Origin of the sequence: Streptomyces sp. NPDC059875, from assembly GCF_042731085.1 — a bacterium.
GTDB lineage: Bacteria > Actinomycetota > Actinomycetes > Streptomycetales > Streptomycetaceae > Streptomyces.
Genome location: NZ_JBHWJZ010000016.1, coordinates 1 through 111494, shown reverse-complemented (window position 1 = coordinate 111494; position 111494 = coordinate 1). Strand labels below are relative to the sequence as shown.

The 111494-nt window shown below is 72.1% G+C and carries 106 protein-coding genes and 2 pseudogenes (1 of these 108 running past the window's edge); 44 read left to right on the top strand and 64 right to left on the bottom strand.

Annotation, left to right across the window (positions count from 1 at the left end):
* Both hsaD and hsaA read right to left on the bottom strand, forming a co-directional pair.
* Positions 1-544 carry the 5' portion of a 4,5:9,10-diseco-3-hydroxy-5,9,17-trioxoandrosta-1(10),2-diene-4-oate hydrolase gene (gene hsaD, locus ACFV9D_RS20865; RefSeq protein ID WP_385148021.1) on the bottom strand. 323 nt of this gene lie to the left of the window's left edge, so 544 of the gene's 867 nt are visible here — the first part of the coding sequence; its start codon is at positions 542-544; the stop codon falls past the left edge of the window.
* Positions 541-1716 (bottom strand): 3-hydroxy-9,10-secoandrosta-1,3,5(10)-triene-9,17-dione monooxygenase oxygenase subunit, encoded by a 1176-nt coding sequence (hsaA, locus tag ACFV9D_RS20860; protein ID WP_385148018.1) that lies wholly within the window; start codon positions 1714-1716, stop codon positions 541-543. Before hsaA ends, hsaD begins: the two co-directional genes overlap by 4 nt.
* Positions 1717-2014: 298 nt before the next feature.
* Here hsaA and ACFV9D_RS20855 point away from each other — a divergent pair, with 298 nt between their 5' ends.
* The 6 genes from ACFV9D_RS20855 to ACFV9D_RS20830 all read left to right on the top strand — a co-directional run bounded on the left by ACFV9D_RS20855 (position 2015) and on the right by ACFV9D_RS20830 (position 7662).
* Positions 2015-3166 (top strand): ABC transporter substrate-binding protein, encoded by a 1152-nt coding sequence (locus ACFV9D_RS20855; protein WP_385148015.1) that lies wholly within the window; start codon positions 2015-2017, stop codon positions 3164-3166.
* A 157-nt stretch (positions 3167-3323) separates the two neighbouring features.
* Positions 3324-4346: an ABC transporter permease gene (locus ACFV9D_RS20850; RefSeq protein ID WP_385148200.1), complete on the top strand. Its 1023-nt coding sequence runs from the start codon at positions 3324-3326 to the stop codon at positions 4344-4346.
* Positions 4334-5167 (top strand): ABC transporter permease, encoded by an 834-nt coding sequence (locus tag ACFV9D_RS20845; protein WP_385148012.1) that lies wholly within the window; start codon positions 4334-4336, stop codon positions 5165-5167. Before ACFV9D_RS20850 ends, ACFV9D_RS20845 begins: the two co-directional genes overlap by 13 nt.
* Positions 5164-6231 carry an ABC transporter ATP-binding protein gene (locus tag ACFV9D_RS20840; RefSeq protein ID WP_385148009.1) on the top strand — a complete coding sequence of 356 codons (1068 nt, stop codon included), beginning with the start codon at positions 5164-5166 and terminating at the stop codon, positions 6229-6231. The genes ACFV9D_RS20845 and ACFV9D_RS20840 overlap by 4 nt, the downstream gene beginning before the upstream one ends.
* Positions 6228-6881 carry an HAD family hydrolase gene (locus ACFV9D_RS20835; RefSeq protein ID WP_385148006.1) on the top strand — a complete coding sequence of 218 codons (654 nt, stop codon included), beginning with the start codon at positions 6228-6230 and terminating at the stop codon, positions 6879-6881. The genes ACFV9D_RS20840 and ACFV9D_RS20835 overlap by 4 nt, the downstream gene beginning before the upstream one ends.
* A gap of 25 nt (positions 6882-6906) precedes the next feature.
* Positions 6907-7662, top strand: a complete 756-nt coding sequence (locus ACFV9D_RS20830; RefSeq protein WP_385148003.1) for a GntR family transcriptional regulator — start codon at positions 6907-6909, stop codon at positions 7660-7662.
* Between the two features lie 66 nt (positions 7663-7728).
* Here ACFV9D_RS20830 and ACFV9D_RS20825 read toward each other — a convergent pair whose 3' ends face one another.
* Both ACFV9D_RS20825 and ACFV9D_RS20820 read right to left on the bottom strand, forming a co-directional pair.
* Positions 7729-8331, bottom strand: a complete 603-nt coding sequence (locus tag ACFV9D_RS20825; RefSeq protein ID WP_385148000.1) for a phosphonate degradation HD-domain oxygenase — start codon at positions 8329-8331, stop codon at positions 7729-7731.
* Entirely contained in the window at positions 8328-9425 is a 1098-nt protein-coding gene (locus ACFV9D_RS20820) for a TauD/TfdA family dioxygenase (RefSeq protein ID WP_385147997.1), read from the bottom strand. The genes ACFV9D_RS20825 and ACFV9D_RS20820 overlap by 4 nt, the downstream gene beginning before the upstream one ends.
* A 211-nt stretch (positions 9426-9636) precedes the next feature.
* On the opposite strand from ACFV9D_RS20820, the gene ACFV9D_RS20815 reads away from it, so the two are divergent.
* Entirely contained in the window at positions 9637-10512 is an 876-nt protein-coding gene (locus ACFV9D_RS20815; RefSeq protein ID WP_385147994.1) for an IclR family transcriptional regulator, read from the top strand.
* Here ACFV9D_RS20815 and ACFV9D_RS20810 read toward each other — a convergent pair.
* The 9 genes from ACFV9D_RS20810 to ACFV9D_RS20770 form a co-directional block, all read right to left on the bottom strand.
* Positions 10496-12001, bottom strand: coding sequence for a PE-PGRS family protein (locus ACFV9D_RS20810; protein ID WP_385147991.1), 1506 nt, complete (start codon positions 11999-12001; stop codon positions 10496-10498). The two genes, ACFV9D_RS20815 and ACFV9D_RS20810, sit on opposite strands and share 17 nt — an antisense overlap.
* Before the next feature lie 79 nt (positions 12002-12080).
* Positions 12081-12503, bottom strand: coding sequence for a ribonuclease domain-containing protein (locus ACFV9D_RS20805; RefSeq protein ID WP_385147988.1), 423 nt, complete (start codon positions 12501-12503; stop codon positions 12081-12083).
* A gap of 104 nt (positions 12504-12607) precedes the next feature.
* Positions 12608-13558, bottom strand: coding sequence for a 2Fe-2S iron-sulfur cluster-binding protein (locus ACFV9D_RS20800; protein WP_385147984.1), 951 nt, complete (start codon positions 13556-13558; stop codon positions 12608-12610).
* Between the two features lie 31 nt (positions 13559-13589).
* Positions 13590-13829, bottom strand: coding sequence for a hypothetical protein (locus tag ACFV9D_RS20795; RefSeq protein WP_385147980.1), 240 nt, complete (start codon positions 13827-13829; stop codon positions 13590-13592).
* Positions 13826-14950, bottom strand: coding sequence for a Rieske 2Fe-2S domain-containing protein (locus tag ACFV9D_RS20790; protein WP_385147977.1), 1125 nt, complete (start codon positions 14948-14950; stop codon positions 13826-13828). The genes ACFV9D_RS20795 and ACFV9D_RS20790 overlap by 4 nt, the downstream gene beginning before the upstream one ends.
* Complete coding sequence (gene dmpG / locus ACFV9D_RS20785) at positions 14947-16005, bottom strand: 4-hydroxy-2-oxovalerate aldolase (RefSeq protein ID WP_385147975.1); 1059 nt, start codon at positions 16003-16005, stop codon at positions 14947-14949. The genes ACFV9D_RS20790 and dmpG overlap by 4 nt, the downstream gene beginning before the upstream one ends.
* Positions 16002-16907 carry an acetaldehyde dehydrogenase (acetylating) gene (locus ACFV9D_RS20780; RefSeq protein WP_385147972.1) on the bottom strand — a complete coding sequence of 302 codons (906 nt, stop codon included), beginning with the start codon at positions 16905-16907 and terminating at the stop codon, positions 16002-16004. The genes dmpG and ACFV9D_RS20780 overlap by 4 nt, the downstream gene beginning before the upstream one ends.
* Positions 16908-16913: 6 nt before the next feature.
* Positions 16914-17696 carry a 2-keto-4-pentenoate hydratase gene (locus tag ACFV9D_RS20775; protein ID WP_385147969.1) on the bottom strand — a complete coding sequence of 261 codons (783 nt, stop codon included), beginning with the start codon at positions 17694-17696 and terminating at the stop codon, positions 16914-16916.
* A 78-nt stretch (positions 17697-17774) separates the two neighbouring features.
* Entirely contained in the window at positions 17775-18659 is an 885-nt protein-coding gene (locus tag ACFV9D_RS20770; RefSeq protein WP_385147966.1) for a LysR family transcriptional regulator, read from the bottom strand.
* A 130-nt stretch (positions 18660-18789) separates the two neighbouring features.
* Between ACFV9D_RS20770 and ACFV9D_RS20765 the strand changes: the two genes are divergently transcribed.
* Both ACFV9D_RS20765 and ACFV9D_RS20760 read left to right on the top strand, forming a co-directional pair.
* Positions 18790-19719: an EamA family transporter gene (locus ACFV9D_RS20765; protein WP_385148197.1), complete on the top strand. Its 930-nt coding sequence runs from the start codon at positions 18790-18792 to the stop codon at positions 19717-19719.
* Complete coding sequence (locus ACFV9D_RS20760) at positions 19716-20342, top strand: NAD(P)-dependent oxidoreductase (protein ID WP_385147963.1); 627 nt, start codon at positions 19716-19718, stop codon at positions 20340-20342. Before ACFV9D_RS20765 ends, ACFV9D_RS20760 begins: the two co-directional genes overlap by 4 nt.
* Before the next feature lie 29 nt (positions 20343-20371).
* On the opposite strand, the gene ACFV9D_RS20755 is transcribed toward ACFV9D_RS20760, so the two are convergent.
* On the bottom strand, positions 20372-21766 hold the full coding sequence (locus ACFV9D_RS20755) for an MFS transporter (protein ID WP_385147960.1): 1395 nt from the start codon (positions 21764-21766) through the stop codon (positions 20372-20374).
* Positions 21767-21883: 117 nt separating this feature from the next.
* Between ACFV9D_RS20755 and ACFV9D_RS20750 the strand changes: the two genes are divergently transcribed.
* Positions 21884-22348: a MarR family winged helix-turn-helix transcriptional regulator gene (locus ACFV9D_RS20750; RefSeq protein ID WP_385147957.1), complete on the top strand. Its 465-nt coding sequence runs from the start codon at positions 21884-21886 to the stop codon at positions 22346-22348.
* 20 nt (positions 22349-22368) lie between these two features.
* Here ACFV9D_RS20750 and ACFV9D_RS20745 read toward each other — a convergent pair whose 3' ends face one another.
* A complete protein-coding gene (locus ACFV9D_RS20745; RefSeq protein WP_385147954.1) occupies positions 22369-23247 on the bottom strand; it encodes an SDR family oxidoreductase in 879 nt (292 codons plus the stop codon).
* Position 23248: 1 nt separating this feature from the next.
* On the bottom strand, positions 23249-24013 hold the full coding sequence (locus tag ACFV9D_RS20740; protein ID WP_385147951.1) for an SDR family oxidoreductase: 765 nt from the start codon (positions 24011-24013) through the stop codon (positions 23249-23251).
* Positions 24014-24081: 68 nt separating this feature from the next.
* Here ACFV9D_RS20740 and ACFV9D_RS20735 point away from each other — a divergent pair, with 68 nt between their 5' ends.
* Genes ACFV9D_RS20735 through ACFV9D_RS20715 form a run of 5 tightly spaced genes read left to right on the top strand, consistent with a single transcriptional unit; the run spans position 24082 to position 28412 of the window.
* On the top strand, positions 24082-24858 hold the full coding sequence (locus ACFV9D_RS20735; RefSeq protein ID WP_385147948.1) for an enoyl-CoA hydratase family protein: 777 nt from the start codon (positions 24082-24084) through the stop codon (positions 24856-24858).
* Positions 24855-25700 (top strand): CoA transferase subunit A, encoded by an 846-nt coding sequence (locus tag ACFV9D_RS20730; RefSeq protein ID WP_385147945.1) that lies wholly within the window; start codon positions 24855-24857, stop codon positions 25698-25700. The genes ACFV9D_RS20735 and ACFV9D_RS20730 overlap by 4 nt, the downstream gene beginning before the upstream one ends.
* Positions 25697-26437, top strand: coding sequence for a CoA-transferase subunit beta (locus ACFV9D_RS20725; RefSeq protein ID WP_385147943.1), 741 nt, complete (start codon positions 25697-25699; stop codon positions 26435-26437). Before ACFV9D_RS20730 ends, ACFV9D_RS20725 begins: the two co-directional genes overlap by 4 nt.
* Positions 26437-27486, top strand: a complete 1050-nt coding sequence (locus tag ACFV9D_RS20720; protein WP_385147939.1) for an NAD(P)H-dependent flavin oxidoreductase — start codon at positions 26437-26439, stop codon at positions 27484-27486. Before ACFV9D_RS20725 ends, ACFV9D_RS20720 begins: the two co-directional genes overlap by 1 nt.
* A gap of 29 nt (positions 27487-27515) precedes the next feature.
* Entirely contained in the window at positions 27516-28412 is an 897-nt protein-coding gene (locus ACFV9D_RS20715) for a tyrosine-protein phosphatase (RefSeq protein ID WP_385147936.1), read from the top strand.
* Here ACFV9D_RS20715 and ACFV9D_RS20710 read toward each other — a convergent pair.
* The 6 genes from ACFV9D_RS20710 to ACFV9D_RS20685 all read right to left on the bottom strand — a co-directional run bounded on the left by ACFV9D_RS20710 (position 28409) and on the right by ACFV9D_RS20685 (position 34240).
* Positions 28409-30037 carry a DEAD/DEAH box helicase gene (locus ACFV9D_RS20710; RefSeq protein ID WP_385147933.1) on the bottom strand — a complete coding sequence of 543 codons (1629 nt, stop codon included), beginning with the start codon at positions 30035-30037 and terminating at the stop codon, positions 28409-28411. The two genes, ACFV9D_RS20715 and ACFV9D_RS20710, sit on opposite strands and share 4 nt — an antisense overlap.
* Positions 30038-30128: 91 nt before the next feature.
* Complete coding sequence (locus ACFV9D_RS20705) at positions 30129-30332, bottom strand: cold-shock protein (protein WP_290114082.1); 204 nt, start codon at positions 30330-30332, stop codon at positions 30129-30131.
* Between the two features lie 165 nt (positions 30333-30497).
* Positions 30498-31655, bottom strand: coding sequence for an acetyl-CoA C-acetyltransferase (locus ACFV9D_RS20700; protein WP_385147930.1), 1158 nt, complete (start codon positions 31653-31655; stop codon positions 30498-30500).
* An 18-nt stretch (positions 31656-31673) separates the two neighbouring features.
* On the bottom strand, positions 31674-32294 hold the full coding sequence (locus ACFV9D_RS20695; RefSeq protein WP_385147927.1) for a TetR/AcrR family transcriptional regulator: 621 nt from the start codon (positions 32292-32294) through the stop codon (positions 31674-31676).
* A 15-nt stretch (positions 32295-32309) separates the two neighbouring features.
* Complete coding sequence (locus ACFV9D_RS20690) at positions 32310-33107, bottom strand: SDR family oxidoreductase (RefSeq protein ID WP_385147924.1); 798 nt, start codon at positions 33105-33107, stop codon at positions 32310-32312.
* Positions 33104-34240: an acyl-CoA dehydrogenase family protein gene (locus ACFV9D_RS20685; protein ID WP_385148194.1), complete on the bottom strand. Its 1137-nt coding sequence runs from the start codon at positions 34238-34240 to the stop codon at positions 33104-33106. Before ACFV9D_RS20685 ends, ACFV9D_RS20690 begins: the two co-directional genes overlap by 4 nt.
* A 60-nt stretch (positions 34241-34300) precedes the next feature.
* Between ACFV9D_RS20685 and ACFV9D_RS20680 the strand changes: the two genes are divergently transcribed.
* Genes ACFV9D_RS20680 through ACFV9D_RS20670 form a run of 3 tightly spaced genes read left to right on the top strand, consistent with a single transcriptional unit; the run spans position 34301 to position 37634 of the window.
* Entirely contained in the window at positions 34301-35131 is an 831-nt protein-coding gene (locus ACFV9D_RS20680) for an enoyl-CoA hydratase (protein WP_385147921.1), read from the top strand.
* Entirely contained in the window at positions 35131-36312 is a 1182-nt protein-coding gene (locus ACFV9D_RS20675) for an acyl-CoA dehydrogenase family protein (protein WP_385147918.1), read from the top strand. The genes ACFV9D_RS20680 and ACFV9D_RS20675 overlap by 1 nt, the downstream gene beginning before the upstream one ends.
* Entirely contained in the window at positions 36312-37634 is a 1323-nt protein-coding gene (locus tag ACFV9D_RS20670; protein ID WP_385147915.1) for an acyl-CoA dehydrogenase family protein, read from the top strand. Before ACFV9D_RS20675 ends, ACFV9D_RS20670 begins: the two co-directional genes overlap by 1 nt.
* Here the strand turns inward: ACFV9D_RS20670 and ACFV9D_RS20665 are convergent.
* The 5 genes from ACFV9D_RS20665 to ACFV9D_RS20645 form a co-directional block, all read right to left on the bottom strand.
* Positions 37629-38144 (bottom strand): pyridoxamine 5'-phosphate oxidase family protein, encoded by a 516-nt coding sequence (locus tag ACFV9D_RS20665; protein ID WP_385147912.1) that lies wholly within the window; start codon positions 38142-38144, stop codon positions 37629-37631. The two genes, ACFV9D_RS20670 and ACFV9D_RS20665, sit on opposite strands and share 6 nt — an antisense overlap.
* Positions 38145-38185: 41 nt before the next feature.
* Complete coding sequence (locus ACFV9D_RS20660) at positions 38186-38560, bottom strand: VOC family protein (protein WP_385147909.1); 375 nt, start codon at positions 38558-38560, stop codon at positions 38186-38188.
* Positions 38561-38668: 108 nt separating this feature from the next.
* On the bottom strand, positions 38669-39409 hold the full coding sequence (locus ACFV9D_RS20655) for a VWA domain-containing protein (protein ID WP_385147907.1): 741 nt from the start codon (positions 39407-39409) through the stop codon (positions 38669-38671).
* A gap of 146 nt (positions 39410-39555) precedes the next feature.
* Positions 39556-40593: an acyl-CoA dehydrogenase family protein gene (locus tag ACFV9D_RS20650; protein WP_385147904.1), complete on the bottom strand. Its 1038-nt coding sequence runs from the start codon at positions 40591-40593 to the stop codon at positions 39556-39558.
* The gene (locus ACFV9D_RS20645) at positions 40590-42125 is read right to left on the bottom strand and encodes a FadD3 family acyl-CoA ligase (protein WP_385147901.1); all 1536 of its coding nucleotides are present in this window, start codon (positions 42123-42125) and stop codon (positions 40590-40592) included. The genes ACFV9D_RS20650 and ACFV9D_RS20645 overlap by 4 nt, the downstream gene beginning before the upstream one ends.
* 147 nt (positions 42126-42272) lie before the next feature.
* Here ACFV9D_RS20645 and ACFV9D_RS20640 point away from each other — a divergent pair.
* Positions 42273-42680, top strand: a pseudogene (locus tag ACFV9D_RS20640) (flavin reductase family protein); the annotation flags it as partial.
* 47 nt (positions 42681-42727) lie between these two features.
* Here ACFV9D_RS20640 and ACFV9D_RS20635 read toward each other — a convergent pair.
* Positions 42728-43369: a PadR family transcriptional regulator gene (locus tag ACFV9D_RS20635; protein ID WP_385148191.1), complete on the bottom strand. Its 642-nt coding sequence runs from the start codon at positions 43367-43369 to the stop codon at positions 42728-42730.
* 89 nt (positions 43370-43458) lie between these two features.
* On the opposite strand from ACFV9D_RS20635, the gene ACFV9D_RS20630 reads away from it, so the two are divergent.
* From ACFV9D_RS20630 to ACFV9D_RS20615, 4 genes are read left to right on the top strand one after another with little or no spacing between them, the layout of a single operon-like run.
* Positions 43459-44589 carry an LLM class flavin-dependent oxidoreductase gene (locus ACFV9D_RS20630; protein WP_385147898.1) on the top strand — a complete coding sequence of 377 codons (1131 nt, stop codon included), beginning with the start codon at positions 43459-43461 and terminating at the stop codon, positions 44587-44589.
* Positions 44586-45311: a glucose 1-dehydrogenase gene (locus ACFV9D_RS20625; protein WP_385147895.1), complete on the top strand. Its 726-nt coding sequence runs from the start codon at positions 44586-44588 to the stop codon at positions 45309-45311. Before ACFV9D_RS20630 ends, ACFV9D_RS20625 begins: the two co-directional genes overlap by 4 nt.
* Positions 45308-46198 carry an alpha/beta hydrolase gene (locus tag ACFV9D_RS20620; RefSeq protein ID WP_385147892.1) on the top strand — a complete coding sequence of 297 codons (891 nt, stop codon included), beginning with the start codon at positions 45308-45310 and terminating at the stop codon, positions 46196-46198. Before ACFV9D_RS20625 ends, ACFV9D_RS20620 begins: the two co-directional genes overlap by 4 nt.
* Complete coding sequence (locus ACFV9D_RS20615) at positions 46195-47235, top strand: hypothetical protein (protein ID WP_385147889.1); 1041 nt, start codon at positions 46195-46197, stop codon at positions 47233-47235. The genes ACFV9D_RS20620 and ACFV9D_RS20615 overlap by 4 nt, the downstream gene beginning before the upstream one ends.
* Before the next feature lie 12 nt (positions 47236-47247).
* Here ACFV9D_RS20615 and ACFV9D_RS20610 read toward each other — a convergent pair whose 3' ends face one another.
* The 4 genes from ACFV9D_RS20610 to ACFV9D_RS20595 all read right to left on the bottom strand — a co-directional run bounded on the left by ACFV9D_RS20610 (position 47248) and on the right by ACFV9D_RS20595 (position 54788).
* The gene (locus ACFV9D_RS20610) at positions 47248-47427 is read right to left on the bottom strand and encodes a hypothetical protein (RefSeq protein ID WP_385147886.1); all 180 of its coding nucleotides are present in this window, start codon (positions 47425-47427) and stop codon (positions 47248-47250) included.
* Positions 47428-47541: 114 nt separating this feature from the next.
* Complete coding sequence (locus tag ACFV9D_RS20605) at positions 47542-49002, bottom strand: glutamate synthase subunit beta (RefSeq protein WP_385147883.1); 1461 nt, start codon at positions 49000-49002, stop codon at positions 47542-47544.
* Positions 48995-53554, bottom strand: a complete 4560-nt coding sequence (gene gltB, locus ACFV9D_RS20600) for a glutamate synthase large subunit (protein ID WP_385147880.1) — start codon at positions 53552-53554, stop codon at positions 48995-48997. Before gltB ends, ACFV9D_RS20605 begins: the two co-directional genes overlap by 8 nt.
* 505 nt (positions 53555-54059) lie before the next feature.
* Positions 54060-54788 (bottom strand): VIT1/CCC1 transporter family protein, encoded by a 729-nt coding sequence (locus ACFV9D_RS20595; RefSeq protein WP_385147877.1) that lies wholly within the window; start codon positions 54786-54788, stop codon positions 54060-54062.
* A 221-nt stretch (positions 54789-55009) separates the two neighbouring features.
* On the opposite strand from ACFV9D_RS20595, the gene ACFV9D_RS20590 reads away from it, so the two are divergent.
* From ACFV9D_RS20590 to ACFV9D_RS20560, 7 genes are read left to right on the top strand one after another with little or no spacing between them, the layout of a single operon-like run.
* Entirely contained in the window at positions 55010-56017 is a 1008-nt protein-coding gene (locus ACFV9D_RS20590; RefSeq protein ID WP_385147875.1) for an ADP-ribosylglycohydrolase family protein, read from the top strand.
* Positions 56014-57576 (top strand): ADP-ribosylglycohydrolase family protein, encoded by a 1563-nt coding sequence (locus ACFV9D_RS20585; protein ID WP_385147872.1) that lies wholly within the window; start codon positions 56014-56016, stop codon positions 57574-57576. Before ACFV9D_RS20590 ends, ACFV9D_RS20585 begins: the two co-directional genes overlap by 4 nt.
* Positions 57557-58708 (top strand): ADP-ribosylglycohydrolase family protein, encoded by a 1152-nt coding sequence (locus ACFV9D_RS20580; RefSeq protein WP_385147869.1) that lies wholly within the window; start codon positions 57557-57559, stop codon positions 58706-58708. Before ACFV9D_RS20585 ends, ACFV9D_RS20580 begins: the two co-directional genes overlap by 20 nt.
* The gene (locus ACFV9D_RS20575; protein WP_385147866.1) at positions 58705-60144 is read left to right on the top strand and encodes an ADP-ribosylglycohydrolase family protein; all 1440 of its coding nucleotides are present in this window, start codon (positions 58705-58707) and stop codon (positions 60142-60144) included. The genes ACFV9D_RS20580 and ACFV9D_RS20575 overlap by 4 nt, the downstream gene beginning before the upstream one ends.
* On the top strand, positions 60141-61061 hold the full coding sequence (rbsK, locus tag ACFV9D_RS20570; RefSeq protein WP_385147863.1) for a ribokinase: 921 nt from the start codon (positions 60141-60143) through the stop codon (positions 61059-61061). Before ACFV9D_RS20575 ends, rbsK begins: the two co-directional genes overlap by 4 nt.
* Complete coding sequence (locus ACFV9D_RS20565) at positions 61058-62266, top strand: CaiB/BaiF CoA transferase family protein (RefSeq protein ID WP_385147860.1); 1209 nt, start codon at positions 61058-61060, stop codon at positions 62264-62266. Before rbsK ends, ACFV9D_RS20565 begins: the two co-directional genes overlap by 4 nt.
* On the top strand, positions 62263-63066 hold the full coding sequence (locus ACFV9D_RS20560) for an HpcH/HpaI aldolase/citrate lyase family protein (RefSeq protein WP_385147857.1): 804 nt from the start codon (positions 62263-62265) through the stop codon (positions 63064-63066). The genes ACFV9D_RS20565 and ACFV9D_RS20560 overlap by 4 nt, the downstream gene beginning before the upstream one ends.
* A 166-nt stretch (positions 63067-63232) precedes the next feature.
* On the opposite strand, the gene lgt is transcribed toward ACFV9D_RS20560, so the two are convergent.
* From lgt to hisI, 11 genes are all read right to left on the bottom strand, one after another.
* Entirely contained in the window at positions 63233-64234 is a 1002-nt protein-coding gene (gene lgt / locus ACFV9D_RS20555; protein WP_385147854.1) for a prolipoprotein diacylglyceryl transferase, read from the bottom strand.
* A 91-nt stretch (positions 64235-64325) separates the two neighbouring features.
* Positions 64326-65144 (bottom strand): DsbA family protein, encoded by an 819-nt coding sequence (locus tag ACFV9D_RS20550; RefSeq protein ID WP_385147851.1) that lies wholly within the window; start codon positions 65142-65144, stop codon positions 64326-64328.
* Positions 65145-65208: 64 nt separating this feature from the next.
* Positions 65209-66024, bottom strand: a complete 816-nt coding sequence (gene trpA, locus ACFV9D_RS20545) for a tryptophan synthase subunit alpha (RefSeq protein ID WP_385147848.1) — start codon at positions 66022-66024, stop codon at positions 65209-65211.
* Positions 66021-67316, bottom strand: a complete 1296-nt coding sequence (gene trpB / locus ACFV9D_RS20540; protein ID WP_385147845.1) for a tryptophan synthase subunit beta — start codon at positions 67314-67316, stop codon at positions 66021-66023. The genes trpA and trpB overlap by 4 nt, the downstream gene beginning before the upstream one ends.
* Before the next feature lie 338 nt (positions 67317-67654).
* Positions 67655-67855 carry a tryptophan biosynthesis modulator TrpM gene (trpM, locus tag ACFV9D_RS20535; protein WP_385148188.1) on the bottom strand — a complete coding sequence of 67 codons (201 nt, stop codon included), beginning with the start codon at positions 67853-67855 and terminating at the stop codon, positions 67655-67657.
* 109 nt (positions 67856-67964) lie between these two features.
* On the bottom strand, positions 67965-68774 hold the full coding sequence (gene trpC, locus ACFV9D_RS20530) for an indole-3-glycerol phosphate synthase TrpC (protein ID WP_385147842.1): 810 nt from the start codon (positions 68772-68774) through the stop codon (positions 67965-67967).
* 142 nt (positions 68775-68916) lie between these two features.
* Complete coding sequence (locus ACFV9D_RS20525) at positions 68917-69678, bottom strand: DUF2752 domain-containing protein (RefSeq protein ID WP_385147839.1); 762 nt, start codon at positions 69676-69678, stop codon at positions 68917-68919.
* An 83-nt stretch (positions 69679-69761) separates the two neighbouring features.
* Positions 69762-70010, bottom strand: coding sequence for an HGxxPAAW family protein (locus tag ACFV9D_RS20520; protein ID WP_385147836.1), 249 nt, complete (start codon positions 70008-70010; stop codon positions 69762-69764).
* Between the two features lie 332 nt (positions 70011-70342).
* Positions 70343-71020 (bottom strand): TIGR02234 family membrane protein, encoded by a 678-nt coding sequence (locus ACFV9D_RS20515; protein ID WP_385147834.1) that lies wholly within the window; start codon positions 71018-71020, stop codon positions 70343-70345.
* A gap of 14 nt (positions 71021-71034) precedes the next feature.
* Positions 71035-72525, bottom strand: a complete 1491-nt coding sequence (locus ACFV9D_RS20510; RefSeq protein ID WP_385147831.1) for an anthranilate synthase component I — start codon at positions 72523-72525, stop codon at positions 71035-71037.
* A gap of 11 nt (positions 72526-72536) precedes the next feature.
* Positions 72537-72887 (bottom strand): phosphoribosyl-AMP cyclohydrolase, encoded by a 351-nt coding sequence (hisI, locus tag ACFV9D_RS20505; protein ID WP_385147828.1) that lies wholly within the window; start codon positions 72885-72887, stop codon positions 72537-72539.
* 84 nt (positions 72888-72971) lie between these two features.
* Here hisI and ACFV9D_RS20500 point away from each other — a divergent pair, with 84 nt between their 5' ends.
* Positions 72972-73607 (top strand): TIGR03085 family metal-binding protein, encoded by a 636-nt coding sequence (locus tag ACFV9D_RS20500; RefSeq protein ID WP_385147826.1) that lies wholly within the window; start codon positions 72972-72974, stop codon positions 73605-73607.
* Positions 73608-74085: 478 nt separating this feature from the next.
* The gene (locus ACFV9D_RS20495; protein ID WP_385147823.1) at positions 74086-74634 is read left to right on the top strand and encodes a hypothetical protein; all 549 of its coding nucleotides are present in this window, start codon (positions 74086-74088) and stop codon (positions 74632-74634) included.
* Here the strand turns inward: ACFV9D_RS20495 and ACFV9D_RS20490 are convergent.
* The 10 genes from ACFV9D_RS20490 to hisD all read right to left on the bottom strand — a co-directional run bounded on the left by ACFV9D_RS20490 (position 74622) and on the right by hisD (position 82339).
* Entirely contained in the window at positions 74622-75887 is a 1266-nt protein-coding gene (locus tag ACFV9D_RS20490; RefSeq protein ID WP_385147820.1) for an MFS transporter, read from the bottom strand. The genes ACFV9D_RS20495 and ACFV9D_RS20490 overlap by 13 nt on opposite strands.
* A complete protein-coding gene (locus ACFV9D_RS20485) occupies positions 75884-76471 on the bottom strand; it encodes an ArsR/SmtB family transcription factor (protein ID WP_385147817.1) in 588 nt (195 codons plus the stop codon). The genes ACFV9D_RS20490 and ACFV9D_RS20485 overlap by 4 nt, the downstream gene beginning before the upstream one ends.
* 110 nt (positions 76472-76581) lie before the next feature.
* Complete coding sequence (gene hisF / locus ACFV9D_RS20480) at positions 76582-77337, bottom strand: imidazole glycerol phosphate synthase subunit HisF (RefSeq protein WP_385147814.1); 756 nt, start codon at positions 77335-77337, stop codon at positions 76582-76584.
* Positions 77334-77732, bottom strand: a complete 399-nt coding sequence (locus ACFV9D_RS20475) for a RidA family protein (protein WP_385147811.1) — start codon at positions 77730-77732, stop codon at positions 77334-77336. Before ACFV9D_RS20475 ends, hisF begins: the two co-directional genes overlap by 4 nt.
* Positions 77729-78457: a bifunctional 1-(5-phosphoribosyl)-5-((5-phosphoribosylamino)methylideneamino)imidazole-4-carboxamide isomerase/phosphoribosylanthranilate isomerase PriA gene (gene priA, locus ACFV9D_RS20470; RefSeq protein ID WP_385147808.1), complete on the bottom strand. Its 729-nt coding sequence runs from the start codon at positions 78455-78457 to the stop codon at positions 77729-77731. Before priA ends, ACFV9D_RS20475 begins: the two co-directional genes overlap by 4 nt.
* Positions 78454-79104: an imidazole glycerol phosphate synthase subunit HisH gene (gene hisH / locus ACFV9D_RS20465; protein ID WP_385147805.1), complete on the bottom strand. Its 651-nt coding sequence runs from the start codon at positions 79102-79104 to the stop codon at positions 78454-78456. Before hisH ends, priA begins: the two co-directional genes overlap by 4 nt.
* A 5-nt stretch (positions 79105-79109) precedes the next feature.
* The gene (locus ACFV9D_RS20460) at positions 79110-79277 is read right to left on the bottom strand and encodes a hypothetical protein (RefSeq protein ID WP_260228758.1); all 168 of its coding nucleotides are present in this window, start codon (positions 79275-79277) and stop codon (positions 79110-79112) included.
* A gap of 4 nt (positions 79278-79281) precedes the next feature.
* Complete coding sequence (hisB, locus tag ACFV9D_RS20455) at positions 79282-79875, bottom strand: imidazoleglycerol-phosphate dehydratase HisB (protein WP_158986436.1); 594 nt, start codon at positions 79873-79875, stop codon at positions 79282-79284.
* Positions 79872-81002, bottom strand: a complete 1131-nt coding sequence (locus ACFV9D_RS20450; protein ID WP_385147801.1) for a histidinol-phosphate transaminase — start codon at positions 81000-81002, stop codon at positions 79872-79874. The genes hisB and ACFV9D_RS20450 overlap by 4 nt, the downstream gene beginning before the upstream one ends.
* On the bottom strand, positions 80999-82339 hold the full coding sequence (gene hisD, locus ACFV9D_RS20445) for a histidinol dehydrogenase (RefSeq protein ID WP_385147798.1): 1341 nt from the start codon (positions 82337-82339) through the stop codon (positions 80999-81001). Before hisD ends, ACFV9D_RS20450 begins: the two co-directional genes overlap by 4 nt.
* A gap of 174 nt (positions 82340-82513) precedes the next feature.
* On the opposite strand from hisD, the gene ACFV9D_RS20440 reads away from it, so the two are divergent.
* The 4 genes from ACFV9D_RS20440 (at position 82514) to ybaK (ending at position 86544) form a co-directional block, all read left to right on the top strand.
* Positions 82514-84115 (top strand): oxidoreductase, encoded by a 1602-nt coding sequence (locus tag ACFV9D_RS20440; RefSeq protein ID WP_385147795.1) that lies wholly within the window; start codon positions 82514-82516, stop codon positions 84113-84115.
* Between the two features lie 138 nt (positions 84116-84253).
* Positions 84254-85291, top strand: a complete 1038-nt coding sequence (locus ACFV9D_RS20435; RefSeq protein WP_385147793.1) for a hypothetical protein — start codon at positions 84254-84256, stop codon at positions 85289-85291.
* A gap of 5 nt (positions 85292-85296) precedes the next feature.
* Positions 85297-86034 (top strand): LON peptidase substrate-binding domain-containing protein, encoded by a 738-nt coding sequence (locus ACFV9D_RS20430; RefSeq protein WP_385147790.1) that lies wholly within the window; start codon positions 85297-85299, stop codon positions 86032-86034.
* A gap of 12 nt (positions 86035-86046) precedes the next feature.
* The gene (gene ybaK, locus ACFV9D_RS20425; protein WP_385147787.1) at positions 86047-86544 is read left to right on the top strand and encodes a Cys-tRNA(Pro) deacylase; all 498 of its coding nucleotides are present in this window, start codon (positions 86047-86049) and stop codon (positions 86542-86544) included.
* Positions 86545-86964: 420 nt separating this feature from the next.
* Here ybaK and ACFV9D_RS20420 read toward each other — a convergent pair whose 3' ends face one another.
* The 4 genes from ACFV9D_RS20420 to ACFV9D_RS20405 are packed head-to-tail and all read right to left on the bottom strand — an operon-like array spanning position 86965 to position 90761.
* A complete protein-coding gene (locus tag ACFV9D_RS20420) occupies positions 86965-87600 on the bottom strand; it encodes a DUF2567 domain-containing protein (protein WP_385147784.1) in 636 nt (211 codons plus the stop codon).
* A 45-nt stretch (positions 87601-87645) separates the two neighbouring features.
* On the bottom strand, positions 87646-88464 hold the full coding sequence (locus ACFV9D_RS20415) for an ABC transporter permease (RefSeq protein WP_385147781.1): 819 nt from the start codon (positions 88462-88464) through the stop codon (positions 87646-87648).
* A gap of 13 nt (positions 88465-88477) precedes the next feature.
* Positions 88478-89449, bottom strand: coding sequence for an ABC transporter ATP-binding protein (locus ACFV9D_RS20410; protein WP_385148185.1), 972 nt, complete (start codon positions 89447-89449; stop codon positions 88478-88480).
* Positions 89450-89486: 37 nt separating this feature from the next.
* Entirely contained in the window at positions 89487-90761 is a 1275-nt protein-coding gene (locus tag ACFV9D_RS20405) for an NYN domain-containing protein (protein ID WP_385147778.1), read from the bottom strand.
* A gap of 215 nt (positions 90762-90976) precedes the next feature.
* On the opposite strand from ACFV9D_RS20405, the gene ACFV9D_RS20400 reads away from it, so the two are divergent.
* Complete coding sequence (locus tag ACFV9D_RS20400) at positions 90977-91150, top strand: hypothetical protein (protein WP_385147775.1); 174 nt, start codon at positions 90977-90979, stop codon at positions 91148-91150.
* 123 nt (positions 91151-91273) lie between these two features.
* Here the strand turns inward: ACFV9D_RS20400 and dnaE are convergent, their stop codons facing one another.
* Complete coding sequence (gene dnaE, locus ACFV9D_RS20395; protein WP_385147772.1) at positions 91274-94813, bottom strand: DNA polymerase III subunit alpha; 3540 nt, start codon at positions 94811-94813, stop codon at positions 91274-91276.
* Positions 94814-94970: 157 nt separating this feature from the next.
* Here dnaE and ACFV9D_RS20390 point away from each other — a divergent pair, with 157 nt between their 5' ends.
* The 5 genes from ACFV9D_RS20390 (at position 94971) to ACFV9D_RS20370 (ending at position 101063) form a co-directional block, all read left to right on the top strand.
* Positions 94971-96320 carry a DUF2252 domain-containing protein gene (locus tag ACFV9D_RS20390; protein WP_385147769.1) on the top strand — a complete coding sequence of 450 codons (1350 nt, stop codon included), beginning with the start codon at positions 94971-94973 and terminating at the stop codon, positions 96318-96320.
* A 60-nt stretch (positions 96321-96380) separates the two neighbouring features.
* Entirely contained in the window at positions 96381-97067 is a 687-nt protein-coding gene (locus ACFV9D_RS20385; protein WP_385147766.1) for a hypothetical protein, read from the top strand.
* Positions 97068-97128: 61 nt separating this feature from the next.
* Positions 97129-97944 carry a thioredoxin domain-containing protein gene (locus ACFV9D_RS20380; protein WP_385147763.1) on the top strand — a complete coding sequence of 272 codons (816 nt, stop codon included), beginning with the start codon at positions 97129-97131 and terminating at the stop codon, positions 97942-97944.
* A gap of 165 nt (positions 97945-98109) precedes the next feature.
* Positions 98110-99759 (top strand): alkaline phosphatase D family protein, encoded by a 1650-nt coding sequence (locus tag ACFV9D_RS20375; RefSeq protein WP_385147760.1) that lies wholly within the window; start codon positions 98110-98112, stop codon positions 99757-99759.
* 338 nt (positions 99760-100097) lie between these two features.
* Complete coding sequence (locus tag ACFV9D_RS20370; RefSeq protein WP_385147758.1) at positions 100098-101063, top strand: zinc metalloprotease; 966 nt, start codon at positions 100098-100100, stop codon at positions 101061-101063.
* A 51-nt stretch (positions 101064-101114) separates the two neighbouring features.
* Here the strand turns inward: ACFV9D_RS20370 and ACFV9D_RS20365 are convergent, their stop codons facing one another.
* On the bottom strand, positions 101115-101702 hold the full coding sequence (locus ACFV9D_RS20365; protein ID WP_385147755.1) for a dienelactone hydrolase family protein: 588 nt from the start codon (positions 101700-101702) through the stop codon (positions 101115-101117).
* Between the two features lie 47 nt (positions 101703-101749).
* On the opposite strand from ACFV9D_RS20365, the gene ACFV9D_RS20360 reads away from it, so the two are divergent.
* Positions 101750-102856: a mechanosensitive ion channel family protein gene (locus tag ACFV9D_RS20360; protein ID WP_385147752.1), complete on the top strand. Its 1107-nt coding sequence runs from the start codon at positions 101750-101752 to the stop codon at positions 102854-102856.
* Positions 102857-102875: 19 nt separating this feature from the next.
* Here ACFV9D_RS20360 and ACFV9D_RS20355 read toward each other — a convergent pair.
* The 5 genes and pseudogenes from ACFV9D_RS20355 to ACFV9D_RS20335 all read right to left on the bottom strand — a co-directional run bounded on the left by ACFV9D_RS20355 (position 102876) and on the right by ACFV9D_RS20335 (position 107703).
* Positions 102876-104461 (bottom strand): annotated as a pseudogene (locus ACFV9D_RS20355) (Na+/H+ antiporter).
* A gap of 189 nt (positions 104462-104650) precedes the next feature.
* Positions 104651-105118 (bottom strand): GNAT family N-acetyltransferase, encoded by a 468-nt coding sequence (locus ACFV9D_RS20350; RefSeq protein ID WP_385147749.1) that lies wholly within the window; start codon positions 105116-105118, stop codon positions 104651-104653.
* Positions 105115-106056 (bottom strand): RluA family pseudouridine synthase, encoded by a 942-nt coding sequence (locus ACFV9D_RS20345; protein ID WP_352190513.1) that lies wholly within the window; start codon positions 106054-106056, stop codon positions 105115-105117. Before ACFV9D_RS20345 ends, ACFV9D_RS20350 begins: the two co-directional genes overlap by 4 nt.
* A gap of 29 nt (positions 106057-106085) precedes the next feature.
* Positions 106086-106679 (bottom strand): signal peptidase II, encoded by a 594-nt coding sequence (gene lspA, locus ACFV9D_RS20340; protein ID WP_385147746.1) that lies wholly within the window; start codon positions 106677-106679, stop codon positions 106086-106088.
* An 82-nt stretch (positions 106680-106761) separates the two neighbouring features.
* On the bottom strand, positions 106762-107703 hold the full coding sequence (locus ACFV9D_RS20335; protein ID WP_385147743.1) for a TraR/DksA family transcriptional regulator: 942 nt from the start codon (positions 107701-107703) through the stop codon (positions 106762-106764).
* Between the two features lie 553 nt (positions 107704-108256).
* On the opposite strand from ACFV9D_RS20335, the gene ileS reads away from it, so the two are divergent.
* Positions 108257-111391, top strand: a complete 3135-nt coding sequence (ileS, locus tag ACFV9D_RS20330) for an isoleucine--tRNA ligase (RefSeq protein ID WP_385147740.1) — start codon at positions 108257-108259, stop codon at positions 111389-111391.
* The last annotated feature ends 103 nt before the right edge of the window (positions 111392-111494 follow it).

Below are 111494 nucleotides of genomic sequence, written 5' to 3'. Positions count from 1 at the left end.
CGGGGTCGTACGCCATGGTGAGCAGGAACTCCCGCATCTGCTCACGGCTCGGGGCGGGCGAGGCGTTGAAGGCGAGGAGCCGCTTGATGCCCTCGGTGGGGTCGGGCGAGAAGAGGTTGACGGAGATCCCGCCGGGGCCCATGAGCAGCAGCCTGTCGACCTTGCCCGGGTGGTCGAGGGCGAGCCGTGTCGCGGTGCCTCCGCCGAGCGAGTTGCCGATGAAATGAGCTTTCTCCAGGCCGAGTTCGTCCATCAGCGCGACGACGGCACGGGCGCTGAAGGAGAAGTAGTCGCGGTCCGGCTCCGTCTTGTCGGAGCGGCCGAAGCAGGGCTGGTCGATCAGGAGCGTGCGGAAGTGCTCGGCGAAGACGGGCAGGTTGGCGCCGAAGTTGGACCAGGCCGAGGCTCCGGGCCCGCCGCCGTGGAGCATCACGACCGCGGGCGCGTCCGCCGGTCCGGCCTCGTGGAAGTGCAGGGTGAGGTCGGCGGCCTTCACGGTCCGGGAGGTGCTCTCGTAGGTGAGGGCGGTCGCGGCGGCGGTCACAGCATCGTGTCCTGGATGTCGAGGCCGAGGGCGGCCTGACCGTAGAGGACGAGGGCCCGCTCGGGGTCGTTGGCGGCGTGGCCACGGCCGGTGTGGACGTCGCGCCAGGCGCGCTGGACGCGGTTGGCGCCCGTGCGCATGGCGCTGCCGCCGGCGTTCTCCATGAGCAGGTCGACAGCGGCGACGGCGCGTTCGGTGGCGATGACCTGGTCGCGGCGGGCGCGGGCCCGTAGCTCCATCGTCAACGGCGCGCCGGCGCTTGCCAGTTCGTACAGCTCGGCCATGTTCCGGGTGAGCTGGAGCCAGGAGGCGTCGATGTCGGCGGCGGCGCGGGCGATGCGGACCTGGGCGAAGGGGTCCTCGGCGACCTGCTGTCCGTAGGAGACACGGAACCGTTCGCGGGTGGCGGCGAGGTGGCCCTCGTACGCGCCCTCGGCGATGCCGACGATCGGCGTGGAGATGGTGGTGGTGAACACGGAGGCGTACGGGAGCCGGTAGAGCGGCTCGGGGTGGGCGGCGAGGCCGGGCGCGTCGAGGGCGGTGACCGGCCCGAAGCTCAGCGCGCGGTGCTCGGGGACGAAGACGTCCTCGCAGACGATGTCGTTGGAGCCGGAGCCGCGCAGGCCGACGGTGTCCCAGACCTCGTCGACGCGGTACGCGGTGCGCGGGACGAGGAAGGTGCGCATGTCGACGGGGCGGCCGCCGGCGTCGGTGACGAGGCCGCCGAGGAGCGCCCAGTCGGTGTGGTCGCAGCCGGAGGAGAAGTGCCAGCGGCCGGTGAGGGTGAATCCCCCGTCGACGACGGTGACGCTGCCGGTGGGGGCGTACGAGGAGCAGATCCGGGTGTCGGGGTCGGCGCCCCACACCTCCTCCTGGGCCTTCGGCTCGTAGAGGGCGACGTGCCAGGGGTGGACGCCGACGACGGAGGCGACCCAGCCGGTGGAGCCGCAGGCCTTCGCGATCTCCTTGACGGCGGTGTAGAAGGTGACGGGGTCGGCGGCGAGGCCCCCGTACGCGCGGGGCTGGAGCAGCTTGAAGAATCCGGTCGCGGCGAGCTCCTTGACGGAGTCCTCGGGGACCTTGCGGGCGGCCTCGGCCTCGGCGGCCCGCTCGCGCAGGGCGGGGGCGAGGGCGCGGACGGCCTCGAGGACGGCTCCGGTGGCGTCGCTCATCGCGTGTCCTCTCTCGGAGGGAATCGGGAGTGGCTGGACCGTACGCCCGCGGTGTTCCGGAACGGCATAGGGGGTTCCCGCTGAGCGGGAACCGGCGGCCGGCGGGGGCGGAGGACGCGGACGGGGGGCGGACGGGACGAAGCGAACTCACGGGTAACCCGATCCGCCGGGGAATCGCAGGGCGCGCTTCGCCCCGCGTTCACCGGGGAGACACAGTGGCCCCCCGTAATGCAGGAGTTGTATGGACAACAGTTGTTCATACAGCTTGGCCCCGCTCCCCTTCCCCCATGGAGTACGCGTGACCTCCCCTGCCCGCGCCGCCGCTCTTCTCGGCGCCCTCGGTCTGACCGCCCTGACCCTCACCGCCTGCGGCGCCGCTCCCACGAAGGGCGCCGCAGGCGCCGACGGGAAGAACATCGCCACCGCGGCCTCCGCCGCCGACGCCGGGGGCATGGACGCCCTGGTCGCCGCCGCGAAGAAGGAGGGCACGCTCAACGCGATCGCCATCCCCCGCGACTGGGCGAACTACGGCGCGCTCATCGACGGCTTCACCGCGAAGTACGGCATCAAGGTGAGCGTCGAGAACCCCGACGGCTCCAGCCAGGACGAGATCAACGCGGTCAAGTCCCGCAAGGGCCAGGACCGCGCCCCCGACGTGCTCGACCTCGGCGCCTCCTTCGCGCAGGCCGCCGGCGAGCAGGGCCTGACCGCTCCGTACAAGGTCGCCGCCTTCGACAAGATCCCCGAGACGCAGCGCGACGCGCAGGGCCGCTGGTTCAACGACTACGGCGGCTACGTCTCCATCGGCTGCGACGCCAAGCGCGTCAAGGTCTGCCCGCAGACCTTCGCCGACCTGCTCAAGCCCGAGTACAAGGGCCAGGTCGCCCTCAACGGCAACCCGACCAAGTCGGGCTCGGCCTTCGGCGGCGTGTACGCGGCGGCGCTGGCGAACGGCGGCTCGTTCGACGACATCCAGCCGGGCATCGACTTCTTCGGCAAGCTGAAGAAGAACGGCAACTACAACCCGGTCGAGTCGACCCCGGCCACGGTCGAGAAGGGCGAGACGCCCATCTCCATCGACTGGGACTACCTGAACTCCGGGTACGCGGAGCAGTTCGCGTCCAAGGGCGTCGACTGGAAGGTCGCCGTGCCCACGGACGGCGTCTACGCCCAGTTCTACTCGCAGGCGATCAACAAGGACGCCCCGCACCCGGCGGCCGCCCGGCTGTGGCAGGAGTACCTCTACAGCGCCGAGGGCCAGAACCTGTGGCTGAAGGGCCACGCCCGGCCCGTCCTGATGCCGGCCATGGAGGCGGACGGCACGATCGACAAGGCGGCCGCCGCGGCGCTGCCGAAGGTCGCCGGCACCCCGAAGTTCCCCACCGAGCAGCAGACGTCCAAGGCCAAGGAGACCCTGTCGCAGGGCTGGGCCGCGGCCGTCTCCGGGTGACCCGTCGATGACACAGCACCCCTCCACCACCCCGTCCGGGGCCGCTCGCGCGCACGCCGCGCGCCCGGCCCCGACGGGCCCGGGCGAAGCCGCGGCCTTCCCGATCGGCGCCGACGCGCCGGCCGGGTCCGCGGCCTCCGGAGCCGCCGGTTCCCCCATGACCGACGGCTCCGCCACGACCTCGGCAGCACCCCCGGGCCAGGTCCCGGCCCAAGGCGAGGCTCCGGATCACGGCCCGGCTCCGAGCCAGGGCCCGGCGAGCCCGGGCCCTGCCCAAGCCGACGCCGCGGCCCAGGGCTCGGGCCGGGTTCCCGCTCCCGCCCCCGCCGGCCCCGCAGCGCGCCGCCTGCGGCGGTCGCGGGCGGGCGGGTGGCTCGCCGCGGTGCCGCTCTTCCTCGTCGTCACGCTCGCCTTCGGGCTGCCCGCGCTCGCCATGGCCGACGGTGCCTTCACCGTCGCCGACGGCGGGTACGGGCTCGACAACGTGACCCGGTCGGTCGACGGCGCGTACCGCACCGCGCTGCTCGGCAGCATCGAGCTGTCCGCGCTCACCGCGGCGGTCGGCACCCTCTTCGGGCTGCTGCTCGCCCAGGCCGTCGTCTCCTCACGCGGCCGGGCCCTGCGCGAGGCCGTGCTCACCGCCTCCGGCGTGCTCGCCAACTTCGGCGGCGTGCCGCTCGCCTTCGCCTTCGTCGCGACCCTCGGCAACGCGGGCGTCCTCACCACGCGCCTTGGCCTCGGCGACCACGGCTGGTCGCTGTACAGCTTCTGGGGCCTCGCCCTCACCTATCTGTACTTCCTGGTGCCGCTGATGGTGCTGACCGTGGCGCCCGCGCTCGACGGGTTGCGCGTCCAGTGGCGGGAGGCGGCCCGCGACTGCGGCGCCTCGGCGTGGCAGTACTGGCGCCACGTCGGCCTCCCGGTCCTTCTGCCGTCCCTCCTCGGCGGGTTCGTGCTCCTCTTCGGCAGCGCGTTCGCCGCCTACGCGACGGCCGCCGCCATGGTCGGCAGCTCCGTGCCTCTGGTGACGCTGCAGATCGCGGACGCGCTCTCCGGCAACGTGCTGGTCGGCCAGGAGAACGTGGCCCTCGCGCTGAGCCTCGACATGGTCGTGGTCGCGGCCCTCGTGATGGCGGTCCACCTCCCCCTCCAGCGAAGGAGCACCCGATGGCTCGCCTAGGACGTCCCCTCGTGCTCCTGGTCGCCGGGGTCTACTTCCTGGTGCCGTTGCTCGCCTCCGCCGTGTTCACCGTGGACATCCCGGGGCAGGGGCTCACCCTCTCCTCGTACACCCGGATCTTCACCGCGCCCGGTTTCACCGGCAGTCTGCTGCTGTCGCTGGGGCTCGCGGCGGCGACCGTCGCGCTCGTGCTGCTGATCACCGTCCCCGCGGCGGTCGCGGCCCGGCTCTCGGCGCCCCGGCTGCGCCCCGTCCTCGAGGTCGTGTGCACGCTGCCGCTGGTGGTCCCGCCGGTGGCGCTGACCGCCGGGCTCGGCAGCGTCCTGCGCTGGGGCCCGGAGAAGCTGTCCACGACCCCGCTGTACCAGACGTTCGTGGCCGTCCAGAACCCGGACTTCCCCGTCGTCCTCGTCCTCGCGTACGCCGTGATGGCGCTGCCGTTCGTCTACCGGTCGCTCGACGCGGGGCTGCGCTCCGTCGACGTGCGCACCCTGGTGGAGGCCGCGCGGGACTGCGGCGCGTCCTGGCCTCGGGCGATCGTGTCGGCCGTGCTCCCGAACCTGCGGGGCGCCCTGCTGAACGCCTCGTTCCTGACGCTCGCGCTGGTGCTCGGCGAGTTCACGGTCGCCTCGCTCCTCGGCTTCCAGCCCTTCGCGGTGTGGATCGTGCAGGCGTCCGGCTCCGACGCCCGGCTCTCGGTGGCCGTGTCGCTGCTGAGCCTGCTGCTGACCTGGGTGCTGCTGCTGGCCCTGACGACCGTGGGCAACCGCCGTCGTACGCCGCGCTCTTCCCGTACTTCCGAAGGAAAGACCTCCCGATGACCGTGCTCGACCAGCCGGTACGCACCGGCGCCGCTCTCCGGATCCGTGGCCTGCGCCGGTCCTTCGGCTCCGCCGTCGCCCTCGACGGCCTCGATCTCGACGTCGCCCCCGGCGAACTCCTCGCGCTGCTCGGCCCGTCCGGCTGCGGCAAGACGACCGCGCTGCGCGTGCTGGCCGGCTTCGAGCGGCCGGACGCCGGCCAGGTGCTGCTCGACGGCGAGGACATCGTGCCGGTGCCCGCCGACCGCCGTGACACGGCGATGGTGTTCCAGTCGTACAGCCTCTTCCCCCACCTCACGGCCGCCGACAACGTGGCCTTCGGGCTGCGGATGCGCAAGGTCCGGGCCGCCGAGCGGCGGGCGCGCGCCGCCGAACTGCTCGAACTCGTCGGTCTGGCCGGCCACGGCGACCGCTACCCGCACCAGCTCTCCGGCGGTCAGCAGCAGCGGGTCGCGCTGGCCCGCGCGCTCGCACTCCGGCCCCGGCTGCTGCTGCTCGACGAACCGCTGTCGGCGCTCGACGCGCGAGTGCGGGTGACGCTGCGGGAGGAGATCCGCCGGCTCCAGCTGGAGCTCGGCATCACCACCGTCTTCGTCACCCACGACCAGGAGGAGGCGCTGTCGATGGCCGACCGGGTCGCGGTGATGAACGGCGGCAGGCTGGAGCAGTGCGCCTCGCCGACGGAGCTGTACGAGCGTCCCGCGACGGACTTCGTCGCGGAGTTCATCGGCACGATGAACCGGATGCCCGGCCAGGCCGACGCCGACGGCTCGGTGGACGTCCTCGGGGTGCGGCTGCCGGTCGAGGGACCGGCCGGCTCCGGCCCGGTCACCGTGCTCGTCCGCCCCGAGGCCCTGGAGATCGAGGAGGGCGGTACGGCGCACGTCACCGCCACCGCGTTCCACGGCCCCACCACCCGGGTCCGCATCGCGCTGCCGGACGGTACGGACGTCAAGGCGGACGTGCCGACGCACGCCGCCGCCGCGCTGACGCCCGGCACGGCCGTGACCGTACGGCCCCGGCAGCGGCCCGTCATGCTCGCCTCCGCGGGCGGTGCCCGGTGACCCGGCTGCAGGCGGTCCTCTTCGACATGGACGGGACGCTCGTCGACACCGAGGGCGTCTGGCTGGACGTCGTGGAGTCGGCGGCCGCGCGCCGGGGCCGTGCCCTGGACGCCGAGCGCCGTACGGCGGTGACGGGACGGTCGGTCGAGGACTCGGCCGCATTGCTGCACGCCTACCTGGACGCGCCGGCGGCCGAGCTCGCCGCCGAGCTGGGCGCGGACTTCGCCGCCCGGCTGGCGGTGGCCGCGGCGCCCCGGCCGGGCGCGCTGCGGCTGCTCGCCGCGCTGCGCGAGCGCCGGGTGCCGACGGCGCTCGTCTCGGCCTCGCCGCGGGCGGTCGTCGACCAGGTGGCGAGCACCCTGGACGGGCACCGGTTCGACGCGCTGTTCGGCGCCGAGGACACCGTACGGACGAAGCCGGAGCCCGACCCCTATCTCGCGGCGGCGGTGGCGCTGGGCGCCGAGCCCTCGCGGTGCGTGGCGGTCGAGGACAGCCCGACGGGGGTCACCTCGGCCGTCGCCGCGGGCTGCCGGGTGCTCGCCGTGCCGTCGACGGAGTCGCTCGTGGACTTCGCCGGGACCGAAGGCGTCACGCTGGCGGGCTCGTTGACCGAGGTCGACCCCGAGCTGCTGAACTCCCTGGTCGGGTGAGCGGAGCGCATGACAGGGTGGGCGTGTGAGTGAGGAACGGGCCAGGACGCCGCTGTATCTGAAGGTCGCCGCCGATCTGCGGACCGCCATCACGGCGGGCGAGTACGGCTCCGGGGCGAAGCTGCCCGCGGAGGACGAACTGGCCCGCCGCTACGGCGTGTCCAGAGGCACGGTCCGCCAGGCGCTGGCCGCGCTGCGGACGGACGGTCTGATCACCTCGCGGCGCGGTTCGCGCCGGGTGGTCCTCGGCGGGCCGCGGCTGCACAGTTTCGGCGAACTGCGTTCGTTCACCCGCTGGGCGCGCTCGCTCGGCGAGGAGCCCGGCGGCCGGATCGTGGCGGTCGACCGGGTGCCGGCGGACGCGGAGGAGGCCGAGAAGCTGCGCGTGGCCGAGGGCGCGCCGGTCTACCGGGTGCGGCGGCTGCGGACGCTCGCGGGCAGCCCGGTGATGGTGGAGCGGACGACGTATCCGGAGCGGATCGGGGAGCTGGTGGCCGGGATGCCGCTGGACACGGTCTCGCACTCGGAGCAACTGGAGCTGCACGGCGTGCTGTTCGCCGACGCCCGGCACACCATCGACCTGGTGCCGGCCGACGCCGACGACGCGGAGCTGCTCGGCTGTCGGGCCGGGGAGTCGCTGCTGCGGGAGCGACGGCACTCCACCGACCCGGCGGGGACCCCGGTGGAGTGGTCGCAGGACCGCTATCTGCCGGGGACGGTGGCGTTCACGATGCAGAGCTCGACGGCGACGAGCGCGCTGGGGCGCCGGCTCGGCTCGTAGGCCGCAGGACGGACGCGTGAACCCGGGGTCGGGGACCCCGGGTTCGGTCATGCGCGGGGCACGTCGTCACGCGCCGGGCCAGGGCCTGTCCGACCCTGATCCGCTGGACAGGCCCTGGGCCTCGGGGCGGAGCAGCCCGGCCAGCAGGGGCCGGAAGTGCGCGAAGCCGGGGGTGTCCATGTCCGGGTCCTTCGCCTGGTCGTCCCAGCGGCGTACGGCGACGGCGTCGGCGGCCCCCGGGTGCGCCTCGAAGGCGCGTACCTGGGCCTCGGTCATCGGCCCGCCCTGGACGGCGAGGGTGTGCACCGACGCCTCGGAGAGCAGGTCGAAGTAGCCGGGCTCGACGGCGCAGAGGTAGCGCTTGGCGGCGACGTGCAGCCGTACGGGCTCGGTGACTTCCGGTCCCAACCACTGGTCGAGCCAGTCGGCGCCGGTGTGACTGTGCCGGTTGTCGGTGCCGTGCTCCATCAGGTCGCGGCCGGTCACCGCGCCGTGGAAGTGGCCGACGTCGTGCAGGAGCGCGGCGGCGATCAGGTGCGGCGGGGCGCCCGCGGCCTCGGCGAGGGCGCCGGCCTGGAGCATGTGCTCGGCCTGGGTGACGGCCTCGCCGAAGTACTCGGCGCTGCCTTCGCCCTCGAAGAGGCCGGCGAGGGTGTCGAGCGGGTTCACTTGCTGCTCTCCTCTCGGCGGAGTACGGCCAGCGTGGAGGCGAGGCCGTCGATGTCGGCGTAGGCGCCCTGGAGGTGGCGGTCACCGGACTCGGCGAAGGCCGTCCGGGCGTGCAGCAGCCGGGTGTTGTCGAAGATCAGGCAGTCGCCGGGGGCGAGCCGGAAGTCGAGCTGGAGCTCGGGGCGCAGCAGCAGCTCGCCGAAGCGCCGGTAGGCGGCGTAGAAGGCGTCGAGGAGGTCGGCGGGCAGCCGCAGGGTGCCGATGGAACGGTTGTTGAAGCGGATCTCGCGGATCCGGCCGGCCGGGTCGGTGCCGATCAGCGGCCGGTGGGCGCGGAGTTCGGTGTGCTCGTCGGCGAAGGCGAAGGGGACGGGGACCCGGGTGAGGATCTCGTACGCCTCCGGGGACTCGGCCCGCAGCAGGGCCGCCGCGTGGAAGCCGTCCACGAGGCCGGAGTCGCCGCCCTGGGCCGCGTTGGTGAGGCAGTGGAGCAGCTGGAGGGTGGGGACGGGGTCGCGGTAGGGGTTGTCGGTGTGCGGGGTGATGCGGGCGCCGGTGAAGGCGAGGTTGTTGGGGTCCGCCTCGACGCGGACCTCGAAGAGCTCGCCGTAATTGGTCTCGCGGACGTATCCGAAGGTACGGGCCACGTCGAGGACCTGGCGGTCGCGGACGGGGACTCCGCGCAGCAGGACGAAGCCGAGGCGCAGGACGGAGTCGAGAGCGGCGGCGCGGATCGCGGGGTCGGCGGTGTACGCGTCCCACTCGGCCTCGGGGAGCCCGTCGGCGAACCGCTCGGCGGCCCACACCTCCTTGTCGTCCTCGGTGCGGCCGTCGCCGGGGGCGGCGGGGGCGCCGGGGAGGTGGGCGCCCAGCCAGGACTCGGGGTAGACGGACCGGTGTCCGTCCGGGGCCCAGACCACCTCGCGTGCCGGGGAGCCGTCCGGGGTGCGGGTGTCGTGGACGGCGTCGACGGCGAGCGCGGCGGGAAGTTCGGTGATCTGGAACAGCTTCTGGCCGTTGCGGGGGTCGCGGCAGTCCGGGCACGGGCAGTTGTCGCGCAGCCAGACGGGCGGTGCGGAGGCGAGTGACACCATCAGAGGATCTCCAAGTTGTACAGACAACTTTCGTTCGGACGTGAGCCTCGCAGTCGAGGGTGGCCGAGGAGTTACAGCCGGATGGACGGCTGCGCCGCATCACGAAGGACCCCGCATGTACCTATTAGAAATAGGAGGCGCAGCTGTCTTCCCCCGGGCCGGGACCCCGTGGCAGGGTCGGCGCAACCTCACGGAAACACGGGAGACGACCATGACCGCTGAGCTCGTCGGCGCACCGGCCCCGTTGGCCCCTCCCTCCCTCCTGGAGAAGGCCGCCCGCGTGCTCGCGGCCTTCGAGGGGACCGAGCCGAGGCTCTCGCTCACCGAGGTGATCCGCCGCTCCGGCATCCCGCGCTCCTCGGCCCACCGCATCCTCGACCAGCTCGTCCAGCTGCGCTGGCTGGACCGCGAGGGCCGGGACTACCGCATGGGCATGCGGATGCTGGAACTCGGCGCGCTCGCCGCGCACCACAACCGGCTGCGCCGGGCGGCGCTCCCCCGCCTCCACGCACTCCACGAGTCGACGGGACACCTGGTCCATCTGTACGTCCTCGACGGCACCGAGGTCGTCTGCCTGGAGCGGATCGGCGGCTCGGAGGACTCCACGGTCCCCTCCCGCACGGGCGGCAGGATGCCCGCGCACTCCACGGCCGCGGGCAAGGCGCTGCTCGCCTTCGGCGACCCGGCCGTGCTCACCTCCCTCCTGTCGGGGCGGCTGCGCCCGCTCACCCCGCGGACCCTGGTCAACCCGGTGGCCCTCCGCTCCGAGCTGGCGGCGACCCGGGAGCGGGGCGTCGCCTTCGACCGCGAGGAGACCTTCCGGGGCGTCTCCTGCGTGGCCGCCCCGCTGCGCGGCGCGGGCCGGGCGATCGCCGCGGTCTCGGTCTCGGGCCACGGCATCCACCGCGAACTGGACCGCCTGGCACCGGCCGTACGGGCGTGCACGCGGGGGGTGTGGGGGGACCTGTTCGGGCCGGGGCGGACGACGGCCCCGACACGGCCGGCTGCCGACGCCCCCAAGACCCGGGTCTCGGAAGGGGAGATGGACGCGATGATGGGGTGGCTGCGGTTCAGCGAGTGGATGTAGCCGCCGTCCCCGCCGCGGCCTCGGCCACCAACTCGGCCAGCAGGTCGGCCATGCGGTGCATCACCGGTACGGGCAGGGCGGGGTTCGTCGCCGCGTCATGTGCGGTCCTCCTGTCCCGCAGCAGCCGCAGCAGGACGTCCTGAGGGAGGGCGGGGTTCCGGGCCGCGCGGACCCGCACCGATTCCTCCGGGTCGTCGAGCAGGCGGACGGCCGCGGCGGGGGTGAGTCGCGGGTCCTGCGCCGCGTCCTGCCGGACCTCCTCCGCCTCGTCCCGGCTGAACTCCTCGACCAGTTCGGGCGTGGACTCCGGGTCGCCCAGGGCGAGTCGGCGCAGCCTCGGATTCGGGTCGGTGGCGTGGCGGAGCAGGCCGGAGCGCGGGAAGTTCGGGTGGGTGCGCGGCCGGCCGGGGAAGGTGAAGCTGCCGGTCCACCAGTGCCAGACCTCCAGCAGCATCTCCGGCGGCGCGTCGTCGCAGGACTCGGCGAGGAAGAGCCGCACGACCCGGTCCTCGTCGTGGGCGAGCCGTTCGACGACATCGGGCAGCAGGTGCCGGGCGCGGGCGACGCTGCTGCGTACGTACGGATGGCTGGACGCGGCGAGCCGGCGCATGGCCTCCGGGTCGTCGTGGAGTGCGGCGACCCAGGGCAGGACCATGGGGCGCCCGTCGTTCGGTTCGAAGGTGACGCGTACGGCGGCCCGCTGCTCCTCGGTCAGGTCGGCCCGGACGGCGACGGCGTGCCGAATCCACTCGTCCTCGTCCTCCGCGAGGACGGCGACGGCCGCCGGATCGAGGCGGGGGTTTTCCGCGAGCCTCTCCCGGACGTCCCTGTCCTCGTGGACAGCCAGCCGGGCGGACAGTTCGGGCGTCAGGCGGCAGGAGTCCAGAGCCTTGCCGTCCGTGCCGCCGAGCCGCTCGAAACCGACCTCGTCCACAGGGTGTTCCTGGTGGTGACGGAGCTGAGCGGCTGTGCGGACGTGCTCGTCGGGGTCCGTGAGCAGCCCCTCCCGTACGGGCGGGGAGAGGTGGGGCCAGGCGGGGGCGCACGCGGCGGCCCGGACGGCGGGAACGGGGTCGCCGACGAGAGCGTGGAGCAGGGGCTCGGGCAGTCCGGGCAGCTGGGCGGCCTCGGCCCGGGCGAGGGGGGAGTCGTCGGCGGCGAGCGCCTCGTACTCCGCGGCGGGCAGCGTCACACGCGCCTGCACGGCTCTCTCCATGAACAGAGCCCGCCGCGCGCCGCTCGTCTCCGCCCGGAGCAGTCGTCCCCACTGGTCCACGGTCAACTCGTGCCTCGCCTCCACGACCCGGCCGCGTACGTGCGGGTCCGGGTGGACGACCGCTGCGTCGAGGACGGCCGACGGCAGGTCTTCCCGCCACAGGAAGCCCGGATCGATGTCGAGCAGCCGGATCAGGAGGTCTTCGGGCGCCGCCCGGTTGAAGCCCAGAAAGTCCCAGCCGTGGACCGGCTTCCCCAACGCGTCGAGTGTCATGGGCACCATCCTGCCCGGTCCGCGGCCGGCTGACGTGGGGGGACCGGCCGCGGACCGGGGGCTGGTGGGAGTCGGGCGGTCAGCAGCCGTGGTCGACGAGGTCGAACGAGGCGTAGTGGTCGGCGGTGTAGTAGTCCTCCTGGTACGACTCACCGGTCACGATCCGGCGCGCGCCCCGCGTGGTGCTGCCCGGGGTCTTGACCGTGTACTCGTGGTAGTAGCCCGTCGAGTGGGCCGGGAGGATGCCCTCGCGGTTCTGGAAGACGCTGCCGTCCTGGCGGTACGGGAACGGGCCGCCCTGCTCGATCAGGCGGAGGGTGTCGTGGGCCTGGGAGGGGAGGTCGGAGTAGCAGATCTCGCCGACTGCGGCGGCCGAGAAGGCGGAAGCGGCCGCCACCGGAGCCGTCGGAGCGACGGCCGCGCCGGCCGGGGCGCCGAGGAGGAGGGTCGAGACGAGGGCGGCGGCGCCGCCGATGACCGAGATTCGTGGGGGGATTCTCATGCCCTGATGATGACGCGCGTAGAGCAGGGCCTGGAAGCCCAACTCCCTTCAATTTTCCGGACGTTAACTTCATGCGCCCGATGTGAGGACGGCGTGTGCGGCCCTCACTCGTACGTCACGTCCACCCGCTCGCCGAGCGGTACCGCCTGGCACGCGAGCACATAGCCCTCGGCCAGATCGTCGGCGTCCAGGACCTCGTTGCGGCCCATCTTCACCTCGCCCGCCGTGATCCGGCAGGCGCATGCGGCGCAGGCCCCTTCGCGGCAGGAGTACGGGGCGTCGACCCCGGCCGCGAGGAGGGCGTCGAGGAGCGGGGTGGCCGGCCCGCCGGTCACCCGATGGGTGACTCCGTCGAGACGGACCTCGGCCGTATACGCATGCTCGCCTTCGGCCGTCTCCTCGCGGGTGAAGACGTCGCCGGTCAGCGAGAAGTACCGCTCGCGGTGGACGGATCGGCCACCCGCCGACCGTACGGCCGCCTCCGCCGCGTCCATCAGCGGCGCGGGGCCGCAGAGGTAGGCGTCCCGGGCGGCGTACGGGGCGAGCGCGGGTGCGAGCAGTTCGGCGGTGGGCAGGCCCTGGAGGGACTCCAGCCAGTGGGCGAGGGCGAAGCGGCCGGCGAAGTCCTCGGCCAGCTCGCGCAGTTCGTCGCGGAAGATGACGGAGGACTGGTCGCGGTTGGCGTAGAGCAGCGCGACCCGCCCCTCCCCCGCCACCAGCGCCGACTTGGCGAGCGCGATGACGGGGGTGATGCCGCTGCCGCCGGCGACCAGCAGCAGGTCCCGGCCCGGGACGGCCGGGGTGAAGGTCCCCGCCGGGGGCAGCACCTCCAACTCGTCCCCGGCCACCACCTGTTCGCACAGCCAGCCGGAGCCGCGCCCGCCCGGGACCTTCTTGACCGTGATCTTCGGAGCCTCGCCGGTGTCCGGTGAACTGGCGAGCGAGTAGCAGCGGGCGCCACCGCCGGGCAGGCGCACGGTCAGGAACTGGCCGGGCCGGTACGGGAAGGACGCGTCGAGGACGAGGGAGACGGCGTCCGTGGTCTCGGGGATCACCTCGGCGACCCTGACGCGAAGGCCCCGGGCGCTACGGGTGGCCGGCACCGGTCACCTCCAGTGCGCCGCTCGCCACCGCCGCCTCGATCGACCTGCGCAGCTCGGCGCAGGCACGGACCCGGCCGGCCGGCTCACCCGCCGCGACCCGGGCCCCGATGGTCGGGCACACGGCCGCCGACGGGCCCGACCACTGCACGGACGTGTGGGCCGGGCTGAACTTCTCGCACAGCACCTTGTTCCCGCAGGTGCCGCACTCCACCGGGCGCATCACCGTGCGCGCCTTGCCAGGTTCTCGGCGACCTCGGCCTCCCACGCCTCGTTGGCCCGGGTGGTGTCGATCTCGAACTCGAACCGCTCGACCATCTCGTCCTTGACGTCGCCCACGTCGACGTAGAACTGCTCGTACCAGCGCCTCAGTTGGTAGACCGGGCCGTCCTCCTCGCTCAGCAGCGGGTTGTCGATCCGGGTCTTGTTCCGCCAGACCTCGATGTCCTGCTCGAAGCCGACGGCCAGGCCGGAGGTGAACAACTCGGCGGCCTCTGCGGCCTGTTCGTCGCTCATGCCCGGCAGCTTCCTCACGATCGTGCCGTAGAGCAGCACGAAGCTGTCGGAGTCGATGGGGTAGTGGCAGTTGATCAGGACGGACTCCATCTCGACGCCTCCGCCGATGTCCGACCAGACCCGGTCGATCATGTAGGACGGACCGTAGTAGGAGGCGTCGGAGCGCAGCGGGGCGCTGAGGTTGCCGAGGTCCATGTCCTGGCGCGGGGTGGACTCCAGGTACTGGCCGGCGATGTGCCCCTCGAAGACGTTGGTGAAGCGGGTCGGGAAGGCGTAGTGCACGTAGTAGAAGTGCGCCATGTCCACGATGTTGTCGACGATCTCCCGGCAGTTGGAGCCGTCGACGCGAGCGGTCTTCCAGGACCAGTCGGACCACTCGCCGCTGTCGAGCCCCTCGATCTCCGGGATGGTGACGGAGGGCGGCGGCGGGTTGCCCTCGGGGTCGTGCCAGACGAAGAGCTGCTTGTTGCGTTCCAGGGTGGTCCAGGCGCGGGTCCTGGCCCGGGGCGGGACGCGGCGGGCGTACGGGATGCCGGCGCACCGCCCGTTCCCGGCCCAGCGCCAGTCGTGGAAGGGGCAGGCGACGGCGTCGCCCTTCACCGTGCCGTGGGCGAGGTTGCCGCCCATGTGGGGGCAGTAGGCGTTGAGGACGTGCAGTTGCCGGTCGTCCTCGCCCTGGAAGACGACGAGCTTCGTGCCGAAGGCCTCGATCTCGTGCGGCTGCCCGTCCTTGAACTGCTCGGCGAGGCCGAGGCAGTGCCAGCCGCGGGCGAAGCGGGTGGGCAGGGGTGCGGCCTCGATGACGCGGGCTCCGTGATCGCGTGCGGTCATCGTGCGTTCTCCTTCCGACGGGAGCTCGGGCGGGAGCTCTGAGACGGGCTTTCCTGGGAGAGTTCGACGGCGATGTCGATGAGCTGGTCCTCCTGGCCGCCGACGAGCCGGCGCTCCCCGGCGCGCAGCAGGATCTCGGCGCCGGAGACGCCGTAGCGCTCGGCCTGCCGGTAGGCGTGCTTGAGGAAGCTGGAGTACACCCCGGCGTGCCCCATGAGCAGGGCGAGCCGGTCGAGCCGGCACTCCTCGTCCATGACGGGCCGGACGACGTCCTCGGCCGCGTCGATGATCTTCAGTACGTCGATGCCGGTGCGAATGCCCATCGTGTGGCAGACGGCGACCAGGGCCTCCACGGGTGTGTTGCCGGCGCCCGCGCCGAGGCGGCGGGTGGAGCCGTCGATCTGGCGGGCGCCGGCCTTGATGGCGGCGATCGAGTTCCCGGTGCCGAGGGCGAGGTTCTCGTGGCCGTGGAAGCCGACCTGGGCGTCGTCGCCGAGTTCGGCGACGAGGGCGGCGACCCGGTCGGCGGTCCCGTCCATGACGAGGGCGCCCGCGGAGTCCACGACGTACACGCACTGGCAGCCGGCGTCGGCCATGATGCGGCCCTGGCGGGCGAGGTTCTCGGGGCTCGTCGAGTGGGCCATCATCAGGAAGCCCACGGTCTCCAGGCCCATCTCCCGGGCGAGCCCGAAGTGCTGGACGGAGATGTCGGCCTCGGTGCAGTGGGTGGCGATCCGGCAGATCCGCGCGCCGCTGTCGTGGGCGGCGCGGATGTCGTCCTTGACGCCGAGGCCGGGGAGCATGAGGAAGGCGATCTTCGCGCCCTTCGCCGTGTCCACGGCCGCCTTGATGAGTTCCTGCTCGGGGGTCTTCGAGAAGCCGTACGTGAAGGAGGAGCCGCCGAGGCCGTCGCCGTGGGTGACCTCGACGACGGGGACGCCTGCGTCGTCGAGGGCGGCGACGACCGCCCGTACGTCCTCGACGGTGAACTGGTGGCGCTTGGCGTGCGAGCCGTCGCGCAGCGAGGAGTCGGTGATCCGGATGTCGTACGTCATCGCCCGCTCCTCTTGGCGCGCTCTTTGGCGAACTCCTCGCCGACCTTGGTCGCGGCGGCGGTCATGATGTCGAGGTTTCCTGCGTAGGGCGGGAGGTAGTCGCCGGCGCCCTCGACCTCCAGGAAGATGCCGACGCGGGCCGGCCCGCCGTTGACGTCGGAGGGGTCGTCGAACTGCGGCTCGGCGCGCAGCCGGTAGCCGGGGACGTACTCCCGTACCTCCTCGGCGACCTGCTTGACGGAGGCGGCGACGGCCTCGCGGTCGGCGTCCTCGGGGATCGCGCAGAAGACGGTGTCGCGCATGACGACCGGTGGGTCGGCCGGGTTGAGGATGATGATCGCCTTGCCGCGGCCGGCGCCGCCGATGGTCTCGATGCCGCGGGAGGTCGTCCGGGTGAACTCGTCGATGTTCGCGCGGGTGCCGGGCCCTGCGGAGACGGAGGCGACGGACGCCACGATCTCGGCGTAGGGGACGGGGACGACGCGGGAGACGGCGTGCACCATGGGGATGGTGGCCTGGCCGCCGCAGGTGATCATGTTGACGTTGTCGGCGTCGAGGTGCGCGGTGAGGTTGGCGGGCGGGACCACGGCGGGTCCGAGGGCCGCGGGGGTCAGGTCGATGGCCTTGATGCCGAGTTCGCGGTAGCGGGGCGCGTTGGCGCGGTGGACGTACGCCGAGGTCGCTTCGAAGACGAGGTCGGGGAGCTCGGAGCGCCCGAGGAGCCCGTCGACTCCGCTGTCGATCGCTTCGAGCCCGAGCCGGCGGGCCCGGGCGAGTCCTTCGCTCTCCGGGTCGACGCCGATCATCCAGCGGGGCTCGATGTGGGGTGAGCGCAGGAGCTTGTGGAGGAGGTCGGTGCCGATGTTGCCGGAGCCGACGATGGCGGCGGTGAGGGTGGTCATCGTGCCTCAGCAGAAGGAGAGGGAGACGGAACCGAGCCCGGTGAACTCGGCGGTGTACGTACGCCCGGGAGCGACGTCGACGGCGCGGGTGCAGGACCCGGGCAGGAGGAGGTGGCCCTTCCTCAGCTCGACGCCGAAGCGGGCGACGGTCCGGGCGAGCCAGGCGACGGAGGCGGCCGGGTCGCCGAGGACGGCGTCGCTGCGTCCTTCGGCGGTGCGGACCCCGTCCTCGTACAGGACGACGTCGATGCCCTTGAGGTCGAGCTCGGCGGGGCCGCGCCCCTCGCCGGTGACGAACCCGGCGGAGGAGGCGTTGTCGGCGATCGTGTCCGCGATGGTGATGCGCCAGTCGGCGATGCGGCTGTCGATCAACTCGAGGGCGGGGACGACGCGTTCGGTGGCGGCAAGGACGTCGGCGGGGGTGCAGGTCTCGCCGGGGAGGTCGGCGCCGAGGACGAAACCGGTCTCGACCTCGATACGGGGCGCGCAGTAGCGGTCGACCGGTACGGGCTCCCGGGAGCGGAGCTCCATGTCGTCGAGGAGGTGGCCGTAGTCGGGCTCGTCGACGCCCATCATGCGCCGCATGACCGGCGAGGAGAGACCGACCTTGTGGCCGACGACGGTGGCGCCGGCGTCCTGGCGGGCGCGGATGTTGAGCAGCTGGACGCGATAGGCGTCCTCGACGCCGATCCCTGGGAACGCCGCGACCAGCGGCTCGACGGGCCGCCGCGCCCGCTCGGCCCGAGCCAGCAGGCCGGCGGCGCTCCGGAGCGCGTGGGGTGTGAGCATGCGGGGAGGCTAGGCGTGGCGGGGATGTTTCCCGGAGCCCCTGTTCCCACTGTGCGGGAACCTGTCGCGGCGCCCCGGTCAGGGGGCCGGATCCCCCTGGAGGTCCAGCTCCGCGAGGAAGGCCGTCGCCGCGGGGGTGAGGCAGAAGCCGTTCCAGATCAGGTGCTCGTTCCGGGCGGGGGCGTCCCGCACCGGGACCGTGACCACGCCCGTGAGGTGCGCCGCGTACTGTGACGGAAGCAGGGCGATGCAGAGGTTCTGGTGGATGAGCCTCGTCATGAAGCCGGCGTCGGTCACTTCGAAGGCGACCTCGCGTGGGACACCGGCCGCGGCGAACGCCTGGTCGGACTGGACGCGTCCGGCCGTTCCGGCGGGCTTGTCCACGAACACTTCGGAGGACAGCCGGGCGAGGTCGACCTCGCTCTCCCCGGAGAGCGGATGGCCGGGGCCGACCACGGCGACCAGCCGGTCCTGGGCCAGCAGTCTGGTGCCGACCCCTTCGGGCCGTGCCGTCACGGGCAGTCCGAGAAAGGCGATCTCGAGCACGCCTTCCTTGACGAGGTCGACGAGGTGCTCGCTGGCGCCGACGCGCAGGGCGATGCGGACCTGGGGGTACCGCCGGCGATAGGCGTGCAGGACGGCCGGGACGTCGACCGCCGCGACGGTGGGGATCACGCCGATGGCAAGTCGCCCACGGATCTCGCCGACGGCGGAGGCGACCTCGGCGGCGGCCCGCTCGGCGGCGTTGACGCACTGCCGGGCGGCCGGCAGGAACGCCTCGCCGGCCGGCGTCAACCGCACCCGGCGGCTGGTGCGTTCGAAGAGCCGGGCGCCCAGTTCCCGCTCCAGGCGGGCGATCTGGTGGCTGAGTGCGGACTGGACGACGAGGCACCGCTCGGCGGCGCGGGTGAAGCTGTTCGTCTCCGCGACGGCGACGACGTACCGCATCTGTTGAAGCTCCATCGATCCATCTTGAATCACGATGGATCAGGTGACAAACATGTGTTGGACTCATTGATCGTGCGCACCGAGTCTTGATCACGTGAAGAACCTCCTGACGTCACCGAGTCCGGCCGGTCTTGCCGGCATCGCCATGACGGCGTCCGCGCCCATGGTGTGGGGGACCACGTTCGTGGTCACGACCGAACTCCTGCCCCCGGGGCACCCGTTGTTCGCGGGGCTCCTCCGCGCGTTGCCCGCCGGGCTGATCGCGCTGGCGATCACCCGCACGCTGCCGCGCGGTTCGTGGTGGCCGAAGGCGGCCGCGTTGGGCGTGCTCAACATCGGGGTGCTCTTCCCGCTGCTGTTCGTCGCCGCCGAGCGGCTGCCCGGCGGCGTGGCCGCCACGCTGAGCGCGGCGCAGCCGCTGGTCGTTGCGGTCCTGGCCGTGACGGTGCTGCACCAGAGCCCGTCGGCCTGGAGCTTCGCGTGGGGGATCGCGGGTGTGGTGGGTGTCGGTCTCGTGGTCATCGGCCCTGGCGCGGGGTTCGACGCGGTCGGGCTCCTGGCGGGTCTCGGGGGTGCCACGTCGATGGCGCTCGGTGTGACGCTCACGAAACGCTGGGGACGGCCGGAGGGTGTCGGCCCGACGGCGTTCGCGGGCTGGCAGCTCGCCGCGGGAGGCGTGTTCCTGGTGCCGGTCACGTTCCTGTTCGAGGGCGCGCCACCCGCCGTCGACGCGAGCGCCGCGCTCGGCTACCTCTGGCTCGGCCTGATCGGCGGTCTGCTCTCGTACGTCCTGTGGGTGCATGGCGTCACCACCCTGCCGGTCACCTCCGTCGCCGTCCTCGTCCTGCTCTCGCCGATCGTGGCCGCCCTGCTGGGCGTGGTGCTGCTCGGCCAGTCGCTCGGCCCGGTCCAGCTGGTCGGTTTCGCACTCGCCCTCGCCGCGATCGCCGCGGGCCAGATCACTCCGAAGAAGAAATCCACCGAAGACCCGGAGTCCACCAAGGACCCGAAGTTCACCAAGGACCCGAAGTCCACCAAGGACCCGAAGTCCACCAAGGAAAGGATCACCCGATGAGGATCACCGTCATCGGAGCCACCGGCATGGCGGGCTCCCGCGTCGTCTCCGAAGCCCTCGGCCGCGGGCACCACGTCACCGCCGTCTGCCGCGGCGCACGACCGGATTCCCTGCCGGCGAACGTGATCGCCGTCCGCGGCGACGTCCTGGATGTCGACCACATGACCGGCCTGTTCACCGGCGCCGACGCCGTCGTGGGCGCCACCCGCCCCGCCCCGGGCGCGGAAGAGACGGTCACCGCGACCACGACGGCCCTGCTGGACGCCGCTGCCGCGACCGGGACCCGTGCCCTGCTGATCGGCGGTTCCGCGCCCTTGCGCGGCCCGTCCGGCGGGCTCGTGTTCGACGATCCCCGGTACGTGCCCCCGGCCGTGCGCGCCATCGCCGCCTCCAGCATCGCGCAACTGGATGCCTGTCGGGCCCATCCCGCCGACTGGGTCTATCTGAGCCCGCCCGCTCTTCTCGAGCCCGGGGTCCGGACCGGCGAATACCGGCGCGCCGCCACCACTCTCGTGGTGGCGGCGGACGGCTCGTCCCGGATCTCGGCGGAGGACCTCGCGATCGCCGCCGTCGACGAGCTGGAGAACCCGGGCGAGGAACGCCACTTCGCCGTCGGTTACTGACTCAGCGTCCCCCCGCCCGCGGTCCGGCGTCAGGACGCCGCCGCGGCGCCGGGCGGGAGACGCAGGCTCAGGAGCGCCGCGGCCGCGTAGGTCGCGACCACCCACGGCATCGCCGCCCCCACCGACAGGTCCGCGAAGTACGCCGTGCCGATCGCCGCGGCCCCCAGCGCCCCGCCGAACTGCTGCGCGGTGGAGAAGACGCCCGACGCGCCGCCCGCCATCTCCCCCGGCACCGACGACAGGACGATGGTGACCAGCGGCACGACCAGGAAGCCCAGTCCCGCACCGGCGACGACGAGGCCCGGGACCAGCGGCCATGCGCCGGTGTGGGCGGGGGCCGCGGCACTCATGGCGTACCAGACCCAGGCGTAGCCCCCGGCCATGAGGACCGCCCCCGCCACCGGTACGAAGCGGCCGAACCGGGCAGCCAGCGGGTCCGCCGCCGGGGCGGTGAGGAAGCCGCCGGCCGAGAAGGCGACCATCAGGACGCCGGCCTCCAGCGGCGCGTACCCCTGCCCGCCCTGCAGCCAGATCGCGAAGACCAGGAAGAAGCCCTGCATCCCGAGGGCGAAGAGCAGTTGCACCGCGAGCCCGTACGAGAGCGCGGGCACGCGGAAGGTACGCCCCGGCAGCACCGACCCGCGCGCCGCGAGCCCCGCCACCGCCAGCACCCCGCCGCCGAGCAGCAGCCAGCCCCACAGGGGCCAGCCGTGCTCGCGTCCCTGGACCAGCGGCAGCACGATCGCGACGAGGCCGGCCGCGAGGACGAGGCTGCCGAACAGCGGCGGACGGGCGGCCGATCGTTCCCGGGTGGACGGTACGAGGACGACCGCCGCGGCCAGGGTCGCCACCGCGACCGGGACGTTCACGAGAAAGATGCTCCGCCAGCCGAGACCGAAGAGGTCGGCGTCCGTCAGCACCCCGCCCAGGAGCAGCCCGACCGCGGAGGCGAAGCCGGCCACCGCCCCGTACATCCCGAAGACCTTGCCGCGTTCCTTGCCCTGGAACAGGGCGTGGAAGGAGCCCAGGACCTGCGGCATCAGCACGGCGGCCGTCACGCCCTGCACGGCCCGTGCGGCGATCAACTGGCCCGGTGTCTGGGCGATTCCGCACGCGAGGCTCGCGAGCCCGAAGCCGGCCGTGCCGGCGAGGAAGAGCGCCTTGCGTCCGTAGCGGTCGCCGAGTCGCCCGGCGACGATCAGGGTGGCCGCGAAGCCCAGCAGGTACGCGGAGACGGTCCACTGGAGCGCGCTCTCGGAGGCGCCGAGCCCGCGCCCGATGGAGGGCAGGGCGACATTGACGATGGTGACGTCGATCAGGTCCATCAGGGCGGCCACCATCATGACGACGGCGGCGGCCCAGCGGCGCGGGTGGACGGTGACGGAGTCACCGCTGGTCGTGGTGGTGATGGTGGTCGCGGACATCTCGGCCCCTTCCGAGGATTTATTTCGTTCGGCCTAACGAAATAAAAACTGGCACACACCCACCCGTGATCGCAAGTCTTTCGTTCGGTCGAACGAAAGACTTGTTAGACTGCGGCCATGAGCGAGCAGAACCAGCGGGCCGAGGTCATCGCTGCCCTGACCGCCGCCGGCCGCGACTCCAGCGCCGCCTCCGTCGCCTTCCACACGGCGGTCGCGGCCCAGCAGGACCTCGGCCCGACCGAGACCAAGAGCCTGGACCTCCTCCAGCGCCACGGCGCGCTCACCGCCAAGGAGCTGGCCGAGCACTCCGGTCTCGCCCCCGCCTCGGTGACCGGTCTCGTCGACCGCCTGGAGCGCAAGGGCTTCGTGCGCAGGGTGAAGCACCCGACGGACAAGCGCCGGGTGCTGATCGAGCCCCGCCCCGAGAAACTGGCCGAGCTCGCCCCGCTCTTCGACGACTGGGCGCGCGAAGTCCACGAGCTCTACGAGGAGTTCACCACCGAGGAGCTCGTCACCATCACGCGCTTCCTGACCGGCGCGACCGCCCGCCAGCGCGCCGCGACGAAGCGCCTCACCGACTAGCGCCTTCTGGATCTCGGCCCTCAGGACGCGCCGTACACCGGCCGCGGCGCCTCCGCGTCCGCCAGGAGCTTCAGCACCGCCTCCCCCGCCTCCGCCGGGCTCCAGCGCGCACCCTTGTCGGCCGTCGGGCCGGGACGCCATCCCTCCATGACCGTGATCCGGCCGCCCTCCGCCTCGAAGACCCGGCCGGTCACACCCGCCGAGGCCACCGATCCCAGCCAGACCACCAGCGGCGACACGTCCTCCGGTACGCCCTCCAGGCCCGCGAAGGCCTGCTCCGTCATCCGGGTCCTGGCCGCCGGGGCGATCGCGTTGACCTGGATCCCGTACCGGCCCATCTCCGCCGCCGCGACCAGCGTGAGGCCGACGATCCCGGCCTTGGCCGCCGCGTAGTTCCCCTGTCCGACGCTGCCCAGCAGGCCCGCGCCCGAGGTGGTGTTGACGACCCGGGCCGCCGGCTCGCGTCCCGCCTTCGCCTCCGCCCGCCAGTGCGCCGCCGCGTGCCGCAGCGGCAGGAAGTGGCCCTTCACGTGCACCCGCATGACCGCGTCCCAGTCGTCCTCGCCCAGGTTCACGAGCATCCGGTCGCGCAGGAAGCCCGCGTTGTTGACCAGGGTGTCGAGCCGTCCGAAGGTGTCCAGAGCGGCGGCGATCAGCGATCCGGCGCCCTCCTCGGTGGCGATGTCGCCGCCGTGCGCGACGGCCTCGCCGCCCGCCGCGCGGATCTCCTCCACCACCTGCCCGGCGGGCGAGCCGGTTCCGGCCGAGCCGTCGAGCCCCACCCCCAGGTCGTTCACGACGACCTTCGCCCCTTCGGCGGCGAAGGCGAGCGCATGGGCCCGCCCGAGTCCCCGTCCGCCACCCGTCACGATCACGACCCGGCCGTCACAGATTCCCATCTCAGCTCTCCTTGTTGACAGTTGCGGCATCCAGAAACGCGGGGCGCTCGCCGCCCCCGTGCACCAGCAGCGAGGCCCCCGAGACATACGCGGCCCGGTCGGAGGCCAGGAACACCGCCGCCTCGCCCACGTCCGAGGGCTCGGCGAGCCGGCCGAGCGGCACCGTCGCCCCGACGGCGGCGATGCCGCCCTCGTCGCCGTAGTGGAGGTGGGACAGCTCGGTGCGGACCATGCCGAGCACGAGGGTGTTGACCCGCACCTCGGGGGACCACTCCACGGCCATCGAGCGGGCCAGGTTCTCCAGACCCGCCTTCGCGGCGCCGTAGGCGGCCGTGCCCGGAGAGGGCCGGGTCCCGCTCACGCTGCCGATCATGACGACCCCGCCCCGCGAGACGCGCAGCAGCTCGTACGCGGCGAGGGAGACGGTCAGCGGGGCTACCAGGTTCAACTCCACGACCCGCGCGTGCCGTTCGGCGTCCCCCTCGCCGAGGAGCCGGTACGGCGTTCCGCCGGCGTTGTTGACCAGGACGTCCAGTCGTCCGTACCGCTCGCCGACGCCCGCGAAGAAGTCGCCGACCGCCGCGGGTTCCCGCAGGTCGAGGGGGACGAAGTCGGCCTCGCGCCCGCCGTCGGTCACGGGCTCGTCCGGTGGTCTGCGCGCGCAGACGACCACCCGCGCCCCGGCCCTGAGGAACGCCCGGGCGATGCCCGCGCCGACCCCTCGTGTGCCGCCGGTGACGACGACAACCCTCCCGTCCAGCTCCATCGGCTGCTACCTTTCCTCACCAAGCAGTCACCTAACAAATGTTTGGTGGAAAGGTAGCTGATCCGCTCATGGGTGTCTCCACCTCAAGCCCCGGCAAGGGCATCTCACTCGTCACCGTCGACTTCCCACCCGTCAACGCCCTCCCCGTGCAGGGCTGGTACGACCTCGCCGACGCCGTCCGCGCGGCCGGCCGGGACCCCGAGACCCGCTGCGTCGTCCTGGCCGCCGCGGGCCGCGGTTTCAACGCCGGCGTCGACATCAAGGAGATGCAGCGGGACCCCGGACACGGCAGCCTCATCGGCGCCAACCACGGCTGTGCGGAGGCGTTCACGGCGGTGTACGACTGCGAGGTCCCGGTCGTCGCGGCCGTCGGCGGCTTCTGCCTCGGCGGCGGGATCGGGCTCGTCGGCAACGCGGACGCGATCGTCGCCTCCGAGGACGCCACGTTCGGGCTGCCCGAGCTGGACCGGGGCGCGCTCGGCGCGGCCACCCATCTCGCCCGGCTCGTCCCGCAGCATCTGATGCGCGCGCTGTACTACACCTCACGTACCGCCACCGCCGCCGAACTGCACGCCCACGGCTCGGTCTGGAAGGTCGTGCCGCGCGAGGAACTGCTCGACGCCGCACTGGAGTTGGCGGGCGAGATCGCCCGGAAGGACGGGTACCTGATCCGGCTCGCCAAGGCCGCCATCAACGGCATCGACCCCGTGGACGTGCGCCGCAGCTACCGCTTCGAGCAGGGCTTCACCTTCGAGGCCAACCTCAGCGGGGTCGCCGACCGCGTCCGCGGCACCTTCGGCGAGGCGGCAGAGCCCAAGGACCACGCCAAGGAGGGCACCTCGTGACCGACAAGACGATGACCCCCGACGAGGTGGTGGGCCGCCTGCGCAGCGGCATGACCATCGGCATCGGCGGCTGGGGCTCGCGCCGCAAGCCGATGGCCCTGGTCAGGGCGGTGCTCCGGTCCGAGATCACCGATCTCACCGTGATCTCCTACGGCGGCCCCGACGTGGGCCTGCTCGCCGCCGCCGGCCGGATCCGCAGGCTCGTGGCCGCCTTCACCACCCTGGACTCCATCCCGCTCGAACCGAACTTCCGTGCCGCCCGCGAGCGCGGCGCCTTCGAGATGACCGAACTCGACGAGGCCATGTTCATGTGGGGCCTGCACGCCGCCGCCAACCGGCTGCCCTTCCTGCCGGTGCGGGCCGGTCTCGGCTCGGACGTGATGACGGTCAACCCCGAGCTGCGGACGGTCACCTCCCCGTACGAGGACGGCGAGACCTTCGTCGCCGTACCCGCCCTGCGCATGGACGCCGCCCTGGTCCACCTCAACCGCGCCGACCGGCTCGGCAACGGCCAGCACCTGGGCCCCGACCCGTACTTCGACGACCTCTTCTGCGAGGCCGCCGACACCGCGTACGTCTCGTGCGAACAGATCGTCGACCGGTTCGACGCGTCGGCCGCGCCGCAGTCGCTGCTCGTCGGCCGGCACAGCGTCACCGGCGTCGTCGAGGCCCCGAACGGCGCGCACTTCACCTCCTGCGCCCCCGACTACGACCGCGACGAGCCCTTCCAGAAGCTGTACGCGACCACCCCCTGGGCCGAGTTCGCCGAGCGGTTCCTGTCCGGCAAGAGCGAGGACGACTACCAGCAGGCCGTACGGACCTGGCACGAGGAGCAGCAGTGACCACGACGACCACGACCGTCTCCCGCGCCGAATTCTGCGTCGTCGCCTGCGCCGAGGCCTGGCGCGACAACGGTGAGGTCCTCGCCGCCGCCATGGCCCCGGTCTCCTCCTTCGGCGCCCGGCTCGCCAAGCGTTCCTTCTCCCCAGACCTGCTGCTGACCGACGGCGAGGCGATGCTCGTCGGACTCGACGGGGAGGTCGAGGGCTGGCTGCCGTACCGCCGCCATCTCACGATGGTCACCGGCGGCAAGCGGCACGTCATGATGGGCGCGAGCCAGATCGACCGGCACGGCAACCAGAACATCTCCTGCATCGGCGACTGGTCCCGGCCCGCCCGCCAGCTCCTCGGCGTCCGTGGCGCCCCCGTCAACACACTGAACAATCCGGTCAGTTACTGGATCCCGAAGCACTCGCCCCGGGTCTTCGTCGAGCGCGTGGACATGGTCAGCGGCGTCGGCTACGACCGCGCGGCCGCCGCCGGGGCCGACCGCTTCCACCGGATCCCCCGGGTCGTCTCCGACCTCGGCGTCTTCGACTTCGAGACGCCCGACCGCTCGATGCGGCTCGCCTCGCTCCACCCGGGCGTCACCGTGGACCAGGTCAGGCAGGCCACCGGTTTCGACCTGGTGATCGACGACGACGTCCCGTACACCCGCGCGCCGACCACCGAGGAGCTGCGGCTGATCCGCGAGGTGATCGACCCCAAGGGGCTGCGGGACCGAGAGGTCCGGGCCTGATGGAGACCGCGCTCACCAGGCTCACCGGCGTCCGGTACCCGATCGTCCAGACCGGCATGGGCTGGGTGGCCGGACCGCGGCTGGTCTCGGCCTCCGCGAACGCCGGCGCCCTCGGCATCCTCGCCTCGGCGACGATGACCGTCGAGGAGCTGCGCGCCGCGGTCCGCGAGGTGAAGTCCCGTACGGACCGGCCCTTCGGGGTCAATCTCCGCGCGGACGCCGGCGACGCGCGCGAGCGGGTGCGGATCATCGTCGACGAGGGCGTACGGGTCGCCTCCTTCGCCCTCGCCCCGTCCCGGGAGCTGATCGCCGAGCTGAAGGACGCGGGCGTGGTCGTGGTCCCGTCCATCGGGGCCCGGCGGCACGCCGAGAAGGTCGCGGCCTGGGGCGCGGACGCGGTGATCGTGCAGGGCGGCGAGGGCGGCGGGCACACCGGCGAGGTGGCCACGACCGTCCTGCTGCCGCAGGTGGTCGACGCGGTCGACATCCCGGTGATCGCGGCCGGCGGCTTCCACGACGGCCGCGGCCTGGTCGCCGCGCTCTCCTACGGCGCCGCGGGCATCGCCATGGGCACCCGCTTCCTGCTCACCTCCGACTCGACCGTCCCCGACGCCGTCAAGGCGACGTACCTGGCCGCGACGGTCAAGGACGTGACGGTGACGACGGCCGTCGACGGACTGCCGCACCGGATGCTCCGTACGGAGATGGTCGCCGCCCTCGAACGGGCGGGCCGGGTACGGGCGTTGGCGCAGGCCGTCCGCCGCGCGGCCGGCTTCCGCAGGATCTCGGGGCTGTCATGGTCGCGGATGGTCCGCGACGGTCTCGCGATGAAGCACGGCAAGGACCTGTCATGGAGCCAGGTCCTGCTCGCCGCGAACACCCCCATGCTCCTCAAAGCGTCCATGGTCGAGGGCCGCACCGACCTCGGTGTCATGGCGTCCGGGCAGGTCGCAGGGTTGATCGAGGATCTCCCGAGCTGCGAGGAACTCGTCCTGCGGGTCATGTCCGAGGCCGCACAAGCGCTCCGCACCCTGCCATCACCAGGGTGAACCCTCATCCCCCACAAGGGAGTTCAGTCATGCCTCTGTCGAGACGCGCACTGCTGAGCACCGCGACCGCCGCCGTCCTCACCGCGGCCGTCGCCCCCACGGCCCTCGCCCGGCCGCGCACCGCCACGGCCACGGCCGTCCGTCACATCCCGCTCCAGGGTGCGGTCAACGTGCGTGACCTGGGCGGATACCTCACGTACACGGGCGGCCGGGTCCGGCACGGCCTGGTGTACCGGTCCGACGCCCTGAGCAAGCTCACCGACGCCGACGTGACGACCCTCGCCGGGCTGCGCCTGGGCCGGGTCGTCGACTTCCGGATCCCGCTGGAGGTCCAGTACGACGGCGCCGACCGGCTCCCCGCCGGAGTCGTACCGGTGTCGCGGTCGGTCACCGACAACGGCCTGTTCGGGCAACTGCTCGCGGCGATCGGCTCCCGCGATCCGGTACGCCAGGAGGAGATGCTCGGGGGCGGCCGGGCCGCCGCCTTCATGCGCGAGGTGTACCGCACCTTCGTCACGAGCGCCGCGAACCGCGAACGGTTCGGCACCACGCTCCGCGAACTGGCCGGCCTCGGCTCGACGCCCTCGCTGTACCACTGCACCTCGGGCAAGGACCGTACGGGCTGGACGAGTTACCTGCTGCTCACGGCCCTGGGGGTGCCGGAGAACGCGGCCGTCGGCGACTACCTGGCCTCCAACACCTTCCGGGCCGCGTACGACGCGAAGGTCCGGGAGGGTCTGAAGCAGGGCGGGCTGATGCAGAACCCGGACCTGATCATCCCGCTCCAGGAGGTACGGACCGAGTATCTGGACACCGCGCTGAACGAGGTGAAGGCCGGATACGGCAGCCTCTTCCGCTACCTCACCGACGGCCTGGGCCTGGAGCTGCGCACCCTGGCGCAGCTCCAGGACCGGCTGGTCGACTAGGCCACGCCGCCGCGGCGGCCGCGGCCGCCACCGCCGCTGCGGGTACGGGTGGCCGAACCGCCCGTACCGGTACTCGTACGCGTACCGGTGCCCGTACCCGTGCCCGTACGGCCGCCGGCCTGGGAGCGGCCACGGCCGCCGCCACCGCCGCCGCCCCGGCGCGCACGCTGGCCGCCGCTGCGGGCGGCGGCGGGCTGGGTCGGCTGCGGGACCTCGATGACGACCGGTATGCCGGAGGGCTCCCGGGCGCCGGTGAGCCGGGTCAGCTCCTCGTCGCTGGACTTGATCTGCGCCGTACGGGGCGTGATGCCGGCGTTCGACATCAGCCGGCTCATGTCCCGCTTCTCCTCGGGCAGCACCAGGGTGACGACGCTGCCGGACTCGCCGGCGCGCGCCGTGCGGCCGCCGCGGTGCAGATAGTCCTTGTGGTCGATCGGCGGGTCGACGTTCACGACGAGGTCGAGGTCGTCGACGTGGATGCCGCGGGCCGCCACGTTGGTCGCCACGAGCGCGGTGACCTGGCCGTTCTTGAACTGGTCCAGGGTGCGGTTGCGCTGCGGCTGCGAACGGCCGCCGTGCAGCCCGGAGGCCCGGACACCGCTCGCGAGGAGCCGCTTGACCAGCCGGTCCACGGCGCGCTTGGTGTCGAGGAAGAGGATCGTGCGGCCGTCGCGGGCCGCGATCTTCATCGTGACGGCCTTCTTGTCGGTCTCGTCGGCGATGTAGAGCAGGTGGTGCTCCATCGTCGTGACCGCGCCGGCGGAGGGGTCGACGGAGTGCACGACCGGGTCGGTGAGGAACATCTTCACCAGCCGGTCGATGTTCTGGTCGAGGGTCGCCGAGAACAGCATCCGCTGACCGTCCGGCTCGACCTGCTTGAGCAGCGCCGTGACCTGGGGCATGAAGCCCATGTCGGCCATCTGGTCGGCCTCGTCCAGGACCGTGATGGCGACCTGGTCGAGCCGGCAGTCGCCGCGCTCGATGAGGTCCTTCAGGCGTCCGGGCGTGGCGACGAGCACCTCGGCGCCTCGCCGCAGCGAGTTCGCCTGCTTGGTGATCGACAGGCCGCCGACGACGGTGGCGAGCCGGAGCTGCACGGAGGTGGCGTACGGCGCGAGGGCGTCGGTCACCTGCTGGGCGAGCTCACGGGTGGGCACGAGGACCAGGGCGAGCGGCGCCTTGGGCTCGGCACGGCGGCCCGCGGTGCGGGCGAGCAGCGCGAGGCCGAAGGCGAGGGTCTTGCCGGAGCCGGTGCGGCCGCGGCCGAGGATGTCCCGGCCGGCGAGCGAGTTCGGCAGCGTGGCGCCCTGGATCGGGAACGGCTCGGTCACACCCTGTGCGGCGAGCGTCTTGACCAGGGCCGCGGGCATGTCGAGGGCGTCGAAGGACTCCACCGACGGGAGCGCGGGCGTCAGCGTCTCGGGCAGGGTGAACTCACGCGGGGGCGGAGGCGTGGCCGGTCCACGGCCGCGGCCGGCCCCCTTGGCCCTGCCCTTCGGGGCGGCGGCGCCACGGCGGGCGCCGGCGTTGCCCGAGCCGCGCGCGGGGCGGCCCGAGGCATTTCCGGACGGGGTTCCGGAAGTGGATTCCACGGCCCGACGGGGCCGCTTTTCGGAGCGTGTCATACGGAAATGCCTTCCTGGGCCTGAGCACAGCGCGAGCCGGGACCCGCACCTGCGCGGTGCGGGTCCCGGCTGCGAGAATCGCGTACGGCGATCAGGCGGGGAGGATGTTCTCCGCCTGCGGGCCCTTCTGGCCCTGCGTGACGTCGAAGGTGACCTTCTGGCCTTCCTGCAGCTCACGGAAGCCGGAGGTCGCGATGTTGGAGTAGTGGGCGAAGACGTCGGCGCCGCCGCCGTCCTGCTCGATGAAGCCGAAGCCCTTTTCGGCGTTGAACCACTTCACAGTTCCGGTGGCCATAATTTTCTCCTGAATAGGTAAGGGTCCCATCCCGGAGAGTCCGGAAAACAAAACTGCGCCTGAGGAACATTCCCGTCAGGCGCACATAAAGTTCATGGGTACCAACTAGCAACACCTGAAGACTAGCACGCTGTCCCGCCCGTCCGGGCGGGACAGCGACGAGTGTCACAACCGCTCGATGATCGTCACGTTCGCCTGGCCCCCGCCTTCACACATGGTCTGGAGGCCGAACCGGCCGCCGGTGCGCTCCAGTTCGTGGAGCAGGGTGGTCATCAGCTTCACTCCGGTCGCGCCCAGCGGGTGGCCGAGGGCGATCGCGCCGCCGTTGACGTTCACCCGCGCGGGGTCGGCGCCGGTCTCCTTCAGCCAGGCCAGGACGACGGGGGCGAAGGCCTCGTTGATCTCGACGAGGTCCATGTCGTCGATGGACATGCCGGTCTTCTTCAGGGCGTACGCGGTCGCCGGTATGGGGGCGGAGAGCATCCGGATCGGGTCCTCGCCTCGGACGGAGAGGTGGTGGATGCGGGCGCGCGGGGTGAGGCCGTGTTCCCGTACGGCCCGCTCGCTCGCCAGCAGCATCGCGGCGGCGCCGTCGGACACCTGGGAGGAGCAGGCCGCGGTGATGGTGCCGCCCTCGACGACCGGCTTCAGGCCCGCCATCTTCTCCAGGGTGGTGTCCCGGCGCGGGCCCTCGTCGACGGTGACGTCCCCGTAGGGCACGGTCTCCCGCTCGAAGCGGCCCTCGTCGATCGCGCGCAGCGCCCGCTCGTGCGAGCGGAGGGCGAATTCCTCCTGGTCACGGCGGGTGATTCCCCACTTCTGGGCGATCAGCTCGGCGCCGTGGAACTGATTGACGGGCGCGTCGCCGTACCGCGCGCGCCAGCCCTCGGAGCCGGCGTAGGGGCCCTCGGTGAGGCCGAGCGGTTCGGCGGCCTGTCGGGAGGCGAAGGCGATGGGGATCATCGACATGTTCTGGGTGCCGCCGGCGACGACGAGGTCCTGGGTGCCGGACAGGACGCCCTGCGCGGCGAAGTGCACGGCCTGCTGGGACGAGCCGCACTGGCGGTCGATCGTGACGCCGGGGACCTCCTCGGGGAGGCCGGCCGCCAGCCAGGCCGTACGGGCGATGTCGCCGGCCTGCGGGCCCACGGTGTCGAGGCAGCCGAAGACCACGTCCTCGACGGCGGAGGGGTCGATGCCCGAGCGGGCGACGAGGGCCTTCAGGACATGGGCTCCGAGGTCCGCCGGGTGGACGGCGGCCAGGCCTCCCTTGCGGCGGCCCACCGGGGTGCGGACCGCTTCGACGATGTAGGCCTCGGCCATGACAACTCCTCCAGACGTCTATGAACGTACGGCGATACCGTCCAGGACCATCGACAGGTACTGGCGGGCGATCTCCTCCGGGCTGTGCTGTCCGCCCGGGCGGTACCAGGACGCGGCGACCCAGACGGTGTCGCGCACGAAGCGGTAGGTGAGCCGGATGTCGAGGTCGGCGCGGAAGACCCGGGCCTCGACACCGCGCTCCAGCGTGCCGAGCCAGGCCTTCTCGAACTTCACCTGCGAATCCGAGAGGTAGTGGAAGCGCGGCTGGGCGCTGAGGTGCCTGGACTCCTTCTGGTAGATGGCGACGGCCGCGCGGTGCCGGTCGATCTCCCGGAAGGACTCGGTGACGAGGGCCTCGATGGTCTCCCTTGGCCCGAGGCCCGCGGCGAGGACGGCGTCGTAGCCCTCCCACAGCTCGGTCAGGAAGGTGGAGAGGATCTCGTCGAGCATCGATTCCTTGGAATCGAAGTGGTAGTAGAGGCTGCCGGCGAGCATTCCGGCGGCGTCGGCGATCTTGCGTACGGTCGTGGCGTTGTACCCCTGGGCGGCGAACACCTCGGCCGCGGTGTCCAGGAGCTCTCGGCGCCGCTCGGGCGAGGCGGTCACCGGGGTCTTCTTCTTGCTGGCAGTCTTCGGCACACGTCCATTCTGGTCCTACGCGTGCTGGCTGCTGACCGAGACGGTCTCGCCGGTCATGTAGGAGGAGTAGCCGCTGGCGAGGAAGACGATGACGTTGGCGATCTCCCAGGGCTCGGCGTACCGACCGAAGGCCTCGCGTTCGGTGAGCTCGGCGAGCAGCTCGGCGGAGGTGACCTTGACCAGGTGCGGGTGCATGGCCAGGGACGGGGAGACCGCGTTGACGCGGACGCCGTACGCCGCCGCCTCGATCGCCGTGCAGCGGGTGAGCGCCATGACGCCGGCCTTGGCGGCGGCGTAGTGGGCCTGGCCGGCCTGGGCGCGCCAGCCGACGACGGAGGCGTTGTTGACGATCACCCCCGGGCGGTCGGAGTCCCTGAAGTGGCGCAGGGCGGCCCGGGTGCAGCGGAAGGTGCCGTTCAGGGTGACGTCGAGGACGCGGGTCCACTGGTCGTCGGTCATGTCGACGAGCTCGGCGGTGCCGCCGAGGCCGGCGTTGTTGACGACGACGTCCAGGCCCCCGTGGAGGCGTACGGCCGTGTCGAAGAGGGCCTGGACCTGGGTCTCGTCGGTGACGTCACAGGGCTGGGAGGCGATCCGGTCGGCGCCGAACTCGGCGGCGAGGGCGGTCTCGGTCTCCTTGAGGCGGCGCGCGTGTGCGTCGCTGATCAGGATTCCGGCGCCCTCCTCCAGGAAGCGGCGGGCGGTGGCGCCGCCGATGCCGGCTCCGGCGGCGGCGGTGATGACGGCGCTGCGCCCGGCGAGCAGGCCGTGGCCGGGGACGTAGTCGGGCGGTGGGGTCGGCGGTGGCGTCATGGGCGCGGCTCCTTCGGGAGGCCGAGCACCCGCTCGGCGATGATGTTGCGCTGGATCTCGCTGGATCCGGCGTAGATGGTGTCGGCGCGGGAGAAGAGGAACAGCCGCTGCCACTCGTCGAGTTCGTACGGTTCCGCGGCGACGACCGTGGAGGCGGCGCCGCAGATGTCCATGGCGAGTTCGCCGAGACCGCGGTGCCAGTGGGACCAGTACAGCTTGGCCATGGAGGGTTCCGCGCCGCGCAGGGCGTTCGCCCGCATGGCCTGCAGCCCGGTCCAGGCCTGGACGAGCCGGTCCCTGATGAGTGGGTCGGCGAGGGCTCCGTTGCGCCGGGCGAGGTCGACGAGGCCTTCCAGCTCACGCCGGAATCCGACCTGCTGGCCGAGGGTGGAGACGCCGCGTTCGTAGCCGAGGGTGGCCATCGCGATCCGCCAGCCGTCGCCGGGCGCGCCGACGACGTTCGTCGCGTCCGTCCGCGCGCCGTCGAAGAAGACCTCGTTGAACTCGCTGGTCCCGGTGAGCTGGACGATCGGCCGGACCTCCACGCCCGGCTGGTCCATGGGGACGAGCAGATACGAGAGTCCGGCGTGACGCCGCGAGCCCGGCTCGGTGCGGGCGAGGACGAAGCACCACTGGGACTCGTGGGCGAGCGAGGTCCAGATCTTCTGGCCGTTCACCACCCACGCGTCGCCCTCGCGCACCGCACGCGTACGGACGGCGGCGAGGTCGGAACCGGCGTCGGGTTCGCTGTAGCCCTGGCACCAGAGCTCCTCGACGGCGCGGATCGGGGGCAGGAAGCGGGCCTTCTGTTCCTCGGTGCCGTGGTCGATGAGGGTGGGGCCGAGGAGCTGTTCGCCGATGTGGTTGACGCGCGCGGGGGCGTCGGCGAGGGCGTACTCCTCGTGGAAGGCGATCTGCTCCTCGATGCTCGCCCCGCGACCGCCGTACTCCTTCGGCCAGCCGACGCAGGTCCAGCCATGGACCGCCAAGTGCCGTTCCCAGGCGAGGCGTTCGGCGAACGCCTCGTGTTCCCGGCCCGGTCCGCCGAGCCCCTTCAGGTGGGCGAACTCGCCACTGAGGTGGGCCTGTAGCCAGTCCCGTATCTCGGTACGGAACTCCTCGACGCTGCTCATGGCGCTGCTCATGGCCGTACGTTAACCTACCAAACACTTGTTAGGGAAGGAGGGCGAGAGATGCCCGTGCTGTACGAGCGTCGCGGCCCCGTCGCGTACGTGACGATGAACCGGCCCCGCTACCGCAACGCCCAGAACTCCGCGATGACCTACGCCCTGGACGACGCGTTCTACCGGGCGGCGGCGGACACCGACGTCAAGGTGATCGTGCTCGCCGGGGCGGGCGACCACTTCTCCGCGGGCCACGACATCGGCACCCCCGAACGCGACGCCCATCTCCCCTTCGAACGGCGCGCCGGACTGTGGTGGGACCACTCCGACCGGCAGGGCGCCGAATCCCGTTTCGCCCGCGAGTCCGAGGTCTACCTGGGTATGTGCCGGCGCTGGCGCGAGCTGCCCAAGCCGGTCGTCGCCTCGGTCCAAGGGGCGTGCGTGGCGGGCGGGTTGATGCTGGCCTGGGTGTGCGACCTGATCGTGGCGAGCGAGGACGCGTTCTTCGCCGACCCGGTGGTACGGATGGGCATTCCGGGCGTCGAGTACTTCGCGCACCCGTGGGTGATGCCGCCGCGGATCGCCAAGGAGTTCCTCTACACCGGGGACCGGATGACGGCCCGCCGGGCGTACGAGATCGGCATGGTCAACCGGCTCGTCCCGGGCGAGGAACTCGACGGCGAGACCGAGCGGTTGGCGCTGCGGATCGCGGAGATGCCGCGGCTCGGCCTCGCCCTGACCAAGCGGGCGGTGAACCAGGCGGAGGACCTCCAGGGGATGCACGCGGGCATGGACTCCGTCTTCGGACTGCACCAGCTCGCCCACGCGCACAACACGGAGACCGCCACGGACGCGCTCGGAGGCATGGACGTGGCGGCGATGAAGGAGGCGGGCGTCTGATGGACCTGTCGTACAGCGCCGAGGAGGATGCGTTCCGCGCAGAGGCCAGGGAGTGGCTCCGGTCCCACGTCCCGGCCGTACCACTGCCGTCCCTCGAGACCGAGGAGGGCTTCGCCGCGCATCGTACCTGGGAGGCCGAACTGGCCGCCGACCGCTGGTCGGTGGTGTCCTGGCCGGAGCGGTACGGGGGCCGGGACGCCGACATCTTCCGCTGGCTGATCTTCGAGGAGGAGTACTACGCGGCGGGGGCGCCGGGCCGGGTCTCGCAGAACGGCATCAACCTCCTCGCCCCCACCCTCTTCGACCACGCGACGGAGGAGCAACGGGCCCGGGTGCTGCCGTCGATGGCGACCGGCGAGGTCGTCTGGGCGCAGGCCTGGTCGGAGCCGGAGTCGGGTTCGGACCTGGCCTCGCTGACCTCGCGGGCGGTGAAGGCGGAGGGCGGCTGGCTGCTGTCCGGGCAGAAGACCTGGTCCTCGCGGGCGGCCTTCGCGGACCGGGCCTTCGGCATCTTCCGCACCGACCCGCAGACCGACCCCGCCAGGCCGCACCGGGGGCTGACATATCTGATGTTCGACCTGCGGGCGCCGGGTGTGACGGTCCGGCCGATCGGACGGCTCGACGGGAAACCGGCCTTCGCGGAGCTCTTCCTCGACGAGGTCTTCGTGCCGGACGAGGACGTGATCGGCGAGCCCGGCCAGGGCTGGCGGATCGCGATGTCCACGACCGGCAACGAGCGCGGTCTGATGCTCCGCTCCCCCGGCCGCTTCCTGGCCGCCGCCGACCGTCTCGTACGGCTGTGGCGGGAGACGGGTTCGGACCGGGGGCTGCGGGACCGGGTCGCGGACGCGGTGATCGGGGCGCGGGCGTACCAGCTCTTCACGGCCGGCGGCGCCTCGCGCTTCGCGGCGGGGGCTGGGGGTGCCCCCGCTCGAGCGGAGCCGAGAGTGGGGGAGATCGGGGCGGAGTCGAGCCTGAACAAGGTCTTCTGGTCGGAGTACGACATCGCGCTGCACGAGACGGCGCTCGATCTGCTGGGCGGGGAGGCGGAGTCGGCGGACGGCGCGTGGGCAGAGGGCTACGTCTTCTCCCTCGCGGGCCCGATCTACGCGGGCACGAACGAGATCCAGCGCGACATCATCGCCGAGCGACTGCTCGGCCTGCCGAAGGGGCGGCGCTGATGCGATTCCTGCCGACGGACGAACAGCGCGACTTCGCGCGGTCACTGGACGCGATGCTGACGGCGGCGGACACGCCGACGACGATACGGGCGTGGGCCGGGGGTGACCACGGGCCGGGCCGCGCCCTGTGGTCCCGCCTCGCGCAGGCGGGCGTCTGGGCCCTCGCGGTCCCGGAGCCGTACGAGGGCGTGGGCCCGCTCCCCATCGAACTGGCGACGGTCTTCGTGGAGTTGGGCCGCCACGGGGTGCCGGGCCCGGCGGTGGAAACGGCGGCGGCGTCGGCACTGCTGTCGACCTTGGCGCGAGGGGGCGAGTCGGCCCCGGCGAAGCGATTCCTTCCGTCCCTGGCGAGGGGCGAAACGCTGGCGACCCTGACGATCCCCACCCTCGACCCGCACGCGGGGGTGGGCAGTCGTTCCGCAGGGTCGGATCCCACCCTCAACCCCGCCGCGAGCACGCGTCCCGCAGGGACGGATCCCACCCTCGACCCGCACGCGGGTTGTGGGCAGGCGTTCCGCAGGGCGATGGGGGTCCCCCCGGACGGAGTCTGGGGGAGGGTGGGCACAACCCACGACGGCGCCGCACCCGTGGGCACCGCAGGCACCGGGAGCCTGGGCCCGGCAGGGGCACCGTCCGTTGTGCCCACCCGTTCCGCCCCGGCGGAACAGTTGCCCACAACGGGGGTGGGCGCCGTCGCAGCCGGGCGAAGGGCCACGACGGAGGGACTCGCGCTTGATGCCGACGCGGCCGACGTCGTCCTCGTCGTCCGGGGCGACGAACTCTGGCTCGCCCCCGGGCATCACGACGTACACGCATCCACCGACCCCGCCCGCCGCCTCGCCCGCCCCACCCCCGGCGGGGAGCTGCTGGCCGCCGGGCCCGCCGTGCGGGAGGCGGCCGCGCACGCCCACGACTGGGCCATGCTCGCGACCGCCGCGCAAGCCCTCGGCGTCGGGCTCGCGCTCCTCGACCGCACCGTCGCGTACGCCAAGCAGCGCCGGCAGTTCGGCACCGAGATCGGGTCCTTCCAGGCGGTCAAGCACCGCCTGGCCGACACCCTGCTCGCCCTCGAGTTCGCCCGACCGCTCCTCTTCGGCGCCGCGCTCACCCTCGACAGCGCCGATCTCGCCGCCGCGAAGGTCACGGCCGGCGAGGCGGCCTACGCGGCCGCCCGTACCGCCCTGCAGATCCACGGCGCCGTCGGCTACACCGAGGAGCTCGACCTCTCCCTCTGGCTGCGCAAGGCCCGGCCCCTCCGCGACGCCTGGGGCACGCCGGCCTGGTGCCGGGCCCGGGTCATCGAGGCGTACGGCGGCTCATGACTCCTCGCGCGGCGGGCTGTCGTCCGTACCGCGCCGGATCGTCCGCACCGGCCGCCCCGGCGACCAGGTGCGGACGACCAGGTCGTCCCCGTCGACGAAGGTACGCACGACCTCCGCCGGCTCCACCCGGAAGACATGGAACGGCAGCGGCATGCCGACCGCCTCCGCGTACCGCTCCAGCGTCTTCGGGTCCGTGACCTCGACCGCCCGCCCGGAGATCCGCACGTCACCGCCGCCCATGTCCGTCCCGGCTCCCGGGTTGGCGAGCAGCGAGAAGCGCGGGTCGCGCCGCAGGTCGAGCGCCTTGCGCGAGTTCGGCATCATGCCGAGCCACAGCTCGCCCCAGCGGAAGTCCGCCTCGATCCCGCTGAGCCGGGGCGAGCCGTCCTTCCGCAGGGTGCCGAGCACATGGTGGGTGTGCTGCCCGAAGCGCTCCCGCACGGTCGCGGCGAGCTCGGGTTCGGCGGCCTCGAAGGCAGCCCAGGTGTGTCCGGTTCCGGTGTCTCCCATGGTTCCAGGAAACACCGGATACCCGACGTCTTCTGTCTGGATTACTCCGCGCGCTCGGCGGCGGACCGCTCCACGCAGAACTCGTTCCCCTCCGGGTCGGCCAGCAACGCCCACCCCGTACCGTCCGGCTTCCGGTGGTCGTCGACCAGCGTGGCGCCGAGCGCGAGCACCCGCTCGACCTCCTCGTCACGGCTGCGGTCCTGCGGCTGGAGGTCGAGATGGACCCGGTTCTTGACCGACTTCTTCTCCGGTACCCGGATGAAGAGCAGGCCGGCGCCGGGCGTCTCGACCAGCGCCTCCTCGTCGCCGGGCTGGTCGTCGTCCGAGACCTTGGAGTCCAGTACGGCGGCCCAGAAGGTCGCGAGGGTGTACGCGTCGGCGCAGTCGATCGTCACGTGTCGCACAAGAGATGCCATGACGCCACTATCGCCTGGTCAACATCCGTCCGGCCAGGAGATTTCCCGATCGCGGTGGGGACGCACGCCGCGTCGGACGGGCGCGAGGGACTCAGGGACTCCTGGACCTCACGACCGGACGATGGCCTGTGCCCGGGCCGCGTTCAGCCAGGCGGGGAATTCGGCGACGATCCGGTCGTACAGCTCCGCGTCCGGGACCTGGCGCGGGTCCTTCCCGGCGTGGAAGAACCCGGCGTTGTCCACCGGCCGCTTGGCCGGTACGGCCAACTCGTCCAGTTTCCGCAGGAATTCGAACTGTCGGCTGCCCGGGTCGCCGAAACCGATGAACTGCCAGAAGATCGGCAGCTTCGCCGCCTTGCACAAGTACCGCTCGGCGGCCAGCTTGTTGATCGGTCCGCCGTCGGTCTGGAAGACGACGAGCGCGGGCGCGGTGGCGCCGCTGTCGAGGTAGTGGTCGATGACCGCGTCCATCGCCAGGTGGTAGCTGGTCTTGCCCATGTGGCCGAGCCCGGCGACGATCCGGTCGATCCGACCCTGGTGGTCGGCGAGCGCGATGTCGGTCTCGGCGTCGATGTCGGTGGAGAAGAAGACCACCGGCACCCGCCCGTCGTCGTCCAGGTTGGCCGAGAGCCCCAACACCCGGTCGGCCAGGGCCTGGACGCTGCCGTCCTGGTAGTACGGCTTCATCGAGCCCGAGTAGTCGACCACGAGGTAGACGGCGACGCGCTGCCCGTCCATGCCGTGTTTCCGGAGGGAGACCCCCGCCGACTTGTAGAGACTCACCAGCGCCGGTGCGGTTTCCTCGACCTTGCGCAGACTCAGTGCCACGGACGGCTCCCCCTCCCACATCCCGTACGGACTCCTCCCGTACGGACTCCCGAGCGTACGTGATCACCCGTAGGGGATCAGCCCGTACGGGAGCAGTCCGTACGGGAGCAGTCCGTACCGGATCGGTCCGTACGACGGCAGTCCGTACGAGGGCAGTCCGTACGGGATCAGGTGGCGGCGGCGAGTCCGAGTGTCACGGCGATACGGCTCCGGTGCGCGGCGGGCGGGCCGAAGAGCCGGGCGGAGCCGTGGGCGCGCTTGAGGTGGTCGTGCGCCGGGTGTTCCCAGGTGATCCCGATCCCCCCGTGGAGCTGGATCATCTCGCCGGCCACCGTCTCGTACGCCTCGGAGCAGACGGACTTCGCGGCCGCGGCGGCCAGCGGTTCGGCGTCGGCGTGCGCGGCGGCGAGGGCGAGGGAGCGGGCGGCCTCGACGGTGGCGTACAGGTCGGCGAGCCGGTGCTTCACGGCCTGGAAGGAGCCGACGGGCCGCCCGAACTGGACCCGCCGCGTCACGTGGCGCACGGTCTCCTCCAAGGCGCGTTCGGCGCCGCCGACCTGCTCGGCGGCGAGGACGGTCGCGGCCACGTCCCGTACCCGCGCGAGGACGGCCTCCCCGTCGGCGGCCAGGAGGCGGGCCGGGGCCCGGTCGAGGTCGACGCGGGCGAGGGGCCGGGTGCGGTCCAGGGTGGTGACGGGGGTGAACGTGACGCCCGGGCCGAGGAGTTCGTAGAGGCCGAGGCGCCCTTCCTCGCGGGCGAAGGCGAGGTGTACGTCGGGACGGGCGGGGCCGGCGAGGACGTACTCCTTGCGGCCGGAGAGACACGACGCCTCCGCCACCGCCCCGATCGCCGCCGGCTCCCAGCCGCCCGCCTCCGCCCACGCGAGCGCCCCGACCGCCGAGCCGTCCGCGAGCCCGGGGAGGAGCCGGGCGCAGGCCTCCCAGTCGCCCGAGGAGAGGAGCGCGGTCACGGTCAGGACGGCCGAGCCCAGATACGGGGCGGGGCTCAGCGCCCTCCCCAACTCCCCTGCCACCACCGCGATTTCCGCGGAACCGCAGCCGAGTCCGCCGTACGCCTCCGGTACGGCGAGGGCCGTCACGCCGATCTGTTCGGTGAGCGGCGCCCAGGCCGCCGCGCCCTCGTGGCGGGCGAGGACCGACCGTACCGCCGCCCTCAGTTCCTCCTGCTCACGCGTCTGCCTCATGCGTCCTCTCCTCTCGCGGCGCGCCGCAGTGCGCCCTTGAGGAGCTTCCCGCCCGCGTTGCGCGGGAGCTCCGGTACGAGGACGAAACGGCGGGGCACCTTGAAGTTGGCGAGCCGTTCCCGGGCCCAGGCGGTCAGTTCGTCCTCGTCGAGGACCCCGTCCGTGACCACGAACGCGACCCCGACCTCGCCGAGGCGGGCGTCGGGCGCGCCGACCACCGCCGCGTCACGCACGGCCTCGTGGCACAGCAGGACGTTCTCGATCTCGGCCGGGTAGGCGTTGAAGCCGCCGACCACGTACATGTCCTTGAGCCGGTCGGTGACGGCGAGGTAGCCGCGCTCGTCGAGGGTGCCGATGTCCCCGGTGCGCAGCCAGCCGCCGTCCGCCACCGCCTCGGCGGTGGCGGCGGGGTCGTCGAGGTAGCCGCGCATGACGTGGTGGCCGCGGATCTGGATCTCGCCGTGCTCCCCCGGGCCGAGCGGCTGCCCGAGCGGTGAGGCGATCCGGATCTCGGTGCCGGGCAGGGGCAGCCCGACGGTGTGGGCGACCGTGTGGGCGTCGGCGTCGGTGGGGCAGACGGAGACGACGCCGCAGGACTCGGTGAGCCCGTAGGCGGTGAAGACGTCGGGCGCGCCGAGCTCGGTCCGTATCTCCTCGACGAGCGCGGCGGGGACGGTGGCCGCGCCGGTCCCGGCGAGGCGGAGCGCGGACAGGTCGTGCGCGGCGCGGCGCGGGTGGTGGACGAGGCCGTGGAAAACGGTGGGCGGCCCCATCAGACAGGTGACGCGTTCGGCCGCCATCCGTTCCAGGACGCGGTCGGCGTCGTAGACGGCCTCGGGGAGCATGGTGACGCCGTTGAGCAGACAGGCCAGGACGCCCGCCTTGTAGCCGAAGGTGTGGAAGAAGGGGTTGACCAGCAGGTATCGATCGCCGGGCCGCAGGCCGACGAGGCGGGACCAGTCGGCGTAGACGCGCAGGGTCTGGGCGTGGGTGGTCATCACCCCCTTGGAGCGACCGGTGGTGCCGGAGGTGTAGAGGATGTCGCAGAGGTCGTCGGGGTGGACGGCGGCGGCGCGGGCGATCCGTTCGCTGTCGGGGACCGTGGCGCCGGCGGCGAGGTAGGCGTCCCAGTCGGGGCCGTGGAGGGTGAGGGTCGAGCGGAGGGCGCCGAGGTCCTCGCCGGAGGCATGGAGGGCGGATTTGTAGTCGGTGCCGAGGAAGTCGTGTTCGGTGAAGAGGACTTCGGCGCCGCTGCGGCGCACGATGTCGGCGGCCTCGGCGGGCTTGTAGCGGGTGTTGACCGGGACGAGCACTGCGCCGACGGCGACCGCGCCGAGTGCGGCGGCGATCCAGTGGCGGCTGTTGGGGGCCCAGATCGCGACCCGGTCGCCGCCTCGGATGCCGTGGGCGAGGGCGGCGCTCGCGGCGGCGTCGATCGCGTCGCGCAGCTGCCGGAAGGTCCAGCGGACCTCGCCGTCGACGAGCGCCTCGAGGGTCGGATCCGGGTGCGCGGCGGCGGCCCAGGCGGGCAACTCGGCCAGTGTGCGGGGTAGTTGCTGTGGCACTTGCTGGGGACTGATCACTGAACCTCCCTACTTGACGTGCGAGCGTGGCGGGTATCCAATCACAGGTGTTTCGGTTAGGCATATACCTAGTAGAAACATTCCTCAGGAGGTCCCATGGATCCCATGGACATGAAGTCCGCACTGGCCGGCTTCTGCACGGGTGTCGCGGTCGTGACCGCGCTCGACCCGGAGGACGGGCGGCCCGTCGGCATGGCGGTGCAGTCGTTCTCGTCCGTCTCGCTCGATCCGCCGTTGGTCTGCTTCTGCCCGGCGCACACCTCGGCGACCTGGCCGCGGATCCGGGCGGCGGGCCGGTTCGCGGTGAACGTGCTCGCCGCCGATCAGGAGGAGCTGTGCCGGCGCTTCGCGATGACGGGCGGCGACAAGTTCGCCGGTACGGCGTGGCGGCCCGGCTCCGACGGCGCACCGCTCGTCGAGGGCGTGCTCGCGACCGTCGAGTGCACGCTCGACGCGGTCCTGGACGGCGGCGACCACGCCATCGCCCTCGGCCGGGTCACCGCCCTGACCGCGCACCGGGACACCGGCCCGCTGCTCTACTTCCGGCGCACCTACGGGCGCTTGCCCTCGCCCGAGGCCTTGGCGGCACCCGCACCCTTGGCCGCGCGCGCCTTCTCCAGCTCCTCGATGTCCGCGAGCATGGCGTCCGCCAGATCGCGCTCGGAGGCGTAGTACCGCTCGGCCCACTTGAGGGTGAGCGTGGGGTACGCCCACGCCTCCTCGACCTTCGCCCCCTCCACGTCGGCCTCGGCGCGCAGCCGCATGGTCTCGGCGAACTCCCGGTGGCGGGCGAGGACTTCACGCATCTGCTCGGGCTCGAGGAGATGCCCGAGCCACAGCCGGAGCATCGGCCCGTGTTTGAGCACCGGCGGGTCGACCGGCACCGTGCGGGCCCAGGTGCGGACGGCGGCCATGCCGTCGTCCGTGATCCGGTAGACCCGCTTGTCGCGGCTGCCCGTCTCCTGGGCGACCATCCGCGAGGTGGCGAAGCCGGCCTTCTCCAGGCGCTTGAGCTCGCTGTAGATCTGGCTGAACGACGGGCTCCAGTAGAAGAAGCGCAGGGACCAGTCGGACCACTTCTTGAGGTCGTAGCCGGACAGCTCCTCACCGAAGGAGAGCAGTCCGAGCACCGCCCAGCTGGTCGCCGGGAACGCCGGGATCTCCGGATGCTCTTCCTGGCCTGCCGTCGTCATGTCCGCCACGGACCGAAGTCTACGGCTCCCCTTCCGCACCCTCAGTATGCCTGCTAGAAGTATTCCTATTCGAAATAGAGGAGTTCACTGTGAAGTTCTCGATGATCTTCGAGGCCCAGCTCGTCGACCCGACCCCGGAGCGCGAGCGCCAGGTCATCCACGACTGCGTCGAACAGGCCGTCCACGCCGAGAAGATGGGCTTCGACCGGATCTGGGCGGTCGAGCACCACTCCCTCACCCAGTACGCGCACATGAGCGCCTCCGAGATCTTCCTGACCTGGGTCGCCGCCCGCACCGAACGCATCCGCATCGGCCACGGCGTGGTCACCATGCCCTTCGGCTACCAGCACCCGGTGCGGGTGGCCGAGCGCGCCGCGATGCTCGACGTCCTCAGCGGCGGACGGGTGGACATCGGCGCCGGACGCGGCGCGACCCGCCAGGAGATGCGGATGTACGGGGTACGCCCCGAGGACACGTATCCGCAGATGGAGGAGGCCCTGCGGATCTTCTCCCACGCCTGGCGCGAGGAGGAGTTCGAGTGGCACGGCTCGATCGACATCGGCCCCGGCGCGATCCTGCCCCGGCCGGTGCAGGACCCGCACCCTCCCCTCTTCATGGCCTGCTCGAAGCACGACACCCTCGAGCTCGCCGCCGAACTCGGCATCGGGGCACTGGTGATGGGCTTCGCCGGCGCCGACGACGTCCGTGCGATGCGCAAGGTGTACGACGACGCCATCGCCGTACGCGACGGCTCCCGGCTCGTCTCCTCCGAGGTCAACGACCACTTCTCGGCGCTCTGCCCGACGATCGTCCTGGACGACGCGGAGCGGGCGCTGCGCCTCGGCACGCGCGGCCAGCGCTTCTTCGCCGAGTCGATCGCCCACTGGTACGGCAACGCCCCGGCCCCGACCGGCTACGCGGAGGACGAGGACCACACGGGCGCGCTGGAGCGCCGCCGCGAGGAGCTGGTCGCCCGCCTCCACGAGGCGAACATCCCGGCCCGCCCGGTCGACACCGGCACGTACAACACCGATCACGCCTACGGGGACGCCGACACCGCCATCGCGTACGTCGAGCAGCTGCGCGAGATCGGGGTCGACGAGGTGATGTGCCTGATCCAGATGGGCACGGTGCCCCAGGAGGTCTGCATGGAGACCATCCGCCAGTGGGGCGAGAAGGTCATCCCGCACTTCCGCGCGCGCTCGGGGGCGGCCTCGTGAACTCCCCGTCCGGCAAGGTCGTGATCGTCACGGGCGCGGCGCGCGGCCAGGGCGCGGCGGAGGCCCGGCTGCTGGTGGCGGCAGGCGCGCGGGTCGTCTGCACGGACGTACGGGAGGAGGAGGGCCGGGCGGTCGCGGCGGAGCTGGGCGACGCCGGGGTGTTCGTACGCCACGACGTGACCTCCGCCGAGGACTGGCGAGAGGTCGCCTCGGCCGCCGTCACCGCGTACGGGCGGATCGACGCGCTGGTCAACAACGCGGCGCTGTGGCGGACGGCCCCGGTGGAGTCGGAGACGTACGAGAACTTCGAACTCCTTCTCAGAGTCAACCTGTTGGGACCGTTCCTCGGCATCCAGGCGGTCGTACCGGCGCTGCGCGAGGCGGGCGGCGGCTCGATCGTGAACGTGTCGTCGACGGCCGGCCTGGTCGGCATACCGGGCCACGCGGCGTACGGCTCCAGCAAGTTCGGGCTGCGCGGCCTGACCCGCTCCTCGGCGCTCGACCTGGCGCGGTACGGGATCCGCGTCAACTCGGTACACCCGGGGGCCGTCGACACGCCGATGACGGCGGCGGTGGCGGGCAGGGACTGGTCGCACGTCCCGCTCGGCCGGATGGGCCGGGCGGAGGAGGTCGGGGAGCTGATCGCCTTCCTGGTCTCGGACGCCTCCTCGTACATGACGGGTGCGGAGTTCACGGTGGACGGAGGGCTGACGACCGGATGACGGATCCACTGACCCCGGCGGCCCGGACGCTGTGCGAGGCGATGTCGGCGGGCTTCCCGGGCCCGGGCTCCCCGGAGGGACTGCGGGCGGCGGCGCGGGCGGGGGTACGGGAGGTGCCGCCTTCCCGGGAGACGACGGCGAACGGCGTACGCGTACGGCTGTACGGCCCCGGCCCCGCCGCGAGCTCCGCACCGAGCTCCGGCCCCGTCATCGTCTTCGCCCACGGGGGCGGCTGGGTCCTCTGCGACCTGGACACGCACGACGGGCTTTGCCGCGAACTAGCCACCCGCACGGGTGCGTTGGTGGTGTCCGCCGACTACCGCCGCGCCCCCGAACACCGCTTCCCCGCGGCCGAGGACGACGTGTCCACGGTCCTGGAGTGGGCGGCCTCGGAGTATGCGGGCCGCCCCCTCTTCGTCGCGGGCGACTCCAGCGGCGGGACCTTGGCGGCGGGCGCCGCGCTGCGCGCCCGGGACAAGGGCGGGCCGCCGGTCGCCGGCCAGCTGCTGTTCTACCCGGTCCTCGACCACCGGCTGGACTCCGTCTCGGCGGAGGCGTACGCGGAGGGCTTCTTCCACACCACGGCCCATATGCGCTGGTACTGGGAGCAGTACCTGGGCCCGGACGGCGACCCCGTCGCCGCCTCCCCCGGCCTCGCCCCCGACCTCGCCGGCCTGCCGCCCACGCTCGTCGTGCTGGCCGACTGCGACCTGCTGCGGGACGAGGGGCTGGCGTACGCCCGGCGGCTGTCGTCGGCGGGGGTCCGCGCCCAGGTCCAGCTGCACACGGGGGTCTTCCACGGCTTCCTGGGGGCGAGGGGCGTGCTTCCGGAAGCGGACGCGGCCCTGGCCGGCGCGGCGGCCTGGCTCGCTAGCCTGTGCGAATGAGGCCGACCACCCCGTACCGACCGCTCGACATCACCATCCCCTTCCCCGAGCTGAAGGCGTACGCCCGCACCGCGACGCTGCTGCATCCGCGGGCGGGCGCGCCGACGGCGGCCGACAGTTCGGTGGGCGGGCCGTTCCTGTGGCCCGCGGACGAGGCGTGGCCGGTGTGCGGGACGGACCACGGCGAGGCGTCGGGTGTACGGCCGGAGCGGGCCCGCCGGTACGAGCGGATGGTCGCCGCTGCCTGGGCGCGCCCCCGCGCGGACGACACCGGCCAACTGCCGTACACCGAGGCCGAACGCGCGGAGCTGGACGAGATGACCTTGTCCGGCTACCAACCGGACCGGCACGACGGCTCCCCGCTCCCTCTGCTCGCCCTGGCCCAGTTCTACGTCCGGGACGTGCCAGACCTGGCGACGTTCGCGCCGCCCGGGAGGGACCTGCTCCAGGTGCTGTGGTGTCCGTTCAGGGGACATGACGACGCGTCGTTCTACGACTACGGCCCCTCGACCCGGCTGCGGTGGCGACGGGCCGCGGACGTGACGGAGCTGCTGTCGGAGCAACCGGAACCGGCGATCGTGGAGCGGAAGGAGTTTCTGCCGAACCCGTGCGTCCTCTTCCCCGAGCAGGTCGTCGAGTACCCCTTCGTGGACTACCTTCCCGGGGAGCTGGTCGAGCGGATCGACGCCTGGGAGGACGCCTTCCAGGAACGGGCCGGGGACGCGGCGCCCTGGTACCAGTACGATCTCTCCCTCGCGCCCGGCTGGAAGATCGGCGGCTGGGACTCCTGGCACAGGACGGATCTCATGCGGGTGTACTGCGGCGCCTGCGGCACGGAGATGCGGCTGCTGCTGACGATCGACTCCTTTGGAGGAGCGCGGAGTTGGGTGCCGTACGACGAGGCGCAGGACGCCTGGGACGGCACGCGGCCGCCTGACCTCTACGGGCCGACCGGGATCAGCGCGGCGCGCGACGAGTACCGGGCGTTCGTCTGCCCGGCGGACCCGTCGCACCCGCACCGGATGAGCTCGCAGTAGAGCTGCACAGACCTACGTCTGCTGGTCCTGGAAGGTGGGCAGGGCGAAGATCCGCTGCCGTCCCTCGTCGTCCATGAGCTCCACCAGCGGCAGGACGAGCTCCGCCGGCAGATCGAGCTGTTCCGGCCTCGCGGGCTTCGACCGGCTGCGCCGGACTCCGTCCGCCGGACCCGACCGGCGGCTCTCCCCCACCCTCCCCGGTACGGAAAACGCACCGCGGCGCCCACCCAGTCGTCCGGTCGGGGACATTCGGGGGGCGCCGCGCTCAGTTCCGTACGTCGTTGTACGGGACGTGTGTGGGGTGGATCAGACCGTCAGGGCACGGTCCGTCGGGCGGATCGGGGCCGGGAGGTCGCTCGCGCCCGTCAGGAAGCGGTCGACTCCGCGGGCCGCCGAGCGGCCCTCGGCGATCGCCCAGACGATCAGCGACTGGCCGCGACCCGCGTCACCGGCCACGAACACGCCACCGACGTTGGTGGCGAAGTCCGCGTCACGGGCGATGTTACCGCGCTCGTCGAGGTCCAGACCAAACTGCGCGACCAGGCCGTTCTCCACGTCCGTACCCGTGAAGCCCATCGCGAGCGTGACCAGCTGCGCCGGGATCTTCCGCTCCGTGCCCGGCTTCTGCGTCAGCTTGCCGTCGACGAACTCGACCTCGACCAGGTGCAGGAACTGGACGTTGCCGTCCTCGTCGCCCTCGAAGTGGGTGGTGGAGACGGAGTAGACCCGCTCGCCGCCCTCCTCGTGCGCGGAGGTGACCTTGTACAGCATCGGGAACGTCGGCCACGGCTGGCCGGCCGCCCGGTCCTCGCCCGGACGCGGCATGATCTCCAGCTGCGTGACCGAGGCCGCGCCCTGGCGGTGGGCCGTGCCCACGCAGTCCGCGCCCGTGTCGCCGCCGCCGATGACGACCACGTGCTTGCCCTCGGCCGTGATCGGCGCGGCCACGAAGTCGCCCTCGACGACCTTGTTGGCGAGCGGCAGGTACTCCATCGCCTGGTGGATGCCGGACAGCTCCCGGCCCGGGACCGGCAGGTCACGCGCGGTCGTGGCGCCCGCGGCGATGACGACGGCGTCGTACCGCTTGCGCAGGTCGGTCGCCGTGATGTCGCGGCCGATCTCCACGCCCGTGCGGAACTTCGTGCCCTCCGCCCGCATCTGCTCGATGCGGCGGTTGATGTGCCGCTTCTCCATCTTGAACTCGGGGATGCCGTAGCGAAGGAGGCCGCCGATGCGGTCGGCGCGCTCGAACACGGCGACCGTGTGGCCGGCCCGGGTCAGCTGCTGGGCGGCGGCGAGACCCGCCGGGCCCGAGCCGATCACGGCGACGGTCTTGCCGGACAGCCGCTCGGGCGCCTGCGGCTTGACGTCGTTCGCGTCCCACGCCTTGTCGATGATGGAGACTTCGACGTTCTTGATGGTGACGGCCGGCTGGTTGATGCCGAGCACGCACGCGGCCTCGCACGGAGCCGGGCACAGACGGCCGGTGAACTCCGGGAAGTTGTTCGTGGCGTGCAGCCGCTCGGAGGCCTGCGCCCAGTCCTCGCGGTAGGCGTAGTCGTTCCACTCGGGGATCAGGTTCCCGAGCGGGCAGCCGTTGTGGCAGAACGGGATGCCGCAGTCCATGCAGCGGCCGGCCTGCTTGCTGATGATCGGCAGCAGGGAGCCGGGAACGTAGACCTCGTTGAAGTCCTTGACGCGCTCGCCCACCGGACGGGTCTTGGCGACTTCGCGCCCGGTGGTCAGGAAGCCCTTGGGGTCAGCCATTGGTCGCCGCCTCCATCATCTTCTCGGTGGTCTCGGCCTCGGAGAGACCGGCGAGCTCAGCGGCGTCCTTGGCGGCGAGCACTGCCTTGTACGTGGTCGGGATGATCTTGCTGAAGCGGTCCACGTTCACGGACCAGTCGGCAAGAAGCTTTTCCGCGACCGTCGAGCCGGTCTCCTCGTGGTGGCGGCGCACGACGTCGTGCAGCCACTGCTTGTCGGAGTCCGTGAGTGCCTCGACGGCGGACAGGTTGCCGGAGTTGACGTTGTCCCGGTCGAGGTCGACGACGTACGCGACACCGCCCGACATACCGGCCGCGAAGTTGCGGCCCGTCTCACCGAGGACGACCGCGCTGCCGCCGGTCATGTACTCGCAGCCGTGGTCGCCCACGCCCTCCGAGACGACCAGCGCGCCGGAGTTGCGGACGCAGAAGCGCTCACCGGTGCGGCCGCGCAGGAACAGCTCGCCGCCGGTCGCGCCGTACGCGATGGTGTTGCCCGCGATGGTCGAGTACTCGGCCAGGTGGTCGGCGCCACGGTCCGGGCGGACGACGACGCGACCGCCGGAGAGGCCCTTGCCGACGTAGTCGTTGGCGTCGCCCTCCAGACGGAGCGTGACACCGCTCGGCAGGAAGGCGCCGAACGACTGGCCGGCGGAGCCGGTGAAGGTGATGTCGATGGTGTCGGCCGGCAGACCCGCGCCGCCGAACTTCTTCGTCACCTCGTGGCCGAGCATGGTGCCGACCGTCCGGTTGATGTTGCGGATCGCGACCTGGGCCCGGACCGGCTGGGCCTCCTCGGCCGTCGCCGCGCCCAGCGCCTCGGCGGCGAGCTCGATCAGCTCGTTGTCGAGGGCCTTCTCCAGTCCGTGGTCCTGCTCGATCAGGGCGTGGCGGACCGCGCCCTCGGGCAGCTCGGGCACGTGGAAGAGCGGGGCCAGGTCCAGGCCCTGCGCCTTCCAGTGCGTGACGGCGCGGCTGGTGTCGAGCAGCTCGGCGTGGCCGACGGCCTCTTCGAGCGTACGGAAGCCCAGCTCGGCGAGGATCTCGCGGACCTCCTCGGCGATGAACTCGAAGAAGTTGACGACGAACTCGGGCTTGCCGGAGAAGCGGTCGCGCAGGACCGGGTTCTGCGTGGCGATGCCGACCGGGCAGGTGTCCAGGTGGCAGACGCGCATCATGACGCAGCCGGAGACGACGAGCGGCGCGGTCGCGAAACCGAACTCCTCGGCGCCCAGCAGCGCGGCGATGACGACGTCACGGCCGGTCTTGAGCTGTCCGTCCGTCTGGACGACGATCCGGTCGCGCAGACCGTTGAGCAGCAGCGTCTGCTGGGTCTCGGCGAGGCCGAGCTCCCAGGGACCGCCCGCGTGCTTCAGCGAGGTGAGCGGCGAGGCGCCCGTACCGCCGTCGTGGCCGGAGATGAGGACGACGTCCGCGTGGGCCTTGGAGACACCCGCGGCGACCGTGCCGACACCGACCTCGGAGACCAGCTTCACGTGGATACGCGCGGCCGGGTTGGCGTTCTTGAGGTCGTGGATCAGCTGAGCCAGGTCCTCGATGGAGTAGATGTCGTGGTGCGGCGGCGGGGAGATCAGACCGACACCGGGCGTGCTGTGCCGGGTCTTGGCGACCCACGGGTAGACCTTGTGGCCGGGCAGCTGGCCGCCCTCGCCGGGCTTGGCGCCCTGGGCCATCTTGATCTGGATGTCGTCCGCGTTGACCAGGTACTCGCTCGTCACACCGAAGCGGCCGGAGGCGACCTGCTTGATGGAGGAGCGGCGCGCCGGGTCGTAGAGGCGCTCCGGGTCCTCGCCGCCCTCACCGGTGTTGGACTTGCCGCCCAGCTGGTTCATGGCGATGGCGAGGGTCTCGTGCGCCTCGCGGGAGATGGAGCCGTACGACATGGCGCCCGTCGAGAACCGCTTGACGATCTCGGAGACCGACTCGACCTCGTCGATGGAGATCGACGGGCGGTCCGAGGTGAAGCCGAACAGGCCGCGGAGCGTCATCAGGCGCTCGGACTGCTCGTTCACCCGGTCCGTGTACTTCTTGAAGATGTCGTACCGCTTGTTGCGCGTGGCGTGCTGCAGGCGGAAGACGGTCTCCGGGTCGAACAGGTGCGGCTCGCCCTCGCGGCGCCACTGGTACTCGCCACCGATGTCCAGCGCGCGGTGCGCGGAGGGGACGCCGGAGGCGGGGTACGCCTTGGCGTGGCGGGCGGCGACCTCCTTGGCGACGACGTCGAGGCCGGCGCCGCCGATCTTGGTGGCCGTGCCGTTGAAGTACTTCTCGACGAAGGCCGTGTCGAGGCCGACGGCCTCGAAGACCTGCGCGCCGCGGTAGGAGGCGACGGTCGAGATGCCCATCTTGGACATGACCTTGAGGACGCCCTTGCCGAGCGCGTAGATCAGGTTCCGGATGGCCTGCTCGGGCTCCAGGCCCTCGATGAAGGTGCCGGCGCGGACCAGGTCCTCGACCGACTCCATCGCCAGGTACGGGTTGACGGCGGCGGCGCCGTAACCGATGAGGAGGGCCACGTGGTGGACCTCGCGGACGTCGCCGGCCTCGACCAGCAGACCCACCTGGGTGCGCTGCTTGGTACGGATGAGGTGGTGGTGGACGGCCGCGGTGAGCAGCAGCGACGGGATCGGCGCGTGCTCGGCGTCGGAGTGCCGGTCGGAGAGGACGATCAGGCGGGCGCCGCCCTCGATCGCCGCGTCGGCCTCGGCGCAGATCTCCTCGATGCGGGCGGCGAGCGCGTCGCCGCCGCCGGAGACCCGGTACAGACCGGACAGGGTCGCGGCCTTCATGCCGGGCATGTCGCCGTCGGCGTTGATGTGGATGAGCTTGGCCAGCTCGTCGTTGTCGATCACCGGGAAGGGCAGGGTGACGCTGCGGCACGACGCGGCGGTCGGCTCGAGGAGGTTCCCCTGCGGGCCCAGCGAGGAGTGCAGCGAGGTGACGAGCTCCTCGCGGATCGCGTCCAGCGGCGGGTTGGTGACCTGCGCGAAGAGCTGGGTGAAGTAGTCGAAGAGCAGCCGGGGGCGCTCGGACAGGGCCGCGATCGGCGAGTCCGTGCCCATGGAGCCGAGCGGCTCACCGCCGGTGCGGGCCATCGGGGCGAGGATGACGCGGAGCTCTTCCTCGGTGTAGCCGAAGGTCTGCTGGCGGCGGGTGACCGAGGCGTGGGTGTGGACGATGTGCTCGCGCTCGGGGAGGTCCTCGAGCGTGATCTCGCCGGTCTCCAGCCACTCGGCGTACGGGTTCTCGGCGGCGAGGCCGGCCTTGATCTCGTCGTCCTCGATGATCCGGTGCTCGGCGGTGTCGACGAGGAACATCTTGCCGGGCTGCAGACGGCCCTTGCGGACGACCTTGGCGGGGTCGATGTCGAGGACGCCGACCTCGGAGGAGAGGACGACGAGGCCCTCGTCGGTGACCCAGTAGCGGCCGGGGCGCAGACCGTTGCGGTCGAGGACCGCGCCGACCTGGACGCCGTCGGTGAAGGTGACGCAGGCCGGGCCGTCCCAGGGCTCCATCATCGTGGAGTGGTACTGGTAGAACGCGCGCCGGGCCGGGTCCATGGAGTCGTGGTTCTCCCACGCCTCGGGGACCATCATCAGGACGCTGTGCGGGAGGGAACGCCCACCGAGGTGGAGCAGCTCCAGGACCTCGTCGAAGGAGGCGGAGTCGGAGGCGTCCGGGGTGCAGATCGGGAAGATCCGCTCCAGGCTTCCCTCGCCGAAGAGGTCGGAGACGAGCTGGGACTCGCGGGCCACCATCCAGTTGCGGTTGCCCTTGACCGTGTTGATCTCGCCGTTGTGCGCGACGAAGCGGTACGGGTGGGCCAGCGGCCAGCTCGGGAAGGTGTTGGTGGAGAACCGGGAGTGGACCAGGGCCACGGCGGTGGCGCAGCGGCGGTCCGACAGGTCCGGGAAGAAGGGCTCAAGTTGGCCGGTGGTCAGCATGCCCTTGTAGACGATGGTGCGGGCGGAGAGCGACGGGAAGTACGTCCCCGCCTCACGCTCGGCGCGCTTGCGCAGCACGAACGCCTTGCGGTCCAGCGCGATGCCCTCGCTGCTGCCGTCGGCCACGAAGAGCTGACGGAAGACGGGCATCGTGGAGCGGGCGGAGGCGCCGAGCAGCTCGGGGGCGACGGGGACCTCGCGCCAGCCGAGGACGTTCAGACCCTCCTCGAACGCGATCGTCTCGATCTGCGAGACGGCCTGTGCGGAGCCGTCGGCAGGGAGGAACGCGATACCGACGGCGTAGGCGCCGGCGGCGGGCAGGTCGAAGTCGGTGACCTCGCGCAGGAAGGCGTCCGGGACCTGGAACAGGATGCCGGCGCCGTCTCCGGAGTCGGGCTCGGAGCCGGTGGCGCCGCGGTGCTCGAGATTGCGCAGTACGGTCAGCGCCTGCTCGACCAGCGCGTGGCTGGCTACACCGGTCAGGGTGGCCACGAACCCGACACCACAGGCGTCGTGTTCGTTACGGGGGTCGTACATCCCCTGCGGAGCGGGGCGACCGTCCATGGGCGACCAGGCGTCGGAACGCATCGGCTCTCCCGTCGTCGTCGTGGCATATGCAGCAGCCGAGGGACGACGTTGGCCCTCCGCGAAATTTCGTGCAGGTTACATGATGGCTGGCTTCTCGGAAAGTGGATAGCTCATTCCAGCATGCGGACACCGCTGACACGCAGCGGTGGCATTGGTTCACCTGTGTGGCATGGGGACTACGGATGCGCGGGCACCCGACCCCAAGGGGACAGATCGGATCCGGGGGTCTCCGGCGACCCGTCGCAGAGCGGGCCTCATTGCCCGCGGCGCTTACGCCTCATGCCCGGTGGTCAGGGATTCGAAACCGCCGAGTAACGGCTAAGTATGTCGCGCTGTGCATAGTGTCTCACTGGAGGGTGGATCCGCCCAGGGGATATACGTCACAGCAAGCATGCACAAGGAAGGCCCCCGCCGCAGGACGGGGGCCTTCCGGGTACGGCCGCGAGGGTGGACGCGGCGGGTCGGCGCGTGGTGGATCGGAGCGTGGCGGGCCAGGCCCGGCACGTCAGATCGCGGCGCCGAAGGCCATGCCGAGCCCGTACGTCACGGCTGCCGCCGCCCCGCCCAGGACGAGCTGGCGGAGCCCGCTGAACCACCAGCTGCGGGCGGTCACCCGGGCCACCAGCGCGCCGCAGGCGAAGAGCCCGACGAGCGCGAGCAGCACGGCCGGCCACAGCGCGGTCGCGCCGAGCAGGTACGGCAGGACGGGAAGCAGCGCGCCGAGCGCGAACGACCCGAAGGAGGACACGGCGGCGACCGTCGGCGAGGGCAGGTCGTCGGGGTCGATGCCCAGCTCCTCGCGGGCGTGGATCTCCAGCGCCTGCTCCGGGTCCCGGGAGAGCTGCATGGCGACCTCGCGGGCGAGCGCGGGCTCGACGCCGCGGGAGACGTACAGCGCGGCGAGCTCCTCCATCTCGTCGATGGGGTGCTTGCGCAACTGACGGCGCTCGACGTCCAGTTCCGCCTGGACGAGCTCGCGCTGCGAGGCGACGGAGGTGTACTCGCCGGCCGCCATGGAGAAGGCGCCCGCCGCGAGACCGGCGAGGCCGGTGATGACGATGGTCTGCTGCGAGACCGCACCGCCCGCGACACCGGTCATCAGGGCGAGGTTGGAGACCAGTCCGTCCATCGCACCGAAGACCGCGGGGCGCAGCCAGCCGCCGTTCACATCGCGGTGGGTGTGGTTGTCGCGGTGGGCCTCGTGCAGTGGCGCGTGGACTTCGATGATGGACATGGCTCTCCCCTGTATCTCCGGCGGGCCGGGTTGCACCCGCCGCCCCCAACACCTCGAAAATACGCGCGATGTAAGGGGTCCGCCAGCAAGGCAGGCCGTACTTAGTAAGGCTGACCTTGCCCATCTGGTGGGGTGTCAGCCGGGTGACAGAAACGTTTCCGCGACGTCATCGCCTCCCCGACGTGGCACAGATTCAGGAACCGTGAAAGGGGTGCGAGATGGTGAGCGAGACGAGAACGATCGGATGCGATACGCGCGAGCGCGCCAGGGGCGCGCTGCTCGGCCTCGCGGTCGGCGACGCGCTCGGCGCACCCGCCGAGAACATGCGCCCCTCGGAGATCCGCCGCCGCTGGGGCCGGATCGAAGGCTTCGTGACGGACAGTCCGGCGGGCACGGACGACACGGAGTACGCGATCTTCTCGGGCCTGCTGCTCGCCCGGCACGGCTCGGCGCTGACCGTGCAGCACGTGGAGCGGGCCTGGCACCACTGGATCGCCGACCTCGACGAAGGCCCCTTCCGGGGCGCGGGGTTCAGCGAGCGGGGCACGCTGGAGAACCTGCGCCGGGGCCTGGCGGCCCCGATCTCCGCCCAGCACCGTCACGCGTGGTCGGACGGACTGGCCATGCGGGCCGCCCCGTTCGGCGTCTTCGCGGCCGGCCGGCCGTCGGAGGCGGCGCGGCTGGTGGCCATCGACGGCAGCGTCAGCCACGACGGCGAGGGCATCTACGGCGGCCAGGCGGTCGCGGCGGGCGTCGCGGCGGCGATGGCCGGCGCGTCGGTGACCTCGGTGATCGCGGCGGCGCTCTCGGTCGTCCCGATGGACTCCTGGACCGCGCGCTCGATGCGGCGCGCGGTGGTCGCGGCGCAACGGGTGGAGCCGGACCAGCTGGCGCGCGAGCGGACGGTCCGCTCGGCGGTCGTCATCGGCGGCTACCCGTGGACGGACCTGGCCCCGGAGGCGGTCGGCCTGGCTTTCGGCGCCTTCGCGGCGGCCCGCGGCGACTTCCGTACGGCGGTCCTGACCGCGGTCAACATGGGCCGCGACGCCGACACCACGGCGGCGGTCGCGGGCGCCCTGGCGGGCGCGGCCTCGGGCGTCTCGGCGATCCCGGAGGAGTGGGCGTCGGCGATCGCCCCGGTGACGGGCAGCTGCCTCCCGTCGATGCGGGGCTACCACGTCCTGGACATCGCGGACCTGCTGACAACGGACGAGGAGGACGCCGCATGACCTCGACGAACCCCACCCACCGCCCCTACGACTCCGCACCCCCCACCCCCACCGTGGACAACCCTCCCGCCCCAACCCCGGCGGCCGGCACCCGCCCCACCCCCACCCCCGCTGTGGACACCCCTCCCGCCCCCTCCCCCGCGGCCGGCACCCGCCCCACCCCCACCCCCGCCCCCGCGGCCGGCACCCGTCCCACCCTCACCCCCGCTGTGGGCAATCGTCCCGCTGGGCGGGACGGGTGGGCACAGCCCACGAGACCGGGTGCCCCTGCCAAGGGCCCCGCATACGGGTACCTGGGCGGCACCCCCGGGATCGCCGCCCGCCCCGAGGGCCCCGCACAGCCCACGACACCGGGCGCCCCTGACGGGGACGGCGCCCGCGAGGGCCTGGGGCCCGCCCCAAGACCGGGCGCCCCCGCGCGGCGCGACGCCATCGCCGGCCTCCTGCTCGGCCTCGCCGCAGGCGACGCCGCCGGCTGGCCCGCGGCCCGGCACCGAGCCGCCCGCATGCCCGAATGGACCCGCCGCCTCACCCGCGAACTCGACACGTTCGCCGAACAGAACGCCACCACCACCCTCCCCGTCCCCATCGCCCTCAACCAGCCCCCCGAGCCCCTCCGCCTCGGTCCCTCCGACGACGCCGAGTGGGCGGTCTTCACCGCCGAGGCGGTCCTCGCTGCCACCGGCCCCCTCTTCGCCACCCTCCCCCCGGAACGCCGCCTCCGCGCCGCCGTCGACCTCGCCTGGAACGCCCTCGCGAGCCAGGTCGCCGCCGCCTCCGACCGCGCCCCCGAGGTCGAGTCCGCCGTCCTCCCCCTCCGCGCCCGGATCTCCGTCCGCGCGGGCCTCGGCAACCTCGCCACCGGCCTGCGCCCGCCCGCCACCGGCCACGACAACCCGCACTACTTCGACGACGCCGCCTGCGTCCGCGCCGCCGTACTCGCCCTCGTCCACCCCGGAGACCCCGCCGCCGCCGCCGAACTCGCCGAGTTCGACGCCCGGTACACCCAGGACGGCGACGGCGTCCACGGCGCCCGCGCGATGGCGGCGGCGATCGCCGCGGCCCTCGGCGGGGCGGCCGTCGACGAGGCCGTGGAGGCGGCCCTCGCCCAACTCCCGCCCGCCACCGAGATCGGCCGCAACGCCCAGCAGGCCGTCAAGATGGCCCAGGACGCGACGAGCGCCTTCGAACTCGTCCCCCTCCTCGAGCACCAGATCGTCGACCACGTCTACAGCTACGGCATCGCCGCCGCCGAGACCGTCCCGGTCGCCCTCGCCCTGGCCACCGCCGCGCGCGGCGAGGCGTCCGCGGCCGTACCCGCAGCCGCCTGCCTCTCGCGTGTCGCGGACTCCGCCCCGGCGCTCGTGGGCGCGCTCACCGGCGCGCTCGGCGGCGCCGACTCCCTCCCCGCCACCTGGCGCGACGCCTGCCGCACGCTCGCCGGCTGCGCGCTCCCCCGCCTCGCCGGCACGGATCTCGTCGAACTCGCCGGGCTCCTGGGAGACACGGAACTGACCACCCCGGGTGGACAATTCCGACATGACACCCACACTGGATGACCGGATCACCGGCAGTCTCCTCGGGGCCGCCGTCGGCGACGCCCTCGGCGGCCCCGTCGAGGGCTACACCCCCGAACAGATCGTGGAGCGCCACGGCGGCCGGGTCACCGGCATCGTCGGCCCCTGGAACGGCGACGCCTGGCGCACGGCGCGCCCCATCGCGCCGTACCACAAGGGCGACGGGCACGTCACCGACGACACCTTGATGACCCATGCGCTGATCAGGGTGTACGAGAAGGTCCGCGACCACCTCGACGCGTACGCGGTGGCGGAGCACCTCGTCCCCGACCTGCTCACCACCCCCCGCTGGATCCCTGAGCTGGAGGCCGAAGCCCTCCCCCTCCAGCGGATCTTCCTGGCGGAGAAGTGGCTGGTGGCGCGTCTCCACTACGGCCACGTCGACCCGCGCGAGGCGGGCAGCGGGAACATCGTCAACTGCGGTGCGGCGATGTACATGGCACCGGTCGGACTGGTCAACGCGGCGAATGCGGCGGGCGCGTACGCCGAGGCGCTGGACGTCGCCGGCGCGCACCAGTCCTCCTACGGACGGGAGGCGGCGGGTGTCTTCGCGGCCGCGGTGGCGGCGGCGTGCGCGCCGGGCGCGACCCCGGAATCGGTCGTCACCACCGCGCTCTCCCTGGCGAAGGACGGCACCCGCGCGGCGATCGAGTCGGTGTGCGAAGTCGCCTCCCGGCACACGGACTTCGAGACCGCTCTCGCCCCGCTCCGGAAGGCGGTGGCGCCGTTCGACACGGTCGGCCCGGACTACCGCGCGCCGTCGCTGGGCGCGCGCCGCCCGTCCCGGCTGCACGCGATCGAGGAACTCCCCGTCGCGCTGGGCATGCTGCTCGTCGGCGACGGAGACTACCGCCGTACGGTCCTGGGGGCGGTCAACTACGGCCGCGACTGCGACTCGATCGCGACGATGGCGGGCGCGATCGTGGGTGCTCTCAGCGGCGAGTCCGCCGTCCCCTCCGACTGGGCGAAGCAGGTGGCGGAGGCCAGTCGCCTGGACCTGCACGCTCCGGCGCAGGCGCTGACGACCGTCGCGCACGAGGTCTTCGCCCGCGACGCGGCCCGCCGCCGGGCACACGAGTCGGCGTACGCGGCCCTGACGAGCGCGGCGCGATGAACCTGCGCGTCACCTGGGTCCAGCCGGAGGACCTCGTCGGCCACGAGCTGCGCCAGGCGGCGCAGGACGGCCGCGACGCCTCCGCGATCGCCCGCCGCTGGCATGCGGCGGGCGGCCACCCCGCCCCGCCGACGGCCGGCGCGTCCCCGACCCCGCGCCCGGACCTGCGCGCCCTGGCGGAGCGCCTCCTGGACGAGCTCTCCACGCTGCCGAGCCCGCTCTCTCCCACGGAACCCACCCCCCTGCCCGCCATCCAGGCCCTGACGACCCCCCACACCCCCCACACCCCCTTCTCCCAGGCTCCGTCCGGGGGGACCCCCGCGCGCGAAGCCCCCGGTCTCGTCAGCGTTTCGGGAAGGGGCGGGGTGGGGGAAACCGATGCCCTGCTCGACCGGCTGCACGCCGCCTGGCTCGGGCGCGCCGCCGGGTGTCTGCTCGGCAAGCCCGTCGAGAAGCTCCCCCTCCCCGCCATCCGCGCTCTCGCCCGCGCCGCCGGCAACTGGCCCCTCACCACCTGGTTCACCGCGATCGGCGTCCCCCGCGACCTCCTCGCCGCCCACCCCTGGAACCGCCGGTCCGCCACCACCTCCCTCGCCGAGAACATCGACGGCATGCCCGAGGACGACGACCTCAACTACCCCCTCCTCAACCTGCTCCTCCTCCAGCGCCACGGCCGCGACTTCACCACCGCCGACGTCGCCCGTCTCTGGCTCGACGAACTCCCCGCCGGCCGCACCTTCACGGCCGAGCGCGTCGCCTACCGCAACCTCCTCGACGGCATCGAACCCCCGCTGACCGCCGTCCACCGCAACCCCTTCCGCGAGTGGATCGGGGCCCAGATCCGGGCCGACGTCCACGGCTGGACCCACCCGGGCGACCCGGCCGGCGCCGCCGCTCAGGCCTACCGTGACGCGGCGCTCACCCACACCGCCAACGGCGTCTACGGCGCCATGTTCGTCGCCGCGACGATCGCCACCGCCGCCACCGGCACCGCCGACGTCCACCGGGCCCTCGCCGACGGGCTCTCCGTCGTCCCGCCCCGCTCCCGGCTCGCCGCCGCCGTCCGCCTCGGCATCGAATCCGCCCGCACCACCCCCGACTTCGACGCCGTCGTGGACCGACTCCACACCACCCTCGGCGGGTATCACTGGGTCCATGCCGTCCCCAATGCCGCCGTCCTCGCCGCCGCGCTCACCCATGCCGACGGCGACTTCTCCCGCTCCATCTGCGCGGCGGTCTCCGGCGGCTGGGACACCGACTCCAACGGCGCCACCGCCGGTTCCGTAGCCGGTCTGCTCGCCGGCCACCCCGACCGGCTGCCCGGGCGCTGGACCTCGCCCCTCAAGAACCGGCTCTCGACCTCGATCCCGTCCTTCGACGGCATCGGCTTCGACGCCCTGGCCGAACTGACGTATCTGGAGGCAGTACGCCCATGACCAGCATCGTGGTGCTCGGCAGCACCAACATGGACCTCGTCGCCTTCGTGCCGAAGGCCCCCGCTCGCGGAGAGACCGTCACCGGCCGGGAGTTCCGCACGATCCCCGGCGGCAAGGGCGCCAACCAGGCCGTCGCCGCCGCGCGGGCCGGCGCCGACGTGTCGATGATCGGCGCGGTCGGCGCCGACGACTTCGGCGTACGGCTCCGGGCCGCGCTGGACGGGGCCGGGGTCGAGACCGATCTCCTGCGCACCGCCGAGGGCCCTTCCGGCACCGCGCACATCGTCGTCGACGACGCGGGCGGCAACGCGATCGTCGTCGTCCCCGGCGCCAACGGCACCGTCACCTCCCTCGACCACGGCGACGAGGCCCTGATCGCCACCGCCGACGCCCTGCTCCTCCAGCTCGAACTCCCCCTCTCCGCCGTGACCGCGGGCGCCGCCACCGCCCGCAGGCTCGGCGTCCGTACCGTCCTCACCCCCGCCCCCGCCCAGCCACTGCCTCCCGAACTCCTCGCCGCCACCGACCTCTTGGTGCCCAACGAGCACGAGGCCGCCGCGCTCACCGGCATCGCCGACCCGCACGGCGCCGCCGCCGCGCTGCTCACCCAGGTCCCCGAGGTGGTCATCACCCTCGGCGCGGCCGGCAGCCTCCACGCCGCCCGCGGCAGCGAGCCGTTCACCGTCCCCGCGCCCCGTGTCCGCGCCGTGGACACGACCGCCGCCGGGGACACCTTCGTCGGCGCGCTCGCCGTCGCCCTCGGCGAGGGCCGGCCCGTCCGCGAGGCCATGGCCTGGGCCTCGACCGCCGCCGCGCTCTCCGTGCAGCGCGAGGGCGCCTCGTCCTCGATGCCGTACCGCTCCGAGATCGACGCGGCCCACGACGCTCTCACCGGCCAGGAGGTCGACGCCGTATGACCCACCCCGAAAACGCGACGCTCCCTCCCCTCCACGGCCTGCGCGTCCTCGATCTCGCCACCCTCTTCGCCGGGCCCCTCGCGGCGATGATGCTCGGGGACTTCGGCGCCGACGTGATCAAGGTCGAGCACCCCCGCAAGCCCGACCCCTCCCGCGGCCACGGCCCGGCCAAGGACGGCGTCGGCCTGTGGTGGAAGGTCCTCAGCCGCAACAAGCGGGCCATCACCCTGGATCTCTCCACCCCCGGCGGCCGCGACACCCTCCTCCGGCTCGCCGCCGAGGCCGATGTGATCGTCGAGAACTTCCGCCCCGGCACCCTCGAACGCTGGGGTCTGGGCTGGGAGGAACTGTCCACCGTCAACCCGGAGTTGGTCCTGGCCCGGGTCACCGGCTTCGGCCAGTTCGGCCCGTACTCGCACCGTCCCGGCTTCGGCACCCTCGCCGAGGCGATGAGCGGCTTCGCCGCGATCACCGGCGAACCGGACGGCCCGCCCACGCTTCCCCCCTTCGGTCTGGCCGACTCGATCGCCGCCCTGGCGACGGCGTACGCGGTGATGACCGCGCTCACCGCGAGGACCACGACCGGCCGCGGCCAGGTCGTCGACATGGCGATCATCGAACCGATGCTCTCCGTCATCGGCCCCCACCCCCTCTGGTACGACCAGCTCGGTTACGTCCAGCCCCGCACCGGCAACCGCTCCCGCAACAACGCCCCGCGCAACACGTACCGCACCGCCGACGACTCCTGGGTCGCCGTCTCCACCTCCGCCCAGTCGATCGCCGAACGCGTGATGCGGCTGGTCGGCCGCCCCGAGCTGATCGACGAGCCGTGGTTCGCCGACGGCGCGGGCCGGGCCGCCCACGCGGACGTCCTCGACGAGGCGGTCGGCTCCTGGATCGCCCGCCACACCCGTGACGAGGCCATGGCCGCCTTCGAGAAGGCGGAGGCGGCGATCGCACCCGTCTACGACGTCCGGGACGTGATGGCGGATCCGCAGTTCCGCGCCCTGGACACCGTCACCGAGGTCCCGGACCCCGAGCTGGGACCGATCCGCATGCAGAACGTCCTCTTCCGGCTCTCCGAGACACCCGGCGCGATCCGCTGGGCAGGCCGGCCGCACGGCGCGGACACGGCCGAGGTCCTGGCGGAGCTCGGTCTCTCCCCGGCCGAGATCGGCGCCCTGCGCAGCGAAGGAGCCGTATGAGCGGTACGCCCTTCCCCCTCACCTGGCTGTACGCCCCCGGGGACCGTCCGGCCGTCGTCCAGAAAGCCCTGGTCTCGGGCGCGGACGTGGTGATCGTCGATCTGGAGGACGCGGTGGCCCCGGACCGCAAGGCGTACGCCCTGGCCGCCACCGTCGACCTGCTCGCCGACCCGCACCCCGTGCCGATCCACGTCCGCATCCACACACCACGCGACATCCCCCCTCTCGCGCCCCTCCCCGGGCTGAGCGGTTTCCGTGTCCCCAAGGTGACACACGCCACTGACATCCACCGGATCGCCGAGGCGGTCCCCGGCATCCCGCTCTTCCCGCTCCTGGAGAACGCACTGGCGCTCGAGCACGCCTACGCCATCGCGACGGCCGACCCCGCCGTGCACGGCATCGCGCTCGGAGAGGCGGACCTCCGCGCCGATCTGGGGGTACGGGACGAGTGCGGCCTGGACTGGCCGCGCAGCCGTCTCGTGGTCGCCGCCCGCGCGGCGGCCCTCCCGCCCCCGGCCCAGTCGGTCCATCCCGACATCCGCGACCTGGACAGCCTGGCGGCGAGCTGCGCGCGGGGCCGCGCCCTCGGCTTCCTGGGCCGGGCGGCGATCCACCCCCGCCAGCTCCCGGTCATCGAGCAGGCGTACCTCCCGAGCCCCGACGAGGTCGCGGCGGCAGAGGAGGTCGTCAAGGCGGCGGAGACGGAGGAAGGCGCGCTCGCCCTCCCCGACGGCCGCTTCATCGACGCGGCGGTCGTGGACGGCGCCCGCCGCGTCCTGACCCTGGCGGCGAGAGCCTGACGCCCGGCCAGTGCTCCGCCGGGCCACCGCCCGACCCGCGGCCGACGACTCCGCCCCGCGGGCCCGACCGCTCGGGCCCCGGCGGGGGCCCGTGGTTCCCTACCGCGAAGGGGCCGCCCCAGGACCTCTCGGTCCCGGGGCGGCCCCTTCGACGTCGTGCCTGCGGTCAGCTCGTGCCGGCCGCTCCGGCGCCGTTCCCGGCCCGCTCGGCGTCCGAGGTCCGCGGCGTGTCGCCGGGCTCCTCGGCCTCGGTGCCGCCCTCGGCCTCGCCGGTGCTCCCGGCCTCAGGGGCCTCGTCCTCGGCGTCCGTCCCGCTCTCGGCACCGGCGGCGGAGCCGCCCACCGCGGCCTTGTCCCGATCCGGCTCCACGATCTCTTCGCGGCCCGGGCGGACCCGCGACGAGATCACGATGTAGGCGACGGCCAGGACGAAGACGACGATCGCCGTCCAGACGTTCAGCCGCAGGCCGAGCACGTGGTGCGCCTCGTCGACCCGCATGTACTCGATCCACGCCCGGCCCGTGCAGTACGCGGCGACGTACAGCGCGAACGCCCGCCCGTGGCCCAGCTTGAAGCGGCGGTCGGCCCAGATGACCAGAAGCGCGACACCGATGCACCACAGCGACTCGTACAGGAACGTCGGGTGGTAGATCCCGGCCTCGCGGTTCGCTCCGGCGGAGATCTCCAGACCCCACGGCAGGTCGGTCTCCTTGCCGTACAGCTCCTGGTTGAACCAGTTGCCCCAGCGGCCGATGGCCTGGGCGAAGGCGATGCCGGGCGCGATGGCGTCCGCGTACGCCGGCAGCGGGATACCGCGCCGTCGGCAGCCGATCCAGGCGCCCACCGCACCGAGCGCGATGGCGCCCCAGATGCCGAGGCCGCCCTCCCAGATCTTGAAGGCGTCGACCCAGTTCTCACCCTCGCTGAAGTACAGCTGGTAGTCGGTGATCACGTGGTAGAGCCGGCCGCCGACGAGGCCGAAGGGCACCGCCCAGACGGCGATGTCGGCCACGGTGCCGGCTTTGCCGCCCCGGGCGACCCAGCGCTTGTTGCCGTACCAGACGGCGACGAAGACACCGATGATGATGCAGAAGGCATAGCCGCGCAGCGGAACCGGTCCGAGGTTCAGGACGCCGGTCGACGGGCTGGGAATGTAGGCAAGGTCCATGGCAGAACCGACGCTACCTTGCCGGGCGGGTGACACGGCAGCCCACCCGGCAACGTCTGCGTAACTAAGAGCGTCCGCGTGAACGAGGCCGTCAGCTCGCGGGCGAGGCCGTGCCCGCCTTCTTGCCCTTGTTCGCCTCGGCGACCCACTTCTTCAGGTTCTCCGGGGAGATCTGCTCGCTCCCCTTCGTCGGGAAGATCGATTCTCCGTTGAGGAGGACCGACGGCGTGCCCTGGAAGTCGCTGCTGCGGAAGGCGTCGTTCGACTTCCCCACCCAGCTGTCGTGCGTGCCGTCCTCGACACAGCTGCGGAAGGTGGGCGTGTCGAGCCCCGGTACCTTCGCCGCGAGTTCGATCAGCTTGGCGTTGTCGCCGAAGGCGTCGTCCGTCTCCTGCGGCTGGTTGATGTACAGCACGTCGTGGTACGCGGTGAACTTCCCCGCGTCCTGGGCGCACGCGGCGGCGTTCGCCGCGCGCAGGGAGCCGCTGCCGCCCATGTTCCCGTCGATGAGGGTGGCGAGGTGGTACTCGGTCTTGAGCGCGCCGGAGGCCTCGAGCTCGTGGATCGTGTCCCGGAAGGCGTTCTCGAAGGACGCGCAGGCCGGGCAGCGGAAGTCCTCCCAGACCGCGAGCGTCGACGGGGCGTCCGTCTTCCCCGTAGGGATGGCCGGCTTGTCCCCCTCGATCGCGCCGGTCGGGGCGACGACCGGACCCGCCTTGTCCGAGCCGCCGTCCTTGCCCCCGGTGTTGGCGGCGATCACGCCGACGACCGCGGCCAGGCCGAGGACGCCGACGACCGCGGCCGACACGATCAGGACGCGCCGCTGCTTCTCCCGGGCCTTCTCTCGCTCGCGCTGCTGCTGGAGGCGCTCCCGCGCGCTCCGATTTCCGTCACTGTTCTTCTGGCTCACGCCCTCAGCAACGAACCGGGGAGGCGCGTCCGCGCCTCCCCGGTCGTAGATCCACCCGAACGGGCTACGAAACTCGACGCACGCCCTCGGCGAGTTCGCCCGCCAGTTCCCTTACGGCGGCGAGGCCGGCGGCCTCGTCGTCGGCGTCGAGCATCCGCTTGACGAACGCGGAGCCGACGATCACGCCGTCGGCGAAGCTCGCGACCTCCTTCGCCTGCTCGGCGTTGGAGACGCCGAGCCCGACGCAGACCGGCAGATCGGCGGTGGCGCGGGTGCGGCGGACGAGATCGGCCGCCTCGGCGCCGACCGACTCCCGGGTGCCCGTGACGCCCATGAGGGAGGCGGCGTAGACGAAGCCGGAGCCGGCGGCCGTGATGGTGGCGAGCCGCTCGTCCTTGCTGCTCGGAGCGACGACGAAGACGGTCGCGAGGCCGTGCTTCTCGGCGTGCTCGCGCCACACGGCCGACTCCTGGACCGGCAGGTCGGGCAGGATGCAGCCCGCACCGCCGGCCGCGGCCAGCTCCTCGGTGAACCGCTCGACGCCGTAACGGTCGATCGGGTTCCAGTACGTCATGACCAGGACGGGCTTCCCGGTGGCCTGGTGGGCCTCCCGTACCGTCCGCATCACGTCCGCGATCTTGACGCCGCCGCGCAGGGCGATGTCGTCGGCGGTCTGGATGACGGGTCCGTCGAGGACCGGGTCGCTGTGCGGGAGACCGACCTCGACGATGTCGGCGCCGCCGTCGAAGACGGCCTTGATCGCCTCGATGCCACCGTCCACGGTCGGGAATCCGGCCGGGAGGTAGGCGATGAGAGCGGCGCGGTTCTCGGCCTTGGCCTTGGCCAGGGTGTCGCTGAGCAGCTGGATGTTCCCGCTCACTTGGTGTCCCTCCGGATCTCGCCCGCGCCGTCCTCGGCGGCGGCGTCGGCCTCGACGGGGGCCGCGTCGGTGTCGTACAGCCCGAAGTAGCGGGCAGCCGTGTCCATGTCCTTGTCGCCGCGCCCGGAGAGGTTGACGACGAGCAGGCCCTCGGGACCCAGCTCCTTGCCGACCTCCAGGGCGCCGGCGAGCGCGTGCGCGGACTCGATGGCCGGGATGATGCCCTCGGTACGGGAGAGCAGCCGCAGGGCCTGCATGGCGGCGTCGTCGGTGACGGCGCGGTACTCGCCGCGGCCGCTGTCCTTGAGGTACGCGTGCTCCGGGCCGATGCCCGGGTAGTCCAGGCCGGCCGAGATCGAGTACGGCTCGGTGATCTGGCCCTCGTCGTCCTGGAGGACGTACGACCGCGAGCCGTGCAGGATGCCGGGCTCGCCGGCGGTCAGCGTGGCCGCGTGCTCGCCGGTCTCGACGCCGTGGCCGGCCGGCTCGCAGCCGATGAGGCGGACGTCGGTGTCGGGGAGGAAGGCGTGGAAGAGGCCGATGGCGTTGGATCCGCCGCCGACGCAGGCGATGGCCGCGTCGGGGAGGCGGCCGGCGCGCTCCAGGATCTGGCGGCGGGCCTCGACGCCGATGACGCGGTGGAAGTCGCGGACCATGGCGGGGAAGGGGTGCGGCCCGGCGACGGTCCCGAACAGGTAGTGCGTCCGGTCCACGTTGGCGACCCAGTCGCGGAACGCCTCGTTGATGGCGTCCTTCAGGGTGCGGCTGCCGGACTTCACCGGGATCACCTCGGCGCCGAGCATGCGCATCCGGGCGACGTTCAGCGCCTGGCGCTGGGTGTCGATCTCGCCCATGTAGATGGTGCACTCGAGCCCGAAGAGGGCGCAGGCGGTGGCGGTGGCGACGCCGTGCTGACCGGCTCCGGTCTCGGCGATGACGCGGGTCTTGCCCATGCGCTTGGTGAGCAGGGCCTGGCCGAGGACGTTGTTGATCTTGTGCGAGCCGGTGTGGTTGAGGTCCTCCCGCTTGAGGAAGACCCGGGCGCCGCCGGCGTGCTCGGCGAACCGGGGGACCTCGGTGAGGGCGCTCGGGCGGCCGGTGTAGTTGACCATGAGGTCGTTGAGCTCGCGGGCGAACTCGGGGTCGGTCTTGGCCTTGTCGTACTCGACGGCGACCTCGTCGACGGCGGCGACGAGGGCCTCGGGGATGAACTTGCCGCCGTAGGCACCGAAGTAGCCCTCGGCGGTGGGGACCTGACCCTCGGGGTCCGGAATGAAGAACTCGCTGGACATGCGGTTGCTCCTCGCGGGGCGGGTGCCCCGATGACGTGCTTGATGGTGGTCACGTTATGCGCGCGACTCCCTCACGTACGGCAACGCCGTGACCGTCTCCGCGTCCCCCGCCCCCGTTGTGGGCATTCGTTCCGCTGGGGCGGAACGGGTGGGCACAACGGACGGCGCCCCTGCCGGGCCCAGGCTCCCGGTCCCTACGGTGCCCACGGGTGCGGCGCCCTCGGGGTGACGGTGGCACAGGGAGCGGACGCGCCCGCAAGGGCGCCGTCCCGTGTGCCCACCCGTCCCGCCCAGCGGGACGATTGCCCGCACGGGCGTGGCCGGGTTCGGCGGAGTGGCTAAGCGTTGTCGGTCGTGAGATCGCGCGCGGGGCGCGCGCGCCATCGCATGCCGTTGACCTGGCCCGGCTCGTCGCCGATCACGTACCGCACGCGGCGGCCGTGGACGCGCCGGGCGGGCGCCCGGCAGCCGCGCGGACGGCAGCCCCTGGCCAGCGGGGCGTGCGCCGGCGCGGCGGCGGTACGGAGCCGGGTGCGCATCGCGCGGCCGGCTGCCGGGTCGGTGACCGTCGCCGCGAGCACGCCGACGGCGCCCCGGGCGGCGTGGCCCGGGACGGTCGGAGCGGCGCGGCGCGGAGTCATGGCGGGGTCAGCTCCGGCCGTGGCGGAGGGCGGGGTGGGCGCCGGCGGCGACGAGGTCGGCGACGGCGGCCTTCGGGTCGCGGCCGGTCACGAGGGACTCGCCGACCAGGACCGCGTCGGCGCCCGCGTTGGCGTACGCGATGAGGTCGTGCGGCCCACGGACGCCGGACTCGGCGACCTTGACGATGCCGGCCGGGATCTCCGGGGCGACCCGCTCGAAGGTGGTGCGGTCGACCTTGAGGGTCTTGAGGTTCCGGGCGTTGACGCCGATGATCCGGGCGCCGGCGTCGACCGCGCGCTCGACCTCCTCCTCGTCGTGGACCTCGACCAGCGGCGTGAGACCGATGGACTCGGCGCGCTCGATGAGGGAGACCAGGGCCTCCTGCTCGAGGGCGGCGACGATCAGGAGCGCCAGATCGGCTCCGTACGCCCGCGCCTCCCACAGCTGGTACGCGGTGACGATGAAGTCCTTGCGCAGGACGGGGATGTCGACCCGGGCCCGGACGGCCTCCAGGTCGGCGAGGGAGCCGCCGAAGCGGCGCTCCTCGGTGAGCACGGAGATGACGGCGGCGCCGCCCGCTTCGTAGTCGGCGGCGAGGCCGGCCGGGTCGGCGATGGCGGCGAGTGCGCCCTTGGACGGGCTGGAGCGCTTGACCTCGCAGATCACCGTGACGCCCTCGCCGCGCAGTGCGGCGACGCCGTCCTTGGCCTGCGGCGCCTTGGCGGCGCGCTCCTTGAGCTCGTCGAGGGAGACCCGCGCCTGCCGCTCTGCGAGGTCGGCGCGCACGCCTTCGATGATCTCGTCGAGCACACTCACGCGAGAGGCCCCCTTCCGGGACGGTGATGGTGACGGTCGTGAAGATGAACCAGGTTCAGCCACGTCGATGGTATCCGCAGGACGGCGCGGGACCCGCATCCGGCCGAGGTGCGTCCCACCTGCTGGGACTTCGCGGGAGCGGTCACGGTGCGAGCACGGAGCCGAACGGCAGGTTCCGTACCAGCGTGAACAGGGCCAGGACGGCGCCGATCCCCCACCACCAGGCCGGGGCGATCGCGACCCTCATGGGGACGCCCCGGAACGCGCGAATCAGCCAGAGGACCATGACGGCGGCGAAGATCCCGTAGCCGACGACGGCGAGGGCGTTGGCCCCGAGGGCCGTGCCGAGCTCGCCGTGCACGAGGGCGTGGGCGCTGCGCAGGCCGCCGCAGCCGGGGCAGTAGAGGCCGGTGAAGCGGAGGAGCGGGCAGACCGGGTAGTGCCCGGGCTCGTTCGGATCGTTGGCACCGACATAGGCGAAGGCGGCGGCGACCCCGGCGAGCGTCCCGAGCGGCGCGAGCAGGCGCACCGCGAGCGGCCGCGGGGGCCGGGGGGCGTACGGCCCGCCGTGCAGCCCGGGAGGGGCTCCCGGCGCTTCGTGGCCGCGCCCACCGATCGCCGGGCGACCGGACGCCCCGGCGTGCAGGGCCTCGGCCGGGGTCCTCGCGGGGCCGGACGACGTCGAGGCACCCGCCTCCACGGCCTCGCCCCGGTCTCCCGCCGGCGCGGCGGCCGCGCGGCCGCCGGAAGCCGCGCTCCCCAGGCCGGGACCCGGCATCGGCCCTGTGGGGGCGGGCGCCATGCGGTCGCCGGCATTCGCCGTCCCTGGGCCCGGCCTCGGGTCGGACGGGATGCGTGCGGCTGAATCGTCGGTCACGGCGGCGGCCGTCGGCTTCGGGTCCACCCGGTGATTCTCGCCCCTGACGCGGAAAGGCGCAGCCCGGTATCGCCGGGCTGCGCCTTCGCGCGTGTCGTGCGTCGTGCGCGTCAGGCGCGCGCCTTCGCGGTCGCCACCTCGCGCGCGGCGACCACGGCCTCCGATTCCTTCGGCATACCAAGGCCCGCGACCTTCATCGCGAGGCCGATGACACCGCCGAGGAAGACGACCGCGATTCCGGCCCAGAAGCCGGCCACGTTGGCCGCCACCATGAAGACTCCGGCGATGCAGAAGCCGATGAAGGAGATGATGACACCGGTCCAGGCGGCCGGGGTGTGTCCGTGGGCGCTGCCCGCCATGAGTTGCTCCTCGTTGCTGTTGCTCGGTGGTGGCTCGGGGGTGAGGTCTCGCGTGCGAGGACACTCGTGCCACATTGTCCCGCACACCGGGGCGCGGGGATGAATCGGGGGTGGCGCGACGATCACGCGTCGCGCCGAGGTCGGCGCGCCGGCCCCGACGCGCAAGGTCCACGCGCTCGGCCCACGCGCTCGGTCCACGCGCTTGAGCCTCGGCGTTCGGTCTCCGTGCCCGGTCCGCGCCGCTCGGCCTCCGCGCTCGGGCCCGTACACGGGCTCCGCTCTCGGCCTCCATGCGCAGGCCCGTACTCGGGTTCCGCGCTCCGGCTCCGCGCTCAGTCCTCGTGTGTCGGGTCCTCGCCGCGGTCCAGGGCCTTCCACAGGTCCTCCGGCCGGTCGGACGCGGATGCGGGCGCGGGCGCCGCTCCGGTCGCCTTGCGCGGGGCGCGGGGCGTGCCGGATCGCTCGTAGCGGCCGCCCATCGCGGGCCAGCTCTTTCCGTACCGCAGGGCGAGGAGGCCCGCGGCGAGGATGAGCAGCGCCCCGACGGCGGTGACGTACGGCCAGGCCGTGTGGGTCAGGTCCGACACCGTCGCGGCGGTGTCGCCGGTGATCCGGGCGGCCTCCGCGTCCAGGGCCTCGGTGTCGGACGCGCCGAGGAACGCGGCGAGCGCCGCGCCCGCGCCGCTGAGCGCGAGCAGACCGGAGACGAGGGTGCGCCCGGCGCGGCGGACGGCGAAGACGGCGACGAGCGCGGCGAGGCCGACTATCGCGAGGGCCGTCGGCACGCCGGTGACGGCGCCGCCGTCGGCCTCCACCGGCACGGTGCCGCCGCCCACCGACGCCGTGCCCTCGGCCCAGATCTGGCCCGCGGACAGCAACACGACGGTGGCACCGAGGGCGCCGAGCAGGAGGGCCGCGGCCAGGCTGCGGCGGCCGCCGGACGAGGCGGCCGCGCCGCCCGCGCGCGCGGCTCGGGGCTGGGGTACGGGAACAGCACTCACGTACCCCACTATCCCTTACGCCGTCATGCGCCGTTCATCCGGTTGGCGGTGTGTACGGCGCGGAGTACCGCGGCCGCCTTGTTGCGGCACTCGTTGTCCTCGGCGACCGGGTCCGAGTCGGCGACGACCCCGGCTCCGGCCTGCACGTACGCGGTGCCGTCGCGGAGCAGCGCGGTACGGATCGCGATCGCCGTGTCGGAGTCACCGGCGAAGTCGAGGTACCCGACGCATCCGCCGTACAGCCCGCGCCGGGACGGCTCCAGCTCCTCGATGATCTGCATGGCCCGCGGCTTCGGCGCGCCCGAGAGCGTCCCGGCCGGGAAGCAGGCGGTGAGGACGTCGAACGCCGTCTTCCCCTCCGCGACCCGCCCGGTCACCGTCGACACGATGTGCATGACGTGCGAGTACCGCTCGATCGACATGAAGTCGACGACCTCCACCGACCCCGGCTCGCAGACCCGGCCGAGGTCGTTGCGACCGAGGTCGACGAGCATCAGGTGCTCGGCCCGCTCCTTGGGGTCGGCGAGCAGCTCCTCGGCGAGGTCGTGGTCCTCCTGCGGGGTGGCGCCGCGGTGCCGGGTGCCGGCGATGGGGTGGACCATCGCGTGCCCGTCCTCGACCTTGACCAGCGCCTCGGGGGACGAACCGACGACGTCGAAGCCGTTCTCGAAGCGGAAGAGGTACATGTACGGGGAGGGGTTGGTGGCCCGCAGCACCCGGTACACGTCGAGCGCGGAGGCGCCGCAGGGGGTCTCGAAGCGCTGCGAGGGGACCACCTGGAAGGCCTCGCCCGCCCGGATCCGCTCCTTGATGTCCTCGACGGCGTCCTGGTAGACCTCACCGCCCCACAGGGCGGAGAACTCCGGCAGTTCGGAGGCGGGCAGCGCGGCGGGGACGCTCGCGACCGGGCGGGCCAGGTCCGCCTGCATCGCGTCGAGGCGGGCGACGGCGTCCGCGTATGCCTCGTCGACGCCCGTCTCCAGGTCGTTGTGGTTGATCGCGTTGGCGATCAGCAGGACCGTGCCGTCCCAGTGGTCCAGGACGGCGAGGTCGCTGGTGAGCAGCATGGTCAGCTCGGGAAGCCGCAGGTCGTCGCGGGTGGAGTCGCCGATGCGCTCCAGGCGGCGGACGATGTCGTATCCGAGGTAGCCGACCATGCCGCCGGTGAAGGGCGGCATGCCGGACGCCAGGTCGCGCGGAGTGTGCAGGGCCTCGACCGTGGCGCGCAGCGCGGCGAGCGGGTCGCCGTCGGTGGGCACTCCGACGGGCGGGGTGCCGAGCCAGTGCGCCTGCCCGTCCCTGACGGTGAGGGTGGCGTCGCTGCGGACGCCGATGAAGGAGTAGCGCGACCAGGAACGGCCGTTCTCCGCGGACTCGAGGAGGAAGGTGCCGGGGCGTTCGGCGGCGAGCTTGCGGTAGAGCCCGACCGGGGTGTCGCCGTCCGCGAGGAGTCGGCGGCTGACAGGGATCACGCGGCGGTCGGCCGCCAGCTTGCGGAAGGTCTCGAGGTCCATGGCGGCTGACCTTACTGGGAGAGCGGGAGCACGTCGGCGTCGAAGCAGGTGCGCGCGCCGGTGTGGCAGGCGGCGCCGACCTGGTCGACCTTGACGAGCACGGTGTCGGCGTCGCAGTCGAGGGCGACGGACTTGACGTGCTGGACGTGCCCGGAGGTGTCGCCCTTGACCCAGTACTCCTGGCGGCTGCGCGACCAGTAGGTGCAGCGGCCGGTGGTGAGGGTGCGGTGGAGGGCCTCGTCGTCCATCCAGCCGAGCATCAGCACCTCGCCGGTGTCGTACTGCTGGGCGATGGCCGGGACGATTCCGTCCGGGCTGCGCTTGAGGCGGGCGGCGATGGCCGGGTCGAGATTGCTGCTCATGCGGCCATTGTGCCGTGGTCGGGGGGTGCGTCCGGTTGGGCGTCCACTGGGCGGACCGGGGGCAGCGGTCGTACGCTGGCGGGCATGTCGACCCATGCGAAGCGTGAACGCCTTCTGCTCGCCGATCTGTTGGAGGCGGCGGGGCCTGATGCCCCGACGCTCTGCGAGGGCTGGCGGACCCGCGACCTCGCGGCCCATGTGGTGGTGCGCGAGCGCCGACCGGACGCCGCCGCCGGGACGCTCGTACCGGCGCTGAAGGCGCGTCTGGACCGGGTGCAGGCCGAGTTCACCGAGAAGCCGTACGAGGAGCTGATCCAGCTCATCCGTACGGGGCCGCCGCGGATGTCGCCGTTCACCATCAAGCAGGTGGACGAGGGGGCGAACATCGTCGAGTTCTACGTCCACGCGGAGGACGTCCGGCGCGCCCAGCCGGACTGGTCGCCGCGCGAGCTGGACCCGGTCTTCTCGGACGCCTTGTGGTCCCGCCTGGAGAAGGGCGCCCGCCTCCTCGGCCGGAGGGCCCCGGTGGGTCTTGTGCTGCGCCGCCCGAACGGGCAGACGGCGGTGGCGCACCGCGGCACGCCGGTGGTGACGGTCTCCGGCGAGCCGGGTGAGCTGACGATGTTCGTGTTCGGCCGCCAGGACGCGGCGAAGGTGGAGCTGGACGGGGAGCAGGACGCGATCGAGCGCCTGCACGAGACGAAGCAGCTGGGGATCTAGGGGCCGGCTTCGGGCGGGACCGGCAGGCCCCGGGGGCGGGAGCGACGACCGAGCCCGCGCCCTTCGGGGTGCGGACGCACGCCTTGCCGGGTGAAACAGGAATGCGGACGCCCGCGCTCGGGGCGACACTCCACGGCTCTCGTGGAGTGTCGCCCCGAGCGCCATGTCGGCCTGCGCGCTCACCGGCATCACCGTGGCATCACTTTCGACGACAACGACGCTCTCAAGCATCCGTAGCGCCTCCGGCGCGCGCCACCCCATGCACCACGACCCCGGCGGGGCCCGAGGCTGCCCTGAGCCGCTGACCTGCACATTCGCGACCCCGTCCACGCCATGGCGCCACGGATGACACCGATGGCGCCACACACGCCTCGCAATGGCGCCATTCATGTGCCATGATGGCGTCACGGGCAGCGCACCCTCGGCCTCGCAGGCCGAGGGTGCGCGTTTCGCGGAGAGTCATCTAAGGGGTCGGATCATGGAGACAGCGCAGAGCCAGGAGCAGGCGGCACCCGGCGCCTTCACCGCGTTCGTACGCTTCGTGCTCTGCGGCGGCGGGGTGGGGATCGCCTCCAGCTTCGCCGTGGCGGCCCTCGCCTCCTGGATTCCCTGGGTCCTGGCCAACGCCCTGATCACCGTGGTCTCCACGCTCCTCGCCACCGAGCTGCACGCCCGCTTCACCTTCGGCGCGGGCGGGCGCGCGACGTGGCGCCAGCATGCGCAGTCGGCCGGGTCCGCGGCGGCCGCGTACGCGGTGACCTGCGTGGCGATGCTCGTCCTGCAGCAGCTGGTGGCGTCGCCCGGTGCGGTGCTCGAGCAGGTCGTCTACCTGTCCTCCTCCGCGCTCGCCGGTGCCGCGCGGTTCGCGGTGCTGCGCGTCGTCGTCTTCGCGCGGAACCGCTCGCGGGCCGCGGCCACCGTCCCCGCCGCCCGTCGCGCGCCCGCGGCCGTGCCCGCGACCATGCCCGCGACCGTGGCGGGCGCCTCGGCCCCGGCCGACCCCGCGGCGCTCTGCTACGCCGCCTGACCGTTCCGCCGGAAGCCCGCCCCCGGCAGCTCGGCGCTGCGCAAGGCCCGTACGGAGAGGCCGTACACGCCGCCGAGCGCACAGATCGCGGCGCTGGCGATGTACACCGGGACGAGCCCCCACAGACCCACCGCCGCGCCGACGAGCGGATAGCTCAGCGGGGCGACGCCCAGGCTGAAGAAGCTGGACACGGCCGTCACACGACCCAGGTACGCCGGGTCGCACTCGGTCTGGGTGAGCGCCCCGCACAGGGCGCCACTGAGGCCGGCGAGCAGGCCGACGGAGACGGACACGGCCACGGCGACGGGCAGGTGCGGGACGAGGGCGAGGGCGGCGATCGAGCCGGCTCCGAGGGTGATCGTCCAGGCCATGACGGCTCCGGCGCGGGGTATCCGGCCCCGCACGGTCAGCAACAGGGACGCGGCGCCCGCTCCCGTACCGAATCCGGCGAGGATCCAGCCGATGCCCGAGGGACCCCAGCCGCGCTCGTCGGAGAGGAGCGCGAGACCGACGTTGAGGGGGCCGACGAAGCCGAGATCGCTCAGTGCGACGACGATCATCAGCGGGCCGAGGACGCGGTGGCGGCGGATGTAGCGCAGTCCGTCGGCGAGGTCGCGCAGCGCGGTGCCGTCACGGGACGGCTCGCCGCCGGGCAGCGGGGCGATCCGGAGCGTCAGGAGGAGGGGCAGGGAGAGCGCGAAGAGGATTCCGGCCACGCCGAACGCCGAAGCCGGTCCGCCGAGGGCGACGGCGAGGCCGCCGAGCGGGGCGCCCAGGACGAGTCCGGCGCGGTAGGCGAGGCCGCGCATGCCCTGGACGCGGGCGAGTTGGTCGCGCGGGGCGATCCGGGGCGGCAGGGCGCCGACGGCGGGCAGGAAGAGCGCGTCGACGGTGCCGAAGACGAGGGCGACGGCGGCGAGCACCCAGAGTGCCGGGCTGGTCAGGAGGAGAAGCACGGCCACGCCGAGGACGACGAGGCAGCGGACCGTGTCGGAGAGGACGACGACGCGGCGCGGTCCGAAGCGGTCGGCGATCACTCCCCCGCCGAGCATGAGCAGGGCGCGCGGCACGGCGCTGACGGCCAGGACGAGCCCCGCCTCCGCGGGGGTACCGCCGCGGACCGCGGCCCAGGAGAGGGCGAGGTGGTAGACGCTGTCGCCGAGGGTGGAGGCGGTGTATGCGCCGAGCCAGCGCAGGACGTTGCCGTCGCGGTGGGCGGGGGCGGCGGCGGAGAGGGTCGCGGTGGCCGTCATGGGCGGTAGGGGAAGCCGTGGAGGTGGACGGCGACGTTCTCGCGGCCTTCGGTGTCGCCGGCGGCTTCGGCGGCACGCGCCTTCTCGTCGTACTTCCGCAGTACCGCGTCGAGTTCCTTGCCGAGTGCGGCCAGTTCGGCGGCGGTGAGGCGGGGCAGCCACTCGGAGCTGACGGAGGCGGAGCGCCACTCGTCGGACCACGTCAGCCGCTCGTCGAGGAAGCGCCGGTGAAGATCGGCGCGCTGTTCGTTGATGGTGCGGCCGAGGGCGTCGCTCGCGGCGACCAGCTCGGGGGTTCCTCTGACGTCCTCGTCCCGGATGCTGAACCCGTACGAGCTGGGCTGCCACCAGCGCTCACGGCCGTCCGTCGATTGGGTCTCGGCCTCCTCGATGAGGCCGTGGTCGGCGAGCTTGCGCAGGTGGTAGCTGACGAGCGAGACCGCCTCGTCGACCTGGTCGGCGAGCTGGGACGCGGTCGCCGTACGGGCCACGAAGAGGGCGCGGTAGAGGCGCATCCGCAGCGGGTGCGAGATGGCCTTGAGGGTGCCGAGATCGGTGATCCGGCGGTTGTCGGGCGAGGTCATGTCCCTGACGGTAGATAGGAAAGAAAACTTGCGCAATGGAAGTTGCGCAAATAAAGCTGTGCGTTCCGGAACGAAGAAGGGCCCCCGAAGGGGCCCTTCCGTGCGGCGGCTCAGCGGACCGGGTGGCCCGCCTCCCGCAGCGCGTCCTTGACCTGCGAGATCCGCAGATCGCCGAAGTGGAAGACCGAGGCGGCCAGGACCGCGTCCGCGCCCGCCTCGATCGCCGGCGGGAAGTCGGCGAGCCGGCCCGCGCCCCCGCTCGCGATCACCGGCACGGTCACGTGCTTGCGCACGGCCGCGATCATCTCGATGTCGTAGCCGTCCTTCGTGCCGTCCGCGTCCATCGAGTTGAGCAGGATCTCGCCCGCGCCCAGCTCGGCGGCCCGGTGCGCCCACTCGACGGCGTCGATGCCGGTGCCCTTGCGGCCACCGTGCGTCGTCACCTCGAACGACCCCGAGGCGGTACGCCGCGCGTCGACCGAGAGCACGAGCACCTGGCGGCCGAAGCGCTCCGCGATCTCACGGATCAGCTCGGGCCGGGCGATGGCGGCGGTGTTCACGCCCACCTTGTCGGCCCCGGCGCGCAGCAGCTTGTCGACGTCCTCCGCCGCACGCACGCCGCCGCCCACCGTCAGCGGGATGAAGACCTGCTCGGCGGTGCGGCGCACCACGTCGTAGGTCGTCTCCCGGTTGCCGGAGGAGGCGGTGATGTCGAGGAAGGTCAGCTCGTCGGCGCCCTCGGCGTCGTACAGCTTCGCCATCTCGACGGGGTCGCCCGCGTCGCGCAGGTTCTGGAAGTTGACGCCCTTCACGACCCGGCCGTTGTCCACGTCCAGGCAGGGGATCACTCGTACGGCGAGCGTCATGACGCCTCACTCCGATACGCCTCGACCTCGACCTCGACGACCAGACTCGGGTCGACGAAGCCGGACACGATGATCATCGAAGCCGCCGGGCGGACGGCGTCGAACAGCTCCTTGTGGGCGCGGCCGACCTCGTCCACGTCCCGCGCGTGGGTGATGTACATCCGGGTCCGTACGACGTCCTCCGGGCCGAGGCCGAGCTTCTTGAGCGCGTCGAAGGCCACGTTGAAGGAGTTGATCGCCTGCTCGTACGGGCCTCCGCCGGCGATCTGGCCGCCGACCACCGACGTGCAGCCGGAGACGAGGACCAGGCCGTTCGGCAGCTCCACCGCGCGGGAGTAGCCGAACTGCTCCTCCCAGGGAGCGCCGGTGACGACCTTCTTCACGCCGTCGGTCATACGGAAGCCACCGCCTCCAGGGCCTCTTCCAGGGTGAACGCCTTGGCGTACAGCGCCTTGCCGACGATCGCGCCCTCGACACCCAGCGGGACGAGCCCGGACAGGGCGCGCAGGTCGTCCAGGGACGACACGCCGCCCGAGGCGACGACGGGCTTGTCGGTCGCGGCGCAGACGTTCTTCAGGAGCTCCAGGTTCGGGCCCTGGAGCGTGCCGTCCTTGGCGATGTCGGTGACGACGTAGCGGGCACAGCCCTCGGAGTCGAGGCGGGCGAGCGTCTCGTAGAGGTCGCCGCCGTCACGGGTCCAGCCGCGGCCGCGGAGCGTGGTGCCGCGGACGTCGAGGCCGACCGCGATCTTGTCGCCGTGCTCGGCGATGACCTTGGCGACCCACTCGGGGGTCTCCAGGGCGGCGGTGCCCAGGTTGACGCGGGTGCAGCCGGTGGCGAGGGCGGCGGCGAGCGAGGCGTCGTCCCGGATGCCGCCGGAGAGCTCGACCTTGATGTCCATCGCCTTGGCGACCTCGGCGATCAGCTCACGGTTGTCGCCGGTGCCGAAGGCGGCGTCGAGGTCGACCAGGTGCAGCCACTCGGCGCCGGAGTTCTGCCACGCGAGGGCGGCCTCCAGTGGCGAGCCGTAGGAGGTCTCCGTGCCGGACTCGCCGTGCACGAGGCGCACGGCCTGGCCGTCGCGGACGTCGACGGCGGGGAGGAGTTCGAGCTTGCTCACAGCGTTCCGATCCAGTTCTTCAGCAGCTGGGCTCCGGCGTCGCCGGACTTCTCGGGGTGGAACTGGGTCGCCCACAGGGCGCCGTTCTCGACGGCCGCGACGAACGGCTCGCCGTGGGTGGCCCAGGTGACCTTGGGGGCGCGCATGTTGGGGTTGCCCACCTCCAGCGTCCAGTCGCGCACCGCGTAGGAGTGCACGAAGTAGAACCGGGCGTCGGCGTCGAGGCCCGCGAACAGCTCGCTGCCCTCGGGCGCCTCGACGGTGTTCCAGCCCATGTGGGGCACGACCGGGGCCTTCAGCGGCTCGACCGTACCGGGCCACTCGTCGAGACCCTCGGTCTCCACGCCGTGCTCGATGCCACGGGCGAAAAGGATCTGCATGCCGACGCAGATGCCCATCACGGGGCGTCCGCCGGCGAGCCGACGACCGACGATCCAGTCGCCGCGCGCACCCTTCAGCCCCTGCATGCAGGCGGAGAAGGCGCCGACGCCGGGGACGAGGAGTCCGTCGGCGTTCATGGCCCTGTCGTAGTCGCGGGTGATCTCGACCTCGGCGCCGACATGGGCGAGGGCCCGCTCGGCGGAGCGGACGTTGCCGAAGCCGTAGTCGAAGACGACGACCTTCTTGGGAGTACTCGCAGTGCTCATGCGGCTCATTCCCAGATTCCCTGAATCCGCAGGACGCCGGCGACCAGGCACATCACGGAGGCGATGGCGAGGACGACGATCACGCCCTTGGGCAGCTTCTGCTTGGAGAAGGAGTACACACCGCCGGCGAGGAAGAGCCCGACGACGATGAGGATGGTGGAGAGGCCGGTCATGGAGTTAGAGGGCGCCCTTCGTGGAAGGCAGGATGCCGGCCGCGCGCGGGTCGCGCTCGGAGGCGTAGCGCAGGGCTCGGGCCAGCGCCTTGAACTGGCACTCCACGATGTGGTGGGCGTTGCGCCCGTACGGCACGTGGATGTGCAGGGCGATCTGCGCCTGCGCGACGAAGGACTCGAAGATGTGGCGGGTCATCGTCGTGTCGTAGGAACCGATCATCGGCGCCATGTTCTCGGGCTCGGTGTGCACCAGGTAGGGGCGGCCGGAGAGGTCGACGGTCACCTGGGCGAGCGACTCGTCCAGCGGGACGGTGCAGTTGCCGAAGCGGTAGATGCCGACCTTGTCGCCGAGCGCCTGCTTGAAGGCGGCGCCGAGGGCGAGGGCGGTGTCCTCGATGGTGTGGTGCGAGTCGATGTGCAGGTCGCCGTCGGTCTTGACGGTGAGGTCGAACAGACCGTGCCGGCCGAGCTGGTCGAGCATGTGGTCGTAGAACCCGACGCCGGTGGCGACGTCGACCTTGCCGGTGCCGTCGAGGTCGATCTCGACGACGACGGAAGTCTCCTTGGTGGTGCGCTCGACTCTTCCAACGCGGCTCATGCGCTCTGCTCCTTCTTGACTTCACGTACCGCGTCGAGGAACGCGTCGTTCTCTTCAGGGGTGCCGGCGGTGACCCGCAGCCAGCCCGGTACGCCGTTGTCCCGGACCAGGACGCCCCGGTCGAGGATCTTCTGCCAGGCCTCGTGGGAGCCGGCGGCTCCGTCGAAGCGGCCGAACTGGACGAAGTTGGCGTCGGACTCGGTGACCTCGTAGCCGATCGCGCGCAGCTCGGCGACCAGGCGGTCCCGCTCGGTCTTGAGCTGTTCGACGTACCCGAGGAGCGTATCGGTGTGCTCCAGGGCGGCCAGCGCGGTGGCCTGGGTGACGGCGGACAGGTGGTACGGCAGGCGTACGAGCTGCACGGCGTCGACCACGGCCGGGTGGGCGGCCAGGTAGCCCAGGCGCAGACCGGCCGCGCCGAAGGCCTTGGACATGGTGCGGGAGACGACCAGGTTCGGCCGGCCCTCGATCAGCGGCAGGAGCGAGTCCCGGTGGCTGAACTCGACGTACGCCTCGTCGACGACGACGAGGGAGGGCTTGGCGGCCTGAGCTGCCTCGTACAGCGCGAGGACCGTCTCGGCCTCGACCGCCGTGCCCGTGGGGTTGTTGGGCGAGGTGATGAAGACGACGTCCGGCCGGTTCTCGGCGATCGCCTTCTCGGCCGCCTCGACATCGATGGTGAAATCCTCGTTGCGCGGGCCGGAGATCCAGCCGGTGCCGGTGCCGCGCGCGATGAGCGCGTGCATCGAGTACGAGGGCTCGAAGCCGATGGCCGTACGGCCCGGGCCGCCGAAGGTCTGCAGCAGCTGCTGGAGGACCTCGTTGGAGCCGTTGGCCGCCCAGACGTTCTCGACGGCGACCGGGTGCTTCCCGGTACGGGTGAGGTAGCGGGCGAGCTCGGTGCGGAGCTCGATGGCGTCCCGGTCGGGGTAGCGGTTCAGGCCGCGGGCGGCCTCGGCGACCCGCTCCGCGATCCGGGCCACGAGGGGCTCGGGCAGCGGGTAGGGGTTCTCGTTGGTGTTCAGCTGGACGGGGACGTCGAGCTGGGGCGCGCCGTACGGGGACTTGCCCTTGAGCTCGTCGCGGATGGGGAGATCGTCGATGCCGACGGTGTCGTACGAGGTCACTTGCCGGGCACCTTCCAACCGAACCGGGCCTTGAGCGCGGCACCGTGCGCGGGCAGGTCCTCGGCCTCGGCCAGCGTCACCACGTGGTGGGTGACCTCGGCCAGGGCGTCGCGGGTGTAGTCCACGATGTGGACACCGCGCAGGAAGGACTGCACGGACAGACCCGAGGAGTGGCAGGCGCAACCGCCGGTGGGCAGCACGTGGTTGGAGCCCGCGCAGTAGTCGCCGAGCGAGACGGGCGCCCAGGGACCCACGAAGATCGCGCCCGCGTTGCGGACCCGGTCGGCGCGGGCGGCGGCGTCGGCGGTCTGGATCTCCAGGTGCTCGGCGCCGTAGGCGTCGACGACCTTGAGGCCGTCCTCCAGGTCGCTGACGAGGACGATCGCGGACTGCTTTCCGGCGAGGGCCGGGACGATCCGGTCGTCGATGTGCTTGGTGGCGGCGACCTGGGTCTTCAGCTCGGCCTCCGTCGCCTCGGCCAGCTCCTCGGAGTCGGTGACGAGGACGGCGGCGGCCATCGGGTCGTGCTCGGCCTGGCTGATCAGGTCGGCGGCGACGTGCACGGGGTCGGCGGTGGAGTCCGCGAGGATCGCGATCTCGGTGGGGCCGGCTTCGGCGTCGATGCCGATGCGGCCCTTGAGGAGACGCTTGGCGGCGGCGACGTAGATGTTGCCGGGTCCGGTGACCAGGTTGACGGGGGCGCAGCCGGGCTCGTCCTCGGTGCCCTCCGTGCCGTACGCGAACATCGCGATGGCCTGGGCGCCGCCGGCGGCGTACACCTCGTCGACGCCGAGCAGCGCGCAGGCGGCCAGGATCGTGGGGTGCGGCAGCCCGCCGAACTCCTTCTGCGGGGGCGAGGCGATGGCGACGCCCTCGACACCGGCCTCCTGCGCCGGGACGACGTTCATCACGACGGAGGACGGGTAGACCGAGCGGCCACCCGGCACGTACAGACCGACGCGCTCGACCGGGATCCACTTCTCGGTGACCGTGCCGCCGGGGACGACCTGGGTGGTGTGGGTGGTGCGGCGCTGCTCGCGGTGGACGAGGCGGGCGCGGCGGATGGACTCCTCGAGGGCGGCGCGGACGGCCGGGTCGAGCTCGTCGAGGGCGCGCGCGATCGTCTCGGCGGGCACGCGCAGGCTCGGGACGCGCACGCCGTCGAATTTCTCCCCGTAGTCGATCACCGCGGCTGCGCCATGATGCCGTACGTCCTCGCAGATGGGCCGCACCTTCTCCAGGGCGGCTTCCACGTCGAACTCGGCACGGGGCAGCAGGTCGCGCAGTGCGCCACCCTCGGGGAGGGCGTCGCCGCGCAGGTCGATACGAGAGATCACGGGTCAATTCTCGCAGACGCCCCACAAGCGCCGGACGTCCGTATCACTGGCTGATACGAGCCACAGTGGCGTCTTGTCGCCACAGCTGACCGTTAGCGTTCAGTCCGTCACTCAGCGGGAAGAACGGCTGTACGAATCCAGGGAAGCGGGTTCGTGGAAAGCGAGGGGGCGGCAGTGACCGAGCCGCACGAGGACGGAATTCCGGACGGTCTCACGAGCCCGGAGCGGGCGATGTGGCGGGCCTTCCGGATCGGCAAGACCTGCGATCTGAGCGAGGGGGACACGGCGCGGGACGATCCCTTCGGCCCGCATGTGTGGGGCGACATGCGCAGTGTGCGCGCCGATGTGGTGGCTCTGCTGCTGCTCGACGGGCCGGCGGCGCGCCCCGGGCGGGTCGCGGCGCTCAAGCTGCGCGGGGTGCGGATCACGGGGGTGCTCAATCTCGCCGGCGGGACGATAGGTCCGTACGTGGAGTGGAACCGCTGCCGGTTCGACCAGGAGATCGTGCTGCCGGAGGCCCACTTCGGGACGGTGCGGATGGTGGAGTGCGCGATACCCCGCCTGGAGGCGGCCCGGCTGACCACGCAGGGCGATCTGCATCTGCCGCGCTGCCGGGTGGAGCGGGGCATCCGGCTCACGGACGCGCAGATCGGCACGGATCTGCTGATCAACCAGATCCGGGTGTGGCCGGACCGGCGCGGCCGGGCGATCACCGCGGACGGGTTGGCGGTGGCCCAGGACCTCCAGGCCGAGCTGATCGAGACGTACGGCGAGCTGAGTCTGCGCGGGGCGAAGGTGGGGGTGTCGCTGAGCCTGCGGGGCAGCGTGCTCCGCGGTGCGCAACAGCGTCGCGCGCTGAACGCACCGCAGCTGACGGTGGAGCGCTCGCTCTATCTGAACGCGGCGTGGGTGTACGAGGGCACGGGGAACGCCACGGCCACTCCCCCGTACGGCATCGGGTACACGCCGGTGCAGGGGGCACGGCGCAAGCCGGTCGAGTGCCACGGCGGGGTGCGGCTGGACGACGGCCGCTTCGGCGACGCGGTGGACCTGCACTACGCGCGGTTCGTGCTGGACGGGGCGCGGCGGGAGGAGGTGTCGCTGCGCCGGATCGTCACCCCGGAGCTGCGGTTCAACGGGGAGCCCCCGGAGGAGGGGCGGGTGGTGCTCAACGGGGCGAAGGTGGTGACGCTGATCGACCTCTCCACGAGCTGGCCGGGTCCTGGTGGCCTGTCGATGAACGGCTTCGTCTACGAGAACCTGGTGCCGTACGGGCACTTCCCGCTGGCGCGGCGGCTCGAGTGGGTCGCGGCGGCGACCCCGGAGTACGCCCCGGAGCCGTACGAGCGTCTGGCGACGGTGCTGCGCAACAGCGGGGAGGACGCGGACGCCCGGGAGGTGCTGCTCGCCAAGCAGCGTCGGCGCCGGGAGACGCTGCCGGTGGCCGGAAAGCTGTGGGGCTACCTCCAGGACTGGACGGTGGCGTACGGCTACCGGCCGGGGCGAGCCGCCCTGTGGATGGCGGTGCTGTGGGCGGCGGGGGCCGTGGCCTTCTCGCGCTACGAGCCGATACCGCTGAAGGCGGACGAGTCCCCGAAGTGGAGCGCCACCCTCTACGCGCTGGACCTGCTGCTGCCGGTGATCAACCTGGGCCAGGACGGCTACTGGCGCCTGGAGGGCTTCTGGCAGTGGGCCGCGACGGTGCTCATCCTCCTGGGATGGGTGCTGGCGACGACGGTGGCAGCGGGGGCGTCGCGGCTGCTGCGGCGGGGGTGACGGGGGGTGCAAGGGGGGCGGATTCTGCCGTCCCTCACCCCTTTCTTTACTCTGTCTTGACCTCATGCAGGACAACTTTCCCGCCGCTACCAAAGCTTCACAGTCCCCCACTGGCGCCGCCCTCACCTGCGGTTTTCAATGGTCCGCACCATGTCTTTGCTCCGCGCCCTGATCGGCACCGCCCGTGTCGTCCGGCATGCACCGCGGCTCGCCGCCGCCCTGCCGCCGGACGACGACGTGCTGCTCGACGCGCCGGACGACCGGCTCGCCCCGGCGCTGGTGGCGGCGGCGCTCGCCGATCCCGAGCCCGCCGCCAAGCTGCTCGCGACGACCCGGGACGCCGCCGAGTGGGAGAAGCGGGACCGGTACGTGGCGCGGCTCGCCACCTTCGCGTACAGCCGTGACGAGTGGCTGGCCCACTGGCTGGCCGTCTCGCCCCGCGACCCGGACGCGCTGCTGGTCAAGGCGGAGCTGGCGGTGCGCAGGGCCTGGGGCTCGCCGGCCCGCTCCGAGCGGTTGCGCGAGCTCGGGCCGCTGATCGACGCGGCCGCGGAGGCCTCGCCGCGCGACCCGGTGCCGTGGCGGCTCGCCCTGGACCACGCGCGGGGCACGCACGCGGGCCACGCGGCGTTCGAGTCGCTGTGGGAGCAGGCCGTGCGCCGCTCCCCGCACCACTACGGCTGCCATATCGCCGCGCTCCGGTATCTGTCGGCCCAGTGGTACGGCTCGCACCGCGAGTGCTTCGACTTCGCCGAACAGGCCGCCGAGGACGCGCCGCCCGGCCATCTGGCCCGGGCGCTTCCGGTCAACGCCGCCTTCGCCCAGCTCCTCGCCGGCGCCGGACCGGTACAGGAGGACCGGATCGACGCGGCGGCCGACCGGGGCATCGCGCTGTCGGCGGAGTATCCCGTGGGCGATCCGTGGCTCGCGGAGGTCCGCAACCTGCTGGTGTACGTGCTGCTCAGGCGGGGTCGCCAGGAGGAGGCGCTGGAGGAGTTCCGCAGGATCGGCCGGTACGCGACGTCGTTTCCGTGGGCGCTCGTCGGGGACGATCCGCTCGGCAGTTTCCTGGAGGCGCGGGACGCGGTACGGCTCGAAGTGGCCCGTACGATCCCGCTGCGCGGAGCCGGACGTGGACGGGCCGGACGAGGCGCGCCCGGCGGCCATTACGCTTGACCGCTGTGACCACCGCTCGCCTGCCTCTCTTCCCGCTCAACGCGGTGCTGTTCCCGGGCCTTGTGCTGCCCCTGAACGTGTTCGAGGAGCGTTATCGCGCCATGATGCGCGAGCTGCTCAAGACCGATGACACGGAGCCCCGTCGCTTCGCCGTCGTCGCGATCCGCGACGGCCGCGAGGTCGCGCCGACCGAGCCGGGGATGCCGGACCCGACGGCGCAGCGGGAGAAGGGGCCCGCCGCGGGCTTCGGCCCGGACCCCATCCAGGCGTTCCACCGGGTCGGCTGCATCGCCGACGCGGCGACGATCCGGGAGCGCGCGGACGGCAGCTTCGAGGTGATGGCCACGGGCACGACCCGGGTGAAGCTGCTGTCGGTGGATGCGAGCGGCCCGTTCCTGGTGGCCGAGATCGAGGAGATCCCGGAGGAGCAGGGCGACGAGGCGGGCACGCTCGCCGAGGGCGTGTTGCGGGCGTTCCGGAACTACCAGAAGCGGTTGGCGGGGGCGCGGGAGCGGTCGCTGACGACGAGCGAGCTGCCGGACGATCCCTCGGTGGTGTCGTACCTGGTCGCGGCGGCGGCGGTGCTGGACACCCCGGCGAAGCAGCGGCTGCTGCAGGCGCCGGACACGGCGACGCGGCTGCGGGAGGAACTGACGCTGCTGCGGACGGAGACGGCCGTCCTTCGGCACCTGCCGTCGCTGCCGGCGGTGGACCTGACGCGGGCGCCGACGAGCCCGAACTGACGAGGGATTCCTGTGGCGAAGAAGCAGAAGAAGCAGGCGGGCGGCACCCCGGCGACCGTCGCCCTGACGGCATCGGGGACCCCGTTCACGCTCCACGCCTACGACCACGACCCGGCGGTCCCTTCGTACGGCGAGGAGGCGGCGGAGGCGCTGGGCGTCTCCCCCGACCGGGTCTTCAAGACGCTGGTCGCGGACGTCGACGGCGAACTGACGGTCGCGGTCGTCCCGGTCGCCGGCCAGCTGGACCTGAAGGCCCTGGCCGCGGCGGTCGGCGGCAAACGCGCGGCGATGGCGGACCCGGCGGCGGCCGAACGCACGACGGGCTACGTCCGCGGCGGCATCTCCCCCCTGGGCCAGCGCAAACGCCTCCGCACGGTCCTGGACGCCTCGGCGACCACCCACGAAACGATCTGCATCTCCGCAGGCCGCCGCGGCCTGGAGGTAGAACTGCCCCCCACAGCCCTGGCCACCCTGACGTCAGCGGTAGTCGCCCCGATCGGCCGCGCCTGACGCTACAGCGGCGGCGACGCGAGGGCTGAGCCCCCGCCCCCGGCCAGGGGTTGGGCTCGCGGCGCGAAGCTGCCGCGGGGAAGGCGTCGCCGGCACTCCAGGCACACCGAAGCCGCGACACGCAGAGCGGAGCCCCCGCTCCGCGAGACCACGGCCAGCGCGCCCCAGGGCCCGGCGCCACCCTCCGCGACACGCAGAGCGGAGCCCCCGCTCCGCGAGACCACGGCCAGCGCGCCCCAGGGCCCGGCGCCACCCTCCGCGGCGCGCAGCCGCCGCTCCGCTCGCGGCGCGAAGCTGCCGCCTCTACGGCGACGCGGGCCCCGTGATCGCCCGCGGCGCGCAGCCGCCGCGCGCGGGTTCGGGGGCGGAGTCCCCGGTCTCGTCAGGGTTTCGGGGAGGGGTGGGGTGGGGGGAAGTCCCTCACGCACCCTGCGTCGGGCCCGTCGGCGACGGCCAGTCCGGCTCCGGGTCACGAGGGCCGAACAGGGCCGTCAGGGCCAGGTGGACGATCATCGCCGCGATCGGCCACGCCAGCATCCCCCCGGCCCACATCTCCAGCTTCAGCGGCGCCTCGAAGATCACGTTCGGCCCGACCTCCTTCGCGTGGGCCACCACATCGTGCGTCGGGCCCAGCAGCGTGCCCACGCCCCAGCCGAGGAGCGAACCCAGCACGCCCCCCACCGCGAGCCCCATCACCAGGGCCACGCCCCCGTGCCGGTGGAAGAGGAAGACGAGAGCCGCCGCCACCGCCCCGAACCCGAGCGCCAGCAGCACGAACGTGCCGTCCGCCCCGATCGCCGACTCCCCCTCGCTGTGCCGCAGGAAGACCGCCTTGCCGTCCGAGATCAGCGACACGCGCGGCGCGAGCCACAGCCACAGCAGCCCAAGCGCCGCACCCGCGACCGCCGAGACGGCGGTCACCACGGCGGCCTGCCGCAGCTCCTTAGCCGCGCTCGGCACGCCGTCGTCGCCCGGCAGCGGAGGATAGGGCGTGGACCAGCCGTGCGGCGCGGCGTCGTTCGGCGGCTGGTGAGGCGGTGTCAGAGGTGCGGTCACACCGCCATCGTGCCAGGTACACGTACGACCCGCCTCAGCGGATCGTCAGCGGACCGCCGCCCGCCGATACGCCCACGTCGCCACCGCCAGCGACACGACCCCCACCACCCCGCACACCGCGAGGTCGAGCCCGACCGCCGCCCAGTCCGGGTGCGGTTCGAACGTCCGGGCCAGGGCCTCCACCCCGTACGTCGACGGCAGCAGGTCCCGCGCCCAGCCGATCGGCTCCGGCAGCCGCTCCGCCGGCAACACCCCGAGCAGCAGCGCCGCCGACATGCCCAGCTGTCCGAGCAGCGTCGCGAGTTCCTGCCGCGGCGCGAGCAGCCCGAGCGCCGCGCCCAGCCCGGCCAGCGCGGCCCCGGCCAGCGGCACGACCGCCGCGAGGATCCACAGGTGCCCGAGCGGCAGCCCGAAGAGCAGCGACCCGATGACCGCCGTCACGACGGTCCCCGGCACGGTGAAGGACGCGTACGCCCCGGCCGCCCCGAGCACGACCGACGCGGGCGGCACCGGCAGCGTGGCGTAGTGGTCGAGGCCGCCGGTGGCCCGCAGCTGCCCGAAGTACTGGGCGAGCAGGTTGAGCGCGACGAAGGCGACCACGAGGACCGACGAGCCCGCCACGACCGCCCGCGCCTCCGACCCGCCGTCGACGACGCCCCGCATCAGGACCATGATCCCGACGGACTGGAACGTCGCCACGAACAGCAGCGGGATGCGGGAGACCCGGGCGCGCGAGAGCTGCGCGCGGTACACGGCGACGAGGGCCGGCAGCAGCCGGGCGCGCGGCGCCAGCGGCGCCGCGGCGTCGGCGGCCGGTGCGCCGGGAGCCCGGGCCGGCGCGGCCTGGGCGGGCACGATACTCACTCCGTACAGCTCCTCAAGCCTTGACCAACCCCTGCGTCTCCCCGCCCAGCGCCAGATACACGTCCTCCAGGCTCGGCGTGGCCAGCGTGAAGTCGTCCAGGGCGGCGAACGCCGCCCCGCCCGTCACCGCCGCGACCGTCGCCCGCGCCTCGTCCGGGGCCAGCCGCAGGGTCCAGCGCCGTCCCGACTCCTGTGCGAGCCCGCGCAGGGCCGCGACCTCGGGGACCTCGAGCGGCGCGCGCTCGCGCCAGACCAGGTCGACCCGGACCTCGCCCGCGACGCGTTCCTTGAGCCCGGCCGGGGTGTCGCAGGCGATGACCCGTCCCCGTTCCAGGACGGCGACCCGGTCGAGTACGGTCTCGGCCTCGATCACGTTGTGGGTGACGAGCAGCACGGTGGTGCCGTGCTCGGCGCGCCGCCGGTCGACGGCGGACCAGACGGCCCGCCGGGCGATGGGGTCCATCCCGGTGGTGGGTTCGTCGAGGACCAGGACCGGTCGCTCGCCGACCAGGGCGGCGGCGACGCACGCGAGCCGGCGCTGTCCGCCGGAGAGCTTTCTGAGGGGGCGCCCGGCGAGCTCGGTCAGGCCGAGCTCGTCCAGGACGGCGTCCTTCTCGGCCCGCGCGTCCCGTGCGGTCAGCCCGCGCAGCCGCGCGGTCGTCTCGGCGGCCAGCGCGACCGTCAGCTCGTCGAGCGCGGTGGACTCCTGGCCGAGGTAGGCGAGCAGCCGCGCGGCGCGCTCCGGGTGGCGTACGAGATCGTGGCCGAGCAGTTCGACCGTGCCGGAGTCGGGGCGCATCAGCCCGGTCAGCTGCCGTACGAGAGTGGACTTGCCGGCTCCGTTGGGGCCGAGCAGGCCGAAGATCTCGCCGCCGCGCACATCGAGGCTGATTCCGTCGGTGGCGCGGATCGCAGGGGTCGCCGGCGCCCCGCGCCGGGCGCGCGCGGCGGGGTACGTCTTGACCAGATCCCGCACCACGCACACCGTACTCACGGGGGAAGAGCCTACGGGGTCCGTCGGCCTACTCCCCCGCGGGGGCGCGTTCCGCGGCGGCGCGGACGTCGATCTCGCGCCAGAACCCGGCCCGGATCGCGTACCGGTCATGCTCGTCGATCTGGTCGTCCTTGTGGGCGAGCAGGCCGAACCTGGCCGCGTACCGGAGCAGTTCGCCGTCGATGCGGTGCGGGATCCGCGGATACATGAGGGAGAGCTTCTGGACGTGGCTCTGCTCGGGGAGCCGCTCCATCCAGCGGCGGGCGAACACCTGCCCGACCTCGAAGGGGTCGCCGCCGACCGTGGTGATGTCCTCCTCGCGGTCGGCCCAGCGCTGCTCGGCACTGGTGAGCTGGGCGAGGGTGGGCAGCGAAGCGGTCTCGGGGGGCTCGCCGAGTGCGCTGCCGGGGCGTTCGATCCAGCCCTTGTCGGAGGACCAGCGCAGCGTGGCGTTGGCGGCCGGCGGGGTGACCGGGGCACCGGGGCCGCGCAGTCCGGCGAGGTCCTTGGGGGTGGGGACGACCTTGCCGGTGGCGGGTGCGGGCACGCCGCTCGCCGAGCCGTTCTCGGCGGGCGCGGGTGCCTCGGGGGCCGGTGTCCGGTTGTGTACGGAGGCGGCTGCCGCGGCCGCCGCTTCGGCGGCCCGTTCGGCGGAGGCGGCGAGCGCCGACTCGGGGAGCGGGGCGGAGAGGATCGCGGCGATCTCGGGGCGCGGGGCCGGCGGGGGTGCGCAGATGCCGGTGAGGTCCTTGGCGCGGACGGCCCGGGTGATCCAGGCCCGGTCGAGGACACGGCGTTCGTCGGCCTCGGCGACGAGGTCCTCGGACTGGTTGTAGTCACCGTCGGCGGCCTGCACGGCCCAGAGGTGGACGGCCACGCCGTGCTCCTTGGCGGACATCAGACCGGGCAGCAGATCCCCGTCGCCGGTCACGAGGACCACATCGGAGCAGGCGCGATTTCTGGCCAGCTCGGTGAGCTCGGCGTGCATGGCCGCGTCGACGCCCTTCTGGGCCCAGCGGCCGTCGCTGCGGGTCAGGGCTCCGAGCCGGACCGTGACCCGGGGCATCACGCGCAGCCTGCGGTGTTCGGGCTGGGGCACCCGGTCGGGTGCGCCGTCGAACCAGTAGATGCGCAGCAGGGGCTGTTCGGTGTCGGCCTCGGCCCGTTCGCGCAGGCCCTGGATGAGCGCGGCGTGGTCGACGGTGATCCGGGAGCGGGCCGGTTCCCCGGCGAGGAGGCTCGCGGCGGCGCCCAGCAGATAGCCGGCGTCCACCAGAACGACGCAGCGGTCCACGTGTTCCACCTTCTTTCGGGAACCTCGGGATCGGAAGTTGCTTCGGATTTCCCCCGAGTCTGCCCGACCGTCGGGAGGTTGACGGCCGGAACTGGATCATCGGCGTGGCGAATGTCACTCCGCGCCCCGCTCACTGTCGGTAATGATCCAAAATGCGGCGGTTCACCCCGTGTGTGAGTCTGACAGCGGCCCTGGCCCCGAGTTCCCTTTGAGGAGGCATCACCATGGCCAAGAACAAGAAGCAGGACCGCAGTCAGCAGCGCGGCTCGCAGGCCGAGCGAGGCGCCGAGCAGGCTCAGCAGTCCTCGATGGAGTCGCAGGCGGAGCAGCGCGCCTCGCAGGTGACTCCCGGTGACATGGCTCGCAAGGGTCGGCAGAAGCGCTTCGGTCACAACTGATCGCGCACAACCCCGGAAGGGGCGCACCCGTGACGACGGGCGCGCCCCTTCCGCGCGGGTGCCGGACTCTCGGCCGGTACGACTCTCGCCGGTACCACTCTTCGCCGGTACGACCGCCGGCCGCTAGCCGGCCAGGCAGGACGGGCCGAGCAGCACCTTCAGATCGCCGAAGAGGGCGGGATCGGGCTGGACCCGGTGCCGGTCGAGCCGCAGGACGGTCGTCTTGCGCGGGCCCTGGAGCTTGATCCGCACCTCGGTGTTGCCCTTGTGGTGCCCCAGGATCTCGCCCAGGCGGCTGACCATCGGCGGGGTGACCTTCACGGTGGGGATGGTCAGGACGACGGGCGCGTTGGTCCCGGCGTTCGACAGGTCCGGGACCATCAGCTCCATGGCGACCAGCCGGGGCACGTCCTCGCGCTTGTCGAGGCGGCCCTTCACGAAGACGACCGTGTCCTCGACGAGCTGGGTGGAGACCAGCTGGTACGTGGCCGGGAAGAACATGCACTCGATGGAGCCGGCCAGGTCCTCGACGGTGGCGATGGCCCAGGCGTTGCCCTGCTTGGTCATCTTGCGCTGGAGGCCCGAGATGATGCCGCCGATGGTGACGACCGCGCCGTCCGCGTGCTCGCCGCCGGTGAGCTGGGAGATCGCCGCGTCCGTCTTGTCGGACAGGACGTGCTCGATTCCGAAGAGCGGGTGGTCGGAGACGTAGAGGCCGAGCATCTCGCGCTCCTGGGCGAGCAGGTAGGACTTCTCCCACTCGACGTCGGAGAACTCGACGTCGAGGCCGAAGCCCGGCTCGTCGGTCGCCTCGTCGCCCATGCCGCCGAAGAGGTCGAACTGTCCCTCGGCCTCCTTGCGCTTGACCGCCACCACGTTGTCGATCATCGGTTCGTGGTGGGCGACCAGGCCCTTGCGGGTGTGGCCCATCTCGTCGAAGGCGCCGGCCTTGATCAGCGACTCGATGGTCCGCTTGTTGCAGACCACAGCCTCGACCTTGTCGAGGAAGTCGGGGAAGGTGGAGTACTTCCCCTTCGCCTTGCGCGATTTGATGATCGACTCGACGACGTTGGTGCCGACGTTGCGGACGGCGGAGAGGCCGAAGAGGATCACGTCGTCGCCCTGGGCGGCGAAGTTCGACTCGGACTCGTTGACGTTGGGCGGCAGGACCTTGATGCCCATACGGCGGCACTCGTTGAGGTAGACCGCGGACTTGTCCTTGTCGTCCTTGACCGAGGTCAGCAGACCGGCCATGTACTCGGCCGGGTAGTTGGCCTTCAGGTACGCGGTCCAGTAGGAGACCAGGCCGTACGCGGCGGAGTGCGCCTTGTTGAAGGCGTAGCCGGCGAAGGGGACCAGCACGTCCCACAGGGCCTGGATGGCCTCGTCGCTGTAGCCGTTCTTCCGGGCGCCGGCCTGGAAGATGGTGAAGTTCTTCGCCAGCTCCTCGGGCTTCTTCTTGCCCATCACGCGGCGGAGGATGTCGGCCTCGCCGAGGGAGTACCCGGCGATGATCTGGGCGGCCTTCTGCACCTGCTCCTGGTAGACGATCAGGCCGTAGGTGACCGCGAGCACCTCTTCGAGCGGCTTCTCCAGCTCGGGGTGGATCGGGGTGATCTCCTGCTGCTTGTTCTTGCGCAGGGCGTAGTTCGTGTGCGAGTTCATGCCCATCGGGCCCGGCCGGTACAGGGCGGACACGGCGGAGATGTCTTCGAAGTTGTCGGGCTTCATCAGCCGCAGCAGCGAACGCATGGGGCCGCCGTCGAACTGGAAGACACCGAGGGTGTCACCGCGCTGGAGCAGTTCGAAGGTCTTCGGGTCGTCCAGCGGCAGGGCCAGCAGGTCGAGGTCGAGCCCCTTGTTGGCCTTCACCATCTTGACGGCGTCGTCCATGATGGTCAGGTTTCGCAGGCCCAGGAAGTCCATCTTCAGCAGGCCGAGCGACTCGCACTGGGGGTAGTCCCACTGCGTGATGGTCACGCCGTCCGTGTGCCGCACCCAGATGGGGGCGTGGTCGACGATGGGCTCGCTGGACATGATCACGCCGGCCGCGTGCACACCCATCTGACGGACGAGGCCCTCCACACCCTTGGCGGTGTCGATGACCTTCTTCACGTCCGGCTCGTTCTCGTACATCGCCCGGATCTCGCCCGCCTCGCTGTAGCGCGGGTGCGAGGGGTCGGTGATGCCGTTGAGGTCGATGCCCTTGCCGAGGACGTCGGCGGGCATCGCCTTGGTGAGCCGGTCGCCCATGGCGTACGGGTAGCCGAGGACACGGGCCGAGTCCTTGATGGCGTTCTTCGCCTTGATCTTGCCGTACGTGCCGATCATGGCGACCTTGTCGGAGCCGTACTTCTCCGTCACGTACCGGATCACCTCGACGCGCCGACGCTCGTCGAAGTCGATGTCGACATCGGGCATCGAGATGCGCTCGGGGTTGAGGAAGCGCTCGAAGATCAGTCCGTGCGGGATCGGGTCGAGGTCGGTGATGCCCATGGCGTACGCGACGATCGAGCCGGCCGCGGAGCCTCGGCCGGGGCCGACGGCGATGCCCTGCTTCTTGGCCCACATGATGAAGTCGGCGACGACGAGGAAGTAGCCGGGGAAGCCCATCGAGATGATCGTGTCCATCTCGTACTCGACCTGCTTCATGCGGTCGTCGGGGATGCCGTCCGGGAAGCGGCGCTGCATGCCGCGCATGGTCTCCTCGCGGAACCAGGAGACCTCGGTGTAGCCCTCGGGGATGTCGAACTTCGGCATGAGGTTCTTCTCGACGAACATGCCGTCGGTGCTGACCTGCTCGGCGACGAGCAGCGTGTTGCGGCAGCCCTCCTGCCAGGCGTCCGAGGAGTCGACGGCGTACATCTCGTCCGTGGACTTCAGGTAGTAGCCGGTGCCGTCGAACTTGAAGCGGTCCGGGTCGGAGAGGTTCTTGCCGGTCTGGATGCACAGCAGCGCGTCATGGGCGGTGGCCTCGTGCGCGTACGTGTAGTGCGAGTCGTTGGTGACCAGCGGCGGGATGCCGAGCTTCTTGCCGATCTCCAGGAGCCCGTCGCGGACCCGGCGCTCGATCTCGATGCCGTGGTCCATCAGCTCCAGGAAGTACCGGTCCTTGCCGAAGATGTCCTGGTACTCGGAGGCGGACTTCAGGGCCTCGTCGAACTGGCCGAGGCGCAGCCTGGTCTGCAGCTCGCCGGAGGGGCAGCCGGTGGAGGCGATCAGACCCTCGGACCACTGGGAGATGGTCTCCTTGTCCATCCGGGGCCACTTCTGGAGCCAGCCCTCGGCATAGGCGTCGGAGGAGAGCCGGAAGAGGTTGTGCAGTCCGGTCGCGTTCGCCGCCCAGATCGTCTTGTGGGTGTAACCACCCGAACCGGAGACGTCGTCCCTCTTCTGGTGCGGCTGGCCCCACTGGATCTTCCGCTTGTTCCGCCGGGACTCCGGGGCGACGTACGCCTCGATGCCGATGATCGGCGTCACGCCGGCCTTCTTCGCCGAATGGAAGAAGTCGTACGCCCCGTGCAGGTTGCCGTGGTCGGACATGGCGATATGGGTCATGCCCATCTCGTTGCACGCGTTGAACATGTCCTTGAGCCGCGCGGCACCGTCCAGCAGCGAGTACTGGGTGTGTACGTGAAGGTGCGTGAAGGGCGGCTTGGTCACGGCGGGAGGCCTCCGATGAAGTTTTGGGGGAACAGCGTGGAAGTCTACGTCTCCGGACTGACAGTCGCGGGGCACTCGGCGGTACGGTCGCGCGTTGAGAGACTCGGAACACCTGTCCCAATTGTCATGAACAGTCTTGCACCAGGAGGCGCCCCCGATGTCGGTCCCCCAGCCCACCGCCGCCGAGCGCGGTGAGCAGATACTCGCCGTCTTCGACACCGCCTTCGGTGAGCTCCTCGCCGCCGACCCCGCCGCCTTCCGCGTCAAGTTCCGGAAGATGGCCGGCTCCGCCTTCGCCTTCTACCGGGGCACGGCGTGCCTGTTCTACGCCGACCTGGAGCAGGAGCACGCAGGGCGGGCGGGCGGGAACACACCCAGTGGTCCGTACCTGGACGAGCGGACCGGCCGGGTGTGGATCCACGGCGATCTGCACGCCGAGAACTTCGGCACGTACATGGACGCCAACGGCCGGCTGATCTTCAACGTCAACGATTTCGACGAGGCGTACGTCGGCCCCTTCACCTGGGACCTGAAGCGGCTCTCCGCCTCCCTCGCCCTGATCGGCTACACGAAGGCGCTCAGCGACGAGCAGATCACGGAGCTCGTACGGATCTACGCCGCGGCCTACCGCGAGCGGATCCACGCCCTGGCGGCCGGGGCGAAGGACGACGAGGTGCCTCCGTTCACCCTGGACACGGCCGAGGGCTCGCTCCTCGACGCGCTGCGCGACGCCCGCTCCCTGACCCGCTTCGGGCTCCTGGAGTCGATGACCGAGATCCGTGAGTTCGAGCGCCGCTTCTCCGCCGGCGGCGGCTCCATCGAGCTGGACGCGGCGACCCGCTACAAGGTCCTCGCGGCCTTCGACGGCTATCTGGAGACCCTGCCGGAGTCCTCGCTCGCGCGCCCCGACTCGTACCGCGTGAAGGACGTCGTCGGGCGGCGCGGGATCGGCATCGGCTCGGCCGGCCTCCCGTCGTACAACATCCTCCTGGAGGGCAACAGCGACGCCCTGGAGAACGACGTCGTGATCTACATGAAGCAGGCGCAGACGCCTGCCGTCTCGCGCCATGTGACGGACGCGGCGGTACGGGAGTACTTCCAGCACGAGGGCCACCGCACGGTCATCTCCCAGCGGGCCCTCCAGGCGCACGCGGACCCGTGGCTGGGCTGGACGGAGCTGGACGGCTCCGGACAGCTGGTGGCGGAGGTCTCGCCGTACGCGGTGGACCTGGACTGGTCGGACATCGACGACCCGGGGGAGATCGCGGCGACCGTGGCCGACCTCGGCCGGGCGACGGCGACGATGCACGCGGCGGCCGACGACTCCAGCGGCCACTCGCTGGTGCCGTTCTCGACCGAGCGGGCCATCGACGCGGCGATCGCCGCCGACGAGGAGGGCTTCGCGGACCTGCTGGTGGAGTTCGCGCACAGCTACGGGGCACGCGCGCGTGCGGACCACCAGATCTTCGTGGACCTGTTCCGCAACGGCCGGATCCCGGGCCTCTAGGCCGCTCACAGCCTTCTCTTAGGAGGCTCTTACCGGAAGGCATGGCACACTTTCCAGGCTATGGACATATCGGGGACGCGGCTCAGGGGGCTGCGGGCGGCGCTCTTCACGGCACTGGTCGTGACGCTGTCCGCCGGCTCGCATGTGCTGCTGTCCCGGGTGCCGCTGCCCCTGCTGACCGTGGGGCTGCTCTCGGCCGTCGTGTTCGCCGTGGCGTACGCGCTGGCCGGCCGGGAGCGCGGCTTCGGCGCCATCGCCGGGCTGCTCGTCCCGCTGGAGCTGGCCGCCGACACGGTCTTCACCACCGGCCAGGCGGTCTGTTACGGCCCCGCGGGCGGCCCCGTCGCCGGTTCGCTGCGCGCGGTGGGCGTGGACGTGCTCTGCGGCGACGCCGTGGGCACCCCGCTGCCGGGGGTCGCCGCTCCGGAGAGCGGCGCCGCGGCCGCCCTCCTGAACTCCCCCGACCCGGCCCTGCCGTGGCTGCTGCTCGCCGCCCATGTGTCGGTCGGGCTGTTCGCGGCGGCCTGGCTGCTCCACGGCGAGCGGGCGCTGGCCCGGCTGCTCGGCGCCGTGGCCGCCTTCGCGTTCCGGCCGCTGCTGCTGGTCGCCGCGTTCCTCGGCACCGCCCGCTCGGCCCGCGGGCGCGGCGGGCGTCCCGTGGACCGGCCGCGCCGGTCCCGTACCCGCCTTCTCGTGCACTCCGTCGGACGGCGGGGACCGCCGTGCCCGGGCTTCGCCCTCGCCTGAGCACCACAGCCCCCAGCCTTTCGCCCTTCCGGGCTCTCGACTTTTCACGGAGATCACGATCATGAGCGCACGCAACAGCCAGGCCAACAAGGCGGCCGCCCGCGAGCGGCTGCGCATCGAGCGCGAACGCCAGGCCAAGAAGGAGAAGGCGCGCCGTCAGGTGACCGTCGCCGTGTCGGCCGTCGCGGTCCTGGCGGTCGCCGGCGGTGTCGGCTACGCCGTCGTCCAGGCCAACAAGCCGTCCCAGTGGGAGGCGGCGGCCAAGGCGTCGAGCATCACCGCGCCCAAGAACACCGAGGGCACGAACGGCACGACGGTCGTCGTCGGCAAGTCGACCGCGAAGAAGACGCTGGAGATCTACGAGGACTCGCGCTGCCCGGTCTGCGCGACCTTCGAGCAGCAGGTCGGCGCGACGGTCGACAAGGACGTCGAGGCCGGCAAGTACAAGATCAAGTACGTCGGCGCCACCTTCATCGACAACGTCGACCAGGGCGAGGGCTCGAAGAACGCCCTGTCGGCGCTGGGCGCGGCGCTGAACGTGAGCCCCGAGGCGTTCATGACGTACAAGTCGGCGCTCTACTCCGCCCAGTTCCACCCGGAGGAGAGCCAGGACAAGTTCGCGAAGGACTCCTACCTCCTGGAGGTCGCGGACTCGGTCCCGGCGCTGAAGGGCAACGCGGAGTTCAAGAAGAACGTGGAGAGCGGCACCTTCGACGCCTGGGCGATGAAGATGTCCGCGGCCTTCGACGCCAGCGGGGTGAAGGGGACGCCGACGCTGAAGATGGACGGCAAGACGCTGACCGCCGAGGGCAGCGAAAACCCGCCGCTGACGGTGGAGCAGTTCAACGCCGCGCTCACCCCGGCGCTCAAGGGCTAGCCCTCGAGGTGACGGCGCACGGGTCCGTGGGAGCCGGTTCTCCCGCGGACCCGCCCGTCTTTCCGGGCCTCGTACCCGAACGATGACGACCGCCGGGCGACGAGTGCGCGAACTTTCCGGTATTCGTCTGCCCGTTCGTCGTACCGGTCAGTAATCTGACTGCCCGTGACCAGTCGACACATATCCCCTGCCCCCACCCGCCGCACGGTCGTCAAGGCCGCCGCCGTCACGGCCGTTGCCGCGCCGGCCCTGGTGGGCGCAGCCTCCCCCGCGTTCGCGGACTCCGAGGCACCCGCGTTCCTGCACGGTGTCGCCTCCGGCGACCCGCTGCCCGACGGCGTCCTGCTCTGGACCCGTGTGACCCCCACCCCCGACGCCGTACCCGGATCCGGGAAGGGCCCCGACGTCACGGTCGGCTGGGAGGTGGCCGAGGACCGGGCCTTCAGCCGGACCGTGGCGCGTGGCTCCGCCACCGCGACGGCCGCCTCCGACCACACGGTCAAGGTGGACGTCCGGGGCCTGCGCCCGGCGACCGCGCACTGGTTCCGCTTCACGGCGGGCGACACCGTCTCCCCCGTCGGCCGCACCCTCACCACGCCGACCGTCGACGCCACGACGCCCGGCGTCCGCTTCGGCGTGGTCTCCTGCTCCAACTGGGAGGCCGGCCACTTCTCCGCGTACCGCCATCTCGCCGCCCGTACGGACCTGGACGCGATCCTCCATCTCGGCGACTACATCTACGAGTACGCGAGCGGCTCCTACCCGGAGGCCGAGTACACCGTCCGGCAGCACGAGCCGAAGCACGAGATCGTCTCGCTCGCCGACTACCGGCTCCGGCACGCCACCTACAAGACGGACGCGGACCTGCAGGCGCTGCACGCCGTCCACCCGATGATCGCGATCTGGGACGACCACGAGGTCGCCAACGACACCTGGTCGGGCGGCGCGGAGAACCACACGCCCGGCGCCGAGGGCGAGTGGGCGGCCCGGGTGGCGGCCGCCAAGCAGGCGTACTTCGAGTGGATGCCGGTCCGCGCCTCGACCGAGGGCACCGTCTACCGACGGCTGCGCTTCGGCAAGCTGGCCGATCTGCACCTGCTCGACCTGCGTTCGTTCCGTTCCCAGCAGGCCAAGATCGGCAGCGGCTCGGTCGACGACCCGGAGCGTACGATCACCGGCCGCGCCCAGCTGGACTGGCTGAAGTCGGGCCTCGCGGGTTCGGACGCGACCTGGAAGCTGGTCGGCACCTCGGTGATGATCTCGCCGGTCGCCTTCGGCTCCCTGCCGGCCCATCTCCTCGCCCCGCTCGCCGAGCTGCTCGGGCTGCCCAAGGAAGGGCTCGCGGTCAACGTCGACCAGTGGGACGGCTACACGGACGACCGCAAGGAACTCCTCGCGCATCTGACCCAGCGGTCCATCCGGAACACCGTCTTCCTGACCGGTGACATCCACATGGCCTGGGCCAACGACGTCCCGGTGAAGGCGGCGACGTATCCGCTGTCGCAGTCGGCGGCGACCGAGTTCGTGGTGACCTCGGTGACCTCGGACACCGTGGCCGACCTGCTGCACGTGCCGGCGGGCACGGTCTCGCTGGTGGCGTCGGGCGCGATCAAGGCCGCCAACCGCCATGTGAAGTGGGTGGACATGGACCACCACGGCTACGGCGTGCTCGACGTGACCGCACAGCAGACGCAGATGGACTACTACACGGTTTCCGACCGCACGATGCCGGACGCCACGACCGCGTGGCAGCGCTCGTACCGGACGCGCACGGGAACGCAGAAGATCGAGCGGGTGTACCAGCCGGTGCGCTGACCTGGCCCTGACATGACGTCATGGATGATTTTCAGCCATGATCCATCGTGTTAACGGAAGATCACACCGCTACGGCGGGTGGTGAGTTCGGCCGTTCTAATCCGGACACACCACCCGCCTTCGCCACTTCGTTCGTTACGTCCATGTCTCAAACTCCGGAACGGGCGCAAGTTTTTCTTCCCGATGACCCGATTTGCACCACGAATGATTGGGCTTGATCAATGCTCAACAACGTCTGACATGGACCCGTAATCTCCCCGCGGTGGCGAGGAAGCGCCTCTCCACTCACCCCCCGCGAGGAGTCACCTGTGCGTGCTCTTGTTCGTATATCGCCGCGTATGACACGTCGTGTGCTCGGCACCGCGGTCATGGCCGGAACCCTGGCCCTGGCCCCCCTCTCCGCCCCGTCGGCGGCCCCGACCGCCACCACCTCGGCCGCCGGCCTCTCCGCCGAGGAGTGCGTGGACGAGGCGGACGCCCACTCCGCCGCCCGCAAGGCCCGCGGCGCCGACAACCACGGCCACGAGCCCAACGAGGTCTCCGCCGCCCAGGCCAAGGCCATGGACGCGGACCTGAAGAAGAGACTGGAATCGGTCCGCGTCAGCGGCATGAACTCCACCGCCGCCGTGGTGAACATCCCCGTCTACTTCCACGTCGTCCACAGCGGCACCACGGGCAAGCTGAGCGCGACCGACATCAACAACCAGATGGCGGTCCTCAACGCGGCCTACGGCGGCCAGGGCACCGGCAATGTGAACACCAACTTCCAGTTCACCCTTGCCTCGACCGACTACACGGACAACGCCACCTGGTACAACCTGGCGTCCGGCTCCACGGCCGAGAAGCAGATGAAGCAGACCCTCCGCAAGGGCGGCGCCGGCGCGCTGAACTTCTACACGGCCAAGCTCAGCGGCGGTCTGCTCGGCTGGGCGACCTTCCCGTCCTCGTACAACTCCAACCCGTCCATGGACGGTGTGGTGGTCCTCGACTCCTCGCTGCCGGGCGGCTCCGCGGCCAACTACAACGAGGGCGACACCGCGACCCACGAGGTCGGTCACTGGCTGGGGCTGTACCACACGTTCCAGGGCGGCTGCAACGGAGCCGGTGACTCCGTGAGCGACACCCCGGCCGAGAAGAGCCCGGCGTACGAGTGCCCGGTCGGACGTGACAGCTGCGCGTCCAAGCCCGGTGTGGACCCGATCAAGAACTTCATGGACTACACCTACGACGCCTGCATGACGCAGTTCACCACGGGCCAGGTCACGCGGATGACCGACATGTGGACCGCGTACCGCGCCGGCTGACACACCGTCCGACGGATGAGGGTGCGGCGGGAGAGCCCCCGCCGCACCCTCTCACGCGTCCTGGAGGGACTCGACGAACGCCAGCGCGATCGTCCAGGTCCGCTCGGCGGCGGCCTCGTCCCAGTCCGGCAGCTCGGGATCGGTGTAGATGTGACCGGCACCCGGGTAGCGATAGACCTCCACGTCGGCCCCCGCCTTCCCCATCCGCAGGTACCAGGACGTCAGCCAGTCGTGCGACTCGAAGGGATCCGGGTCGGCGATGTGCAGCTGTACGGGAAGGTCGTCGACCGACGCGCTCTCCGCGATGTCCGAGGTGCCGTGGAGCAGGAGCAGCCCGCGCGCCTTCTCGTCGCCCAGCGCGAGGGTCTGCGCGACCGAGGCGCCGAACGAGAAGCCCGCGTAGACGAGTCCGCGGTCCGAGTAGGGCGCGGCGGCGAGGACGGCACGCCTCAGCAGCTCCTCCTTGCCGATCGACTTCTGGAGCTCCATCCCCTCCTCGACCGTCTCCGCGGTTTGGCCCTCGAAGAGGTCGGGCACCCGAACCTGGTGCCCGGCGGCCCGCAGCCGCTCGGCCGCGGCCTCCACCGCCGGACGCAGACCGTAGGTCGAGTGGAAAAGCATGATGTCCATGCGGTCCATCCTGCCAGCCGGGGTCGCCGAGTCGGAGACACGGAGGTCTCGATCACATGGACACCGCGCTGCGCCCGCTGCTCGTCGTCGGTGGGGCGGTCCTGCTCACCCTGCTGGTCGGCTGGCTCGCCGACCTGTTGCTGCGCCGGGCCGACGCCCACCATCGCGAGACCCCGCTGTGGGGGCTGCTGCGCCGCTGCCGGACGCCGTTGCGGGCGGTACTGCTCGCGTCCGTCCTGCGCGGCACGTATCGCGAGACACGGTGGCCTGCCATCGAGGAGCACGCGACGGGAATCGGCCAGTTCCTGTCCCTCGTCCTCATCGGCTCCGGCGCCTGGCTCGTCGTCCGGATCGCCTCCGCCGTCGTCGACGCCACCTTCGCCCGGTACGCCGCCGCCACCCGGGACCAGGCCCGGGTCCGCCGGGTGCGCACCCAGGTCACCCTCATCACACGCATCGTGACGGCGGTCGTCGCCGTGGTCGCCGTGGCGGCGGCGCTGCTGACGTTCCCGGCACTCAGGACCGTCGGCACCTCGATGCTGGCCTCCGCCGGCATCATCGGGATCGTGGCGGGCATCGCGGCCCAGTCCACCCTCGGCAACCTGTTCGCCGGCTTCCAGATCGCCTTCGGCGACATGGTGCGGATCGGCGACACCGTGGTCGTCGACGGCGAGTGGGGCGTGGTCGAGGAGATCACGCTGACCTTCCTCGCGGTACGGACCTGGGACGAGCGCCGGATCACGATGCCGGTCTCCTACTTCACCGGCAGGCCCTTCGAGAACTGGTCCCGCGGCGGGGCGCAGATGACCGGATCGGTCTTCTTCCACCTGGATCACTCCGCGCCGCTCGACGCCATGCGCCGGCGGACCGAGGAGATCCTGGCGGACTGTCCGGCCTGGGACGGCCGCGAGTGGAACCTGGCCGTCACGGACACCACACCCAGCACGATCGAGGTACGGGCGATGGTGACGGCCAAGGACGCGGACGACCTCTGGACGGTCCGGTGCACCGTACGGGAGCACCTCGTCGGCTGGCTGGTGGAGCAGCACCCGTACGCCCTGCCGCGGATCGCGACCTCGCACGCGGCGCCCTCGGGCTTTCCCGCGGCTCGCGCGGAGGCGAGCATGAACGGGGACGAGTCCGCACCTACCGGCCGCGGCTGAGGGGGCGGGTGGGGCGCGGTCACCTCATGCTGCGCACGTCGAGCTGGCGCAGCACCCGGTCGACCACTTCGGGATCGGTGCCCGGCTCGTTCCGTGCCGAGAGCACCTCGTGGCGGGCGGCCGACATCATCTCCCGCTGGATGCGCTGCACCGCCTTGAACCGCCCGGCCCGCTCGGCGAAGACCGCCCGGCGCTCCTCGTCCAGCATGTCCGGGCTGATCCGCGCCCCGATGTCGAACGCCCCGCGCACCAGCCGCTCCTGAACCTCCTCGGGCAGCTCCTCCACGTCCTCGATCTCCTTGAGCCTGCGCTTGGCCGCCTTCGCCGCGCGGAGCGCGAGCGCCCGCTCCAGGGCGCGCTCGGCGTCCGTGTCGGCCCGTACGCCGAGCCGCTTGACCAGCCAGGGCAGGGTGAGGCCCTGGAGGACCAGGGTGGTCATGATCACGCAGAAGGCGATGAAGACGATCTCGTCCCGGCCGGGGAACGGCGAGCCGTCGTCCGTACGCAGCGGAATGGCGAGCGCCAGAGCCACCGAGGCCACCCCGCGCATCCCGGACCACCACATGACGACGGTCTCCCGCCAGCTCATGGGGATCTCCTCGTCGTAGTCGCGCCGGGTGTGCAGCCGCTTGGCCAGCCAGGTGGCGGGCATCAGCCACAGCAGCCGTACGCCGATGACGACGCCGGTCACCGCCGCGCCCCAGCCGAACATCTCGCCCAGGCGGCCGTCGCCGGTGCCGAAGACGTTGTGGAGTTCGAGTCCGATGAGACCGAAGGCGATGCCGGTGACGAGGGTGTCGACGATCTGCCAGAAGGTCTGTCCCGCGAGCCGGCCCATGACGTCGTCGGCGTCGAGGGCGTGTTCGGCGAGGTAGAGGGCGACGACGAGGACGGCGAGCACGCCGGAGCCGCGCAGCTCCTCGGCGAGGACGTAGGCGACGAAGGGGACGAGGAGGGTGAGCCCGGTCTGGAGGGTGGGCTCACCGAGCACGCCCATGAGCTTGTTGCTGGCCAGCCGAGGGCGAGCCCGACGGCGATGGCGACGACGGCGGAGAGGACGAGTTCGGCGCCGGCGCCCTCCCAGGAGAAGGTGCCGCCGACGGCCGCGCCGACGGCCACGTGGTAGAGCACGATCGCGGTGACGTCGTTGAAGAGCCCTTCGCCCTCCAGGATCGAGACGAGCCGGCGCGGGAGCCCGAGCGAACCGGCGACGGCGGTCGCGGCGACCGGGTCGGGCGGCGCGACGAGCGCGCCGAGCACGACGGCGGCGGCGATGGGGAGTCCGGGGACGAGCGCGTGCGCCATGGCGGCGACGGCGGCCGTGGTGACGAAGACGAGGGCGACGGCGAGCAGGAAGATGGGCCGCCGGTTGGCCGCGAACTGGCGCCAGGACGTGCGTTGCACGGAGGCGTAGAGGAGCGGTGGGAGGACGAGCGGAAGGATGTACTCGGGCGGGATCTCGACGTTCGGTACGAAGGGCAGGAAGGCCAGCACGATCCCGACGAGGGTCATGAGCACCGGGGCCGGGAGCCCGAGCCGGTCCCCGAGCGGCACGGTGAGCAGCGCGCCGAGCAACAGCAGGAACAACAGGGCCAATTGATCCACGGATGTGCCCCTCCGCCTTCCGGCGCGTCGACGATCAGGGCCTCAACCCTGCCACGCACCGGGACGAATCCCGCCAAACCCACAACCGTTGTGGGCATCCGTTCCGCAGGGCGGAAGGGTGGGCACAACCCGCGGGAGCGGCGCCCTTGCAAGGCCGTCCGACCCAGGGCCGTAACAGCCGCCCGCCCTCTAGAGGGCTCGCCGCATCGCCCGGTGCGGTATCCCCGCGTCCTGGAACTCGGGCCCGTACACCTCGTACCCGAGCCGCTCGTAGAAACCGAGCGCATGGGTCTGCGCGTGCAGGTCCACGGCCTTCAGACCCCGCTCACGCGCGGCGTCCTCGATCGCGCGGACCAGCGCCACGCCGACCCCGAGGCCGCGCGCGGCCTTGGTGACCGCGAGCCGTCCCAGCGAGCCCACGGAGGTGTCGGCGCCGGTCTTGCCGACCGCGTCCTCGCCGTGGAGCAGCCGTCCGGTGCCCAGCGGCAGTCCGTCCTCACGGACGGCGAGGACGTGCACGGCCGTCTCGTCGTACCGGTCGTACTCGATCTCCTGCGGTACGCGCTGCTCGACCACGAAGACGTCCCGTCGCACCGCGAAGCACGCCTCGCGGTCCTCGTGGCCGGCGACCTCCCGTACCGAGTACCCGGCGCTCACGCGCTCTCCGCCGCGATCCGGTCCAGCGCGTTCTGCAGGTCCGCCGGGTAGGTGCTCTCGAACTCGACCCAGCGCCCGTCCGACGGGTGCTCGAAGCCCAGCCGTACGGCGTGGAGCCACTGCCTCGTCAGACCGAGCCGCTTCGCCATCGTCGGGTCGGCGCCGTACGTGAGGTCGCCGACGCAGGGGTGGCGGTGGGCCGACATGTGCACCCGGATCTGGTGGGTGCGGCCGGTCTCCAGCTTGATGTCGAGCAGCGAGGCCGCGCGGTACGCCTCGATCAGGTCGTAGTGCGTCACCGAGGGCTTGCCCTCGGCGGTCACGGCCCACTTGTAGTCGTGCTGGGGGTGGCGCCCGATCGGCGCGTCGATGGTGCCGCTCATCGGGTCCGGGTGGCCCTGGACCAGCGCGTGGTAGCGCTTGTCGACGACCCGCTCCTTGAACTGCGCCTTGAGCAGCGTGTACGCCCGCTCCGACTTGGCGACGACCATCAGACCGGAGGTGCCGACGTCGAGCCGGTGCACGATCCCCTGGCGCTCGGCGGCGCCGGAGGTGGAGATGCGGTAGCCGGCGGCGGCGAGGCCGCCGATGACCGTCGTTCCGGTCCAGCCCGGGCTCGGGTGCGCGGCGACCCCGATCGGCTTCATGATCACGACGATGTCGTCGTCGTCGTGGATGATCTCCATGCCCTCGACGGGCTCGGCCACGATCTGGACCGGCGCCGGGGCCCCGGGCATCTCGACCTCGAGCCAAGCACCGCCGCTGACCCGCTCGGACTTGCCGACGACGGCGCCGTCGACCTGGACCTTGCCGGAGGCGGCCAGCTCCGCCGCCTTCGTACGGGAGAACCCGAACATACGGGCGATGGCGGCGTCGACGCGCTCGCCCTCAAGGCCATCGGGAACGGGCAGCGTGCGGATCTCGGGACTCGTACTCACCCGTCGAGTATGCCTTGTGCCGGGAGTGCTCAGTCCTTGTGGACGGTGCCGTCGGGGTCGAGGCCGCGGAAGGACAGGATCACGATCAGGAAGCCGCCGCAGACGATCGCCGAGTCCGCGAGGTTGAAGACGGCGAAGTGCGAGGGTGCGATGAAGTCGACGACCGCGCCCTTGAAGACACCCGGCGAGCGGAAGATCCGGTCGGTCAGGTTGCCCAGCGCACCGCCGAGCAGCAGACCGAGCGCGATCGCCCACGAGGTGCTGTAGAGCTTGCGAGCCAGCCGGGCGATCACGATGATCACCGTCGCCGCGATGCAGGTGAAGATGATCGTGAAGGCCTCACCCATGCCGAAGGCGGCTCCGGGGTTGCGGATCACGTGGAACGTGAGCAGATCGCCGACGACCCGGATCGGCTCGCGGCCCTCCAGCTCGGCGACCACGAGCAGCTTGCTGCCGAGGTCGAGCAGGTACGCGAACAGGGCGACCACGAAGAGCGCGACGATCTTCCGCCTGCCCTTGGGCTGCTCGGCGGGGACCGCGGCCGTGCCGTCGGCGCCCTCCACGCCGTCCGTGCCCTCCGCGTCCGAATCCGGCGTACCGATGATGCGCTCCGCCTCTGCCACGTGAGTCCCTCAACCTAGGTGCCCTGACTGTCCACGAGGGTACGGCACACCCCTGCGGGACCGTCAGGGCATCCGGGCACCGTCAGCCGCGACGCTCCTGCTTCTGCTTGTCCTCGACGCACAGCGTGGCCCGCGGGAACGCCTGCATGCGCGCCTTGCCGATCGGCTTGCCGCAGACCTCGCAGAGGCCGTACGTGCCCGCGTCGAGCCGCTCCAGGGCGTGCTCGGACTGCTGGAGCATCTCGCGGGCGTTGGCCGCCAGGGCCAGCTCGTGCTCGCGGGTGATGTTCTTGGTGCCGGTGTCGGCCTGGTCGTCGCCGGCGCCGTCCCCGGAGTCCCGCATCAGCCCGGTCAGCTCCTCCTTGGAGTGGAGCAGCTCGGCCCGGAGCCTGAGCACCTCGCTCTCCAGCTCGGCGCGGGCCTCGGCGACCTCCTCGGGCGTCCAGGGGTCCTCGCCGGGGCGCACCGCGAGCTCGCCGGTACGGGCCTGGGGGACCGCGGCCTCGTTCTCGGCCGTCGTGACGCCACCCGCGGTCTTCTTCGCTGCCACCGTCCTGGCTCCTGTCTGCTCCACCTGCGCCGCGGAAGCGGCCTTCTTCTTGACCGCGGCCTTCTTGGCCGGGGCTTTCTTCGCCGCCGGGGCCTTCGTGGCCGTCGTGGCCTTCTTGGCCGTCGTGGCCTTGTTCGCCGTCGCCTTCTTCGCCGGGGCCTTCTTGGCCGCGGGGGCCTTCTTCGTCGCCGCCTTCTCGGGAGCCGTCGTCTCGGCCGTGGCCTCGGAGGTCGCCTTGGAGGCCGTCGCCTTGGACGTCTTCCTGGCCACCGTCTTGGCCACCGTCTTGGCCGTCGTGTTGGCCTTGGCGTTGGCCTTGGACGTCTTCTTGGGCGTCGTCGTACGTGTCGGGGCCGCCGTGCCCGCCTTCTTCGTGGCCGTCGTCTTCTTGCCGGACACGTCCTTGGCAGACCCGTCCGCACCGGCGGAACCGGCGGTCGAGGTCTTCTTCGCGGCGGTCTTCTTCGCCACCATGTCGCGGCCCCTTCACATTTTGTGATCTTGCTCGCGAATCGTGCTGGGACGATAAATCGGCCCAAGGCCCGCGGCAACGGGGCACGCCGCCGTTTCGCGCCCGCCCATGCCCGGGGCATGGCCGACCTGCCTCCGTTGTGCCCAGCTCCCCGCCCGGTAATCCGCCCGACCACGTCGGCCGAAGTCCGGCGGAGCCCGTATGGCCATTCGGGTCACGTCGGACGCCCCGGCGAGCCGCCGGAAAAGCGGTCGGCCGAGCCGCTCCCGGGCCCGTACACTGGGCAGAGCGAAAGGCTTGGATGGGGACGAGTAGCGTCGTACGCAGCCATGAGCGACCCGGGGACGGTGAGAGCCCGGGGGCCAGCCCGATGTGAAGCATCACCCCGGAGCCGCCGGAAGAAAGCCGCGAGGCGACTAGAACCGGCATCGCGACCCCAATGAGGGGGCCACGGGCGCACGCCCGGGGCCAAGGAGGGTGGTACCGCGGGAGCCGCGCAACACGGCGCTCTCGTCCCTCCGGACGGAAACGAAGCAGTCCGCCGGAGGAAGATCGATGACGCAGTACCGCCAGGTGCCCGCCCAGGTCGACCTGCCCGCGCTCGAGCACGCCGTGCTCGATTTCTGGCGCGAGAGCAAGGTCTTCGCCAAGACCCTGGAGCAGTCCGAGGGCCGCCCCGAGTGGGTGTTCTACGAGGGCCCGCCCACCGCCAACGGCATGCCCGGCGCCCACCACATCGAGGCCCGCGTCTTCAAGGACGTCTTCCCCCGCTTCCGGACCATGCGCGGCTACCACGTGGCCCGCAAGGCCGGCTGGGACTGCCACGGCCTGCCGGTCGAGCTCGCCGTCGAGAAGGAGCTCGGCTTCTCCGGCAAGAAGGACATCGAGGAATACGGCATCGCCGCGTTCAACGACAAGTGCCGCGAGTCCGTGACCCGCCACACCGACGCCTTCGCCGAGCTCACGACGCGCATGGGCTACTGGGTCGACCTGGACGACGCGTACCGGACGATGGACCCCGAGTACATCGAGTCGGTCTGGTGGTCGCTCAAGCAGATCTTCGACAAGGGCCTGCTGGTCCAGGACCACCGCGTCGCCCCGTGGTGCCCGCGCTGCGGCACCGGCCTCTCCGACCACGAGCTGGCGCAGGGCTACGAGACGGTCGTCGACCCCTCCGTCTTCGTCCGCTTCCCGCTGACCTCCGGCCCGCTGGCCGGCCAGGCGGCGCTCCTGGTGTGGACGACGACCCCGTGGACCCTGGTCTCCAACACGGCGGTCGCCGCGCACCCCGAGGTCACCTACGTCGTCGCGACCGACGGCGAGGAGAAGCTCGTCGTCGCCGCGCCGCTGGTCGAGAAGGCGCTCGGCGAGGGCTGGGTGACCACGGGCGAGTCCTTCACGGGCGCGGAGATGGAGCGCTGGACGTACGACCGGCCCTTCGCCCTGGTCGACTTCCCGGCCGAGGCGCACTACGTCGTCAACGCGGAGTACGTCACGACCGAGGACGGTACGGGTCTGGTCCACCAGTCCCCCGCCTTCGGTGAGGACGACCTCAAGGTCTGCCGCGCCTACGGCCTGCCGGTCGTGAACCCGGTCCGCCCCGACGGCACCTTCGAGGAGGACGTGCCGCTGGTCGGCGGCGTCTTCTTCAAGAAGGCCGACGAGGCGCTCACCGCCGACCTGGACGCGCGCGGCCTGCTCTTCAAGCACATCCCGTACGAGCACAGCTACCCGCACTGCTGGCGCTGCCACACGGCGCTGCTCTACTACGCGCAGCCGTCCTGGTACATCCGTACGACCGCCGTCAAGGACCGCCTTCTCGAGGAGAACGAGAAGACGAACTGGTTCCCGGACTCGGTCAAGCACGGCCGCTTCGGCGACTGGCTGAACAACAACATCGACTGGGCGCTCTCCCGCAGCCGCTACTGGGGCACGCCGCTGCCGCTGTGGCGCTGCGAGGACGACCACCTGACGTGCGTGGGCTCGCGCGCCGAGCTGACCGAGCTCACGGGCACGGACCAGTCGGGGCTCGACCCGCACCGCCCGTACATCGACGACGTCACCTTCCCCTGCCCGAGCTGCTCGAAGACGGCGACGCGCGTGCCGGAGGTGATCGACGCCTGGTACGACTCGGGCTCGATGCCGTTCGCGCAGTGGGGCTACCCGTACAAGAACAAGGAACTCTTCGAGTCCCGGTATCCCGCGCAGTTCATCAGCGAGGCGATCGACCAGACGCGAGGCTGGTTCTACACGCTGATGGCGGTCGGCACGCTGGTCTTCGACAAGTCCTCGTACGAGAACGTGGTCTGCCTGGGCCACATCCTCGCCGAGGACGGCCGCAAGATGTCCAAGCACCTGGGCAACATCCTGCAGCCGATCCCGCTGATGGACCAGCACGGCGCGGACGCGGTCCGCTGGTTCATGGCGGCCGGCGGCTCGCCGTGGGCGGCGCGCCGGGTGGGCCACGGCACGATCCAGGAGGTCGTGCGGAAGACCCTCCTCACGTACTGGAACACGGTGGCCTTCCAGGCGCTGTACGCCCGTACGTCGGGCTGGGCGCCGAGCGCGTCGGACCCGGCGCCGGCGGAGCGCTCGGTCCTGGACAAGTGGCTCCTGTCCGAGCTGAACACGCTGGTGTCCGACGTGACCGAGGCGCTTGAGTCGTACGACACCCAGCGGGCGGGCAAGCTGATCTCCGCCTTCGTGGACGACCTGTCGAACTGGTACGTGCGGCGTTCGCGCCGCCGGTTCTGGCAGGGCGACGCGGCGGCGCTGCGGACGCTTCACGACGTGATCGAGACGGTCACGCGCCTCATGGCGCCCCTGACCCCGTTCATCACGGAGCGGGTGTGGCAGGACCTGGTGGTCCCGGTGACCCCGGAGGCCCCCGAGTCGGTCCACCTGTCCACGTGGCCGGAGCCGGACCAGTCGCTGGTCGACCCGACGCTGTCCACGCAGATGGTGCTGGTCCGCCGCCTGGTGGAGCTGGGCCGGGCGACGCGGGCGGAGTCGGGCGTGAAGACCCGCCAGCCGCTGTCCCGCGCACTCGTCGCGGCGACGGGCTTCGCGGACCTGTCTGCGGACCTCCAGGCCCAGATCACGGAAGAACTGAACGTGACGTCGGTGGCGTCCCTCTCCGAGGTCGGCGGCAGCCTGGTCGACACCACCGCCAAGGCGAACTTCCGCGCGCTGGGCAAGCGCTTCGGCAAGGGCGTCCAGGACGTGGCGAAGGCGGTCGCGGCGGCGGACGCGGCGGCGCTGTCGCTGGCGCTGCGCGAGGCCGGCGAGGCGACCCTGGAGGTCAACGGCGAGACGATCTTCGTCGCCCCGGAGGAGGTCATCATCACGGAGACCCCGCGGGAGGGCTGGTCGGTCGCGTCGGACGCGGGCGCGACGGTGGCGCTGGACCTGGAGATCACTCCGGAGCTCCGCAAGGCGGGCCTGGCGCGTGACGCGATCCGCCTGATCCAGGAGGCCCGCAAGAACAGCGGCCTGGACGTGGCGGACCGTATCGCCCTTCGCTGGTCCTCGGAGTCCCCGGAGACCACGGAGGCCCTGACGGCCCACGCGGACCTGATCGCGGACGAGGTCCTGGCGACGGACTTCGCGACGGGCGAAGCGGACGCAGCGTACGGCACCCCGTTCACGGACGAGGGCCTGTCCCTGACGTTCCGCCTCCGCAAGGCGTAAGCCCAAGCGAAAGGCCCGGCACCCACGTGGTGCCGGGCCTTCTGCATTCCCCCGCCCCACCCCACTCGCCCACGGCAAAGGGCCGGGCCCCAGGTTTCCTGTG

What these genes read in the sequence shown, in the direction of transcription:
- ACFV9D_RS20775 (WP_385147969.1), bottom strand. Translation starts at nt 17,696, where the DNA reads ATGCTCACACCCCACGCGCTCCGGAGCGCCGCCGGCCTGCTGGCTCGG.
- ACFV9D_RS20490 (WP_385147820.1), bottom strand. Translation starts at nt 75,887, where the DNA reads ATGACGGCCACCGCGACCCTCTCCGCCGCCGCCCCCGCCCACCGCGAC.
- ACFV9D_RS20685 (WP_385148194.1), bottom strand. Translation starts at nt 34,240, where the DNA reads ATGAGCAGCGTCGAGGAGTTCCGTACCGAGATACGGGACTGGCTACAG.
- ACFV9D_RS20635 (WP_385148191.1), bottom strand. Translation starts at nt 43,369, where the DNA reads ATGACGACGGCAGGCCAGGAAGAGCATCCGGAGATCCCGGCGTTCCCG.
- ACFV9D_RS20595 (WP_385147877.1), bottom strand. Translation starts at nt 54,788, where the DNA reads ATGTCCATCATCGAAGTCCACGCGCCACTGCACGAGGCCCACCGCGAC.
- ACFV9D_RS20360 (WP_385147752.1), top strand. Translation starts at nt 101,750, where the DNA reads ATGGACACCGCGCTGCGCCCGCTGCTCGTCGTCGGTGGGGCGGTCCTG.
- ACFV9D_RS20435 (WP_385147793.1), top strand. Translation starts at nt 84,254, where the DNA reads ATGGTCCGCACCATGTCTTTGCTCCGCGCCCTGATCGGCACCGCCCGT.
- dmpG (WP_385147975.1), bottom strand. Translation starts at nt 16,005, where the DNA reads ATGACGTACGACATCCGGATCACCGACTCCTCGCTGCGCGACGGCTCG.
- ACFV9D_RS20475 (WP_385147811.1), bottom strand. Translation starts at nt 77,732, where the DNA reads ATGACCGACGGCGTGAAGAAGGTCGTCACCGGCGCTCCCTGGGAGGAG.
- rbsK (WP_385147863.1), top strand. Translation starts at nt 60,141, where the DNA reads ATGACCAGCATCGTGGTGCTCGGCAGCACCAACATGGACCTCGTCGCC.
- ACFV9D_RS20520 (WP_385147836.1), bottom strand. Translation starts at nt 70,010, where the DNA reads ATGGCGGGCAGCGCCCACGGACACACCCCGGCCGCCTGGACCGGTGTC.
- ACFV9D_RS20370 (WP_385147758.1), top strand. Translation starts at nt 100,098, where the DNA reads ATGACACGTCGTGTGCTCGGCACCGCGGTCATGGCCGGAACCCTGGCC.
- ACFV9D_RS20615 (WP_385147889.1), top strand. Translation starts at nt 46,195, where the DNA reads ATGAGGCCGACCACCCCGTACCGACCGCTCGACATCACCATCCCCTTC.
- ACFV9D_RS20650 (WP_385147904.1), bottom strand. Translation starts at nt 40,593, where the DNA reads ATGAGGCAGACGCGTGAGCAGGAGGAACTGAGGGCGGCGGTACGGTCG.
- ACFV9D_RS20510 (WP_385147831.1), bottom strand. Translation starts at nt 72,525, where the DNA reads ATGGACCTCGAGACCTTCCGCAAGCTGGCGGCCGACCGCCGCGTGATC.
- ACFV9D_RS20770 (WP_385147966.1), bottom strand. Translation starts at nt 18,659, where the DNA reads ATGGAGCTTCAACAGATGCGGTACGTCGTCGCCGTCGCGGAGACGAAC.
- ACFV9D_RS20845 (WP_385148012.1), top strand. Translation starts at nt 4,334, where the DNA reads ATGGCTCGCCTAGGACGTCCCCTCGTGCTCCTGGTCGCCGGGGTCTAC.
- hsaA (WP_385148018.1), bottom strand. Translation starts at nt 1,716, where the DNA reads ATGAGCGACGCCACCGGAGCCGTCCTCGAGGCCGTCCGCGCCCTCGCC.
- ACFV9D_RS20720 (WP_385147939.1), top strand. Translation starts at nt 26,437, where the DNA reads ATGGAGACCGCGCTCACCAGGCTCACCGGCGTCCGGTACCCGATCGTC.
- lgt (WP_385147854.1), bottom strand. Translation starts at nt 64,234, where the DNA reads ATGGACCTTGCCTACATTCCCAGCCCGTCGACCGGCGTCCTGAACCTC.
- ACFV9D_RS20485 (WP_385147817.1), bottom strand. Translation starts at nt 76,471, where the DNA reads ATGACCTCGCCCGACAACCGCCGGATCACCGATCTCGGCACCCTCAAG.
- ACFV9D_RS20335 (WP_385147743.1), bottom strand. Translation starts at nt 107,703, where the DNA reads ATGGTGGCGAAGAAGACCGCCGCGAAGAAGACCTCGACCGCCGGTTCC.
- ACFV9D_RS20390 (WP_385147769.1), top strand. Translation starts at nt 94,971, where the DNA reads ATGTCGGTCCCCCAGCCCACCGCCGCCGAGCGCGGTGAGCAGATACTC.
- ACFV9D_RS20400 (WP_385147775.1), top strand. Translation starts at nt 90,977, where the DNA reads ATGGCCAAGAACAAGAAGCAGGACCGCAGTCAGCAGCGCGGCTCGCAG.
- ACFV9D_RS20710 (WP_385147933.1), bottom strand. Translation starts at nt 30,037, where the DNA reads ATGACACGCTCCGAAAAGCGGCCCCGTCGGGCCGTGGAATCCACTTCC.
- ACFV9D_RS20575 (WP_385147866.1), top strand. Translation starts at nt 58,705, where the DNA reads ATGAACCTGCGCGTCACCTGGGTCCAGCCGGAGGACCTCGTCGGCCAC.
- ACFV9D_RS20780 (WP_385147972.1), bottom strand. Translation starts at nt 16,907, where the DNA reads ATGACCACCCTCACCGCCGCCATCGTCGGCTCCGGCAACATCGGCACC.
- ACFV9D_RS20670 (WP_385147915.1), top strand. Translation starts at nt 36,312, where the DNA reads ATGCGATTCCTGCCGACGGACGAACAGCGCGACTTCGCGCGGTCACTG.
- ACFV9D_RS20810 (WP_385147991.1), bottom strand. Translation starts at nt 12,001, where the DNA reads ATGACACTCGACGCGTTGGGGAAGCCGGTCCACGGCTGGGACTTTCTG.
- ACFV9D_RS20805 (WP_385147988.1), bottom strand. Translation starts at nt 12,503, where the DNA reads ATGAGAATCCCCCCACGAATCTCGGTCATCGGCGGCGCCGCCGCCCTC.
- ACFV9D_RS20365 (WP_385147755.1), bottom strand. Translation starts at nt 101,702, where the DNA reads ATGGACCGCATGGACATCATGCTTTTCCACTCGACCTACGGTCTGCGT.
- ACFV9D_RS20750 (WP_385147957.1), top strand. Translation starts at nt 21,884, where the DNA reads ATGAGCGAGCAGAACCAGCGGGCCGAGGTCATCGCTGCCCTGACCGCC.
- ACFV9D_RS20385 (WP_385147766.1), top strand. Translation starts at nt 96,381, where the DNA reads ATGGACATATCGGGGACGCGGCTCAGGGGGCTGCGGGCGGCGCTCTTC.
- ACFV9D_RS20740 (WP_385147951.1), bottom strand. Translation starts at nt 24,013, where the DNA reads ATGGAGCTGGACGGGAGGGTTGTCGTCGTCACCGGCGGCACACGAGGG.
- ACFV9D_RS20660 (WP_385147909.1), bottom strand. Translation starts at nt 38,560, where the DNA reads ATGGCATCTCTTGTGCGACACGTGACGATCGACTGCGCCGACGCGTAC.
- ACFV9D_RS20500 (WP_385147826.1), top strand. Translation starts at nt 72,972, where the DNA reads ATGTCGACCCATGCGAAGCGTGAACGCCTTCTGCTCGCCGATCTGTTG.
- ACFV9D_RS20755 (WP_385147960.1), bottom strand. Translation starts at nt 21,766, where the DNA reads ATGTCCGCGACCACCATCACCACCACGACCAGCGGTGACTCCGTCACC.
- ACFV9D_RS20790 (WP_385147977.1), bottom strand. Translation starts at nt 14,950, where the DNA reads ATGACCGCACGCGATCACGGAGCCCGCGTCATCGAGGCCGCACCCCTG.
- hisI (WP_385147828.1), bottom strand. Translation starts at nt 72,887, where the DNA reads ATGAGCAGCAATCTCGACCCGGCCATCGCCGCCCGCCTCAAGCGCAGC.
- ACFV9D_RS20580 (WP_385147869.1), top strand. Translation starts at nt 57,557, where the DNA reads ATGACACCCACACTGGATGACCGGATCACCGGCAGTCTCCTCGGGGCC.
- ACFV9D_RS20690 (WP_385147924.1), bottom strand. Translation starts at nt 33,107, where the DNA reads ATGACGCCACCGCCGACCCCACCGCCCGACTACGTCCCCGGCCACGGC.
- ACFV9D_RS20705 (WP_290114082.1), bottom strand. Translation starts at nt 30,332, where the DNA reads ATGGCCACCGGAACTGTGAAGTGGTTCAACGCCGAAAAGGGCTTCGGC.
- ACFV9D_RS20700 (WP_385147930.1), bottom strand. Translation starts at nt 31,655, where the DNA reads ATGGCCGAGGCCTACATCGTCGAAGCGGTCCGCACCCCGGTGGGCCGC.
- ACFV9D_RS20665 (WP_385147912.1), bottom strand. Translation starts at nt 38,144, where the DNA reads ATGGGAGACACCGGAACCGGACACACCTGGGCTGCCTTCGAGGCCGCC.
- ACFV9D_RS20495 (WP_385147823.1), top strand. Translation starts at nt 74,086, where the DNA reads ATGGAGACAGCGCAGAGCCAGGAGCAGGCGGCACCCGGCGCCTTCACC.
- ACFV9D_RS20460 (WP_260228758.1), bottom strand. Translation starts at nt 79,277, where the DNA reads ATGACCGGCCTCTCCACCATCCTCATCGTCGTCGGGCTCTTCCTCGCC.
- hisB (WP_158986436.1), bottom strand. Translation starts at nt 79,875, where the DNA reads ATGAGCCGCGTTGGAAGAGTCGAGCGCACCACCAAGGAGACTTCCGTC.
- ACFV9D_RS20380 (WP_385147763.1), top strand. Translation starts at nt 97,129, where the DNA reads ATGAGCGCACGCAACAGCCAGGCCAACAAGGCGGCCGCCCGCGAGCGG.
- ACFV9D_RS20560 (WP_385147857.1), top strand. Translation starts at nt 62,263, where the DNA reads ATGAGCGGTACGCCCTTCCCCCTCACCTGGCTGTACGCCCCCGGGGAC.
- ACFV9D_RS20620 (WP_385147892.1), top strand. Translation starts at nt 45,308, where the DNA reads ATGACGGATCCACTGACCCCGGCGGCCCGGACGCTGTGCGAGGCGATG.
- ACFV9D_RS20675 (WP_385147918.1), top strand. Translation starts at nt 35,131, where the DNA reads ATGGACCTGTCGTACAGCGCCGAGGAGGATGCGTTCCGCGCAGAGGCC.
- ACFV9D_RS20735 (WP_385147948.1), top strand. Translation starts at nt 24,082, where the DNA reads ATGGGTGTCTCCACCTCAAGCCCCGGCAAGGGCATCTCACTCGTCACC.
- ACFV9D_RS20760 (WP_385147963.1), top strand. Translation starts at nt 19,716, where the DNA reads ATGAGGATCACCGTCATCGGAGCCACCGGCATGGCGGGCTCCCGCGTC.
- ACFV9D_RS20850 (WP_385148200.1), top strand. Translation starts at nt 3,324, where the DNA reads ATGACCGACGGCTCCGCCACGACCTCGGCAGCACCCCCGGGCCAGGTC.
- ACFV9D_RS20605 (WP_385147883.1), bottom strand. Translation starts at nt 49,002, where the DNA reads ATGGCTGACCCCAAGGGCTTCCTGACCACCGGGCGCGAAGTCGCCAAG.
- ACFV9D_RS20585 (WP_385147872.1), top strand. Translation starts at nt 56,014, where the DNA reads ATGACCTCGACGAACCCCACCCACCGCCCCTACGACTCCGCACCCCCC.
- ACFV9D_RS20655 (WP_385147907.1), bottom strand. Translation starts at nt 39,409, where the DNA reads ATGTGGGAGGGGGAGCCGTCCGTGGCACTGAGTCTGCGCAAGGTCGAG.
- trpB (WP_385147845.1), bottom strand. Translation starts at nt 67,316, where the DNA reads ATGTCCAGCGAGTTCTTCATTCCGGACCCCGAGGGTCAGGTCCCCACC.
- ACFV9D_RS20840 (WP_385148009.1), top strand. Translation starts at nt 5,164, where the DNA reads ATGACCGTGCTCGACCAGCCGGTACGCACCGGCGCCGCTCTCCGGATC.
- ACFV9D_RS20815 (WP_385147994.1), top strand. Translation starts at nt 9,637, where the DNA reads ATGACCGCTGAGCTCGTCGGCGCACCGGCCCCGTTGGCCCCTCCCTCC.
- hisF (WP_385147814.1), bottom strand. Translation starts at nt 77,337, where the DNA reads ATGACGCTCGCCGTACGAGTGATCCCCTGCCTGGACGTGGACAACGGC.
- ACFV9D_RS20765 (WP_385148197.1), top strand. Translation starts at nt 18,790, where the DNA reads ATGACGGCGTCCGCGCCCATGGTGTGGGGGACCACGTTCGTGGTCACG.
- ACFV9D_RS20680 (WP_385147921.1), top strand. Translation starts at nt 34,301, where the DNA reads ATGCCCGTGCTGTACGAGCGTCGCGGCCCCGTCGCGTACGTGACGATG.
- ACFV9D_RS20565 (WP_385147860.1), top strand. Translation starts at nt 61,058, where the DNA reads ATGACCCACCCCGAAAACGCGACGCTCCCTCCCCTCCACGGCCTGCGC.
- ACFV9D_RS20715 (WP_385147936.1), top strand. Translation starts at nt 27,516, where the DNA reads ATGCCTCTGTCGAGACGCGCACTGCTGAGCACCGCGACCGCCGCCGTC.
- hisH (WP_385147805.1), bottom strand. Translation starts at nt 79,104, where the DNA reads ATGAGCACTGCGAGTACTCCCAAGAAGGTCGTCGTCTTCGACTACGGC.
- ileS (WP_385147740.1), top strand. Translation starts at nt 108,257, where the DNA reads ATGACGCAGTACCGCCAGGTGCCCGCCCAGGTCGACCTGCCCGCGCTC.
- ACFV9D_RS20745 (WP_385147954.1), bottom strand. Translation starts at nt 23,247, where the DNA reads ATGGGAATCTGTGACGGCCGGGTCGTGATCGTGACGGGTGGCGGACGG.
- trpM (WP_385148188.1), bottom strand. Translation starts at nt 67,855, where the DNA reads ATGCGCACCCGGCTCCGTACCGCCGCCGCGCCGGCGCACGCCCCGCTG.
- gltB (WP_385147880.1), bottom strand. Translation starts at nt 53,554, where the DNA reads ATGCGTTCCGACGCCTGGTCGCCCATGGACGGTCGCCCCGCTCCGCAG.
- ACFV9D_RS20820 (WP_385147997.1), bottom strand. Translation starts at nt 9,425, where the DNA reads ATGGTGTCACTCGCCTCCGCACCGCCCGTCTGGCTGCGCGACAACTGC.